The following is a 115023-nucleotide window of genomic DNA, read 5'->3' on the forward strand; positions in this document are numbered from 1 at the left end:
CACATCCAGCAGGTGTGGGAGGTGGCGATGGACTGGGCCGGACCGCGCGCCCTGCTCGGCGACCGGCCCCGCACCTCCGCTACGCAGATGTTCCTGAACTCGCAGTGCATGTCGATCGCGGGCGGCACCACCAACGTCCAGCTCAACATCATCGGCGAACGACTGCTGGGTCTGCCGCGTGATCCCGCGCCCGGAAAGGGAGCGTGACCTGACATGGCGATCGACGTGAAGGCCGCGCTGACCGCGGAACCGGCCGTGCGTGATGTGGCGTGGACCGAGCGTGACGTGATGCTCTACCACCTCGGACTCGGCGCCGGCGGGAACGCCCAGGACCCCGCGGAACTGCGCTGGGTGTACGAGAAGGACTTGCTGGTGCTGCCGACGTTCGCGCTCGTCGCGGGGCAGGGAATCTCGGCCGGCGACGCACCGGCGGCCGGGCTGAGCCTGCCCGGTATCGACATCGACCTCCGCAAGATCCTGCACGGCGGACAGTCGCTCACCGTGCACGCGCCCATTCCTCCGTCAGGTGGGGCCCGGGTGTCCTCGCGGGTGGCGGACGTGTGGGACAAGGGCAAGGCCGCCGTCATCGTGCTCGAACAGACGGCCACCGACTCGGGCGGGAACCCGTTGTGGACCACGGGGATGCAGATCTGGGCCCGCGATGAGGGCGGGTTCGGTGGCTCCCCGGGACCCGAGTCGGTGGCCACGGTGCCGGCCCGCGAACCCGACAAGGTGCTGGTGTCGCGCACCGGGACGGCGCAGGCCCTGCTCTACCGGCTCAGCGGCGACCTCAACCCGCTGCACGCAGACCCCGAATTCGCGGCCGCGGCCGGGTTCGAAAGGCCGATCCTGCACGGGCTCGCGTCGTACGGTGTGGTGTGCAAGGCCGTCGTCGACGGGATGCTGGACGGCGATCCCACACGACTGCGCCACTACGCGGTGCGGTTCGCGGGCTCGCTGTACCCGGGCGAGACCGTCGAGACCGCGGTCTGGCACGACGGCGACCGGCTGACCCTGCGCGCGACGTGCCCCGACCGTGACGGGCAACCGGTCCTGACCCAGGCGACGATGGAGGTGAGCGGATGAGCGTCGGTACGCACCCCACGTTCGAGAACAGCCCGTCGGGAACGGTGCTGACGTCACCGCCCGACAGTTCCGCCGTCGACCGGGCGACCGAGGCCGCCCGCCGCGTGGTCGACGCGCTGCTGCGGACCGATCGCGGCAACGCCAACCTCGACCGCGTCGCGGAAGAGCTGAACAGCATCGCCGAGCACCTCGAGGAACACGCGCCCGCCGTCGCCGAGCGGCTGATCGACATGTGGAACGGCGAGGGCGTCACCCGGCACGATCCCGTCACCGGACCCGAGAACGCGCTCGCGCCGCCTGTGGTCCTCGAGGGGCTGTCCGACGGATCGGTCCGGGGCACCGTCACGCTGACCATCCCGTACCAGGGGCCGCCCGGGCACGTCCACGGCGGCGTGTCCGCGCTCCTGCTCGACCACGTCCTCGGCGTCGCCAACGCCTGGGGTGGAAAAGCCGGCATGACAGCGCAGTTGAGCACCCGCTACCACCGCCCGACGCCGCTGTTCGAACCACTCACCCTGACCGGGAAGCTGATGTCGGTCGACGGCCGCAAGATCACCACCGTCGGCGACATCCGGACCGCGGACGGCGAGGTGTGCGTCTCGGTCGAGGGACTGTTCGTCGACAAGACCGTGCCCCGCCCACGATGACCCCGATCAGGAGCAGACAATGACGTCACCCGGCCGTTTCGAGAACAAGGTCGTCTTCGTCACCGGCGCGGCGCGCGGGCAGGGCCGCGCCGAGGCCGTCCGGTTCGCGTCCGAGGGCGCCGACGTCATCGCGATCGACGCCTGCACCGAATTCGCGTCCACCGCCTATCCCGGCGCCACCCGGGACGACCTGGCCGAGACGGTCCGGCTCGTCGAATCCACCGGCCGGCGGATCGTCGCCTCCACCGCGGACGTGCGCGATTTCGACGGACTCTCGCGTGCCCTCGCCGACGGCATCGAGCAGTTGGGCCGCCTCGACGTCGTGATCGCGAACGCGGGCATCTGCTCGGGGGCGTTGTCGTGGGAGATCACCGCCGAGCAGTGGCAGGAGACGGTCGACGTCAACCTCACGGGAACGTTCCACACCGCGAAGGCGGCGGTTCCGTATCTGATCGAACAGGGGGAGGGCGGCGCCGTCGTCTTCACGAGTTCGGTGTCCGGGCTGAAGGGCACCCCGTTCACCGGGCACTACGTCGCCACCAAGCACGGCATCACCGGGCTCGCCAAGACGATGGCGAACGAACTCGGGGAGCACCGCATCCGTGTCAATACGGTGCACCCGGCGGGCGTGGACACCGGCATGAAGGTGCGCGACCTGCACCCGCTCATCGCCCGGTACGCGTCGACGCTCGGCTCCATCTACCAGAACTCACTGCCCTACCGCATCACCCAGCCGGAGGACGTCGCCGCCGTCGTCGCCTGGGTGTGTTCGGACGAGGCGAAATACATCACCGGGGCGCAGATTCCCGTCGACCTCGGCAACCTCATTCGCTGAGGTTCGCCGTCTGTGTTCGCCGAATGTCACAGTGGTGCAGTTCGACCGCACCACTGTGACATTCGGCGCTCAGCTGCCGGTGTCAGACGGCGATGTCCCGGCGGATCGTCTTGCCGGTCGCGTTGCGGGGCAACAGGTCCGTGGTGATCCGCCAGCGGGTCGGGACCTTGAAATACGACAGGCGATCCGCGGCGTACTCGCGCAGTTCCGCCTCGGTGGTCACGGCACCCGGTCGCAACACCACGACAGCCGCCACCTCCTGACCCAGATCCTCGTGGGGCGTCCCGATCACCGCGCATTCGAGCACGTCGGGGTGTTCGTCGAGGCACTGCTCGATCTCGGTGGGGTACACGTTCTCCCCGCCGCGCAGAATAAGATCCGAGCGACGTCCGGTCAGCCGCAGGCGACCGTTCTCGACGAGTCCGTAGTCGCCGGTCCGGAGCCATCGGCCCGGGGCGATCGCCGCAGCGGTGGCGGCCTCGTCCTCCCAGTAGCCGAGCATCACGAACGGGCTGCGCACGCACACCTCGCCCTCGACGCCGTCGGGCAGCCACTCCCCGTACGGGTCGCGGATCTCCATGCTCACCGTGATGATCGGACGTCCCAGAGTCCTGGGGAACTGCTCGAGTTCGGGGGCGGTGGCGACGGCGATCGCGGTACTGCACTCGGTGAGTCCGTAGCTGTCCACGAGGGCGTTCCGCGCGAACGGCACCTTCTCGCGCAGCCGTTCCTTGAACGCCACCGACGACGGTGCGGACGCCAGCGAGAACGACGTGAGCGACGACAGGTCGTACTTGTCGAGGTCGTCGTGCTCGACCAGACGGGACGCCATCGTGGGCACCGCTCCCCAGTTGGTGACCCGTTCCCGCTCGACGAGGCGGAGCACGGCGTCCACGTCGAATCCGCCCTGGTGCATGACGACCGCGCCGCCCGTCGCCAGCCGCGGAATCACCAGATTGTGCAGGCTCGCGATGTGGAACAGGGGAGAGGTCAGGAGGTAGCGAAGCGGACTCGGCATCGCCGGGTCGACGGGTCGTCCACTGAATTCGCCGACCACGGCGTCGCTGAACCGGTGGTAGTCGACGACGGCCAGAATGTTGCGCTGCGAGTGCAGCGCTCCCTTGGGTCTGCCGCTCGTGCCGCTGGTGTAGAGGATGGCGGCGGGATCGTCCTCGTCGACGTCGGTGTGCGGCATCGGGGACCCTGCGTACTTCGCGAAGATCGCGGGCAGATCCGCCTCCATCGTGAGGACCGGAAGGTCGGTGCCGACCGCGGCGAGCGTCTCGGCGCGCTTCGCGTCGGCGATCACCACAGTGGGGCGACTGTGCGTCAGCCCGTACTCGACCTCCCGCCGAACCCACCAGCCGTTCAGTCCGACGCTGATGGCGCCGAGCACCTGCGTGGCCCAGAACGCGACCACCCACTCGGGGGTGTTCGCGGCCAGGATCGCCACCCGGTCACCCTTCCGGACGCCGTGGTCCTCGCGCAGCGCCGTCGCCAGGGCCGCGACCGCGGCGGCGTGCTCCGTGTAGGACATCCGGCGGTCGGCGGTCACGAGGTAGTCGCGGTCGCCCCACCGGAGCGACGTGGTGAGGAGTTCGCCCACCGAGCGCCCGCGGTTCTTCATCACCGGCATCCGGGTGCCGAGTACCGGCTCCTCGACGAGTTCGAACCGGCCACCGGGTCCGGTGAGACGGGACATCACCTGATCCAGGTGCAACTGTGGATCTGTAGGGGCAGTCATCGGGGCGACCTTTCGTCCTCGGGCACTCGTACCGACACAAGATGGCACGCCGTGACGGGCGCCCGGACGTGGTTACCACTCAGCGAGACTGCCGCGATCCGCGACATCCCGGCGCCGTTACGTTCGACAGCGAATCGCAGCTGGAGGAACTCATATGACGATAGATCTCGACCCGCCCACAGTGAAGGTCGACCCGCTCGCCCCGGCCACACTCGGGCCGATCACCCTGCGCAATCGCGTGATCAAGGCAGCGACGTACGAGGGCCTGACCCCGAAGGGGATGGTCACCGACGAGCTCATCGAATTCCATCGGCAGCCCGCCGCCGGAGGCGTGGGCATGACGACCGTCGCGTACTGCGCGGTCGCCGCGGACGGACGCACGTCGCCCGGCCAGATCCAATGGACCGACGAGACGATGCCGGGCCTGCGGAAGCTGACCGACGCCATCCACGCCGAGGGTGCGGCAGTGTCTGCGCAGATCGGCCACGCGGGACCGGTCGCGGCTGCGAAGTACATCGGATCTCCGGCCTTGGGCCCGTCCCGTGCGTTCCGGATGACCACCCAGAACTTCTCCAAGCCGGCGTCTGCGGCAGATATCGCCCGGATCGTCGAGGCACACGCCAACGCGGCTCGCCGCGCGGTGGAGTCGGGGTTCGACGCCGTGGAGATCCATTTCGGCCACAACTACCTGATCAGCTCCTTTCTCAGCCCGAAGGTCAACAAGCGCACGGACGAATACGGCGGATCCCTGGCGAACCGCGCCCGGTTCGCGCTCGAGACCGCACGCGCCGTACGCGACGCGGTGGGGGACAGGATCGCGATCCTCGCCAAACTGAACATGGACGACGGTGTGCCCGGGGGCTTCTGGGTGGACGAGGCCATCCAGGTGGCGCAATGGCTCGAACAGGACGGTTCGCTGGACGCGCTCGAGCTCACCGCGGGCAGTTCCCTGCTGAACCCGATGTACCTGTTCAAGGGCGACGCGCCGCTCCGTGAGTTCGCCGCCGTCATGCCGCAGCCGACGAAACTGGGAATCCGGTTGGTCGGCAAGCACTTCCTGAAGGAATACCCCTACCGCGACGCCTACCTCCTCGAGGACGCCCGCCAGATCAGAGCCGCCGTGACGATGCCGCTCGTCCTACTCGGTGGCATCACCGGCAAGGCGACCATGGACCTGGCGATGGCGGAAGGATTCCAGTTCGTGGCCGTCGCACGGGCACTCCTGCGGGAACCCGACCTCGTCAACCGGATCACGGAGGAGACCCACAACCCCGGTCTGTGCATTCACTGCAACAAGTGCATGACGGCCATCTACGGTGGCACCCACTGCGTGCTCCGCGTGCCGTGAGCGTGCATACCGTGTCGACAGGAGAGATGGAGTTGGAACGCACCACGATCGCCGAGATGCTGCTGGACCGGCTGGGTGACGACAGACTGGGAGTCCGTACCCGGGAACAGGATTGGACCTGGGACGAGGTGGTACGCGAGAGTGCGGCCCGCGGGGCCGTCGCATCCTCGCTGCGGCGCGACGGACCGTTCCACGTCGGAGTCCTGCTCGAGAACACCCCCGAGTTCCTGTTCTGGCTGGGCGGCGCCGCGATCGCCGGCGCCACCGTGGTCGGCATCAATCCGACCCGTCGCGGGGCGGAACTCGAGGCCGAGATCCGGTACGTCGACTGCCAGCTGATCGTCACGGACACCGCAGGGAAGGCACAGCTCGCCGGTCTCGACCTCGGGCTGTCCGACGACCGGTTTCTGCTGGTCGACGATCCGGCCTACACCGAACTCGTCGCGTCCCATGCCGTCGAGAGTCCGGCCGGGGAGCCCGGGATCGACGCGTCGACGCTGTTCCTTCTGCTGTTCACGTCCGGCACCACCGGCACGTCGAAAGCGGTGCGGTGCAGTCAGGGCCGGCTCGCCCGGCTGGCGTACGCGAACACCGTCAAGTACGGGCACGTGCGCGAGGACGTCGACTACTGCTGCATGCCGCTGTTCCACGGCAACGCGCTGATGGCGCTGTGGGCGCCCGCACTCGCCAACGGCGCCACCGTCTGCCTGCCGCGCAAGTTCTCCGCGTCCGGATTCCTGCCCGACGTCCGGTTCTTCGGCGCCACATTCTTCACCTACGTCGGCAAGGCGCTGGCGTACCTGATGGCCACACCGGAGCAACCCGACGACCGTGACAACACTCTCGTCCGCGGTTTCGGGACCGAGGCGTCCCCGGAGGACAAGACCGAATTCGTCCGCCGGTTCGGCGCCGAACTGTACGAAGGGTACGGCTCGAGCGAAGGCGCCGGTTCGGTGACGCTCGACCCCGACGCCCCCGAGGGTGCGCTCGGCAGACCCGCGAACGAGAACATCGTCATCGTCGACCCCGACACCCGCGCGGAGAAGGCCCGGGCGCGGCTCGACGGGCACGGTCGCGTGCTCAACCCGGACGAGGCGATCGGCGAAATGGTCGACAAGGCCGGCGCGGCGCGATTCGAGGGCTACTACAAGAACGAGGACGCGATCGCGGACCGCATCCGGCACGGCTGGTACTGGACGGGCGACCTCGGGTACGTCGACGAGGCCGGCTTCATCTACTTCGCCGGCCGGAAGGGCGACTGGATCCGCGTGGACGGGGAGAACACCTCGGCGTTGATGGTGGAGCGCATTCTGCGCCGCCACCCGAAAGTGGTCGCCACCGGCGTGTACGCCGTCCCCGACCCGCGGTCGGGCGATCAGGTGATGGCGGCCGTCGAGGTGTCGGACCGCACCGATTTCGATCCGGCGGAGTTCGCCGCCTTCCTCGGCAGACAGGACGACCTGGGCACGAAGGCGGCACCCCGCTTCGTCCGGGTGTCGACGGACCTGCCGGTGACGGGATCGAACAAGGTGCTCAAACGAACGCTGCAGGAACAGCGCTGGCGTTGCGACGATCCGGTCTTCCGGTGGGTGGGACGCGGTGTTCCCGAATACCACCAGATGACCGACAGTGAGAAGGCCGCGCTGGAGCAGGAGTTCCACACGCACGGCCGGCAACGATTCCTGCACGTGTGACGGTGAGGGTGACATGAAACTGGGTGTGGTGGTTCCCGTCGAGCTGGGACGGGCGGGCGAGCCCGAGTGGATACTCGAATTCGCGAGGGCTGCGGAATCACTCGGATTCGACGAGATCTCCGCCGTCGAGCACTCGGTCGTCATCGCGGACACGGCGAGTGCCTATCCGTACTCGCCCACCGGGAAGTCGCACCTGCCCGACGACTGCAGTCTGCCGGACCCGCTGGAACTGCTGTCGTTCGTCGCCGGCGCCACGACGACCCTGGGTCTCGCGACGGGCGTGCTGGTCCTGCCCAACCACCATCCGGTGGTGCTGGCGAAGCGTCTCGCCACCCTGGACCGGCTGTCCGCGGGACGCCTCCGTGTCTGCCTCGGTCTCGGCTGGATGCGTGAGGAGATCGAGGCCTGCGGAGGTGATTTCGACCGGCGCGGCGCGGTCGCCGACGAGGCGATCGCGGTGATGCGGGCGCTGTGGTCGGGTACCGGCGCCGTCGACTTCGCGGGCGAACACTTCTCCTTCCGCGGCGCCCAGAGCTGGCCCAAACCCCACCGGAATTCGGGAGTGCCGCTCTACATCGGCGGTCACAGCCCAGCGGCCACACGGCGGGCAGGGCGGCTGGGCAACGGATTCCAGCCGCTCGGCCTGGCCGGCGACGACCTGGACCGGGCGATCGCCCGGATGCGGGCTGCGGCAGCGGACGCCGGCCGCGATCCCGCCGACGTCGACCTCGTGCTGGGGGCGACGCTGCCGCGGCTGGACGAGGCCAAGCTCGACCGGTCCCGGGACCTGGGTGCGAGTCGGCTCGTGCTGTCGGCGTCCCGACACGCGCAGTCCCTCGGCCAGGTCATCGACGAGATGGCCGCCTGCTCGGCGCGGTTGGGCCTCAGTCCGGCACGGTGACCGGCACGTCCTCGCTGAAGTCGACGATCAGTTCGCGCCGGGAGAACTGCCAGCCGGTGTCGCCGAGCACGTACCGGTCGTGGTAGCGCAACGCGATCCGGTTGTCGCGGAAGCCGTTTCGGCCGGCGTAGACATGGTGCGCCGTGCAGTACGTCTCGCCCGACGCCGTCGACCCGTCCACGTCGATCACCTGCTGGTGCACGACGTGCCGGGTGGATTGCAGATGCGAGACGGCGTCCACGACGGCGGACGCGAGCACGCCGCTGCCGCGGAGTTCCGTTGCCGCGCCGGTGCCCGTCAACGCGGGCGGGAGGACGAACGTCGCGTCGGAGTCGAACAACGCCGCGAGCGTTGCCGCCTCGCGCCGGTCGACGGCCCGCGCGTAGCGGGCGGTGAGTTCGGTGAGAGCGAATCCGGTGGCCATTCCACCATTCCAGCGGACGTCCGGCATCGGCGACAGCCACCTCCCGCTGACCGAGACATCGGCACCGAGGCGTGGGAGTGCTGGTTAGCGTCCAGAACACCCGTGGCGACAGCCACGCACAGGTTTGAGGAGAACGCCGATGGATGTGAGGGAATCGCCCGGGCAACGGGAACTCCGGCGGGAGTTGCGCGCCTACTTCGCGGCGCTGCTGCCGGAGGAGACGCGGCGGATCGCGGGTGAGGAGGGTGTGGGCGGAGAACACTTCCGCGACATCGTGCGGCTGCTGGGCAAGGACGGCTGGCTGGGTGCCGGCTGGCCGGTGGAGTACGGCGGGCAGGGACGGTCGATCGAAGACCAGTTCGTGTTCTTCGACGAGGTGCAACGGGCCGGGTTGCCGTTCCCGTTCGTCACCGTCAACACGGTCGGCCCCACCTTGATGAAGTACGGCACCGAGGAGCAGAAGGCGCGGTTCCTTCCGGGCATCCTGGCCGGCGACATCGTCTTCGCCATCGGGTACACCGAACCGGAAGCCGGTACCGACCTCGCGTCGCTGCAGACCCGGGCCGTGCGCGACGGGGACACGTGGGTTGTCGACGGCAACAAGATCTTCACCAGTGGCGCCAACACGGCCGACTATGTGTGGCTGGCGTGCCGCACCGATGCGGACGCACCCAAGCACAAGGGCATCTCGATCCTCATCGTCCCCACCGACGATCCCGGCTTCAGCTGGTCGCCGATCCACACCGTGGGCGGGCTGACGGTCACGTCGACCTACTACACCGGGATCCGGGTCGGCGATCAGGACGTCGTGGGTGACGTCGACGGTGGCTGGCAGCTGATCACCGCTCAGCTCAATCACGAACGCATCGGGCTCGCCGCGCTCGGCGGACGCACGCTCGGCCTGTGGCACCAGGTCCTCGACTGGGCCGGACGGAACGGTGCACTCGACATCCCGTGGGTGCAGATGGACTTCGCGCGCACTCACGCGAAGCTCGAGGCGATGCGACTGCTGAACTGGAAGATGACCGCCGCGGTCGCGCGGGATGCGTTGTCGGGTGCCGACGCCGGTGCCACCAAGACGTACGGCACCGAAACCCACGTCGACGTCTATCGCACGCTGCTCGGGATCCTCGGTGCCGCCGGACGGCTGCGTCCGGGCTCGCCGGGCGCGATTCTCGCCGGCCAGATCGAACAGATCTCCCGGCAGAGCGTGGTGAACACGTTCGGCGGCGGCGTCAACGAGGTGCTCCGCGACATGGTCGGCACCCTCGGCCTCGGACTCGCCCGCGAGAAGAGGGTGAAATGAGCGAACTCCTCACCCGGCTGCGCGCCTTCGAGGGACGGACGATCGTCCCGGCCACCTGGGGTCCCGACCCGGTGAACACTCCCATGATCCGGCACTGGGCCGAGGCGATGGGTGACACGAGCCCGGTCTACCTCGACGACGACGCCGCACGCGCCACCGGCCGCGGCGGCGCCGTCGCGCCTGCGCAGATGCTGCAGGTGTGGACGATGCGCACATTCGCCGACACGATGTCCGGCGCCGACCCGTCACCCGTCTGGACGGAACTGATCGCCACACTCGACGAGGCGGGATTCACGTCCGTCGTCGCCACCGATTCCGACCAGGAATTCTTCGCAGAACTGCGTCCCGGCGACCGGGTGAGCACGACCGAGGTCGTCGAGTCCGTCTCCGCGGAGAAACGGACAGGTCTCGGCGCAGGACATTTCGTCACCACCCTCAAGACGTACCGCAACGGTGACGGCGAGATCGTCGGCACCCAGCGGTGGCGGACACTCCGATTCCGGCCCGCCGAACGCCCGGCCACGCGCGCGCTGCGCCCGCGGCCCGCCCTCGACGACGACAACGCGTTCTGGTTCGCGGCCGCCCGCGAGCACCGCCTCGTCATCCAGCGGTGCACGAACTGCGGTGTGCTGAGGCACCCGACCGGACCGATGTGCGGGGAGTGCCGCTCCACCGAATGGGACACCGTCGACGCGTCGGGGCGGGGCACCGTCTACACGTTCGTCGTCAACCACCACCCGAAGATCGACGCCTTCGACTACCCACTGATCGTCGCGGTGATCGAACTCGCGGAGGGCACCCGCCTGATCGCCAACATGACGGGTGTCGAACCCGAACACGTGCACATCGGAATGCCCGTGGAACTGGACTGGATCGACGCAGACCCGGAACTCACACTTCCCGCATTCCGGCCCGCAGTATCGGAGGAACACTGATGGACTTCACATTCGGCGAGGAGCAGGAAGCGGTCCGCGGACTGGCCGCGGACGTGTTCGCCGCCAGGTCGCGACCCGAGCGGATCACGGACGTCGAGTCGGGCGCCGACCGGATCGACCGGGAACTGTGGCGCGAACTGGTCACCACCGGGCTGCTCGGCATCGCCCTGCCCGAGAACCTCGGAGGCGGCGGCATGGGACTCGCCGAACTGTACGTCCTGCTCGAGGAGCAGGGCCGGACCGTGGCGCCGGTTCCGTTGTGGCCGCACGTGCTCGGCGCGCTCGCGATCGCCGAGTTCGGGACGCCGGACCAACGGGACGCGCTGATCCCCGCGGCGGCCGACGGCAGCCTGATCCTCACGGTCGGACTGGAGGAGTTCGGACCGTACGTCGCGGGCGAACCGGCGACGACGGCACGCGAGGTGGACGGCCGGTGGCAGGTCCACGGCGCCAAGGCCGCGGTGCCCGTGGCGCACCTCGCCGAACGCCTCCTCGTCTCCGCGACCACACACAGCGGTTCGGCGCTGTTCCTGGTGCACCCGGAGGCCGCGGGTGTGACTGCGCAGCAGGCGGAGTCGACCACCCACGAGATCTGCGCGAACGTCGCGTTCGACGCGGCCCCCGCGGAACCGGTCGGCCCGGCGGACGGTACCGCGGTGCGGTGGCTGCTCGAACGAGCGGAACTGGCGGTCGCCGCCCTGCAACTGGGCGTGGGGGAGGGCGCGGTGCGTCAGGCCGTCACGTACCTCAACGGACGCACCCAGTTCGGCCGCCCGCTCGCGACGTTCCAGGCCGTCACCCATCAGCTCGCGGACTGCTACATCGACCTCGAGGCCATGCGGGTGACACTGTGGCAGGCCGCCTGGCTCCTCGCGAGCGCGGAAGATCCGGGAACCGCTGTGCTGGTCGCGAAATGGTGGGCGACCGACGGCGGCCAGCGGGTCGTCCACCGCACCCAGCACGTGCACGGCGGAATCGGTGTCGACACCGACTACCCGGTGCACCGGCACCTGCTGTGGGGCAAGCAGCTCGCCGCCACCCTCGGCGGAGCCGGCTCCGACCTGGCACGTCTGGGCGCGCAGCTGGCGGCCGGGGTCGAGGTGGTCGCATGACCGCCACCGTCGGCACCACGACCTACGACGCCGTCACGGTCGGCGATCGGCTGCCGGAGTTGGTGATACCGCTGACCCGCACCCTGATCGTCGCCACCGCCCTCGCCACCCGCGATTTCCAGGACGTCCACCACGATCCGGCGCTCGCGGTGGAGCGGGGGTCGAAGGACGTGTTCATGAACATCCTCACCACCAACGGGCTGGTGGGACGGTTCGTCACCGACTGGGCGGGGGCGCACGCGTCGCTGCGCCGGATCGCGGTGCGGCTCGGTGCCCCCAACTACCCCGGCGACGAGATGACCCTGACCGGTGAGGTGGTCGCGAAGGACGACGGCCTCGTCACCGTGAAGATCCGCGGCGCGAACAGCCTCGGTGATCACGCCACCGGCACCGTCGTCGTCGCGTGGACCGCGGGAGGGAACCGATGACCAGCCCCCTGTCGGGCGCCGCCGCCATCGTCGGCATCGGCGCCACCGAATTCTCCAAGCACTCGGGACGAAGCGAACTGCAACTGGCGTGCGAGGCGATCGTCGCCGCACTCGCCGACGCGGGCATCGACCCGTCCGAGGTCGACGGACTGTCCACGTACACCGCCGAGACGAACGGGGAGGTCCTCGTCGCCCGCAACACGGGCATCGGCGAGCTGAAGTTCTTCTCCCGCATCGGGTACGGCGGCGGCGCCGCGTGCGCCACTGTCCAGCAGGCGGCGATGGCCGTGGCGACGGGCATCGCCGACGTCGTCGTCTGCTACCGCGCCTTCAACGAACGGTCCGGTGTGCGGTACGGACTCGGGCAGCACGACCGACCGATGGACTGCACCGCGGACCGGGCGGCGTACGCCTGGCTGACCCCGCAGGGATTGTCGACGCCCGCCCAGTGGGTGGCGATGTTCGCCCGCCGGTACATGCATCGGTACGGCGCCACGAGTGAGGACTTCGGCCGGATCGCGGTCGTCGCACGCAAGCACGCCGCCGGCAACCCGGCCGCCTGGTTCCACGGGCGGCCCATCACCCTCGACGACCACCAGAAGTCGCGGTGGATCGCCGAACCGCTGCACCTGCTGGACTGCTGCCAGGAAACCGACGGCGGCCAGGCCCTCGTCATCGTCTCCGCCGAACGCGCCAAGGACCTCCGCACCACCCCGGCGATCGTCAAGGCCGCCGCGCAGGGCTCCGGCAAGGACCAGCACATGATGGCCAGCTACTACCGGCCCGACATCACCGGAATACCCGAAATGGGCCTCGTGGGCAGGCAACTCTACCGGCAGAGCGGTCTCGCGCCCGACGACATCTCGGCGGCGATCCTCTACGACCACTTCACCCCGCTCGTCCTCCCGCAACTCGAGGAACTGGGTTTCTGCGATCCTGGCGAGGCTAAGGACTTCATCCGGGACGGCAACCTCGAGGTCGGCGGCCGACTCCCGGCGAACACCCACGGCGGCCAGATCGGTGAGGCCTATCTGCACGGCGTCAACGGTATCGCCGAGGCAGTTCGCCTGATCCGCGGAACGTCGACGACACAACCGGACGGCATCGGCAACGTGCTGGTGACCGCGGGCACCGCCGTGCCCACCAGCGGCCTGATCCTGGGCAGAGAGGACTGATCATGACGACAACCGAGCGCACGACGGCAGGAGCGTGGCGAGGCGAGGACCTCGGCACCCGGACCGTGAGTTACGACGAGCGCGACGTCATCCTGTACGCACTGTCGGTGGGTGCGCGGGCCACCGAGATGGACCTCGTCTTCGAGGAGCGTCTGCGGGTGCTGCCCACGTTCGCTCTCACTCTCGCCCAGTGGGCGCCGGACGAACTGGGGTCGCGGGGCGCTTTCGACACGAAGACGGCGCTGCACGGATCGCAGGAACTGACGGTGCTCGCGCCGCTTCCCCGTCGCGGCGAGATCGCGTTGTCGGCGTCGGTCGGCGAGGTGTGGGACAAGGGCTCGGCCGCCGTGTTCGAGGTGCGCGTCGACTCCGAGTTCTTCGTCGCCACCTGGTCGCTGTTCGCGCCCGGCGCCGGTGGTTTCGGCGGCGATCGAGGCCCCGCGAAACCGTCTCGGCCCGAGGGTGAACCGGCCGTGGACGCTGTTCTGCGGACCGCGGAGAACCAGGCGGCGCTGTACCGGCTGACCGGCGACCGGCACCACATCCACATCGACCCGGCGGCGGCCGAGCGGATCGGGCAGCCCCGGCCGATCATGCACGGCCTGTGCACGCTCGCCGCGAGCACGCTGGAACTCGCCCGTGCGCTGGACGTCCACCCGGCCGACCTCGTCCGGCTGGAGGGACGGTTTGCCGCACCGGTCTACCCGGGCGACGCGCCGACGTTGCGAGCCTGGGGTGATGCGGGTGATGCGTCGTTCGAACTCGTCCAGGACGACCGGCCGGTGATCGCCGGCGCCCGCGCCGCGTTCGGCTGACCGCACGGTCGCCGTCCGTCGCCGAATGTCACACCGGTGCAGTTCAACTGAACCGATGCGGCATTCGGCGAGGAGGTCAGGAGTGGGTGGCGAGATACCGCGCGGGATACTCGCCGCCGCCGTGGACGGCGAGATCGGCGCCGTTCACGTACGACGCCTGCGCGCTCGCCAGGTACAGGCAGGCGTCCGCGATGTCGGACGGCACCGCCATCCGCCCCATCGGCAGGGTCCGGGTGACGGCGGCGCCGCCGTCGTCGCCGTAGACGGACGCCGCGCTCTCCGTGCGGATGAGACCCGTGGTGATGTGGTTGATCCGGACCTTCGGAGCCCACTCGAGCGCAAGCGCTTTCGTCAGAACCAGCAACCCCGCCTTCGCGGCGCTGTACGCGGCGGTGCCGGGTTGCGGATCGTGGGCGGAGACACTGCCGATGTTGACGATGGCACCGCCGTCGGACTGCTGCTGCATCACCGCATTGGCGGCCTGGGCGACAGTGAAGGGCGCCAGCAGATTCAGCGCGACGATCTTCTCGACGAAGCGCGGCGAGACGGTGGCCGCGTCGGCATCGGGCGAACCACCCGCATTGTTGACGAGGACGTCGAGGCGGCCGTACCGCGCGACGGCCTCGTCGATCAGGGCGGCGGCGTCGGCGTGGTCGCGGACGTCGGTCGCGCGGAACGCGGCGGTGCGATCACCGTGCGCGGGCGGGGTGTCCGGTGCGCTCCGGCCGCACACGAGCACGTTCGCACCCGCGGCGAGAAACGATTCGGCGACGACGAAACCGATGCCCTTGGTTCCGCCGGTCACGACGACGGCGCGGCCACTGAAATCGAGAGGATGGGGGATTGTCACGGGAGACCTTCGGAGTGAGGGAGCGCGGGATTGCCGGCGCTCGAATGGGATCGGGTGAATCAACACGAAGACCGAAAACAAGCAAATGCTTGGTTCGATAGTAGGGGAACGGGAGTGGACATGGGCAAACTCGACGGCAAGGTCGCGCTGATCACCGGTGCGGGGCAGGGGATCGGGCAGGGAATCGCCCTGGCCCTCGCCCGGGAGGGCGCGGCAATCGCCGTCGCCGGCCGGACCGAATCGAAACTGCACGGCACGTGCGAGCGGCTCACCGAACTCGGCGCACGCGGCGAACCAGTGGTGTGCGACGTCAGCAGGCGGGCGGACATCGCGTCCGCCGTCGTGCGGACCGTGGACGTGTTCGGCGGCGTCGACATCCTGGTCAACAACGCCAACGACTGCACGCCGGGACCGATCCTGTCGGTGATCGACGAGGAGTACGAGCGGTCGTTCGCAACGGGACCGCTCGCGACGCTGCGCATGATGCAGTCGTGCCACCCGCACATGAGGGCGCGCGGCGGCGGCGTGATCGTCAACCTCGTCACGTCGGCGGCCGTGCGGTGGGACGCGAGCAACTACGGCGCCTACGGTTCGATCAAGGAGGGAATGCGTTCGCTGACCAGGTCGGCGGCGTGCGAGTGGGGCCGGGACGGCATCCGGGTGCTGTCCGTGGCCCCGCACGCCAAGAGTCCGGCGCTCGAGCGATGGATGGACAGGAACCCGGACGAGGCGGCGGAGTTCGTGGCGGGCATCCCGCTCGGACGGGTCGGCGACGCCGAAACCGACATCGGACGTGCCGTCGTGTTCCTCGTGAGCGAGGACGCCGGCTACCTTACCGGGGCCACCATCCCCCTGGACGGCGGGCAGTCCCGTTGGGGCTGACGGCGGGCAGTCCCGTTGGGGCTGACGGCGGGCATCCGGGTCCCGCACAGCGGGAAGGCCGGGGGCCGGCGCGCTCGATCTGCACTAGTTTCGGCAGGATCGAATTACCGTAGCGAGAGGGCACCGTCGCGATGACGACCGTTGAAACACCACGCAGTTCGCGATCAGTAGTGGTCACCGTGGCCGCTGTCGTGGAGGAGACGTCCGACGCCCGGTCGCTGGTGTTCGACGTCCCCGACGAGCGTCGGCACGAATTCGCCTACAAGCCCGGGCAGTTCCTGACGCTGCGCATCCCGAGCGATCGGACGGGTTCCGTCGCGCGGTGTTACTCGCTGGCCAGTTCGCCGTTCACCGACGACCTGCCGAAGGTGACGATCAAACGCACCGCAGGCGGGTACGGTTCGCACTGGTTGTGCGACAACGTCGGTGTCGGCGACCGCATCGAGGTCCTGCCTCCCGCGGGCGTGTTCACTCCGGCCAGCCTGGACGAAGACCTGATCCTGTTCGCCGCGGGCAGTGGAATCACCCCGGTGATGTCGATCCTCAAGTCGGCGCTCAGCGAGGGCAACGGGAAAGTCGTTCTCGTGTACGCGAACCGGGACGAGAAGTCGGTCATCTTCGCCGAGGAGTTGCGGGAACTCGCGGCCCGCCACGAACACCGGCTGACCGTCGTGCACTGGCTCGAGAGCGTGCAGGGCCTGCCGACACCGCGGCAGCTGGCGAATCTGTCGGACCGGTTCCGGGACCACCGCGCCTACCTCTGTGGGCCGCGCCCCTTCATGGACGCGATCCACGAGTCGCTCGCACTCGCCGGCGTCCCGCGCGACCGTGTGCACGCCGAGGTGTTCACCTCACTGTCCGGGGATCCGTTCGCGGACGTCGTGGTCGAGGAACTGCCGGACACGGAGGCGGGAACGGCGTCGACGGTCGAGGTGCAACTCGACGGCGAAGCGCACAACCTGCGCTGGCCCCGCCAGGCGACACTGGTCGACGTCATGCTCTCCAAGGGGCTCGACGTCCCCTACTCGTGCCGCGAGGGCGAATGCGGTTCCTGCGCATGCACGGTGGTCCAGGGAGAAGTGGACATGGACAACGCGTCGATCCTCGATCCCGAGGACATCGCGAGCGGCTACATCCTCGCGTGCCAGGCCCGCCCCGTCAGCGAGCACGTGCGGATCGAGTTCTGACCGACGCCGGTACTACTTCTCCGTCTGCGCCGCCGCGGCGTGGGCGCCCAGGTCGGCGAGGCGGATCGGGTAGCGCGGTGGGCGATCGACGATGACCTCCCGGGTGACGGCGAGGTCACGGTCGACGTGGAGCAGTTCGCCCGGCTGCAGTGGCATCCAGCCGGGGTCCTCGTCCATCTGTTCGCTGGCGGCGACCACCGCCGGATACTCGGCGAGATGCTCGGACCTGGCACGGATCCGGCCGGGAGTGCTCGCGTGCTGGAGGTGGCGACCACCACTCGGACCGCCCGCGCGCCGCTCGAGGAACAGCAGGTCGTGGGTGTCCGGGTACCGTAGCGCCCACAATTCGCCGGGCGTGGTCAGCAGGATGTTGAGCGCGTAGATCGGCACGTTGTCGGCCAGCCATCGGGCGGCCGAGGTGATGCCGGCCGTGACGTCGCCGCCGTTCCTGCCGATGTGACTGGTCACGAGGGCGAAGACGCGTTCCGAGTCGGTGTCGCCGTGAACGAGCGCGAGATCGGAGCCCAGTTCCGCCTCGAGCTTCGGCAGGTCTTCGACCACGCCGTTGTGGGCGAACACGCGACCGCCCTGGGCGAACGGGTGGGTGTTCTGGGGAAGCAGTTCACCCGTGGTCGCGAAACGGATGTGCGCGACGAACGTGACCGAAGAGCGATGCTTCGCCTCTTGCGCGAACTCCCTGTCCTCGTATGCGGCGAGCGGTTGCTTCTCCACCACCGGAGTTCCGTCCTCCGCGAACGTGCCGAGACCGGTGCCGTCCGGCTCGCGGTGACTCTGCTGTGCGAGGCTGTCCGGGGCGTCCAGCAGCCAGAACGACGCGCGGACGCGATGCGGGGCGGCGGACAACCCGAACAATCGGCACATAACTTCCCTCTCGGATGGGCGGATCAGCGGTAGTCCGGGTTGGCGAAGTCGGGGCGGCAACCCGCGTCCCACTCCGAACGTCGATTTCCGTACGCGGGGAACCCGCCGGCCTTCTTCAACATCGCGGCGACGTGCATCAGGTTGTACGTCATGAACGTGGTGTTGCGGTTGGTGAAATCGTTCTCCGGACCGCCCGACCCTTCGTCGAGATACGACGGGCCCGGGCCGGCCTCACCGATCCATCCGGCGTCGGCCTGCGGCGGGATCACGTATCCGAGATGCTGGAGGCTGTAGAGGATGTTCATCGCACAATGCTTGACCCCGTCCTCGTTGCCGGTGATCAGACAACCCCCGGCGCGCCCGTAGTAGGCGTACTGGCCGTGGTCGTTGAGAATCGACGAGCAACCGTAGAGCCGCTCGATCACCTGTTTCGTGACGGAACCGTTGTCGCCGAGCCAGATCGGACCGGCCAGGACCAGGATGTCGGCGTCCAGCACTCGCTGAAACAGCTGGGGCCATTCGTCGCTCGGCCACCCGTGCTCGGTCATGTCCGGATACACGCCGGTCGCGATGTCGTGGTCCACCGCCCGGATCTGGTCGACCGAGACGCCTTCCTGCTCCATCAGGCCGACACTGCGGTCGATCAGCCCCTGGGTGTTGCTCACGTCGGGGGACCGCTTCAGGGTGCAGTTGACGAACAGGGCACGCAGGCCGCTGAAACGGGGGGTTCCGTCCCGCGGCGACGGATCGGCCATCAGTCCTCCCACGAAAGAGTCCGGAAGTCCACGATATGCCGCGGCGGTCCCTGTTCGTGGCAGAAGAGTCCGCCCGGTCCGGGACGATCCCGGACCGGGCGGACCCGGGTGTTCTGTCAGCCCAGCGCGGAGATCGCCTTCGCGACGCCCTCGCCGTAGGCGGGATCGCACTGCGTGCAGTTGTCGATGTGCCGCTGCACGACCTGCTGCGACGCGCCGTTGATGGCCCGCGCGGTGTTCTCGAACAGCACCTGCTTCTGCTCGTCGCTCATGTTGTTGAACAACACGCGCGGCTGCGAGAAGTAATCGTCGTCGTCCTCCCGGAAGTTGAACCGGTCGGCGAACGCGCCCACGCCCTGCGCGGGATCGCGGTACCGGCTCTGCTCCTGCCACTTGCCGTAGCTGTTCGGCTCGTAGTGCAGGGTGCCACCGTTGTTGCCGTCGACCCGCATGGCACCGTCGCGGTGGAAGTTGCTCACCGGGCAACGGGCCGCGTTGACCGGGATCTGGTAGTTGTTCACGCCGAGGCGGTAGCGCTGCGCGTCACCGTAGGAGAACAACCGGCCCTGGAGCATCTTGTCCGGGGAGAAGCTGATGCCGGGCACGACGTGTGCCGGGTTGAACGCCGCCTGCTCGACCTCGGCGAAGTAGTTGTCGGGGTTGCGGTTGAGTTCCCATTCGCCGACCTCGATGAGCGGGTAGTCGGCCTTCGGCCACACTTTCGTCAGGTCGAACGGGTGGTAGGGGACCGTGTCGGCGTCGGCCTCGGGCATGATCTGCACGCACAGCTTCCACTTCGGGAAATTGCCGGCCTCGATGGCGTCGAAGAGATCCCGCTGATGGCTCTCGCGGTCGGCGCCGACCAGGGCCTCGGCCTCGGCGTCGGTGAGGTTCTCGACTCCCTGCTGCACGCGGTGGTGGAACTTCACCCAGAAGCGTTCGCCCTCGGCGTTGATGAAACTGAACGTGTGCGAACCGAATCCGTGCATGTGCCGGTACGACGAGGGGATACCGCGGTCGCTCATCACGATGGTGACCTGGTGCAGCGACTCGGGCAGCGACGTCCAGAAGTCCCAATTGTTTTCGGGGCTGCGCAGATTCGTGCGGGGGTCACGCTTGACGGCGTGGTTGAGATCGGGGAACTTCAGCGGGTCGCGGAAGAAGAAGACCGGGGTGTTGTTGCCGACGAGGTCCCAGTTGCCTTCCTCGGTATAGAACTTGACCGCGAAGCCGCGGATGTCGCGCTCGGCGTCGGCGGCGCCGCGCTCACCGGCGACGGTGGAGAAGCGGGCGAACAGGTCGGTCTTCTTGCCGACCTCGGAGAAGATCTTCGCGCTGGTGTACCGGGTGATGTCGTTCGTGACCGTGAACGTTCCGTACGCACCGGAACCCTTGGCGTGCATGCGGCGTTCCGGAATGACCTCGCGGTCGAAATGTGCGAGCTTCTCGAGGAACCAGACGTCCTGCAGCAACTGCGGCCCGCGGGGCCCGGCAGTGACGACGTTCTGGTTGTCGGGGACGGGTGCGCCTACGGCCGTGGTGAGCTTGTCGCCCGTGTTCGCAGTGGTCTCTCGGCTCACAGTGGATCCCTTCGTTGCTGACTCTCGCGGTGGGTTTTCTGGAACTGGCTGTCGGGCAAGAGGCTTCGCCGATGGACGGGTCGACGTCGCGGATCGAACCACCCTCACGGGACGCGACGTGGTGGTGGCCGTCTCCCGCCCTCGTGTGTGTTCACGGTCACACTGCACCATCGTTTCTTGAATTAGTCAAGAAAGCGCACGCTAACTCTCGACCGGTGTCCGCGTCTCCAGCGCCGCAACCAGGAACTCTTCCGGAACATCCGGCCAGTCGGACTGCCAGCGGCCGGCTCGCCTGTCCTCGAGGAGTGCCGTCAGCGCGGGCACCATGCGCGGTCCGCCGTCGATCAGGTAGCGCACGAAGCCGATTCGTGCACACGTCGCGGCGATGGACGCCAGCACCGGCTTCGCTTCGTCGACCCGGCCCGCCGCGACCAGGCAGGCGACGAGCAGGCGACTGGCCTGCATGGCCGCCCTCGGCCGGCTCTCCCGTTCGACCCTGCGCACCCACTCCTCCGCGCGGCGACACGCGACATCGGGCTCGTCGGCCGACTGCTTCCGGATCTCGGTGGCGTCGTCGAGCTGCGCGACGATCTCGGCGAAACCGAAATCGGGTTCCCGGTTGGCCTTCCCGGCAGTGGCCGGGGGCTGAGGCGAGGCCGGCAGACCGAGCCGGACCCGCTCGTTCTCGACCCGGGCCCGCAGCCGGGGAAGTCCCAGCGACGCCGCCGCGGACGCGCCCTCGTCGAGGTGGCGGGCGGCGGACACGACGTCGCCGCGCGCCGCCTTCAGCCGGGCGCCGGTGACGAAGCGGGCAATCATGAAATCGACTATGCCGCCCTCGGGCCCGAGCTCGTAGCTCTCGTCGAGGAGTCGTTCGGCCTCATCGAGATGGCCCAGTTCGTACATCAGCTCGCCGAGGAGTGCGCCTGCAAGTCGTGCGGCATGTGAATGGGTGCCTGCCGACTTCGTCGCGGTCTGCACGGCCAGCCGGAAGTTGTCCTCGGCCGCGGCGATGTCGAGTTGTTCCATCGCGGCGATGCCGGCGAAGCAGTACCCGTACATCCTACTGAACGGTCCGACGGTCCGCTGGTGGTACCCGGCGGCCCACTCCTGCAGGCGGCGAGCCTCCACGAAATCGAACTGGGCGATCGCGACGGCGGATGCGAGATTCGACCCCGCCGAAACCACCCACGCACGTAGGGTTTCCGGGCGGGCCAGGCATTCCGCGATGAGGTCGGGAACTCCGGCGATGCGATCGGACGACACCGCGATCACGGCGCGGACGATGTCGGCCTCCACGCGGATGTCCGCCTGCTCGGTTTCGCTCAGCTTCGAGGACTCGAGGGTCGACGCGACCAGCGAGAGCGACCGCAGCGTCGGCGCCACCCGTTGCAGCAGGATGTTCGCCCACGCGACCGCGATCTGGATGCGGGGACTGGACTCGACCAGCGGCCGCGGCAACTTGTCGACGAGGCCGAGCAACGCGACCATCCGCGAGTGCTCCACCAGGTACATGCCCTGCTCCTCGACCACCGCGACGGCCACGTCGCGATCACCCGCCGCCAACGCGTGATCCACTGCGTCGCTGACGTAGTGGTGGTCGGCGAACCAGTGCGCGGCCGCACGGTGCAGGTCCGCGATGCGCGACGGATGATCGCGCTCGAGGCGCCGGCGGAGATACTCGGCGAACAGGTGGTGGTACTCGAACCACTCCCGGTCCTCGTCCAGGCTGCGCAGGAACAGATCACGCGATTCGACCTGCTCGAGCAGGGCCTGACCGCGGGTCACGTTCGCCAGCACGCAGGCGAGGTCGCCGCACACCCGCTCGGTGACGGACGTGGCCAGCATGAAGTCGAGCAGCGCAGGCTCGAGAGTGCTGAGCACGTTCTCCGCCAGATACTCACCGATCGCATGGTGGCGACCCGACATGTGCCGGATGAGATCGCCGGGATCGGCGCGATCACGCAGCGACAGCGACGCCAGTTGCAGCGCCGCCACCCACCCGTCCGTGGTCTCCTCCAGAGCCTCCACGTCGGAATCCTCCAGGTGCAGTCCACCGAGGTCGACCAGGAACCGCTGCGACTCGGTGAGGTCGAAGCGCAAAGCGACGGAATCGATTTCGACGAGTTCGTCGCGCACCCGCATCTTGGCCAGCGGAAGCCCTGCCTGGCTTCGGCTGCTCACCACCATCTGCAGGTGGTGGCAGCCGTTCTCGAGGATGAAGTCCATCGCGGCGATCGTGTCCGGCGACGTCACGCGATGCCAGTCGTCGATCATCACCACCACATGGCGCTTGCTGTCGTGGACCTGATTCACCAGCGAGGTCAGCACATACCGTTCCGCTTCGGCACCGTTCTCGTCGAGCGCCTGCCCCAGTTCGTCCGCCAGGGTCGGCTCGGCCCGGCGGATCGCCTCGACGAGGTGGGACAGGAACCACACGGCATTGTTGTCGTCGTTGTCGACCGTCAGCCAGGCGACGGCAGAGCCGTCTTCGATGAGCACGTCGCGCCACTGCGCGGCCACCGTGCTCTTCCCGAAGCCGGCGGGTGCGTGGATGAGCGTCAACCGCCTCCGCTGACCCAGCCGGAGCAGATCCAGGAGACGGGTGCGTTCCACCAGGGACCGCATCGGGGTCGGCGGGCGGAAGCGGGCCGCGGCGCTCGGTGGAGTGGCACCCGACCGCCGGCGGTAGCTGCGACTGCGCCCGGACGCCGAGGACTGCGTGGTCGGCGCCGCCGGGTGCTCGGTGCGCGGGAATTCGTCGGCCGCGGCGGGGAGCGCCATCTCGTCGACATCGAGTCCGTGTCTGCGCTCGATGTCGCGGAGTTCCTGGCCGAACTCCGCGGCCGAAGCCGGGCGGTCGGTCGGTTCCTCGGCCATGGCACGCTCGATGGCCGAGCACACGTCGTCGGGAATGTCCTCGCCCCGCAGGTCCGGAACGGGTTGCGTCGCGATGCGGAGGAACTGCGCGACGAGCCGCTCCCCGCTCCGCCGCTCGAACGCGGCATGACCGGTGAGCAGGCAGAACAGGGCGGCACCCAGGCTGTACACGTCGGAAGCCGCGGACGGTGCGTCGCCGCGGAGGACCTCCGGGGCAGTGAACGCGGGCGAACCGGTGATCATGCTCGACGTGGTCTCGAATCCGCCCGTGACCCGCGCGATGCCGAAGTCCGTGAGCTGCGGTTCGCCGTACCCGGTGAGCAGGATGTTCGCGGGCTTCACGTCGCGGTGCAGGGTGCCGAGCCGGTGCGCAGTCTCCAAAGCGCCCGCCAGCTTCACGCCGACGCGCAGCGTTTCACTCCACGGCAGCGGCCCTTCACGGCGAATCCAGGCGTCGAGCGAATTGCGCGAGTGGTACGGCATCACGATGTACGGCCTGCCGCTGGGCGTCACCCCGGACTGCAAGATGTCGACCACGTGGGGATGCCCCGACAATTTCCCCATCGCACGCTGTTCCCGCAAGAAACGTTCGCGGTCCTCGCCGTCCAGATCGGAGGACAGCACCTTGATCGCGACCGTGCGGTCGAGCGCTGTCTGAAGGCAGCGGTACACGACCCCGAACCCTCCCCGGCCGATCTCGCGGGCGTCGTCGAATCCCTCCGACGACAGCTCCGCGACGATGTCGGTCACGACGATCCGCTTGGTAGCCTGCGGATCCGAGTCGGTCGGCCCGGAACTGCTTTCCGGGTGTCGTGGCACACTCAATGAAATCACCTTCTCGGTGCACTGACGCCAGCATATCGCGGTCGCCCGACACAGAGAGCGGGTGTTCGAGAACGAGTAGACCCGAGGAGAATTCGACGGTGACGGATACCGGCATTGCGGCAACGGACACGAGCCTGGCCGAGCGGACCCTGGCCCAGCTCCTCGACGCCCGGATCAGTTGCAGGGCTTACCTACCGACGCAGGTGCCGCGCGAGGTGATCGAGAGGATCCTCGAGCTCGCGCAGCAGACGCCGTCGTGGTGCAACACGCAGCCGTGGCAGGTCGCGATCACCGAGGGGGAGGGGACCGATCGGTTCCGTTCCGGACTGGCGGAGTACGTCCGCACCCACCCGCAGGAGTCCGACTTCGAGTGGCCCCGCGAATACGTCGGCGAGCACAAGCAACGCCGCCGGGAGTGCGCCATGCAGCTGTACTCCAGCGTCGGCATCGCGCCCGGCGACCGGGCCGCGTCGGCGGAGCAGACGATGAAGAACTTCGACCTGTTCGGCGCGCCGCACGTCGCGATCGTCACCACCCACGAAGCGCTCGGCACATACGGCGCCGTGGACTGCGGCCTGTACGTCGAGACATTCCTCCTCGCCGCGCAGAGCCTCGGGGTCGCGACCATTCCGCAGGCCGCCGTCGCGGGAAGTTCGCGGTTCATCCACGACTTCTTCTCGCTCGACGAGGACCGCAGGGTCGTCTGCGCGATCTCGTTCGGCTACCCCGACACGGAGAATCCCGTCAACGGATTCCGCACCCACCGGGAACCCGTCGCCAACGTCGCGCAGTGGGTGTCGCAGTAACGTGCTCGACTCCGAAGTGTTCGACCGGGACGCCCTGTTCGCCCGCCTCCGCCGCCGTCCCGACGTCGAGGCCCCCAACCTGACGGCCGTCGATGCCGCCGACCGGCTGATCCTCGACGAGGCCGCGGCGGCACTGTCGGCGGCGCGTCCCGGGACGCTCGCCGTGATCGGCGACCACTACGGTGCGCTCACCCTCGGCGCCGCGGCGACGCACGGCTCGACCGGGATCCGCGTGCACCAGGACCCGCTGACCGGCGAACTGGCGCTCGCCGCCAACGCCGCGACGGTCGCGCTCGCCGACCGCTACCGGTCGTGCGCGCTCGGTGAGGAGCTGCTCGCGGGCGCAACCGTCGTGCTGATGCAGCTGCCGCGGAGCCTCGGCGAACTGACCGAGGTCGCCGAGGCGATCGCCCGCCACGCCGACCCGTCCGTCGTCGTCTACGCGGGTGGGCGCAACAAGCACATCTCCACCGCCATGAACGACGTGCTCGGGCGTTCGTTCTCCGACGTCCGCGCGACCCTCGGCAGGCAGAAGTCGCGGGTGCTGATCGCGAGCGGTCCGGTGGAGGTGGCGCAGCAGACGTACCCCGTCACCGATCATCTCCCCGAGATCGCACTGGACGTCGTCTCGTACGGGGCCGCGTTCGCCGGCCCCAAGCTGGACATCGGGACCCGGTATCTCCTCGACTTCCTACCCCGCGTGAATCCCGGTGCACGGGCCGCGGTCGACCTCGGCTGCGGAACGGGCATTCTCGCCGTCAGCCTGGCCCGGCTCCTCCCGGAGGTCTCGGTGATCGCCACCGACCAGTCCGCCGCCGCGGTGGCATCGGCCGCCGCCACCGCCCGCGCCAACGGCCTCGACGGACGGGTCAGGACGCTGCGCGACGACGCCATGTCCACGCTCGCCACCGACAGCCAGGACGTCGTCCTGTGCAACCCGCCGTTCCACGTGGGCGCGGCCGTCCACACCGGTGGCGCGTCGAAGATGTTCACCGAAGCCGGGCGCGTGCTCCGGCCCGGCGGCGAGTTGTGGACCGTGTACAACTCGCACCTCGGGTACCGGGGCCGGTTGCAGCGGCTCGTCGGTCCGACCGACGTGGTCGGCCGGAATCCCAAATTCACGGTCACCCGGTCGGTGGCCTGACCGCCACGCCGACCGGCCTCGTCTGGCGGGTGTCCCCGCGGCACCGGTAGAGTCCGAATTGTCCGACCCGAAAGCGACGAACGGGAACTTGCGGTGGGTGCGGGACGTTCAACGTACAAGAAACCCGGATCCACCCGGCGAGCCACGAGAAGGGATGTGCACGGTGCGCACCACCAGTAACCCGGTGTTCCGCAACCTGCCCAAACAAGAGGGCAGCGGCGGATACGCCTCGTTCGGATCTACGACGGCCGGCGCAGCGCAGGTCACGCAGCAGTTCGGTCAGCCGCAGTACACGCAGGCCGAGCCCTACCGGACGGGCCCCGACTACCGTTCGATGACCATCGACGACGTCGTCACCAAGACGGGTGTCACGCTCGGCGTGCTCACGGTGTCGGCGATCATCTCCTACTTCCTGGTGAGCAACGACGCGAACCTCGCGACCCCGCTGGTCATCGGTGGTGGCCTCGTCGGTCTCGTGCTGGTCCTCGTGGCCACGTTCGGCCGCAAGATGGACAACCCGGGCATCGTCCTCGCCTACGCGGTGGCAGAGGGCCTGTTCCTCGGCGCCCTGTCGTTCATGTTCACCGACGTCACGTTCGGCGGAGTCGGGGGAGCGGCGCTCATCGCCCAGGCCGTACTCGGCACGTTCGGCGTGTTCTTCGGCATGCTCGTCGTCTACAAGACGGGCGCGATCCGAGTCACGCCCCGCCTGACACGGATGATCATCGGCGCCCTCATCGGTGTCGTCGTCCTCGCCCTCGGCAACGTGATCGCCAGCTTCTTCACCGAAGGCGGCCTCGGTCTCCGCGACGGCGGTCCCCTGGCGATCATCTTCAGCCTCGTCTGCATCGGCATCGCCGCGTTCAGCTTCCTGCTGGACTTCGACGCCGCTGACCAGCTGATCCGGGCACAGGCGCCGGAGAAGGCAGCGTGGGGCGTCGCATTCGGACTCACCGTCACCCTCGTGTGGCTGTACGTCGAGATCCTGCGACTCCTGAGCTACTTCAACAGCGACTAGTAGTTCCACGAGAAGGCCCCCGAGAGCATGCTCTCGGGGGCCTTCTCTGTTGTGCGGGCCCGGTTCGATTACCTCGGAGGTAATCGACGCGCGTATTCCGACGGAGGAATGTCGTGTGCGGCAACCAGCCCCACCCGAAGGAGCACGACATGAGCGCGTACGGAATGGCCCACCTCGAGAACGTCGACATGGGTCCGCAGATCGTCGAATACCTCGAACGCATCGACGGCACCCTCCGCCCGTTCTCCGGCAAGTTCATCGTCCACGGCGGACGCCAGGACGTGGTCGAGGGAACGTCCGACGGCGCGTTCATCGTCATCGAGTTCCCCGACCGCGAGCACCTCGAAGGCTGGTACGCGTCCGACGCGTACCGGGAGATCCTCCCGCTCCGCGCCGAGCATTCCGACGGACTGGTGATAATGGCCGACGGGGTCGACGCCGACCACAAGGCCACCGACATCCTCGGGTAGGCGCTTCGCGCCCGTGAGTGGTTAACGAGTCTCTGCACTCGTCAACCACTCACGGGTGGCGGAGCCGCCTAGCTCAGGCGCTCCAGGACCATGGCCATGCCCTGCCCGCCGCCGACGCACATCGTCTCGACGCCGAACGTCTTGTCCTGCTCGCGGAGGTTGTTGAGCAGGGTGTTGGTGATGCGGGCACCGGTCATGCCGAACGGGTGACCGAGGGCGATGGCGCCGCCGGAGATGTTCAGCTTGTCCTCGTCGATCTTCAGCTCGCGAGCCGATCCGAGGACCTGGACCGCGAAGGCCTCGTTGATCTCGAACAGATCGATGTCGGAGATGGACTTGCCCGCGATGGCGAGGGCCTTCTTGACGGCCTCGATCGGGCCCAGGCCCATGATCTCGGGGGACAGTCCGGACACCCCGGTGGACACGATGCGGGCCAACGGGGTCAGGCCGAGGGCCTTGGCCTTGGTGTCGGACATAATGACGAGCGCGGCGGCGCCGTCGTTGAGCGGGCACGCGTTGCCGGCGGTGACGGTGCCGTCCGGGCGGAACACGGGCTTGAGCTGGCTGATGCCCTCGTAGGTGGTGCCGGCGCGGGGGCCGTCGTCGGTGCTGACGACGGTGCCGTCGGGGAGGGTGACCGGGGTGATCTCCCGCTCGAAGAAGCCGTTCTTGATCGCTTCCTCCGCGCGGTTCTGGGAGCGGACACCCCAGCGGTCCTGCTCCTCACGGGTGATGCCGGTGGCCGATGCGACGTTCTCGGCCGTCTGGCCCATCGCGATGTAGACGTCGGGAATCTGCTCGTCCCCGCGCGGGTCGGTCCACGCGACGCCGCCCTCGGCGAGCTTCGCGGTACGCGCCTCGGCATCGGCGAACCTCGGGTTCTTGGTGTTCGGCAGGCCGTCGGCGTTGCCGGTGACGAAGCTGGACACCGACTCGACGCCGGCGGAGACGAACACGTCGCCCTCGCCGGCCTTGATCGCGTGCAGTGCCATGCGGGTGGTCTGCAGCGAGGAGGAACAGTAGCGGTTGACGGTGACACCGGGCAGGAAGTCATAGCCCAGTTCCACCGCGACGACGCGGGCGATGTTGAAACCCGACTGGCCTGCGGGCTGACCGCAGCCGAGGAGCAGGTCGTCGATCTCGGTGGGATCGAGTTCGGGGACCTTCGCCAGAGCCGCGGCCACCATCTGCGTCGTCAGATCATCCGGGCGGATGGTCTTGAGCGAGCCCTTCATGGCTCGGCCGATCGGTGAGCGTACTGCGGAGACGATGACTGCCTCGGGCATGAAAACTCCTTTGTCAACTGCGGGGGTCTGCACTGTGTTGCAGACCACCCGTTCTGTGGCCTTCCCGACAACTTACGTTGCCGGGCGGCACCGGGGACATCGCCATCTCACTCAGCGACCCGTCGCCTCCTGGACGCGGACGCCTCCTCGATCGCGAGGAGCTCGTCGAGGCGGGAAGGTGAGCGTCGCCGGGCACTGAGTCGCCACAGGAAACGGTTGAGCGAGGCGGTCATTCGGGTCGACAGCTTGCGTGATTCCGCGGCCTCCGACACCTGGGGCAGGTCGGGCAGCGGTCCGCCGTGCCACATGCCCAGAGCGGTCGCGAGAACGGGCACGATCTGCATCGCCGCCAATTCGTACCCCGCCGCGGACGGGTGGAAGTGGTCGGAGGAGAACATCCGGTCGGGGGCCGCCAGGAACTCCGGCGCCAGCAGGTCGGCCAACGCCACCGGGTGGCCACCCGCCGCGCTGGTCGCCGCCGCCTGCGCCCGGGCCAGGCGCAACCCCCACGTTCGGACGACGGTCCGCAGGGGCTGCGGAATCGCGGTGACCACCCCGAGGTCGGGGCACGTTCCGACCACGACCGCGCAGTCGTGGGCGCGGAGCCGTTCGACCGCCTCCCCGAGCCTGCGCGCCGACGCCCGGATCGAGTTCTTGGACGTCACGTCGTTGGCGCCGACCAGGATCACCGCGGCGTCCGGCGGCGGTCCGGCCACGAACATCGCGTCCACCTGCCCGCTGAGCCCGCGGGACGTGGCGCCGCCGATGGCCTTGGTGCTCAGCCGGATCCGCTTGCCGGTCTCGTCGGCGAGGCGCCTCGCGATCTGCACACCGGGCACTTCGTCCGCCGACAGGCATCCCACCCCGGCGGCCGTGGAGTCGCCGAAAATCATCAGATGGACGTCGTACGAGACGGTCCGTAGCCAGCGTTCGGGGACCGCGGCGCCGGGGGAGTAGACGCCGTCGGCCTCCGGCGGCTTGGCGACGTTGCGCCCGATCACACCGCGGGCCGCCGTCGCCTGCGACATCAGATAGGAGTACGCCGCCCACGACAGCGTGCCTGCGCTCGAACCTGCCACGACAGCCGCGGCGCCGGCTTTCACTCCGGTCTGCCAGGTCCTCTTGGGCACTGGTCTCACCTTTCCGCTACCTGGTGCTCATCTCACGGGTTCCAGCGGACTGCGTGCGCACCAATCTAGTCGGATCAGGGCCCCCGTGCCGGACGTCTGTGAGCATCGGATCAGGGCATCTGGGAGCATGGAGGCATGCGCATCGCGGAACACGTCGTCGACCTGATCGGCAACACCCCTCTCGTCAAGCTCTCTTCTGTCATCGGGGAGAACCACGGGACCGTTGCAGCCAAGATCGAATACCTCAACCCGGGCGGAAGCTCGAAGGACCGCATCGCGGTCAAGATGATCGACGCCGCGGAGGCGTCCGGTGAGCTGAAGCCGGGTGGGACCATCGTGGAGCCCACCTCCGGCAACACCGGCATCGGCCTCGCCCTGGTGGCCCAGAAGCGCGGATACAAGTGCGTGTTCGTCTGCCCCGACAAGGTCAGCGAAGACAAGCGGAACGTCCTCAAGGCCTACGGCGCCGAGGTCGTGGTGTGCCCCACCGCGGTCGCGCCCGAGCACCCGGACAGCTACTACAGCGTCTCCGACCGGCTCGCACGCGAACTCCCCGGCGGCTGGAAGCCCAACCAGTACTCCAACCCGGGCGGCCCGCAGAGCCACTACGAGACCACCGGCCCCGAGATCTGGGCCGACACCGACGGCAAGATCACCCACTTCGTCGCAGGCGTCGGCACCGGCGGCACCATCACCGGCACCGGCCGCTACCTCAAGGAGGTGTCCGGCGGCAAGGTCAAGGTCATCGGCGCCGACCCCGAGGGTTCCGTGTACTCGGGTGGCACCGGCCGTCCGTACCTGGTCGAGGGCGTGGGCGAGGACTTCTGGCCGAGCGCCTACGACCCGTCCATCCCCGACGAGATCATCGCCGTGTCCGATGCCGACTCCTTCGAGATGACCCGTCGCCTCGCGCGCGAAGAGGGCCTGCTGGTCGGCGGCTCCTGCGGCATGGCTGTCGTCGCTGCACTCGAGGTCGCCAAGCGCGAGGGCCCCGACGCGGTCATCGTCGTCCTGCTGCCCGACGGTGGTCGCGGATACCTCTCGAAGATCTTCAACGACAAGTGGATGGCGTCCTACGGCTTCCTCCGCACCCCGCTCGACGGCAAGCCCGACGAGAAGACGGTCGGCGACGTGCTGCGCGGTAAGTCCGGCGAACTCCCGGACCTCGTCCACACCCACCCGTCCGAGACGCTGCGCGACGCCATCGAGATCCTCCGCGAGTACGGGGTGTCCCAGATGCCCGTCGTCGGCGCGGAGCCGCCCGTCATGGCCGGTGAAGTGGCGGGCAGCGTCACCGAGCGTGACCTGCTCAGTGCCGTGTTCGAGGGACGCGCGCACCTGGCCGACCCGGTGGAGAAGCACATGAGCAAGCCGTTCCCGCTCATCGGTTCGGGTGAGCCCGTGTCGGCCGCCACCAAGGCGCTCGGCGACACCGACGCGCTGATGGTCGTCGACGACGGCAAGCCTGCCGGGGTCATCACCCGCCACGACCTTCTCGGGTTCCTCAGCGCCGGCTCCTAGACGACACGTCGGACCCGGGCACGACAACACTGGTCCCCGCTGCGCACGGAACGTACGGTGCACAGCGGGGGACCGGTCCGGTGTCCGTGAGGGGGAATCTCAGTGAGTGCTCGTCTACGTCGTCGTGTTCTTGTGGGCTCGGTTGTCCTGCTCGGGTTCGCCGCCGCCGGATGTGGGAACAGCATCGAGGGTGCCGCCGTCGCACAGCCGGGATCGTCGGACGTCGACTCGGCGTCTGCGGGCACGTCGTCTTCGGCGGCGTCCGCCGACTGCGCCGCGCTGACGAAGGCACTCGGCCGGCTGGTGGCGGACCGGCCGCATCTCACCGAGGCCGTCCTGCCCGGCTCGATCGATCCGACGTGCTCGTGGTCCAAGGGGCCGACCAACGTCATGAGCACCATCACCGCGTCGGTCAAGCCGCAGGTGACGGATCCCGCCGTCCTCGTCGAGATGCGGAACGGGACGAACGTCGTCCCCGACCCCCGTTCCGCCGAGTTCGGCGGGGTGGTCCTCGACGTCGTGGCCATGGCGCTGCTCACCCCGGACCACAGCATCATCGTCAACGCGCTCGACCCCTCCGTCAGCGACGCGACCAAGCTCGACGTCGCGTTCGCGATCGCGGAGTATCTGGAGAAGTAGGTCCCCACTAGGCTGGGGGCCATGAGTGAGCAGCGCAGCAAAGCGGACAACATCAGCTGGCAGGGGTTCTCCACCAAGGCCGTGCACGCAGGATTCGACCCGGACCCGCAGACGGGCGCCGTCAACGTTCCGATCTACGCGAGTTCGACGTTCGCGCAGGACGGCGTCGGCGGCATGCGTAACGGATTCGAATACGCCCGCACCGGCAACCCCACCCGACGACCGCTCGAGGCCAACCTCGCCGCCCTCGAGTCGGGCACGTACGGTCGCGCGTTCGGCTCGGGCATGGCCGCCACCGACTGCCTGCTCCGTGCCGCGCTGCGCCCCGGCGACCACCTGGTCATCCCGAACGACGCCTACGGCGGAACGTTCCGCCTGATCGACAAGGTCTTCACCCAGTGGGGCATCGAGTACACGCCCGCCGCGGTCTCCGACGTGGACGCGGTCCGGGCAGCCATCCGGCCCAACACCAAGCTCGTGTGGGTCGAGACGCCCACGAACCCGCTCCTCAACATCGGTGACATCGAGGCACTGTCCGACATCGCGCACGAGGCCGGCGCGAAGATCGTCGTCGACAACACGTTCGCCTCGCCGTACCTGCAGCAGCCGCTGCAGCTCGGCGCCGACGTCGCGCTGCACTCGACCACCAAGTACATCGGCGGACACTCCGACGTCGTCGGCGGCGCACTCGTCACCAACGACGAGGAGCTCGACACGGCGTTCGCGTTCCTGCAGAACGGTGCCGGCGCGGTCCCCGGACCCTTCGACGCGTTCCTCACGCTCCGCGGCATCAAGACCCTCTCCCTGCGCATGGAGCGGCACAGCGACAACGCCGAGAAGGTCGTCGAACTGCTCACCGGGCACTCCGCGGTGTCGCAGGTCATCTACCCCGGACTCGACTCGCACCCCGGCCACAAGGTCGCGGAGAAGCAGATGCGCCGCTTCGGCGGCATGATCTCGGTCCGCCTCGCCGGCGGCAAGCAGGCCGCACTGGACTTCTGCTCGCGCACCGAGATCTTCACGCTGGCCGAGTCGCTCGGCGGCGTCGAGTCGCTGATCGAGCACCCGGGTGCCATGACCCACGCCTCCACCGCCGGTTCGCTGCTCGAGGTTCCGGACGACCTGGTGCGCCTGTCCGTCGGCATCGAGGATGCCGCCGACCTCGTGGGCGACATCGAGCAGGCGCTGAAGTAGGCGGCTTCGCCGCCCGTGCGCCTTTTTGGTTGCCGCCGCTACCAAAAAGGCGCACGGGCCGAAGGCCTTATGCTGGCCCGCGTGGAGCCTGTCACGCTGGATCAGATCAGAGCAGCTCGTAAGCTGCTGGACCCCGTCATGCGCCGGACGCCGGTGATCGCGTCCCGGGCGTTATCGGAACGATGCGGGCACGTCGTGTCGCTGAAGTGCGAAAACTTGCAGCGCACTGGATCTTTCAAACCGCGGGGTGCGTACAACCGGATCGCGAATCTGTCGGTCGCGGAACGGGCCTGCGGGGTCGTGGCGGCCAGCGCGGGCAATCACGCGCAGGGCGTGGCCTGGGCGGCCACGGAACTGGGCATCCCGTCCACCGTGTTCATGCCCACCGGCGCACCACTTCCGAAACTCGTCGCCACCAAGGCGTACGGCGCCACCGTCCACTTGACCGGCGACACCGTGGACGACGCGCTCGTCGCCGCGAAGGAGTTCGCGGACGAGACCGGCGCCGTCCTCATCCATCCCTTCGATCACGTCGACATCGTCGCCGGGCAGGGGACCGTCGGGCTCGAGATCCTCGAGCAGGAACCCGACGTCGGCACGCTTGTCGTCCCGACCGGCGGCGGTGGGCTGATCGCGGGCATCGCCGCGGCGGTCAAGGCCACCCGGCCGGACGTGCGGATCGTCGGCGTCCAGGCCGAGCAGGCGGCCGCGTGGCCGCGTTCGCTGGCGGAGGGCCGTCCGATTCCGCTGGAGACCATGTCGACGATGGCCGACGGCATCGCGGTCGGCCGGCCCGGCGACGTGCCGTTCGCCCACGTCGGCTCGCAGGTCGACGCCATCGTGACGGTCAGCGAGGACGCTCTGTCCCGGGCGCTGCTCCTGTGCCTCGAACGCGCGAAGCTCATCGTTGAGCCTGCGGGCGCGGCGGCGGTGGCCGCGTTGATCAGCTGCTCGACGGAAGAGCTGGGACTCACCGGGAAGGTGTGCGCGGTGCTGTCCGGCGGCAACATCGACCCGTTGCTGCTCACCCACGTCGTCAATCACGGCCTTCGGGCCGCCGGCCGGTATCTCGGTGTGCACGTGACCATTCCGGACCGACCGGGTGGTCTGGTCAGCCTCCTGGGCGTGATCAGCGGCAACGGCGCCAGCGTGGTGGACGTCGTCCACTCCCGCACCGGCGGCGCGCTCGCACTCGACGAGGTGGAGGTGTTCCTCACCGTCGAGACCCGTGGCCCCGGCCACCGGCAGGATCTCCTCGACGCACTGCGCGACGCCCAATACGCGGTTCGCCTCCAGGAATAGCCGGACCTAGCTCGGCCACCCACCCAGGGTGATCACCCGGAACTCCTGATCCACCAGCCGGGCAGGCAGCTCGAGGTTGGTGAGCCAATCGATCGCACCGCCGCCCATCCCCACCGCGGCCGTGCTCGACGCGTGCGCCGTGGTGCACGACTCGGCCACCACGGTCACGGTCCGCCACAACGAGATCGAGTCGGGATGCAACGGCTTGACGGTGCTGGCGGTCGCGACGGCCGCACCCGACGGGATCGACACCTGACAGGTGGGGTCGCCCGGCAGGTCCTGGACCTGGACCTGCCAGCCGCCGGTGGCGTGGTCCCGGCGGTGGCGATGTCTCCGCCGAGCGCCACCAGGACGCCACACCCGAGCAGCTCCGCCGTCGTCGACGCACAGTGGTCGGCGGAACTCGCCCGCGCGGTCGCCGTCAGGTCGAGTTCCACGCCGGCGGGGAGCGTGACCTCGGTGCCGTCGACGGTGATCGATCGCCACGACTGGGGTGCGGGGGCCGACGCAGTGGGGTCGAGTGCCCCCTCCGTGGTGCGCGCTGCGGCGAGGGCGTCGGTGAGGAACCGCGCGAACATCGGGGTGACCGTGTTCGGGCCCTCGTCGAGGGAGCGGATCTCGGCGTCCGCGCGGTCCCGGTTGACGGCGGCATCGGCCGCCGCGAGGTAGCCGCGGATCAGGTTCGACGCCGAGCTCAGGGCGTCGGGGTCGGTGACGACGATGCGTGCGTGCGCACCCCAGGTGGACCATTCGGTTGCGCTGCGTGCGCTGGTCATATGGCGGTTCTCCGGTCGCGCGATCTCAGGAACCGCTGGACACGGCGTCCGGTGCGCCGAACCCTGCCGAGACGAGGGGTGCTGCCACCGCCGAATCGGGGGTCGCGGGGTCCGCTGCCGCCGCCATGCCACCACCGGCGACCAGTCCGGCGATTCCGGCTGCCGCGAGGACGCGGCGAACGGGAAGCAGGCGGGAAATCCGTCGGTCTTCACTCATGCCGACCAGCTTCCCCGACGAACCTTAGAACAACCTGGGAAGAATCTGTCTCTCCTCGTCGAGTGCGCGGTGGGTGCAGTGCACGCCCCTGGCGCGTCGCATGCTGTCGTGCCCGACAGCCGTGATTCGCCAGGTGCCGCTCTCCCGCAGGTCACGGTAGGAAACGGATCAATCCCGCAGAATCGCCTCGCATCTGCTGTGCCCCGTCGTAACGTGAACTCACTCGGTTAGGTGCACCGAGGAGGAGGAGCGCACGTATGTCAGTTGATGCAGCGGCGATCATCGTGGCGATCACCACCGCAGCGGGGGCCATCGTTCAGGGAGCGGACATACCGCAGCCGGTGAAAGATCAAGCAGCAGAAGCAATTCAGGTGGTCGAGCAGGCCTCACCCGACGTTCAGAAACAAGTTGACGACGCAATATCGACCCTCCCCGAACCGGCCCGCGTGCAGGCCGAGCAGATGGTGGCCCAGGCCTCGGATGTGGTGAAGCAGGCGACCGACCCCTACATTCCGCCGCCACCCGCCGTCGAGGCGGCTCCGCCGCCTGCTCCGGTTCCCCCACTGGCGCTGCCGGACACGCCACTCGACCAGCCCCCAGCGATGAGCGCCCCCGACGTCGGAAATGCGATCGGGGGCCTCGCCGCTCTGCCGGGGGTCCCCGCCCTGATCAGCGGACTCGGGTCGCTGATCCCGTCCGTCCCCGCCGGCTTCCCCGGTGTCTCGCTCGCGCCGGTCGGCGCCATCGCCGTCTTCGCGCCGTGGATCCGCAAGGCCGGGTCGCTGTGCGAGGGCATCAAGCCGCCGACGCTGGCGGCCCTGTACTCCGTCGAGAACGGCTTCCGCTACGGCGCGACCTCACCGGTGTCCCGGGCGGGCGCCCGCGGTCCCGGCCAGTTCATGCCCCCCGCGTGGGCCAAGTACGGCAAGGACGCGGACGGCGACGGCAAGGTCGACATCAACGGCGTCGCCGACCCGATGATGGCGTCCGGTCAGATGCTGTGCGACCTGTTCGGGCAGATCGAGGGCTGGAAGAAGGAGGGTGTGGTCAAGGGCGACACCCTCGACCTCACGATCGCCGCGTACAACGCCGGTGCGGGTGCGGTCCGGACCGCGGGTGGCATGCCCGCCGGCAAGTTCGACTACGAGCACGAAACGCAGCCGTACGTCGCGCGGATCCGATCGCTGGAGGAGTCGTTCGCGCGGATGCTGTCGCCGTTCTTCTACGGTGCGGCCGCCGGTGACACGAGCCGCGTCGTCGAGGCGGCCATGCGGTTCATCGGTCTGCCGTACGTGTGGGGCGGCGGCAACATCAACGGACCGTCCGGCGGCGGTTTCGACTGCTCGGGGCTGACGTCGTTCGCCGTGTACGCCGCAACCGGCGTCAAACTGCCCCGCACGTCGGAAACGCAGTGGAATGTCGGTGTGGAGGTGCCGCTGTCGCAGGCCAGGCCCGGAGACCTGCTGTTCGGCAACTGGCAGTCGGGTGGGCCGGGACACGTGGCGATCTACGTCGGCAACGGCCAGATGCTGCACGCCCCGACGACGGGCGACGTGGTGCGGATCGGTCCCGTGTTCGCCGACATGAAGGCCCGCAGGGTCTTCTGATCCCGCTCACCGGCGTCAACGCAGAAAACTCCGGCCCGGGCGCGTGGCCCGGACCGGAGTTTTCGGCGGTGGATCCGCGATCAGCTGTGGTACGGCTCCGCGCTGACGAGCGTCACCTTCATGCTGCTGCCGTTGGGCAGCGTGTATTCGCGGGTTTCGCCGACCTTCGCCTCGAGCAGTGCGCCACCCAGCGGGGAGTTGGGGGAGTAGACCTCGAGCTTGTTGTCGCGTGCACCCTCTTCGCGGGTGGCGATCAGGAACGTCTCCGTGTCCTTCTCGTCGCCGTCGTAGTACACCTTCACCACGGAACCGGGCAGTGCGACACCGGACTGGGTGGGCGCTTCGCCGACCTTCGCGCTGTTCAGGAGTTCCTGAAGCTGGCGGATGCGTGCCTCCTGCTGACCCTGCTCTTCGCGGGCCGCGTGGTAGCCACCGTTCTCCTTCAGATCGCCCTCTTCGCGACGCTCGTTGATCTCGGCGGCGATGACCGGACGATTGGCAATGAGCTGGTCGAGTTCGCTCTTGAGCCTGTCATGTGACTCCTGGGTCAGCCAGGTCACCTGGGTCTCGGTCATCTCGATCACTCCCTCGTAGTTGGAGCCGCCGGGCTCCCTCGACAGACCACTGCAACAGCAGTGATCAACGGCTCGGCAAAATTCGACGGCCGAGGCCGTTCGATTTCCGCCTTGCCGCCAATGCAGCAATACACGGTTCCAAACCGGAACCGTGTACCAGGCGATTCTAGCACGATCGGGGAGCGCAAACCCCGAATAACCCGAACGGTCGCTCGGGTGCGCTGGTGTCAGCCGCCGGTCAGATAGGCGGGAACGTCCAGGCTGCAGCCGTAGATGTCGCCCATCGCGGGCGGGCGCGACGTGTAGACGGGGGCGGTGACTTTCACCGTCTGGTCTTCGCCGCCGGCGATGTAGACCTCGCGACGGCCGGTCTCGGAACCGTCCTTGGAGCGGGAGCGGACGATGCAGACCGCCGCCTGGGACGGGTCCTCGCGGGTGACGGTGAACGTGATGTCCAGCTGCGATTCACTCACCAGATCGAACGACGTGGCCTCACTGTCGATCTCGGAGACGGCAAACTTGTCGTAGGCGACGAACGCCACGATCACACCGACGACCAGGACCGCCGCGGACAGCGCCCACACGAGCCAGCGCTTCGGGCGCGCAGGCTTTGCCGCGGCTGTGTATCGGCCCGGGGGAAGCGTTCTCGTCATCTCTCAACTCTCGTACCGCTCCGGTTCCACGTAACTTGCAGCACTCGAGCGGGGGCACGGCTGCAAGCGGAACTCTCGGGTGGAACTATAGAGGACGTGCGTCAGTGCGCCGTCAGCGATGGCGGAGGGCGAGAGCGCGCGACACGGACAAGCCGGCAACGGCTACTGGCGAAGTTGAGGTGAACGAATACGTGAGCGGATTCCGGCTCATGGCCGTCCATGCCCATCCCGACGACGAGTCGAGCAAGGGTGCCGCGACAACGGCCCGTTACGCCGCAGAGGGCAACGAAGTGAAGGTCGTGACGTTGACCGGTGGTGAACGTGGCGACATCCTCAACCCCGCGATGGACGTGCCCGGGGTGCGGGACCGCATCCACGAGGTACGCATCGAGGAGATGGCCGAGGCGGCGCGCATCCTCGGAGTCCAGCACCAGTGGCTGGGATTCGTCGACTCGGGTCTGCCCGAGGGTGACCCGAAGCCGCCGCTGCCGGAGGGCTGCTTCGCGCTCGTTCCGCTCGAGGAGTCGACCGAGGCGCTGGTGCGCGTGATCCGCGAGTTCCGTCCGCACGTCATGACCACGTACGACGAGAACGGCGGCTACCCGCACCCCGATCACATCCGGTGCCACGAGGTGTCGATGGCCGCGTACGAGGCCGCTGCCGACCCGGAGCGGTTCCCCGACGCCGGGGAACCGTGGAAGGTGCAGAAGGTCTACTACTCGCACGGCTTCATCCGGAAGCGTCTCCTGCAGTTCCAGGAGGAGTACGACCGCCGCGGCGAAGAGTTCCCGATGGCCGAGTGGCTCAAGAAGTGGAAGACCGAGCAGGGCGACCTGATGGCACGCGTCACCACCCAGATCACGTGCGGCGACTATTTCCCTCAGCGTGACGACGCGTTGCGTGCCCACGCGACCCAGATCGACCCGAACGGCTCGTTCTTCGCGGTTCCGCTCGAGATCCAGCAGAAGATCTGGCCGACCGAGGAATTCGAGCTCGCCAAGACCCGCGTCACCACCTCCATCCCGGAGAACGACCTGTTCGCGGGCATCCACGAGGACGGACAGCAGTGAATGCGTTGACGGTGAGCATCGTGGCCGGCGCGGCGGACGTCCTGGCGCAGACGCCGAGCACCCCGTCCGGTCCCGAGTTCGGCAAGGCGTCGCCCATCGGCCTCGTCGTCATTCTCGCGCTGCTCGCGGGCGTGGTGCTGCTGGTGCGGTCGATGAACAAGAAGCTCAAGAACCTGCCCGAGACGTTCGAGCCGGAGCACCCCGAACCGGACCAGGAAGCGGACGAGGGCACCGACCGCGGCGCGATCCACGGTGGCGGGCCGAGCAGCACCGAACCGCCGAAGCCGACGGACACCCCGCCGAACCTGCAGAAGTAGTCGAACAGGAGCCGGACATGGACCCACGCGCACAGAACACACTCGGTGGGTCCACCAGCCCCTATCTGCGACAGCACGCCGGCAACCCCGTGCACTGGCAGCAGTGGGGTCCGGAGGCGACCGAGTGGGCGCGCGAGCGGGACGTCCCGATCCTGTTGTCGATCGGATACTCGGCGTGCCACTGGTGCCACGTGATGGCCCACGAGTCCTTCGAGGACGAGGCGGTGGCGTCGCTGATGAACGAGCACTTCGTGTGCGTCAAGGTCGACCGCGAGGAGCGTCCGGACCTCGATGCCGTGTACATGAACGCCACGGTCGCGATGACCGGTCAGGGTGGCTGGCCGATGACGTGCTTCCTCACTCCCGACGGCGCCCCGTTCTACTGCGGCACCTACTACCCGTCCGAGCCGCGCGGCGGGATGCCGTCGTTCACGCAACTGCTGAGCGCCATCGCCGACACGTGGCGGGACCGCCGCGGTGACGTCGACGACGCGGCCGCCTCGGTGGTCGCCGAGTTGCGGCGGGGAGCCGGCGGCATTCCCGAGGGCGAGGTCCGGGTGGACGCGGCCCTGCTGGACGCGGCTGCCGCAGCCGTGCTGCGGGACGAGGACGCCGACCGCGGCGGGTTCGGAGGAGCCCCCAAGTTCCCGCCGTCCGCGCTGATGGAAGGCCTGCTGCGCACGTACGAGCGGTCCGGTGACGACGACGTGCTCGGTGTTGTGGGGCGGACGGCGTCGGCGATGGCGCGCGGCGGCATCTACGACCAGCTCGGCGGCGGTTTCGCCCGGTATTCGGTCGACGCCGCGTGGGTGGTGCCGCACTTCGAGAAGATGCTCTACGACAACGCCCAGCTGCTGCGCGTGTACGCGCACCTGGGCCGGCGCACGGGCGCGGACCTGGCCGTCCGGGTCACCGAGGAGACGGTCGAGTTCCTGCTGCGCGATCTGCGCACCGACAACGGGTCGTTCGCGTCCGCCCTCGACGCCGACACCGAGGGCGTCGAGGGACTGACGTACGTGTGGACCCCCGGGCAGCTCGTCGAGGTTCTCGGCCCCGAGGACGGGGAGTGGGCGGCCCGGGTGTTCGCGGTGACCGCGGACGGGACGTTCGAGGCCGGCACGTCCGTCCTGCAACTTCCGCGCGATCCGGACGACTGGGACCGCTGGCGCCGGATCCGGGGCACGCTGCTCGCCCAGCGTGCGACGCGGTCGCAGCCGGGACGCGACGACAAGGTGGTCACCGCCTGGAACGGTCTCACGATCACCGCGCTCGCCGAGGCCGGTGCCGGACTCGGCAGGCCGGAGTGGGTGGCCGCGGCCGCCGATTGCGCGCGTGCGGTGCTGGGCTTGCACTTCGTCGACGGGCGTCTGCGGAGGGCGTCGCTGGGAACGTCCGTGGGCGAATCGGCCGGGGTGCTCGAGGACTACGCCTGCCTGGCGACGGGCCTTCTCGCGTTGTATCAGGCGACCGGCGACAACGAGTGGCTGACACACGCGCGGGCGCTGCTGGACCGCGCCCTGATCCATTTCGCCGACGACGAGCGGCCGGGCAGCTGGTTCGACACCGCCGACGACGCCGAGACCCTGGTGACCCGTCCCCGCGACCCGGTTGACGGTGCGACGCCGTCCGGAGCGTCGTGCCTGGTCGAGGCACTGGTCACGGCGGCCGCGGTGGCCGACGCGGACGCGTCGGGACGGTACGCGAGCGCGGCCGCCGAATCGCTCGACCGGGTGGCACTGCTTCTGGAGCGCGCGCCGCGATCGGCCGGGCACTGGCTCGCGGTGGCCGAGGCGTCGGTGCGCGGCCCGATCCAGGTGGCCGTGGCGACCGACGGGGATTCCGTCCTGCTTCGGGAGGCGCGCAGACTCGCTCCCGGGGGTGCCGTCGTGGTCGGCGGCGCACCGGACTCGTCACCGCTGCTCGCCGACCGGCCGCTGGTCGGCGGCGCGTCCGCGGCGTACGTGTGCCGCGGGTTCGTGTGCGACCGCCCGGTGTCGACGATCGAGGACCTGGGTGCCGCGTTGAGCCGGTAGTCCGGCCTACCGGAACACCACCAGCCACACGGCGATGTAGTGGCACAGGGCCGCGATGACGGTGGCGGCGTGGAAGAACTCGTGATGCCCGAACGTGGTCGGCCACGGGTTGGGCCACTTGGTGGCGTAGAGGATCGCGCCGACCGAGTAGAGGATGCCGCCGATCAGCAGCAGCACCATCGGTAGGACGCCGACCTCGTGTGTCAGTTCGGGTGCGACGGGAACGATGGCCCAGCCGAGCAGCAGATAGAGCGGTACCCCGACCCAGCGCGGTGCCGTCGGCCACAGCATTTTCAGTGCGACCCCGGCGAGCGCCCCCGCCCACACGACGATCAGCAGGGTCCGGCCCGTGTCGGGCGGAAGCCCCAGCACCGCGAACGGGGTGTAGCTGCCGGCGATGAACAGGAAGATCATCGAATGGTCCGCGCGCTTCATCCACGTGCGGGCCTTGACGGTGTTCCAGTGGATCCGGTGGTAGGTGGCGCTGACCCCGAACACGCCGCACACCGTGAGGCTGTAGACGGCGGTGGCGAGCGCCGCTTCCCCGGACACCTGGGTGCCCGACAGTGTGACGAGGACGATGCCGGCGATCACGGAGACGCCGAACGCCCACAGGTGGATCCACCCTCGCAGTCGGGGCTTGACGGGCAGTTCGTCGAGGCCGAAAGCGGTCACTGAACACCTCTTCTCGCTGTGTGTGGCACTAACCTACGCAACCGTAGGTTAGCTCGTGGTGAGAGCGTACCCGTCGGTAGCGGCAAGTCGTGCGCTGTGTGACGGCCGTCGCGGATCACCTTCGGATGCGGCGTACTCTTGCGTGTCATGGTGATCTCCAGGTGAGTGCGCGAGGACTGCTGTACAGCATCTACGAGCGTCGTCTACTGAAGCGGCTCGACGGTCTACAGCACCCTCGGCACATTGCCGTGATGTGCGACGGCAACCGGCGGTGGGCCCGCGAAAACGGCTTCGAGGACGTCAGCCACGGCCACCGCATGGGCGCCCTGAAGATCTCCGAGCTGCTCGGCTGGTGCGACGCCGCGGGCATCGAGATGGCGACCATCTACCTGCTGTCCACCGAGAACCTGCGCCGCGACCCCGGGGAACTCGACACCCTGCTCGAGATCATCACGGACGTCGTCGAGGAGATCTCCGGCCCCGACAAGAACTGGAGCGTCAAGATCGTCGGCGCCCTCGACCTCCTGCCCTCCGAACAGTCCCGCCGTCTGCGCGACGCGGCCGCCGGGACCGAGGGGCGCACCGGCACCCACGTCAACGTCGCGATCGGCTACGGCGGTCGCCAGGAGATCGCCGACGCCGTGCAGTCGCTGCTGAGCGAGAAACTCCTCGCGGGACTGTCGGGGGACGAACTGGTGAAATCGATCACAGTCGACGGCATCGACGGTCACCTCTACACGTCCGGCCAGCCCGACCCCGACCTCGTGATCCGCACGTCGGGGGAGCAGCGGCTGTCGGGGTTCCTGCTGTGGCAGAGTGCCTACTCCGAGATCTGGTTCACCGAGGCGTACTGGCCCGAGTTCCGCCGGGTCGACTTCCTCCGCGCGCTCCGCGACTATGCCGCCCGGCACCGCCGCTTCGGCGTCTGACGTGAGTGGCGAAGCGTGCCGGAACACACTTCGCCACTCACCTACAGCTTCCGCAGCCGCAGCCGGTTGATCGAATGATTGGCGTCCTTGCGCAGCACGAGCGTGGCACGCGGACGCGTCGGCAGGATGTTCTCGACGAGGTTGGGCCGGTTGATGTTGTGCCAGATCTCCTGGGCGGCAGCCGTCGCGTCCCGGTCGGACAGTCCGGCGTAGTGGTGGAAGTGTGCGTCGGGGTCGGAGAACGACGTCTTCCGCAGCGCGAGAAAACGCTGGATGTACCAGTTCTCGATGTCCTCGATGCGGGCGTCGACGTAGATCGAGAAGTCGAACAGGTCCGACACCATCAGCCGGGGACCGGTCTGCAGCACGTTGAGACCCTCGATGATGAGGATGTCCGGCTGCCGGATCAGGTGGTACTGGCCCGGGATGATGTCGTACGAGATGTGTGAATACACCGGCGCGGCCACTTCTTCGGCCCCCGACTTCACCTCGGTGACGAACCGCAGCAGCTTGCGGCGGTCGTAACTTTCGGGAAAGCCCTTGCGGTGCATGATCCCGCGGCGGTTCAGCTCGGCCGTCTGATACAGGAAGCCGTCCGTCGTCACCAGGTCGACGCGCGGGTGGTGCTCCCACCGCGCGAGGAGGGCCTGGAGGACACGGGCGGTGGTGGACTTGCCGACCGCCACACTGCCGGCGACGCCGATCACGAACGGCACCTGCTGGTCGGGGTGCTTCTCGCCGAGGAACGTCGCGGTCGCGGCGAACAGTCGCTGACGTGCCGCGACCTGCAGGTGGATGAGACGCGACAGCGGCAGGTACACCTCCGCGACCTCTTCGAGGTCGATCTGCTCGCCGAGGCCCCGCAGTCCGTACAGCTCTTCCTCGGTCAGGACGAGTGGCGTCGACTTACGCAGTGTGCGCCACTGCTTCCGGTCGAATTCGACGTACGGACTGGACTCGCTCGTCCGCGCCATCAGTTCCGCTCACACTCGGGTACACGGGGGAGTGAGCGGTCCATGCCCAGAATCTCTGCCGTCGTCGTTGCGCTGGCGAGTAGCGGTTGCATAGTCGGATTGTGCTTGGTGCCACAGGCTGCGCTGTCGGCGGGTCGGGCAGACGCGTGTGCGACTAAGGTCGGACGGCATGGAATCCGTTTCGTTCGTACGTGAATACTTGCTGCTCGGGCTGGGTTTCGACCGGCTGGAGGAAGGATTCGTCGACGCGTATACCGGCGATCCCGCGCTGCGCAGGCAGGTGGAGAACGCGCCGAAGCCCGATCCGCGCGTTCTCGCGCGCACGGCGGCGAACCTCCGCGCGGAATTGCCGTCGGCGGGACTGTCCGAGGAGCGGACCCGGTTCCTCGACGTCCATCTCCGCGCCCTCGAATGCTCAGCGCGCAAGTTCGCGGGCGACGACGTCGGCTTCGTCGACGAGGTCGAGGCGTACTTCGACGTCCGGATCGAACGGGGCGACGAGGAGCAGTACCGGGAGGCGCACCGGAAGATGGACGCCGTGCTGCCCGGAACGGGGCCGCTCGCCGAACGCATCCAGGCCCACCGCGCGAAGGACGAGATCCCCGCGGACCGGTTGCAGGAATGTGTCGACGCCTTCTCGAGCGCTCTGCGCGATCTCGTGCGCGGGCATTACGCACTGCCCGACTCGGAAGTCGTCGAGTACGAGGTCGTGGGCGACAAGCCGTGGTCGGGGTTCAACTACTACCTCGGCGACTACCGTTCCCGGGTCGCGATCAACTCCGACCTCAAGCAGCACATGTCGAACCTGCCGCGGCTGATCGCGCACGAGTCGTACCCCGGCCACCACACCGAGCACTGCCGCAAGGAAGCCGGACTGGTCGGCGCTGGACAGCTCGAGCAGACGTTGTTCGTCGTCAACACCCCGCAGTGCCTGATGGCCGAGGGGCTCGCGGACCTCGCGCTCGAATCGATCGTCGGGTCGGACTGGGGGCTGTGGGCGCAGGAAATCTACGCCGACCTGGGCCTGCGATTCGACGGTGAGCAGGCGCAACGTCTGTCCGGGGCGTCCGGGCAGCTGCTCGGTGTGCGGCAGGATGCGGCGATGATGCTGCACGACGAGGGCCGCAGCCACGACGACGTCGCGGCGTTCCTGCAGCGGTGGAGCCTGTCGACTCCCGAGCGGGCCCGGCAGTCGCTGCGGTTCCTGTCGTCGCCGTTGTGGCGGGCGTACACCAGCACCTACGTGGAGGGATACCGACTGCTCGGTGGCTGGCTGGGCGAGGTGCCGGTCGGCGCGGAGCGGTCGGAGCGGTTCCGCCGGCTGCTCGACGAGCCGCTCGTGCCCAGCGTCCTGCGCGCCGGTGAGGGGTACCTCACCGCGGGCGGTTAGGAAGTCCTCACGGGTACTTCGTAGACTGGGAGCATTCGTTTCCGCATCCAGCTTGGAGATCCCTCGATGACCGCTGTGCCCGGTACCGACGTCAACACGGCCCCCCTCGCCGAACTCGACCCCGAAGTCGCCCAGGCCATGGCAGGTGAGCTGGCCCGTCAGCGCGACACGCTGGAGATGATCGCCTCGGAGAACTTCGTTCCGCGCGCGGTCCTCCAGGCCCAGGGCAGCGTCCTCACCAACAAGTACGCCGAGGGATACCCGGGACGCCGCTACTACGGCGGCTGCGAGCACGTCGACGTCATCGAGGATCTCGCCCGCACCCGCGCCAAGGAACTGTTCGGCGCCGACTTCGCGAACGTTCAGCCGCACTCCGGCGCACAGGCCAACGCGGCGGTCCTGATGGCCCTGATGAACCCGGGTGAGAAGCTCCTCGGCCTCGACCTGGCGCACGGCGGCCACCTCACGCACGGCATGAAGCTGAACTTCTCCGGCAAGCTGTACGACGTCGAGTCGTACGGGGTCAGCAAGGAGGACCACCGCATCGACATGGACGAGGTCCGCAAGATCGCGGTCGCCGCGCAGCCGAAGGTCATCGTCGCCGGTTGGTCCGCGTACCCGCGTCACGAGGACTTCGCCGCGTTCCGGTCGATCGCCGACGAGGTCGGCGCGTACCTGTGGGTCGACATGGCGCACTTCGCGGGCCTGGTCGCTGCCGGGCTGCACCCGTCGCCCGTGCCGTACGCCGACGTCGTGTCCAGCACGGTCCACAAGACGCTCGGCGGGCCGCGCTCCGGCCTGATCCTCGCCAAGCAGGAGTGGGCGAAGAAGCTCAACTCCGCCGTCTTCCCCGGCCAGCAGGGCGGGCCGCTGATGCACGCCATCGCCGCCAAGGCCGTCTCCCTGAAGATCGCGGGCACCGAGGAGTTCAAGGACCGTCAGCAGCGCACCCTGACCGGCGCGAAGATCCTCGCCGAGCGTCTGACCGGCGCCGATGTCGTCGACAAGGGTGTCAGCGTCCTCACCGGCGGCACCGACGTGCACCTCGTGCTCGTCGACCTGCGCAACTCGCAGCTCGACGGCCAGCAGGGTGAGGACCTTCTCCACGAGGTCGGCATCACCGTCAACCGCAACGCGGTGCCGTTCGACCCCCGCCCGCCGATGGTCACGTCCGGCCTCCGGATCGGCACGGCGGCGCTCGCGTCGCGTGGATTCGGGGACGAGCAGTTCACCGAGGTCGCCGACATCATCGGCACCGCACTCGCCGGATCGTCCGACGTCGAGACGCTGAAGTCCCGCGTGTCGAAGCTTGCCGCCGACTTCCCGCTGTACGAGGGTCTCGAGGACTGGCGCCTGATCTAGGCGGCTCCGCCGCCCGTGCGTGGCCTGCGAGTGCAGGGACTCGTTAACCACGCACGGGCGCCGCAGGCGCCTCCACGTAACTTGATGTTCACCGACACGCCCGCCGCTCGCACGGCCGTCCGGCGTGTTTGGCAGTACCGTCGGGGGTAACAGGCAGCGGGGAAGTTGCTTGTACGGGAGGTCCTGATCGTGGCTGACACACTCAGTGCGAGGGGGCCGGCGCCCGGCCCTCGTGTGGTGACACACCAGGGACGGACCGGTCCAGCGAACCGAGTTTGCGTGGGTGCCACGCAGACCTAGGAGCCAACGTGACTGCTTCACGCTCCGTCTCAGCCCGCGTCGGACGTTCGTCCGCCGCCCCCAGGAAATCGTCGGATTCTGCAGTTCGTACATTCGTACTCGATACCTCCGTACTGCTGTCCGACCCCTGGGCCGTCACCAGGTTCGCCGAGCACCGTGTGGTGCTTCCCCTCGTCGTGATCAGCGAGCTCGAAGGGAAGCGGCACCACCACGAGTTGGGATGGTTCGCAAGAGAATCGCTGCGCATGCTCGACGACCTCCGTCTGGAATACGGTCGTCTCGACCAGCCGGTGCCGATCGGCACCGAGGGTGGCACCTTGCAGGTCGAGTTGAACCACACCGACCCGTCGGTTCTTCCGGTCGGATTCCGCACGGACAGCAACGATTCGAGGATCCTGGCCTGCGCACTGAACCTCGAGGCCGAGGGCGGTGACGTCGTCCTGGTCAGCAAGGACATCCCGCTGCGAGTGAAGGCCGGTGCGGTGGGTCTTCCCGCCGACGAGTACCACGCCCACGACGTCGTTCCGTCGGGTTGGACGGGTATGACCGAACTGGACGTGGCGTCCTCGTCGATCGACGAACTGTTCTCCGAGGGTGTCGTCGATCTGGAGGAGGCCCGGGAGCTTCCGTGTCACACGGGTATTCGGCTGCTGGGCGGTTCGTCGAGCGCGCTGGGCCGCGTGAACGCCGACAAGCGGGTGCAGCTGGTGCGGGGGGAGCGTGAGGCATTCGGTCTGCACGGACGTTCGGCCGAGCAGCGGATCGCCCTGGACATCCTGCTGGACGACAGTGTGGGCATCGTGTCGCTGGGCGGCAAGGCGGGCACCGGCAAGTCGGCGCTGGCGTTGACGGCGGGGCTGGAGGCGGTGCTCGAGCGCCGCACCCAGCGGAAAGTCGTTGTCTTCCGGCCGCTCTACGCGGTGGGCGGGCAGGAGCTCGGCTACCTGCCGGGTAGTGAGAGCGAGAAGATGGGCCCGTGGGCCCAGGCGGTCTTCGACACACTCGACGGCCTCGCCAGCACCGAGGTGATGGACGAGGTGATCAGCCGCGGCATGCTGGAAGTGTTGCCACTCACGCATATTCGCGGACGGTCACTGCACGATTCGTTCGTGATCGTGGACGAGGCGCAGTCGCTGGAACGCAATGTGCTGCTCACGGTGCTTTCCCGGCTCGGCACCGGCTCCCGGGTGATCCTGACTCACGACGTCGCTCAGCGCGACAACCTGAGGGTCGGACGTCACGACGGGGTGGCCGCGGTGATCGAGAAGCTCAAGGGGCATCCGCTGTTCGCCCACATCACGTTGACGCGCAGTGAGCGTTCGCCGATCGCGGCGCTCGTGACGGAGATGCTGGAGGAGTTCGGGCCGACGCCGTAGGCGCCTGCCGCGCAGCGTGATCCGCCCGATGGCACCACGGTCCGACCGGACCGAGGTGACATCGGGCGGAAACGTCAGAAGGCGCGCAAAATGCCTTTGAGCGTGCCCCACAGAAAGTCCCGGCTGCTGAAGTAGTCGCGCCAGACGGCGATCTTGCCGTCCTTCATCTCGAACGTGCCGCACACCCAGAACTCGCTGCGCAGCCGCTTGTAGATCAGGACGTCGGTGCGTTCGGTCAGAACGGCCGTCCCGTCGCCGGCGATGTGGTGCAGGCGCACATCGAATCCGACACCGGGGCGGCTCATTCCGCGCAGTACCCGCATGACGGAGCCGAGGCCGCGGATCTTGGGCAGGGACACGTTGTGCCACACGATGTCCTGGTGCAGATACTGTTGCGCGGCGTCCGGGTCGCCGGCGACGAGCGCGTCCAGGAAGGCCCGGACCACCTGGACATCTGCCGTGTCCGTTCGAGTGGTTCCCGTCGGTTCGTGCGAGTTCGTGCTCATGGTCTTCTTCCCGTCGAAGTGTCGGCTCAGCGGACGAATGTCCCCCGGCCTTCCGTGTCGTAGTACTCGAGTGTGACGTTGTTGCCGGCGAACGTGGCCTTCGAGATGGTTCCGGGTGGGGCGTTCTCACCGCTGGGTATGAAGGTGAAGGTCTCGCCGTCCCAGTGGGTGAGTGGGAAGGTCTGCCCGGCGGGCCCGAGTTGGAGCGACAGCGCGCCGTTGCTCTCCGTGACGACGGCGGGACCCCAATACGGGTTGCCGTAGGTGCCCGCGTAGGTGGGGAGCGGCTGCGGTGGTGCCGGGTTCGCGGGGGCCGTCTGGCCGACGAGACTGCCCTCGGGCTCGTCCATCGGCGCGATGGCCTGCCGGTACAACGACCTCCAGTCCTCGCGGATCTCCCCGAACTGGACGAGGTCGGCGAACTCGGCGGTGAGGGACTCGGGAATGCCGATGGGCGACCCGTTGGTCAGCGCGACGATGGCGACGTCGGCGGACGGTATCGCGACGAAGTTCGTCGCCACCCCGAGCTGGAATCCACCGGAGTGGCTGAGGGAGACCCGCCCTGCCGGGGTGGTCGAGACGTTGAACCCATAACCGTAGGACCCCGGACGGCTGTCCATCGACCGTGGTGGGCTGGACACCATCTGAGGACTGACCGCGGGGAGCAGTGATTCGGGGGACACGATCTCCTTGCCCTCGAACGTGCCGTCGGCCAACAGCATCGCCAGCCATTTGCCCATGTCGTTGACGGACGAGCTCACTCCGCCCGCGGGGGACTGGGCGTCGGGATTGCGTACCGCATCGGCGACGTACTTGCCGTCGACGAGTTGGTGCGCGACGGCGCGGTCGTCGCGGGCCTGATAGTCAGCGAATCGCGAACTCGTGGAGGACATCCCCAGCGGCTGGTAGATCGTCTGCTCGGAGAGCGTCGCCCAATCCGTCCCCGACGCCGCCGCGACGGCCTCCGCCGCCGCGGTGAGGCCGAAGTTGGTGTACTCGTAGGTGATCCGGAACGGGTTCAGCGGCTCGAGCCGGAGCTTGTCGAGCACCTGCTGCTGGTTGAAACCCAGGTCCTCGAGCAGATCGCCGGCGTGATCGGGCAACCCCGACCGGTGCGAGTACAGATCGCCCACCGTGACGTGCTCGGTGACCCACGGGTCGGCGAGGGCGAAACCGGGTGACTTGGACACCACGGGAGTGTCCCAGCCGATGACGCCGGCATCGACCTGATGGGCAACCACCGTCGACCCCACCGGTTTCGACATCGACGCCAGCTGAAACACGGTGTCGGCGTCCACCTTCTGATCGGTGCCGGCCTCGCGCACCCCGAATCCCTTCGCGTACACGGTCTGCCCACCGTGGACGACGGCGACCGCCATGCCCGGCAGACGGGAACTGTCCATCAACTCGGTCGCCAGTTCGTCGAGACGGCCCACGGCGTCGTCGATCTGACCATCGGGTATATCGACGCCCGCGACCGTCCCCGGGTTCGGCGGCTGGGAGGACTCCGAGGTGGGGTTCGCGCCGGACGTCTCGGAACCGGAGTCGTCTGCGTCGGAGCCGCAACCCGTCACGAGTGACCCGCCGAGCGCGAGAGCCGACAGAAGTATCGTCAGGTTCCGATGTCTGCGCATGGGTGATCCTCTGCTCGGGCCCGGGGTAACCGTGGACTGCCAGCCTAACGACTTCAAGCCCATGACCAGGATGTTTTCGTCACAACGCCGCCGTTGTTCCCGTCGAATTCACCGGTGGTCGACCCGGTGCCCCGGCGCGGACGCTACGGTGTGCGGATGCCGATTGAAAAGAATGACTCGCAGCTGCTCAGTGAGCTGGCCCCGGTGGTGGACGAAAACCTCACACGTCACATCGCCGAGGCGGACGGCTGGCAGCCGCACGATCTGGTCCCGTGGGACCAGGGCAAGAACTTCGCGTTCATGGGTGGAACGGATTGGTCGGCAGATCAGTCGACGCTGAGCGACGTCGAGGCGCTCGCACTGACCGTGGGTGTGCTGGTGGCGGACAATGTGCCCGCGTACCACCGGGAGATCGCCAAGCACCTCGCCCAGGTGGGCCCGTGGTGGCGCTGGGTGGGCCGCTGGACCGCGGAGGAGAACCGGCACTCCATCGTGCTCCGGAACTACCTGATGGTGACGCGCGCCGTCGACCCCGTCGCCCTCGAGCGCGCCCGGATGGACGAGATGGTCCGCGGTTACGCGATGCCGCCGATGCATTTGATCGAGATGCTCGCGAACTCCGCGTTCGAGGAGAAGGCCGCGGCGGTGCGTCATCACAACACGGCGGCACTCGGCGAGGACCCGCTGGTGGCCGTGATCGCCGAGCGGCTGGCCGCGGACGACGAACTGCAGTCGCTGTTCTACCGAAACATCGTCGAGGCCGCGTTCGAGCTGGTACCCGACCAGACGATGCGCGCGATCGCGTCGCGGATCGCCGCATTCGACGTGCCGAGCGTGGCACTGCCCGGCGGAACCGACAGCACCGCCGTGCTCGCCGAGGCCGGTATCTACGACCCCGCACAGCAGGGGGAGAAGGTGTTCGCTCCGCTGCTCCGCTCGTGGAACATCGCCGACCGCACCGATCTCGGCTCGGAGGGCGAGAAGGCCCGCGACGAGCTGTCCGCGCTGCTGTAGGACTTCTGCGCGAGAGGGCCCGCACTCGATCGAGTGCGGGCCCTCTCCGTCGGCAGGGTCAGTCCTTCACCTTCGCCATCGCCAGCACGTCGAGACGCTTGTCGAGTTCTTCCTCGCTCAGCTTGTCGCCGATCAGACCACGGTCGACGACGGTCTCGCGGATGGTCTTCTTCTCCTTCAGCGCCTGCTTGGCGACAGCAGCGGCCTCCTCGTACCCGATCGCGGAGTTCAGTGGCGTCACGATGGACGGCGACGACTCCGCGAGCGTCTTGAGGTGCTCGATGTTCGCGACGAGCCCCACGACACACCGGTCGGCGAACAGTCGCGTGACGTTGGCCAGCAACGTCAACGACTCGAGCAGGTTCCGCGCCATCATCGGGATGTAGACGTTGAGTTCGAACGCGCCGGCGGCGCCGCCCCAGGCGACCGCGGCATCGTTGCCGACCACCTGGGCAGCGACCTGGGTGGCAGCCTCCGGGAGCACCGGATTGACCTTGCCGGGCATGATCGAACTGCCGGGCTGCAGGTCGGGGAGACGGATCTCGCCGAGACCGGTGAGCGGCCCCGATCCCATCCAGCGGATGTCGTTGGCGATCTTGGTCAGGGACACCGCGATGGTGCGCAGCGCGCCGGACGCCTCCACCAGGCCGTCACGCGCCGCCTGCGCCTCGAAACTGTTCTTCGCCGGTGTGAGGGCATCGACGCCCGTCGCCTTCACCAGTTCGGCGACGACCTTCGGGCCGAATCCGTCGGGGGCATTGAGTCCCGTTCCGACCGCGGTGCCGCCGATGGGCAGCTCACCGAGCCGGGGAAGGCAGGCCACGACCCGCTCCATCCCCGCCTCCATCTGGCGGGCGTAACCGCCGAACTCCTGGCCGAGGGTCACCGGGACGGCGTCCATGAGGTGGGTGCGGCCCGACTTCACGACGTGCTTCCACTCGGTGGACTTGTCGAGCAGGGCCAGGCGCAGGTGGTCGAGGGCGGGGAGGAGGTCCTTCACCGCGGACTCGGTGGCCGCGACATGCGTCGCGGTGGGAAAAGTGTCGTTGGACGACTGCGACATGTTGACATCGTCGTTGGGGTGGACGACCACACCGTTCGCCGCGGCGATCGACGCGATCACCTCGTTGGCGTTCATGTTGGAACTGGTGCCCGAGCCCGTCTGGAAGACGTCGATGGGGAATTGATCGTCGTGCTTGCCCTCGGCGATCTCGCCCGCCGCGGCGATAATGGCGTCCGCCTTCTCGGCGTCGAGGAGGCCGAGGTCCTTGTTGACCTGCGCGCAGGCCGCTTTCAGCAGACCCATTGCACGTATCTGGGTGCGCTCGAGACCTCGACCGCTGATCGGGAAGTTCTCGACGGCGCGCTGAGTTTGCGCGCGCCACAGGGCATCCACGGGCACCCGCACCTCGCCCATGGTGTCGTGTTCGATCCGGTACTGCTGCTCGTTGCTCTCGGTCATGCGTCAAACATGCCACTTCTGAGCGCGTCGTGGGGGCGCTCCCCGTGCGCCTTTCCGGTAGCTCTGGCTACCGGAAAGGCGCACGGGCAGCGGAGCTGCCTAGAACGTCGGCGGAATGGCGCCGTCCTCGCCCGTGAAGTCCACGGACGAGTACTCGCGCAACTTCTCGAGACGGTGGTACGCGTCGATCATGCGGACGGTGCCCGACTTCGACCGCATCACGATCGACTGGGTCGAGGCGCCGCCACCGTAGTAGCGGACACCGCGGAGCAGGTCGCCGTCCGTGACACCGGTGGCGCAGAAGAAGACGTTCTCACCGGACACGAGATCTTCGGTGGAGAGCACACGGTCCAGGTCGTGGCCTGCGTCGATGGCCTTCTGGCGCTCGGCATCGTCGGTCGGGGCCAGCCGGCCCTGCAGCGAACCACCCATACAGCGCATGGCGGCGGCGGCGATGATGCCCTCGGGCGTTCCACCGGTGCCGATCAGGATGTCGGTGCCCGACTCCGGACGTGCGGCGGCGATCGCACCCGCGACGTCGCCGTCGGAGATGAGACGGATCCGGGCGCCGGTGTCCCGGACCTCCTGGATGAGCCTGGCGTGCCGCGGACGGTCGAGGATGCAGACCGTCACGTCGGAGGGGGACGCCTTGCGGACTTTCGCGACGCGCTTGATGTTCTCGGCGACGGGCGCTGTGATGTCGATGACATCGGCGGCGTCGGGGCCGACGGCGATCTTCTCCATGTAGAACACGGCAGACGGGTCGAACATCGCGCCGCGCTCGGCGACCGCGAGCACGGCGATCGCGTTGGGCATGCCCTTCGCCATCAAGGTGGTCCCGTCGACCGGGTCGACGGCGAAGTCGCAGTCGGGTCCGTCGCCGTTGCCGACCTCTTCGCCGTTGAACAGCATCGGAGCTTCGTCCTTCTCGCCCTCGCCGATGACGACGACGCCGCGCATCGAGACCGAGCTCACGAGCTGGCGCATGGCGTCGACGGCGGCTCCGTCGCCGCCCTCCTTGTCGCCACGGCCGACCCAGCGACCGGCAGCCATCGCACCAGCCTCGGTGACTCGGACCAATTCCAGAGCAAGATTTCGGTCCGGGGCCTCGCGGCGACTCGAAGTGGTGCTAGCCGTCATGGGCAGTGCCTCCTGGTGCAGTCACGGTCGACGTTGTACGTCGACGCTGTGTCGGTGGCCGTCGGCCGCCGAGTGTCGAGTGGATCTCGCTGCTGATTCTCCCAGAAAGAAGTGTGACGTGCGCTGCTGGGGCGCGAATCATGGGACCGAGAATCGTTGTTCCGGGACCGACCCTGGATACTGGTGGGCGTGGCATCTGATAAACCCCGCATCCTGCACAACAACCGCGACATGGTGTGGTCGCTCGTACCCCTTGTCCTGTTCTGCGTACTGATCGCGGGTATCGCCAGCCAGTGCACGTTCAGCCCGGGCGGGCCCACCAGTGGTCCGATTCCCAGCTTCGACGTCGATGCGGCGCTGAAGTACGACGCGCAGGACCTTCCGTTCCCGGTGCGTAAGCCGGAGACACCGGAGGGCTGGACGCCCAACTCGGGCAGCCGCAGCATCGTCAGCGGCGACGGCGGTGGCGATTCGAGCACCGTCGGCTTCATCACCGAGGCAGGCCGCTACATCCAGCTGACGCAGAGCAATGCCGTCGAGACGGTGCTCGTGCCGTTCGTCGCGGGTGGTCCGCGTACGGCGACGGGAACCGAGGACGTCGCAGGTCACAGCTGGATCGTGTACGGCGGGGAGGGCGTCGAGCCGATCTGGGTCTCCGACTTCGGCGACGTCCGGCTCCTCGTGACGGGCAGTGCGTCACCCGAGGCGTTCGAGCAGCTCACCACCGCGGCGGCCGACGCCCCGATCCTCGCCGCCTGACTACCGGGGGCGTGTCAGCCCTCGTCGTCGGCGTGGGCGAGCGCCGTCTCGACGCGCTTGCGGGCCCCGGCGAGGTGCTCCTCGCAGCGTGTGGCCAGGGCCTCGCCACGCTCCCACAGCGCGAGTGACGCGTCGAGGTCGAGGCCGCCCTGCTCGAGCACCTTGACCACGTCGACGAGTTCGTCGCGCGCCGCCTCGTAGCCGAGCTCCGCGATGTCGGTGTCGTTTCCGGTGGGCTTGCTCATGTCCTACTTGTCCTTTCCCATCACCGCGGCACGGATTGCGCCGTCGGCGACTCGAACGCGAATCTGGGTGCCCGGTGGGGCGTCGTCGACCGAACGCAGTACCTCGGGATCGCCGTCGGGCACGATGCGCTGAACCACGGAGTAGCCGCGGGCCAAGGTCGCGGCGGGGCCGAGGGTCGTCAGCCGTGCACGAAGGTGCTCGATCGTGGTGCTCTCCGCGGCGATCGCCCGGCTGATGTCGCGTCGCCCGGCCTCCCGCAGTCGCTCGACCTCGTCCGACCGGTGGTCGAGCGCGCGCAGCGGATCGGCAAGCACCGGCCGGCTCCGCAGCTGGGCGATCAGGTGCGACTCGCGCTGCACCCAGTTGCGCAGCGCAGCCGCGCTCCGCGACCGCAGTTCGCCGACCAGCGCCTGCTCGGCGACGGCGTCCGGTACGACCCGCTTGGCGGCGTCCGTCGGTGTCGCGGCCCGCAGGTCGGCGACGTGATCGCTGAGCGGACTGTCCGGCTCGTGACCGATGGCGCTGACCACCGGAGTTCGGCAGGCGACGATCGCGCGGCACAGCGTCTCGTCGGAGAACGGCAGCAGATCCTCCACACTGCCGCCGCCGCGCGCGAGGATGATCACGTCGACGTGCGGGTCGGCGTCCAGTTCCTTCAACGCGTCGAGGATCTGCGGAACGGCGGTCGCGCCCTGCACCGGGGTGTTACGCACCTCGAAGCGCACGGCGGGCCAGCGGCGCTGCGCCACACTGAGGACGTCGTGCTCCGCGGCGCTGGCGCGACCGGTGATCAACCCGATGGTGCCCGGCAGGAACGGCAGCGGACGCTTCAGCCGAGGGTCGAACAGGCCCTCCGCCGCGAGCAGCGCACGCAGCCGCTCGATCCGGGCGAGGAGTTCACCGATCCCGATCGCGCGGATCTCCGTCACCCGCAGCGAGACCGACCCGCGGCCGGTGTAGAACGACAACTTGCCGAACATCACCACCCGGCTGCCCTCGGTGAGCGGGACGGGGGAGTTCTGCAACAGCTGTGGGGAGCAGGTCACCGACAACGACATGTCGACGGACGGATCCCGCAGCACCAGAAATGCGGTCCGGGTTCCCGGACGCGCGTTGATCTGGGTGATCTGTCCCTCGACCCAAACACTCCCGAGCCGGTCGATCCACTGTGCGACCTTGGCCGACACGGTGCGGACCGGCCACGGCTGCTCGGCGGTACTCGGTCCGGTACTGGCTGCGCGGGGCTGTGCGGAGGTCACTTGGCCTTGGCGGAGGTGATGCGGTTGGTCAGCATGGTCTGGAACGGTGCGCGTGCCAGGGTCGCGTTCTCGTAGTCCAGCAGCGTCGTGAGGTCCTCGACGGACAGGCTGCGCAGGCGCGCCCGCAGCTGGGCGAGCGTCAGCGTGCCGTAGTCGAGTACGACGGCGATCTCGGGTTCGGCCACCGTCGGGGCGGAGGTCGCGGCCTTCTTGCTCACCGACTTCACGGAGGCGGCGCCGTTGGTGGCGGCGGGAGCAGCCTTCGGGGTCGAGACCTTCTCGGGGGTGCTCTCGTCCTGCGGACTCAGCGAGTACAGGGCGAACCGCCCAGGCCCGGCCGACCGCTCGTCGGTCCCGCCGTCGACGGCGGGATCCGGATCGGTGTCCTCGTCGAAGACGGCCCAGACCGGCTGCTCCTCGTCGTGGGTCCAGTTGATCAGTGCGAAAGCCTGGTCGCCCTTGATGGCCAGCGCCGTCATGGACTGCTGAACACGCATCGTGGTCTGCAGCACCTGACTGACCGCGGTCATGGGCAGGGTCGCCGCGGTGGTCGGCAGTTTCCTGGCCTCTTCGACGGCCGTCACGGCGATTCCAGCGGCGACACGCGCCACGAACGGGGGACGAATCATTCCCACAGCCTGCCTGACAGCGGCACGTTTGGGTAGCCGACGTGCCCACAGCGTCGACGACTTCGGTGCGACGATGCGCACACTACCCCGCCGAGGCCCCGCGAAAGTGTCGTCCGTACGGGGCGACCCGTAGTCTGGAGCCATGTCTTCGGCTGTTCCACTCAATGTGGGTATCACACGTTCTGCAGATTCGGGAGCGTCGCGCGCCGACGGCGAGAAGCGCGTACTGCTCGCGGAACCCCGCGGCTACTGCGCCGGCGTGGACCGCGCCGTCGAGACGGTGGAGAAGGCGCTCGAGAAGCATGGCGCCCCGATCTACGTGCGCAAGGAGATCGTCCACAACCGGCACGTCGTCGAGACGCTCACCGATCAGGGTGTCGTCTTCGTCGACGAGACCGACGAGGTTCCGGAGGGTGCGCTGCTGGTGTTCTCCGCCCACGGCGTGTCTCCCGCGGTCCACGAATCGGCCGCGGCGCGCAACCTGCGCACCATCGACGCCACGTGCCCGCTGGTCACGAAGGTCCACCAGGAAGCCAAGCGCTTCGCCCGCGACGACTTCGACATCCTCCTGATCGGCCACGAGGGCCACGAGGAAGTGGAGGGCACCGCCGGCGAGGCCCCCGATCACGTGCAGCTGGTCGACGGACCCGACTCCGTCGACGCCGTGACGGTCCGCGACGAATCGAAGGTCATCTGGTTGTCGCAGACCACGTTGAGCGTCGACGAGACGATGCAGACGGTCGCCCGGCTGCGGGAGCGTTTCCCGAATCTGCAGGACCCGCCGAGCGACGACATCTGCTACGCCACCCAGAACCGTCAGGTCGCCGTCAAGGCGATGGCGCCCGAATGCGACCTCGTCATCGTCGTCGGATCCCGCAACTCCTCGAACTCGGTTCGTCTCGTCGAGGTGGCACTTGGTGCGGGCGCGAAGGCGTCGTACCTGGTCGACTACGCACGCGAAGTGGATCCGGCCTGGCTCGACGGTGTCCGGACGGTCGGGATCACCTCGGGTGCGTCCGTGCCGGAGATCCTGGTGCGTGGTGTGATCGATCTGCTCGACGAGCACGGATTCCACGACGTCCAGCCGGTCACGACGGCCAACGAGACGCTGGTCTTCGCACTGCCGCGCGAGCTGCGGGCCGCGCGGACCTGATCGGCTCGCGACCCGCCCCGTCCCTGCTCTAGCGGGGCTGCTCCGTCTCGAACGGCGGCTCGTACCGGTCGCGGTAGCGCACCTGCGGAATGGGGTGGGCAGGCACGTCGGGGTTCGGCCGGGGTCGCGGCGTCGTCCGCGGCGGCACCGAACGTGGCGCCTGAGTGGTGCGCGGAGGTGCCGAGCGGGGTGCCTGCGCTGCCCGGTCGACCATCGGCGGTGGAGGCGCTGTGCGTCCGCCCGACGAGGACGAGCGGCGAGGCGGTGGGGTGGCCGCCCGTCGCGCCGAGCGGGGGTGCTCCCGTGCGGCGTCCTTGTCACGCGTCCGACGCGGCGGCGGAGACTGCTCCGACTCCTCGGCGGCGCGCCGAGGGCGGGCGGCGCGTGGCGCCCGCTGCGCGCGTCGCCGCTCGGACGTGCGAGCGGGACCGGTCTTGCGTTGCTGCAGCAGGAACAGGCGGAGTCCGCCGATCAGCAGGGTCACCACGGTGGCGGCGAGCATCACCGGAAAGCGGTTGACCAGTGGATACGCGACGTTGATCGCCAGGTCCTTCAGTGCGGTGCTGTTCTCCTCCGCGATGAGACTCTGCCCGAGCGGCACCGCGACGAACAGGATCAGCGGCGGCTGGACGATCGCGGTGAACAGCGCGCGGTTGCCGGCAGCCGCCGCGGCGAGGACACAGCCGAGGAAATAGAACGTGGAGAACGCAGCCGTGAGTTCGGTGCCACGAGCCGCATCGACAGCGAATCCGACAAAGGTGACTCCGACGGCCAGGAGAATGACACCCCACCAGGGGAGACCGGGGACCGTAGGGACAATCGACCGCCTGTCGAGCGGCACCCCAGAGCGAGCACGTTGGGTTGCAGACACACAACGACAGTAGCGGCAACTTGTTAACTAGCCTCGTTGGCGTGACCGGTAGAGCCTGAGAGATCCTCGAGATTTGTGCGTCTCGGCCACGAATCGACGGCGCTGACCTCGGTGACGTCGCCGTCGAACACGTCGAGGTCGTGAAGCTTGCGGGCGGTCACTGTGACCCGGGACTCCATCGACGCGACGGTGAGATTGAACGAGTCGACGGCCTTGCCGAGTTGGGAGCCGAGACGGTCGAGGTGCGCGCCGACCGTCCCCAGCCGCGAATACAGCTCCCGGCCGAGCTGGTGGATCTTCGCGGCGTCCCGAGACAGCGCCTCCTGGCGCCAGGTGTGCGCGATGGTCCGCAGCAATGCGATGAGCGTGGTGGGGGTGGCGAGGATCACGTTCCGTGAGAACGCGTGCTCGAGCAGCCCGGAATCGGCGGTCAGCGCCGCGTCCAGGAACGGATCACCGGGCACGAACAGCACCACGAACTCCGGCGTCGGGTCGAACGACTCCCAGTACGTCTTGTCGGCCAACTGGTCGACGTGCGTCCGCAGCTGCCGGGCGTGTCTGGAGAGGTGCTGTTCCCGGGCGGCCGGGTCTTCCGTCTGCGCGGCGTCCAGGTACGCCGCGAACGGGACCTTGGCGTCGACCACGATCTGCTTGCCGCCCGCGAGGTACACGAGCAGGTCGGGACGGACACCCTCCTTCGACACCTGGGTGTCGAAGTCGCAGTGCCGAACCATCCCGGCCAGTTCGACCACCCGCTCCAACTGGATTTCACCCCACCGGCCCCGGATCTGCGGCGCCCGCAGCGCCGTGACGAGTCTGTTCGTCTGCGTGGACAGCATCTGTGACGTGCGGTGCATGCCCTCGACCTGCTCACTGAGTCCGGCGTACGCGTGAACCCGGCTGCGTTCGACGTGGTCCACCTGTTCCGCCAGCGCGCCGACGGCCTCGTGCAGCGGCCCGACCAGTCGCGAGATCTGCTCGCCGATCGCACCCGAGTGGCGGCGGGCAGAATCCTCGCTGACGGCGCCGAGTGACTGCCGCAGCAGGGCCTCGTTCTCGCGCAGCGCGGCGAGCTGTGCCTCCGCTCGCGCCGCCCGATCACCGCTCCGCGCCGCGTGCAGCAGCCACCCGAGGGCGGTGCCCGCGGCGAGCGCCAGGAGCATTCCGAGTGCAGCGAGTGCATTCATGTGGCTCATGGTGCACCGACCCACCGACATGTGGGGCACCGCCCAGCTACATGTGGGGCACCGCCCCGCTACATGTGGGGCACCGCCCCAGCGACACGTCGAATCGCTCGGACGCCACGCGGCCGAGGTGTTCGAGGTTGTCGGCACGGTGCTCTACGGTCTCGGGACATGAGGATCCTGCACACTTCGGACTGGCACATCGGACGCACGTTCCACGGGGTGGACCTGCTCACCGACCAGGCCCGTGTGCTCGACGCGATCGCCGCCCTCGTCGCCGAGCACGGCATGGACGTCGTCGTCGTTCCCGGTGACGTGTACGACCGGTCGATCCCGAGCGCGGACGCCGTCACCGTGTGCAACCGCGGCTTCGAAGCGATCCGGGACGCCGGCGCGGTCATCGTCGCCACGTCCGGCAACCACGACTCCGCGGCGCGGCTCGGGGCGGGTGCCGCGTTCTCCCGCGCGGGCGGGCTGCACCTCATGACGACGGTCGCCGGGATCGGCTCGCCCGTCGTGCTCGAGGACGCGCACGGTCCCGTCGCGTTCTACGGCATTCCCTATCTCGAGCCCGAGATCACCCGCGCGCAACTGGACGTGCCGACCGCGCGGTCGCACGCCGAGATCCTCGACGCCGCGATGGACCGTGTCCGCACCGACCTCGACAGGCGGAACGACACCACACCGCTCACCAGGTCCGTGGTGCTCGCCCACGCGTTCGTCGTGGGCGCCGAGGCCACCGGGTCGGAGAGGTCCATCTCCGTCGGCGGCGTCGAGACGGTGTCGGCTTCGGCCTTCGGCGGGGTCGACTACGTCGCGCTCGGCCACCTCCACTCGCCCCAGACCCTCGCGGAAAACATCCGGTACTCGGGTTCGCCGCTGCCGTACTCCTTCGGCGAGCGCACCCACAGCAAGGCGGTCTACCTCGTGGATCTCGACGCCGACGGACTGCGGACCGTCGAGCGGGTCGACCTGCCGGTGGTCCGCGGTCTCCGACAATTGACAGGGACGGTGCAGGAGTTGCTCGAGGACGACACGTACCGCGACGCCGAGGACTGCTACGTGTCGGCGGTGCTCACCGACCCGGAACGCCCGGTCGACGCCATGCGCTCACTCCAGACCCGCTTCCCGTTCGCCGTTCACCTCGAGTGGCAACGCCCCGAGGGCGGCGACGATCTGCGCTACCGGGACAAGGTGCACGGGCGCAGCGATCTGCAGATCACGCGCAGCTTCCTCACCGACGTGCGCAGCGAACCGTCGACCGGCGAGATCCGGCTGGTGGAAGCCGCACTCGGCTTCGCCGACCGGGCCGGCGAAGACACCGCCGAGGTCGTCGCGCTGGAACAGACGGCATGAGGCTGCATCGACTCGAAGTCGAAGCCTTCGGGCCGTTCGCAGGATCCGTGGAAGTCGACTTCGATCGGCTCGGCGCGGACGGGCTCTTCCTGCTGCACGGTCATACCGGCGCCGGTAAGACGACAGTCCTCGACGCGGTGGCGTTCGCGCTGTACGGCACGGTGCCCGGGGCACGGAAGGACGGCAAGCGCCTCCTGTCCGACCACGCGCCCGCCGGTTCCGTTCCCACGGTGACGCTCGAGGCGACGATCGCGGGCCGGCATCTGCGTCTCGTCCGCAGCCCCGAGTTCGAGCGTCCGAAGCGCCGTGGGTCGGGGACCATCAAGGAGAACGCGAAGGCCACGCTCACCTGGCTCGACGGCCGCGGGGAGAACCTGTCACGAATCCCCGACATCGCCGACGAGGTCGGTCGGCTGATGGGTATGAGCGCCGACCAGTTCTTCCAGGTGGTTCTGCTGCCGCAGGGGGAGTTCGCGAAGTTCCTGCGCGCCGACAACGAGGAACGCGGTCAGCTCCTGGAGAGGCTGTTCGACACCACCCGATTCGGGACGGTGGAGGAGTGGTTCCTCGACCGCAGGCGCACCAGCGCCCACGACCTGGACGAGCATCAACGGGCCATCGACGTGCTGCTGGCACGGGTCGCGACGGCCGCGGGTATCGAGGGAGGCGCAGATGCCGATCCGGTGACCTGGGCCCACAAGCTCGAGGACGAGGCCCGCGAGACCCGTGACCTGGCTGCGGACGACCTGCAGAACGCCAAGAGCCGGGCGAAGATGGCCCGCGACGCGCTCACGGAGGCGCGCCGCGTCCTCGAACTCCAGAACCGCAGGCGGCGAGCCGAGGCGGAACTCGAGGCCCACGCAGCGGGGGCGGCCCGGCGGGCGGTCCTGGTCGCCGAATTGGCGGATGCGCGCCGGGCCGAACCTGTCGCGACCGTCGCGCACGAGGCCGACGCCGCCCGGGCCAAGGCTGCGGCTGCCGCGCGGAACGTCGAGGCGATCACGGACGGATTGCGCTCGACGGCGGGCGGCGCCGATCTCGTGGCGGAGTTGTCCTGGCCTCCGACCGCTGACGAACGGGAGCACATCCGGTCGAGTATCCGGGCCTGGCGTGACGAGATCGTGCGCCTCGACGGAGCACTCGCCGAATCCTTCGCCGCCGACCGGCTCGCTGTCGAAGTGGAGCGACTGCACGCCCGGCAGGTCGAACTCGCCGAGGCCGGTGACGCGCTGACCCGGGAGCGGGAACAATTGCCGCTCGCTCTGCGGGAAGCGGAGAAGGCGCTCGACTCGGCGCAGAAGGCCCGCGCCGCACTCCCGGCCCTCGTCGATGCCCGGGACCGGGCGGCCGACGCTGCCTCGGCGGCGGCGGATGTCCGCACCCGCCGGGCCGAGCGTGATCGACTCGAGCGCGGCGTGCTCGATGCCCGGCGACAGCACCAGGACGCGCGCGAGCACTGGCTCGACCTGCTGCAACGTCGGATCGCGGGCATGGCCGCCGAATTGGCAGGCACGCTCGAGGACGGTGTCCCGTGCCAGGTGTGCGGTTCGCCCGAGCACCCGCAGCCTGCCGAACCGTCCGAGCTGTCGGTCACGAAGGCCGACGAGGACAAGGCCCTCGCAGCGGAGCAGAAGGCTGCGGCGGCGCTGACGACCGCGACCGAGAAATTGGGCGCGGTGGAGCGCGCGATCGACGTGCTCGTCCAGCGCGGCGGCGACGGTGACGCGGACGAACTCGCGCAGGCACTCACGGCCGCGGAGGCGGCGGTGGGGGAGGCGACTGCGCTCGGCGACGAGGTCGAGCGTCGGTCCGCATCACTCACCGAACTGCGGGAACGCGAGAGTCACCTGCAGGAACGGTCCCGGGACCTGGGCGTCGACGCCGCCACCGTGGCCGAGAGGATCACGGCGAGCACGACACAGCTCGGGGAGATCCGGGCCCGAGTGAGCGAGGCGGCGGGCGACGACCCGAGCGTGGAGGCACGCCGCGCACGACTCGACGCGCTTGCGGAGTCCGCATCCGAACTGCTCGACGCGCGGGACGCCGGTGCCGGAGCCGAGTCGGCGGCCCGTGAACTCGCGGCCAAGGCCGAAACGCTGGCCGGGGATGCCGGTTTCGACAGCTCTGCCGACGCCGTGGCCGCGGTCCGGACGGCCGCCCGTCAGGGTGAGATCGAGGCCGTCCTCACGGCGGCGCGGGACGCCGAGGTCGGGGCGCGCAGCGTGCTCGACGACCCCGAGGTCGTTGCCGTCGCCGAGGCAGATCCCGTGGAACTGGCGTCCGTCCAGCACGCGCACGACGTGGCCGCGGAGGTCGTGAACGTCGCCGTCGCGGCGGCATCCGACGCCGAGCGCCGACTGCTCGATCTGGAACGGTTCGTCGGTCAACTCGACAAGGCCGCCGAGGCGATCGCGCCGATGCAGGCCGCGCACGAGGAGTTGGCCGCCCTCGCCGAGGTGATCGCGGGCCGTGGCCAGAACGCCAGGAAGATGTCGCTGCGGTCGTATGTGCTGGCGGCCCGGCTGGAAGAGGTGGCCGTCTCGGCATCCGCGCGGCTCGGCCGGATGTCGGCGGGACGGTACGAGTTCGTCCACAGCGACGAGGCCGGTCCGAGAGGCCGCCGCGGTGGCCTGGGGCTGGACATCCGCGACGACTACACCGGAGTGGTGCGTTCGGCCAAGACCCTGTCAGGCGGTGAGTCGTTCCTGGCGTCGCTGTCGCTGGCGCTCGGTCTCGCCGATGTCGTCGCGGCGGAGTCGGGAGGCGTTGTCCTCGACACGATGTTCATCGACGAGGGATTCGGCACCCTCGACGCGGACACCCTCGACTCGGTGATGGGCGTCCTCGACGAGCTTCGTGACGGCGGCCGGGTGGTCGGGATCGTCAGTCACGTCGACGAGATGCGTCAGCGAATCCCGAGCCGGCTGCACGTGATTCGCGGACGCACCGGCTCCACGGTGGAGGTCGTCGCCGGCTGAGTGCCGGTCAGTCCGCCTTGGGCGCGACGGCGGCCTCGTCGACGGTGACGCCCTCCCGTTCGGCGTCGTCGAGGTCGTCGTTCGCGGCGTCGGCGTCGGCGATGTTGCTTTCGGCGCTGTGCTCGTCGATCTGCTCACCGATGTAGCGCACCACCACGGCGGCGACGGCGGCGGCGGGCACCGCGAGGAAGGCGCCGACGATCCCGAAGACGGAGGCGCCGGCGGTCACGGCGAGCAGAACCACCACGGCGTGCAGTTTCATGCTCTTGCTCTGGAGAACGGGCTGCAGCACGTTGCCCTCGATCTGCTGCACCACGAGGATGATGATCAGCACGATCACCGCGGTGGTGAGGCCGTTGGCCACCAACGCGACGAGCACGGCGAGAGCACCGGCGACGAATGCACCGACGATCGGGACGAAGCCACCGATGAACGTCAGGATCGCGAGGACCGGTGCGAGCGGCACACCGAGAATGAGCAGTCCGGCGCCGATGAAGACGGCGTCGATGAGGCTGACCAGTGCCTGCGTCCGGATGAACCCGCCGAGCGTGTCCCACATGCGGCCCAGCACCACTTCGAGGTGACGGCCCGCGCGGCCGCCGCCGACGGAGTGCAGCCACGGGATGAACCGCGGGCCGTCCTTGATGAAGAAGAACGACAGCACCAGCACGAGGCCGAGCGTGAGCAGTAGGGAGCTGGCAGTGCTGACCCCGGTGAACACACCGGACGCGATGACCGTCCCACTCTCCTGCACCTTCACGACGATGGTGTGGATGCCCTGCTCGATCTGATCGTCCTGCAGGTTGATCGGCGGACCCTTCAACCAGTCCTGCACCTGGTTGATGCCCTCGGTGGCCTTGTTGGCCAGCTCGGGTGCCTGGTTGACGACGGACGGCACGATGCCCGCGATGATTCCGGCCACGACGGCGATGAACACGACGAGCGACGTCGCGGCGGCCGCCGCCGGGGGAATACGTCGTCTCGTCATCGCCCGGGTCGGCGGCCACAGCACCGTGCACACCACGACGGCCAGGAGCACGGGGAGGACGATCACCCACAGCTTTTCGATGATCCACCCGAACAACAACGCACCCAGCGAGATGGCCACGAGGACCAGTGACCACTTGGCCAGCCACATCGCACCCACCCCGATGAGATGCCCGCGGTCCGGTTTCGTGACCGTGCTCCCGGACGGTGCCGGGGCTTCCTTCTCCGTCACAGATGGTCCTCCCTGCCGTGTCTGCTCAGTTGATCAGTACTGACAGTACTGGGGGACGCCGGGACGGCCCGGTGTGGTCAGCAGCAGCGGGCACCTGGGTTCGCGTCGGCGTCCGCATAGCGCGCCTTCCAGTACTCGCGCTCGGTCGGCACCTCGGCGTCCGGATGGTTCCGGCGGAGGTGTTCGACGTACCTGCTGTAGTCGTGGTCGCCCATCAGCGACCCCGTCCACCACCAGGCGGTCCGGACGGCCCGCACGACCCTATTCATCATGGTGATGTGCCCTGTCCGTGTGGGTGTGCGCAGCACCGGGCGCGCGCACCGCTCCCGACGCGATGAGTTCGTTCCATTCCTTGTCGAGTTCCTTCTCGGCGGCGGTGGGGACGAACCCGGCAGGCGCGAAGATCTTCGACGGCTGCTCGGGTGACTCGGTGGTCGGCAGTCCACCCGCCCGGAACGCCTTGATGCACACGAGCACTCCGGCCACCACGACGACGAGGACGAGGCCGGCGAACACGATCGACAGGGTCCCCTGGATGAACGTGTTGCGGATGACGGCGTCGATGGCCTCGGGGGTCTTGGCGGAACCGAAGCTGGTCTTGCCGGCTTCCTTCGCTTCCTTGAACGCGGCGTGCTGGGACCAGTAGCCGACGGCGGTGTTGCCGGAGAAGATCTTCTGCCAGGACGCCGTCATGGTCACGATCAGGTCCCAGACGAGGGGAACGCCGGGAATCCATGCCCACTTGAACAGGCCCCTCTTCATGACGATGGCGAGGACCACGGTCAGCGCGATCGCAGCGAGCAACTGGTTCGCGATGCCGAAGAGCGGGAACAGGGTGTTGATTCCGCCGAGCGGGTCGGTGACGCCCATCAGCAGGATTGCGCCCCACAGGCCGACGACGGCCAGCGAGCACACCCAGGCTCCGACGCGCCACGACGGATCCTTGAACTTGCGGGCGGGTCCGCCGAAATTGCCGAGCGAGTCGGACAGCATGAACCGGGCGACACGGGTGCCTGCGTCGACGGTGGTGAGGATGAACAACGCCTCGAACATGATCGCGAAGTGATACCAGAACGACTTGAGGGCGGCGCCGCCGAGGAACTGGCTGAGCACTTCCGACATGCCGAACGCGAGCGTCGGGGCACCGCCGGTGCGCGAGATGATCGACTCCTCGCCCACGTTCTCCGCGGCCTGCGCGAGCGTGTCGGGGCTGATGTTCGGGCTGGACAGTCCGAGGCCGTTCACATACGCGGCGGCCGTCTCGGGGGTCCCGCCGGTGAGGGTGGCCGGCGCGTTGAGCGCGAAGTACAGGTGCTGGTCGATGATGCACGCGGTGACGAGCGCCATGATCGCGACGAACGACTCGGTGAGCATGCCCCCGTATCCGATCAGCCGCATCTGCTTTTCCTTCGCCAGCAGCTTGGGTGTGGTGCCGGAGGAGATGAGGGCGTGGAAGCCGGACAGCGCGCCGCACGCGATCGTGATGAACAGGAACGGGAACAGCGAGCCCGCGAACGCGGGGCCGTTGCCCTGGATGGCGAACGTCGTGACGTCGGGCATCTTGATGGTGGGCTGCGCGACCAGGATGCCGATGGCCAGCAGGATGATCGTGCCGATCTTCATGAACGTCGACAGGTAGTCGCGCGGGGCCAGCAGCAGCCAGACGGGCAGGACGGATGCGGCGAAACCGTAGGCGATCATCAGCCAGGCGATGGTCACCTTGGAAAGCGTGAACCAGTCGGCGCCCCAGCCGGTGTCGGCGACCCAGCCGCCGGACACGATGGCGAGGAGCAGCAGCACGACGCCGATCAGCGACACCTCGGCGACCTTGCCCGGGCGCAGGTACCGCAGGTAGACGCCCATGAACAGGGCGATCGGGATGGTCATGGCGATGGAGAAGACGCCCCACGGGCTTTCCGCGAGCGCGTTGACGACGACGAGGGCGAGCACCGCGATGAGGATGATCATGATGACGAAGACGCCGATCATGGCGGCGACACCGCCGACGAGGCCGAGTTCGTCGCGGGCCATCTGACCGAGGCTGCGTCCGCGGCGTTTCGTCGAGATCCACAGGACGAGGAAGTCCTGGACGGCCCCGGCGAAGACGACGCCGATGATGATCCACAGCGTGCCGGGCAGGTAGCCCATCTGCGCGGCGAGGACGGGACCGACGAGGGGGCCTGCGCCGGCGATGGCGGCGAAGTGGTGCCCGAACAGCACCCGCCGGTCCGTCGGCATGTAGTCCTTGCCGTTCTCCAGGATCTCGGCGGGCGTGGCCCGGTCGTCACGGGGTTGGACGAGTTTGCGCTCGATCAGCCGCGCGTAGAAGCGGTAGGCGATGAGATAGGTGCAGACGGCGGCCACCACGAACCAGACGGCGTTGATGTTCTCGCCGCGGATGAACGCGATCATCACCCAGGCGATGCCGCCGAGAAGGCCGAGGACGGCGAACGTGATCCGCGCCGCCGGTGAGATGGGGGTGCGGTCCACGACGCCGACCGCTGGCAGATCCGGATCCGTTTTCAGGTACTCGATCTCGGATTCGGGTGCGGCTCTCAGGGCCATCGCGAACTCCTTCCCAGCGCCCCCGTCGTCATTGTGTGCCAGGGGTGACGCCGTCGACAGATGCCACATCTCTTGTGGCCCCCGTCACCCTATTGCGCCGACGTTCGGTTCGACGAAAAAACGACGTCAGAAGCGAGACGAATCGGCGTCGATCCAGTCGGTGAGCCACTCCGACGGCGGATCCTCGAGCAGTTCGCCGGGCATCAGCCACTCGTACAGTTCCGCGTAGGTGCGGGTGGTGACTCCGTCGATTCGCCGGTTGAGCATCGACGGTGTCAGTTGGTCGAAGCTGTCGAGACCCATCGATGCCACCATCTGCTGGGCGCCGGCCACCGTCGACTTCTGGAACCGGAACACCCTGGCCGCCTTGTCGGGGACGTCGAGTGCGCGGGTCCGCGCCGGGTCCTGGGTCGTCACCCCGACGGGGCAGCGGTTGGTGTGGCACATCTGCGCCTGGATGCACCCGACGGCGAACATCATCGCGCGGGCGGCCAGCGTGAAGTCGGCGCCCTGGATGATCCGTTTGACGATGTCGGATGCGCTGGCGACCTTCCCGGACGCGCCGATCTTGATGCGGTTCCGCAGTCCGGCGCCGGTGAGCGCGTTGTGCACGAGCATCAGCCCCTCGGTGAGGGGCATGCCCATGTTGTCCTCGAATTCCACTGGACCTGCACCGGTTCCGCCCTCGGAGCCGTCGACGATGACGAAGTCCGGGGTGACGTCGCGTTCGAGCATCGCCTTGCAGATGCCGAGGAACTCGGTGCGCGATCCGACGCACAATTTGAACCCGACGGGTTTGCCGCCGGAGAGCTTTCGCAGGGTAACGATGAAGTCGATCAGCTCGTTCGGGGTGGAGAACGCGGTGTGCGAGGGCGGGGAGATCACCGTCTTCCCGACCGGCACGCCGCGCGTCTCGGCAATCTCCCGCGACACCTTCGCCCCGGGCAGCACACCGCCGAGCCCGGGTTTCGCGCCCTGCGACAACTTGATCGAAATCGCCTTCACCTGCTCTGAGGCTGCATGTTCGGCGAACTTGCCGGGATCGAAGTGACCGTCGTCCGTCCGGCACCCGAAGTAGCCGGACGCGATCTCCCAGATCAGGTCGCCGCCGTGCTTGCGGTGATACGGGCTGATCGCGCCCTCGCCGGTGTCGTGCGCGAACCCGCCGCGCGCGGCCCCGGCGTTGAGGGCTTCGATGGCGTTCGCGGAGAGCGAGCCGAAGCTCATCGCCGACACGTTGAGAAGCGCGATGTCGTAGGGCCGTTCGCAGTCGGGGCCGCCGATGCGCACGGTCGGCGGCTCGGGCGGTGCCATCCGGGCGCGCAGCGAATGGGCCATGAACTCGTAGCCGACGGCGTGCACGTCCCGTTCGGTGCCGAACGGCTCCTCGGCGAGGGTCCCCTTGGCCCGCTCGTAGACGAGGTCGCGGGTGTCCCGGTCGAAGGGCGTTCCGTCCGTGGATGATTCGACGAAGTACTGCTGGATCTCGGGGCGAATCTTCTCGAGCAGGAACCGTGCGTGCCCGAGCACCGGGTAGTTCCGCAGAATGCTGTGCCGCCGTTGCAGCAGATCCCATGTCCCGAGGGCTGCGAGCGCGAGAAGGACGACCGCGGCGAACCACCACCCGGTGGCAACGCCGAGGGCCAGGGCGAGAGCACCCAGTCCGAGGATCCATAACGCGAGGACGATCAACCAGCGGGTCACTCGCTGAGACTAGAACCTCACGTGAGTGCCGACGCGTACTCCGGCGCACTTTCCCACTCACGGGGGAGACAGGTGGGATAGTGGACGCACGAGGTCAGCTGCCACGACAGGGGGATGTCATGACGGAGTCATCGAGCAATCCGGAGGTGTCGAGCAATCCGGTGCCGCCGAAGCCCGGCGACACGGGTGCGTACGGCTACCAGTACCCGACGCAGCAACAGCAGCCGCCGCAGTCGCAGCCGTACCCGGGCCAGTACGGCCCGCCGCCGCTGCCGCCCTCGAACGCCGGCTGGGCGGTGGCCGCCGTGCTGTTCTTCTGGCCGCTCGCGTTCGCCGCGTTCAACCACGTCCACGACGTGTACCCGAAGTGGGCGATGGGCGACTACCAGGGCGCCCAGTACGCGTCCGACCGCGCCAAGGCGCTCGGCAAGATCGCCCTGTGGATCTGGGTGGCGCTGATCGTCGTCTTCGTCATCGGGTACGCCATCCTGATCATCGCCCTCGTCGCGAACAGCAATACTTCGAGCTGGTGAGGCCGATGGTCGTTGATACGGCCCCGACGCCGTAGAATCCAACGACCGTGAGCCTTACCCTCGGAATCGTCGGACTGCCCAACGTCGGCAAGTCCACCTTGTTCAACGCGCTGACCAACAACGACGTGCTGGCCGCGAACTACCCGTTCGCGACCATCGAACCCAACGTCGGCCTGGTCGAACTGCCCGATCCGCGGCTGTCCGAGCTCGCCCGGATCTTCGGTTCCGAGCGCATCCTGCCCGCCACGGTGTCGTTCGTCGACATCGCCGGCATCGTCAAGGGCGCCTCCGAGGGCGCCGGCCTCGGCAACAAGTTCCTCGCCAACATCCGCGAGGCCGACGCGATCTGCCAGGTGGTTCGCGTCTTCAACGACGACGACGTCGTGCACGTCGACGGCCGCGTCGACCCCGCGTCCGACATCGAGGTGATCGAGACCGAGCTCGTCATCGCCGACATGCAGACGCTGGAGAAGGCCCTGCCGCGTCTGGAGAAGGAAGCGAAGAAGAACAAGGAACTCAAGCCCATCCACGAGGAGGCGCTGAAGGCGCAGGAAGTCCTCGACGAGGGCAAGACCCTGTTCAGCGCGAAGGACAAGCTGGACTTCTCGCTGCTGCGCGAGCTGAGCCTGCTCACCACCAAGCCGTTCCTGTACGTGTTCAACGCCGACGAGGCCGTGCTCACCGACGAAGCGAAGGTCGCCGAACTGCGCGCCTCCGTCGCCCCCGCGGACTCCGTGTTCCTCGACGCCAAGGTCGAGCAGGAGCTGCTGGAGCTGGACGAAGAGGACCGGCAGGAGATGCTCGACTCCATCGGACAGTCCGAGCCCGGCCTGCACGCACTCGCCCGCACCGGCTTCCACACCCTCGGCCTGCAGACCTACCTCACCGCAGGTCCGAAGGAATCCCGCGCCTGGACCATCCACAAGGGCGACACCGCCCCGCAGGCCGCCGGCGTCATCCACACCGACTTCGAGCGCGGCTTCATCAAGGCCGAGATCGTCTCCTTCGACGACCTCGTCGCCGCCGGGTCCATGGCCGCCGCCAAGGCCGCAGGCAAGGTCCGCATGGAGGGCAAGGACTACATCATGGCCGACGGCGACGTGGTGGAATTCCGCTTCAACGTCTGACAGCGGTTCCTCGCACGAGGATTCCGACGACGCCTGCGCCGACGAGTGAGATCAGCCCGGTGGTGACGGCGGCGTAGTTCCAGCCCGACACCATGCCGTCGACGGTGCCTACCGGGTCGAGAGCGATGATGCTGACGACGGTGACGCCGATGGACGAGCCGAGGTAGCGGGCGGTGTTGTTGGCGCCGCTGCCGAGTCCGCCCTGGTCGGCGGGCACGCTGGCGACTGCTTGGCGGCCGAGGCCGGCGTTGAGTAACCCGCTGGCGACGCCGGCGAGCAGTAGTCCCGGGACGAGGCGCAGCAGGGACGAGTCGGGGGTGAGGCCCGTCATCGTGAGCATGGCGGCGCCGACGCCGGCGAGTCCGATGACGAGTTGCGGCGACCCGGCGAGTCGCGCCGGGAGTGTGCGCGCGAGCAGTGACGCCACGACGCTCGTGCCCGACCACAGGGCGATCACCCCGGCTGCGGCCAGCGTGCTGACGTGCATCGTCTTGACCAGGAACGTGCACGCGAACGACATCAGACCGATGATGCCCGCCCCGGTCGCGAGGGCCGCGAGGGTGGCAGCGAGGAAGTCGCGTCGACGGAACAACGCGAGGTCGAGCATCGGGAACGGTCGCCGCCGCTCGACCGCGACGAAGGCGAGGGTGAACGCGGCCGCGCCGGCGCCGCAGAGCACGGTGGCAGCGATGTTGCCCTGTCTGCCTTCGACGAGTGCGACGAGCACCAGGACCATCGCGGCGCACAGCGTGACCGCGCCCGGAACGTCGATCCGCTTCGGGACGGCGGAGCGTGATTCTGCGAGCGCGCGTGTCGCGACCTGTCCGATCACGAGTGACGCGGCGGCGAGTGCCCAGTACAGGCCACGCCACCACCCGGCGAGGTCGAGGAGGCCCGCGAGGACGGGACCGACGGCGATGCCGGCGCCGACGCTCGCGCCCCAGATTCCGCTCGCGGTTGCCCGCGCCGCCGGTGTGGTGAAGGCGTGTGCGACGGCGCCGAGGCTGGCCGCGATGAATGCCGCGCCCGCCACTCCCTGGATCAGTCGTCCGACGATGAACAGCACGGGTTCCTGACTGACCGCGCCGACCACGGCGCCCAGCGCGAGAAGCCAGGCACCCCAGTGGAACACCCGGCGCCGGCCGTAGTCGTCGGCGAGTGCGCCCGCGGTGAGCAGGACCGCAGCGAGGCCGACGCTCATCGAACTGAGAATCCACGTCTGCGCTGCGGCGCCCGCCGACAGCGCCGCGGCAACGGTGGGCATGTTGCCCAGCGGGGCGCAGAACGCGACCAGGGCGACGAACGTCCCGAGCGACGCGACGGACAGCGTGGTCGCCGGGCGGGGTGAGCGTGCGCGGATCGGTGGGGCAACCGCTGGTGGTCTGTTCACAAGACTGAACATAGAACCAATTTGGTCTGGTGACAAGACTGAGTTGCGCTAGCATGTGGGAGTGGCACTGGGAATCGGGTACTCGCAGCAGAACTGCAACCTCGCTCGCGCCCTCGAGGTGGTGGGTGAGCGGTGGACGATGCTCGTGCTGCGCGACTGTTTCTACGGCGTCCGCCGCTTCAGTGACCTGCTCGCCCACCTCGACATCTCGCGCGCCGTCCTGACGGATCGGCTGACCGCTCTCGTCGAGGCCGGAGTGCTCGTCCGGGTCGCCGACGGCGGTCATCCCGAGTACGAACTCACCGAGGCCGGAAAAGCTCTGTGGCCGAGCATCTATGCGCTCTCGCAATGGGGTGAGCAGTACGTGTCGCCCGGCAGCTACCCGGGCCGCGTGTTCTCGCACGCGGAGTGCGGAACGCAACTCGATCGTTTCGGGCGGTGCCCCGACTGCGGCACGATCCCGGGCCCCGAGGACCTGGTGGTCGCGCCCGGACCGGGGGAGGCAGTCCGTCCCCGCAGCGACGCCGTCGCCGTGGCCCTGCGTGCACCCCGCCGGATGCTCACTCCGCTGCGTCCGCGCAGCGACGCCTGATCGGCGCGACCCTTACGCCGCGACGCGCAGGGGCGGTTCGAACGTCGCCCGCACCTGCAGCCACTGGGCGAGGATCTGGCATCCGGTGAGCCCGCTCGCATCGAGTGGTTCGCTGGCGTACGCGACGTGCCGCCCGCCCCGCGCGTTGACGACGCGCACACCGCGCCAGGCGAGGCGCGGCGGAAGGTAGCCGAGCACCTCGATCGCCGCGGTCCGCAGCCTGCGGAGGTCGGTGCGCCACTGCCGAGGGCTGACGCGTGTCTTGGTCGCGTTCTGGAAGCTGTTGTGGCGGATCAGTTCCCATGTCTGCGCAAGCCACGTCCGCAGCGCGCGAAACGACATCCACCGGGTGAGGTCCGCGATGTCGCGGACGTAGCTGTCTTCGCTGGCATTGCAGATCATGTCGTCCGGGTGCGCGATCCACTGGACCGGTACGGAGTCGGGGATCGGGGCGCCGTCGCCCGCGACACCGCGTCCGCGGCAGCCCGGTACCACCCCCGCGGGTTGCTCGGGGTCGGAGACGAGACCCACCGCGGAGAGGTTGTCGGCGCGCAGAACGCCGGAGGCTATCTGCCCGAGCACCTCGCGGATCACGGTGCATCCCTGCGAGTACCCGATCAGCATGACCGGTCCCGGAGCGTCCTCCATGGCGTCGATCAAGCGGCGGACGCCGACCTCGGTGCTCTCCCGGTAGCTGAGCCCGCCCGCGGCGACCGGCCCGTACGACGCCGGATAGCCGACCCACCGCGACACGAACCGGTCGTCGAGGGCATCGGTGACGTCACGCAACAGTCCGGAGACGTGGCGTCGGTGGTCATCGGGGTGGGACTCTCCGGTGCCACCGACGGCGAGAACGGTCACCTGGAACATGGCTCCCATCATGCCGACCGCGAGTAAGGATCCGTTCGGTCGACCCTGAGAAGTTCCTGGCAATCGGACGCCGTGGGATGTCACCCGATCGCCAGCGCGATCAAGGCCACCAGCGGGGGCACACTCTGCGACAGTGCGCCGACGACGCCGTCCCCGCGCTGTCGGCTGAGCGCCATCCGGTCCGAAAGGGCCAGGGCGATGCCGGCCAGGAACATGAAGAGGCAGGTGTAGACGACGAGGGTGCGACCCGGAGTGTCGTGACCCGCCCACCACAGGACGACGCCGGCGATGGCGCCGGAACCGAGGAACAGGTTGTAGAAGCCGACGTTGAACGCCCACAGATGGGCGGCGGGCACATCGCTGCCGGGGATGCGGAAGATGCCCTCGTGCACCGACGGCCTGCGGAACAGGACCGATTCCCACACGAACGCCAGCAGGTGCACGCCTGCGGCGACCAGTGTGGCGATCTGGGCGACGATGGTCACGGCGCACCCGCCCCGGTCGCGAGTTCGACGCCGTACCGATTGGTGACCTCGTGCAGCAGCCGGTCCATTTCCGCCGGCGAGTGCCCGCCGCGGCCGACCGCGTCGAGATCACCGAAGAAGCCGCTGTTGGATGCCCCGGCGGAGACGAGGAGGAAGTCGGCGGACTCGGAGAGGACCGTGAACGTATTCATCGTTCCCGCCTCGACGGCGATGGTTTCCCCCGCCGCGAGCTCGTACCCGGTGTCTCCGGCCTGGACGAGAATCCGGCCGCGCAGCACGTGGTAGGACTTCGGCCACGGTTCGGCGTGCAGTGGGCCGTCCGGCGCATTCCGGGACGCTTCGACGAGGAAGACTTCGTACGCTCCGCCGGCGTGATCGCCGCCGACCAGGACCGTGATGTCGGCGTCCGGTGCGGTGAGGTGCCTGCCGTCGCCTGCTCTGTTTACGTGAACGTGGGTGGACATACTGCGACGGTAGGACCGGCGTACCCCGCTGCCCATCCCCGGAATCTGGGATGGTGGTGTGCCTGTGACCAGCGCATACTGTGTTCATGCTGGAGGTCCGGGCGGAAAAGCTGCGCCGCGAGGTGCTCGCGGTCGCGGGATCGGGCGCCGGTGTCACACAGCTGCACGAGCGCGCCCTAGAACTAGTCGGTGAGACGGTGCGCAGCGACCTGACGTGCTGGGCGATGCTCGACCCGGAGACGCTCGCGATCAGTTCGATGACCAGCGGGCGTAGCCGGATCCCGCAGCAGTACGAGCCGCTGCTCGCCGAATCGGAGTACAACGGCGACGATCCGGGCACGTTCGCCGAACTCGCCCGCAGTGGTCGAACCGTCGCGCGGGCCTCGGACCTCCCCGCGGACGAGGTCGCGCACAGCCTCCGTCACGGCGCGGTGTGGGCGCCGCTGGGGCTCGGCAGCGAGGTCCGCCTCGTGTTCCGCGTCGACGGCGTGTGCTGGGGCGCAGCCGGATTCGTGCGGTCCGGACCGGATTTCACCGACCGTGAGCTCGAGTTCCTCACACTCGTGGCCCCCGGCCTGGCGGTCGCGACACGGGCCGCGTCCGTGCACGCCCCGGCGATCTCCGGTGGCGGCGACCAGGGTCCGGCGGTGGTGCTGACCGATGCCGCCGGCGATCCGGTCGCGCTCACGGCCGCTGCCCGCGGTTGGCAGGATCGCTTCGACGAGGTGGCCCCGGGCAGGCTGACCGTCGTGTTGCGGGCCGCGACGTTCGGGGCGCGATCCAGCGGTTCGGGGATCTTCAAGGCGCGTGTCCGCGATGCGGAAGGTGGCTGGATTCTGGTGCGCGCCACGGCCTTGATCGGCGGCGACGAACCGCAGACTGTGGTCACCCTCGAACCCGCGGTCGGCGGCGAGCTCACGGGACTGCTGCTCGCGGCCTATGCGGTGACCGCACGCGAACGTGATGTGTGCGCCGACGTGATCGCCGGCTACGCGACGTCCGAGATCGCGGACCGCCGCGGCATCACGGTGAACACCGTCCAGGACCACTTGAAATCGGTGTATGCGAAGGCCGGGGTCCGCAGCCGCGCGGAACTCGCCGCGCGGCTGCGGACCGGTCGCGAGCACTAGCTGCGGCTCACGAACCGGCCCCGCCGGAACACGCCTCCTGCGCGGCCGCCCACGTCGAACTGTCGACCCCGGGAGGAGCGCTCGACGCGTCCGGAGTTCCGCCCTCAGGCGGGGTCGAACCGTCGCCGCCCTCCGGCGGTGTCATCTCGCCGCCGGGCGGCGCCATTCCTCCCGGTGCGCCGCCACCGGCCTGGTCGGGCGGTGCGGGTACGCCGTTCTCCTCGAGGCAGGCCTGGAGTTCATCGCTTATCGTCGCGGCCGGGGCGCCGCCCTCCACGGCGGCGCTGCTGGTGTCGGTCGACGAAGTGCCGGACGACGCCTCGCCCGAACTACACGCGACGACGGAACATGCGAGACCGACAGCCATCGCCGCTCCACCGATGCCTCGAACCAATTGTGAACGCATGATCGATGCCGTTCCCTTCTGTGAGTGAGACACCACTACACCGCGGGAGGCTGAAAGAACTCTGCGTGCACGCTGGAAGGGCACTGTCAGCGCGGTTCGGGCCGCTCCTGGTAGCACTTGAAACTCAGTGCGAGACGACCACGCCCGTGTGTCATCGAGCGCAGCGCGACCGGATAGTCGGTGACCTCGCTGGTCGGCACCGACGCGATCACGGTGACCTCGCCGTCCCCTGCCGGTTCGGTGCCCTCGATCTGGCCGCGCCGCCGTCCGAGATCCGCCATCACGTCACCCTGAAGCGCCGACGGCACCGTGACCTCGACGTGGTCGACGGGTTCGAGGACGAGGGTGCCCACCTTGTCGATGGCCGCCCGAAGGGCGAGTGCCCCCGCCATCCGGAAGCTGAAATCGTCGGAGTCGACCGAGTGATGCTTGCCGTCGAGAACGGTGGCCCGTAGGTCGACGAGCGGAAACCCGTGCCTGCCTCCGCGTCCCATCGATTCGGCGATCCCCTTGCCGACCGCGGGAATGAGGGACTTGGGTATCACTCCACCGCGGGTCTCGTCGACGAACTCGTAGCCCTCGTCGCGGGGGAGCGGCTCGAAGCGGACCGTCGCCACCCCGAACTGGCCATGGCCGCCGCTCTGCTTCTTGTGGCGGCCCTCCGTCTCCACGGTGCCGAGCAGCGTCTCGCGGTAGGCGATCTTGACCGGTTCGGTCTGGAGGGTGATGCCGTACCGCCGCTTCAACCGGGTCAGCGCCACCTGCACGTGCACGTCGCCCGCGCCCCGGACCACCGTCTGGTGGGTTTCGCTGTCGCGGGTCACTTCCAGCGTCGGGTCGTCGCTGACGAGCTCCGCCAGGGCGGTCGCCAGTTTGTCCTCGTCGCCTGCGCTCTCGGCGGCCACGGCGATCCCGTAGACCGGACGCCGGTGCACGATCGGAGGCACGGTGAGGGACGAGCCGATCGGCGCGAGGGTGTCGCCCGTCGACACGTCGGTCAGCTTGATGGCGCCGACGATGTCGCCCGCCTCCGCGGTGTCGATCGCGGTGTGCTTACTGCCGAGGACGCGAAGGAGGTTGTGCAGGCGCTCCTTCGCGCCGGTGCGCTGATTGACGAGGACGTCATCGGCGTGCACGGTGCCGGACAGGATCTTCACCAACGCCACCTGCCCGACGTATTCGTCGGTCTGCGTCTTGAAGACGTACGCGAGCGGGTCCCCCGAGGGATCGCACCGCACCTCGGCGACCCCGTCACCGCGCACTTTGGCGACCCCGTCACCGCGCACCTCGATGCCCGGGACCTCCGACGGTGCGGGCGCGATCCGGCACACGAAGTCGAGCAACCGGTCGACGGCGATCGCATCGACGGCCGACCCGCACAGCACCGGCCACAGCGAGCCCGCCGCGAAACCCGCGCGGAGCGCGTGCTCGAGTTCGGCCACGGAGATGTCCTCCCCGTCGAGGTACTTCGACAGCAGGTCGTCCTCGATCTCGACCACGTCCTCCACGAGATGCTCGTGCTGTTCGTGCTCGCGGTCGGCGATGTCGGCGGGCAGTTCGTCGCTCGTGTTCGCGGACCCGCTGTCGTAGAGGATGACGTGCTCGGTGAGGAGATCGGCGACCCCGGTGAACGCCGACGCTTCGCCTACGGGCAGGTCGACCGGCTCGACTCCCGACCCGAAATGGTCGCGGATCCCGGCAAGGACGACATCGAACGACGCCCGCTCCTTGTCCATCTTGTTCACGAACAGGATGCGTGGGATGGATCGCTCGCCGGCCACCTGCCACAGCAACTCGTCGTTCACCTGCAGACCGCTGACTCCGTCGATCACGAACACGGCGACGTCCGCGACCCGGAGCGCGGTCGTCGCGTCGCCGACGAAATCGGCGTAGCCCGGCGGGTCGAGGAGGTTGATCCGGTAGTCGCCCCACGAGAAGGAGGCCAGGCCGAGCGTCAGCGACTGCGTGCGGTCGTGCTCCTCGGGCTGGGTGTCGAGCACGGTGTTACCGCTCTCGACGCGTCCGGGCCGGGTGACGACACCGGCGCGGAAGAGCATCGCCTCCGCGAGCGTCGTCTTCCCGTTACCCTGATGTCCCACCAGAGCGATATTGCGGATCAGATCCGTCTCGGTCGTCACTGCTACCCCCACCACAGCACTGTCGTTGGGTCGCTCCCGACGATACCGCGCGCGCGACCGCCGGTGAGGCGTTATCTTCCACCTCGACAGGTGGGCGCGACGTCGGTCCACCACACCCGACACCGAATGGAGACCGGCATGGCTTCGGACGACTTCCTCGTCGAACGTTCCACCGTCATCGATGCGAGCCCCGACGTCGTTCAGCCGCTTCTCGACAACTTCCGGCTGTGGCAGTCGTGGTCGCCGTGGGAGAACGTCGATCCCGACCTGAAGCGCACGTACTCCGGCCCGGAGTCGGGCGTCGGCGCCGCCTACGCCTGGGAGGGCAATCGCAAGGCGGGTGCGGGGTCGATGGTGATCACCGAGTCGGTGCCCGGCTCGAAGGTCGTGCTCGACCTGAAATTCCTCAAACCGTTCAAGGCCGACAATGTCACGACGTTCCTCCTCGAGCCGAACAGCGCCGGGACCACCGTCCGCTGGCAGATGACCGGCAAGACCAACCGCTTCTTCACGATCGTGGGGGTCCTCTTCCCGATGGACAAGATGGTGGGCAAGGACTTCGAGAAGGGGCTCGCACAGCTGAAGGCGGCGGCCGAGCAGCGTTAGGCGTCCGTTCCCGTCGTCAACTCGAGGTCGGTCATGGTCCTGAATCGGGGCGTGCCGTCGCTGCCGTTGCGTGCCTGTTCCATCACGAGGCGGGCGGCCCGCCCGTTCAGGTGGAGAGTCGCGACCTGATCGCCGAAGAACGGTCCGGCGACCTTCGACCAGTCGATGGGGACGGGTGGCACCCGCGACACCCGGCCGAGGATGAAACGCACGGTCCGCTCGGTGGCGCGCCGCCACGAGATCCGGAACGTCACCTTCATGGCGGCCGGAACGTAGTTGTGCAGGGGCGAGCACGTCAGCTGATACACCAGTGACTGCAACCGCTCGGTGTAGTGCGCCTGCGCGACGTAGGCGTGGTGGACGTCCCCGGACAGCACCGAGATGGTGGACGGCGCCCGGCCCCCCGGCCCGGCCCGACGGCCTGCGCCGACCTCGGCGAAGAGGCGGGCGAGCCGGTCGAATGAGTCGCGAAACGCCGCCCAGTGCTCCAGGTCCGCTCCCCGCCGGATCTTCTCCGCCAAGGCCGCGACCCGCGGGCCACGGGACCCGGCGGCGAGGCGTTCGTCCCAGGACTCGAGGTCGTGAAGGGCGCGGGGCAGCAACCACGGCAGCGACGTGCCGACGAGGAGGTGGTCGTAGGTGCCCTCGGTCTGACGTTCGATCCAGGAGAATTCCGGGTCGGACACCATCTCGCGGCGACCGCCGGAGAGGATGCGACCGCACCTCGAGTCGATGACGAGCAGCCTCGCAACCCCGAGGTCCCGGCGATACGACCATTGCATGCCTTTGGCCCCGTCCGCTTCCTCGTCGGCGGCAGACGCGAACTCGCGGAGCATCGGCTCGACGTCGCCGCCGTGCTTCCGAACGCGTTGGTACAGTTCATTTTCGGCGAGGTGACTCGGCGCCAGGTTCCCGAGGTGCTGGTAGACCCAGTACGAGGAAAGCGCGCCGACGATGCGCTCCTCCCACCACGACGTGGCCTCGATTTCGGCGCGCCAGGATTCCGAGGTGTTCCAGTCGTCCCGGACGTCGTGGTCGTCGAAGATCATCGACGTCGGCACCGTCGACATCAGCCAGCGCACCTGAGGGTCCGACCACGACTCGGCGTAGAGCCAGGTGTACTCCTCGAAATTGCGCACCTGCGGCCCCGGTGGCTCGTTCACGTCGTGGATCTCGGCGACCCGTGCCTCGGTCTCGGGGGAGAGTTCGTCGGCGTACACCTGATCCCCGAGCAGCAGCAGGGCGTCGGGCCACTGGTCCGGCGACTGTTCGGCCATCCGCACCGCATACGCGTCCAGGGCGTCGGCGCCGAGGTGCCGGTTGCCCTCCGTCGTGGACATCGTGGCGAACCGGCACGACCCGAACGTGAGGACGAGCGTGTCGTCGTCCTCCCGGAGCGTCCGGATCATCGACGGGACGGCACTCGGCAACGGCCACACCGGGCGGCCGTCGAGGGTCACCTCGTACGGGGTGGTCGACCCGGGCTCCAGACCCTCCACGACGACGAGCGCATAGTGGTGACCCGACACGTTCCACGTGCGTTCCTCGTGGCCGAGGACTCGGACGGTGCACGCCTCCGACGTCTCGACCCACACCGTCGCGTCGCACGTGCCGACATGTCTCAGCAGTGGCCCCAGAATCAGCTCCGCCATGACGTCACCCTGCCGATGTTCGTTCCATGCAGTCAGCTTACGGACGTCGGCGTCGGCAAGGGCGCGACATCCGAAGATGCTTGTCGGGCAGTATGTGTCGGCGGGTGCCGGTAGCCTGTCGCGCATGGCTGAACCAGTGAAGGGCCCCGCGTCCTATTTCCCGTCGATCGAGGAGAAGTACGGTCGGCCGATCAGTGAATGGCAGACGCTCATCCGGTCGTCCGAGCTGACCAAGCACATGGAGTTGGTGAGCTGGCTGAAGTCCGAGCACGGCCTCGGTCACGGCCACGCCAACGCGCTGGTCGCGTACACCCTGAAGGAGGACGCCGCCGGCTGAGGGTCCCGGGCAGATCGGCGCCGGAGGTCCTCGCCTCCCTGGCGCGGCCGGATCCGGACCTCTCGCCACGATGAATCCGGTATTCGGCCGCGGGATATCATTCCGACGACGAATCTGGTGTCGAGGGTTCTGCTGTCGAAGGGAATCGAAGTGAGCACGAAAATCGAACAACTGGAGTTCCAGGCGGAGACCCGCCAGCTCCTGGACCTCATGATCCACTCGGTGTACTCCAACAAGGACTCGTTCCTGCGGGAGCTCATCTCCAACGCGTCGGATGCGCTGGACAAGTTGCGGCTCGAAGCCTTCCGCAACAAGGAGCTCCACGTCGACACGTCGGATCTGCACATCGAGATCGAGGTGGACGCGGAGCAGCGCACGCTCACCGTCCGCGACAACGGCATCGGCATGTCCCACGAGGAGGTCGTCGACCTCATCGGCACGCTGGCCAAGTCCGGCACCGCAGACCTGCGCCGCAAGTTGAAGGAAGCGAAGGACGCCGCCGCCTCCGAGGAACTGATCGGGCAGTTCGGCATCGGCTTCTACTCGACGTTCATGGTCGCCGACAAGGTCACCCTGCTGACGCGGAAGGCAGGCGAGAGCGGGGCCACGCGCTGGGAGTCGAGCGGCGAGGCCACGTACACGATCGAAGCGGTCGACGACGCCCTGCAAGGCAGCTCCGTCACCCTGCACCTCAAGCCCGAGGACGCCGAGGATCACCTGCACGACTACACGTCGGAACGGAAGATCAGGGAGCTCGTCAAGCGCTACTCCGACTTCATCGCGTGGCCGATCCGGATGAACGTGGAGCGCACGGTCCCCGCGGAGGGCGACGGCGAGGACGAGGTCACCACGACGTCCGAGACGATCAACTCGATGAAGGCGCTGTGGGCGCGCTCGAAGGACGACGTCTCCGAGGACGAGTACAAGGAGTTCTACAAGCACATCGCCCACGCCTGGGACGATCCGCTCGAGGTCATCCCGATGAAGGCGGAGGGCACGTTCGAGTTCCAGGCTCTGCTGTTCATCCCGTCCCACGCGCCGTTCGACCTGTTCATGCGGGACGGGAAGACGGGTGTGCAGCTGTACGTCAAGCGCGTCTTCATCATGGACGACTGCGACCAGTTGATGCCGGAGTACCTCCGCTTCGTCAAGGGTGTGGTCGACGCTCAGGACCTGTCCCTCAACGTGTCCCGTGAGATCCTTCAGCAGGACCGGCAGATTCGTGCCATCCGGCGCAGGCTCACCAAGAAGGTCCTCACCACGATCAAGGACCTGAAGGCCGAGCGGCCCGACGACTACCGCACGTTCTGGGCGGAGTTCGGCCGCGCGGTCAAGGAAGGCCTGATGTCGGACACCGACAATCGGGATGTGCTGCTGGGTATCTCGTCGTTCGAGTCCACCCACAGCGAGGAGGAGCTGACCTCGCTCGAAGACTACGTGGCGCGGATGAAGGACGGTCAGGAGCAGATCTTCTACGCAACCGGAGAATCCCGGCAGCTGCTCGAGAGCTCACCGCACATGGAGGCCTTCCGCGCGAAGGGCTTCGAGGTGCTGCTGCTCACAGATCCGGTGGACGAGATGTGGGTCGGTGCCGTGCCGGAATTCGACGGCAAGGCGTTCCAATCGATCGCCAAGGGCGAGGTCGATCTCGACACCGAGGAAGACAAGAAGGCGCACGAATCGGAGCGGGAGGAGCAGGAGAAGGACTTCGCCGGCCTGCTCTCCTGGATGGCCGACGCGCTGAGCGAGCAGGTCAAGGAGGTGCGGCTGTCGACGCGGCTGACCACGTCGCCGGCCTGCATCGTCGGCGACGCGTTCAGCATGTCGCCGGCACTCGAGCGGATGTACCGGGCGTCCGGACAGCCCGTCCCCACCACGAAGCGCATCCTCGAGCTGAACCCGACCCACCCGCTCGTCACCGGGCTGCGGGAGGCGCACGGCGAACGCAACGAGGATCCGGCGCTGGGGGAGACCGCGGAGCTGCTCTACGGGATGGCGTTGCTGGCCGAGGGCGGCGAGCTGGAGGATCCCGCCCGGTTCACCACCATGCTCGCCAACCGTCTCGCCAGGACGGTGTAGTTCACCTTGCTCGTATTGGTCACGGGAGGAACAGGTTTCGTCGGGGCGTGGAGTGCGAAGGCTGCGGTGGACGCCGGTTACCGGGTGCGCTTCCTCGTGCGGGATCCTGCTCGCCTCGTGACCAGTGCCGCGGCACTCGGACTGGACACGTCCGATCACGTGGTCGGTGACATCACGGACGCCGAGTCCGTGCGCCGCGCTCTGGACGGCTGCGATGCCGTCATCCACGCCGCGGCCGTGGTCGCGGTCGACCCGCGGCGCGCGGAGGAGATGTTGCAGACCAACCTGGCCGGCGCGCAGAACGTGCTGGGAACCGCAGTCGAGCTGGGCCTCGACCCGATCGTCTACGTCTCGAGTATCGCCGCGCTGTTCCAGCCGGGGGCCCGGCTGCTCACTCCCGAACTGCCGGTGTGCGGGCCTCCCGACGCCTACGGCCGGAGCAAGGCACGTGTGGAGCAGTACGCTCGCGACCTTCAGGCCGACGGCGCACCGATCGCGATCACCTATCCGGGCATGATCATCGGCCCGCCCGCGGGAAGCCAGTTCGGCGAGGCGGCCCAGGCAGTCGAGGCCGCCGTTCACCTGCGGGGTCTGCCCGGGCGGAGCGCGGCGTGGACGATGGTCGACGTCCGGGAGGTGGCGAGCGCGCACGCCGCCCTCCTCGAGTCGGGACGCGGCGCCCGCCGGTACATGCTCGGTGGTCCCCGGATTCCGATCGCCGGGATCGCGGAGATGCTGGGCGTGATCACCGGCAAATGGATGGGGGTGTTCCCGGTTCCGGACGCCGCGTTGCGCCTGGTGGGCAGGCTGGTCGACGCCGTCGACCGGTTCGTCCCCATCGACACCCCGATTTCGGAGGCCGCGATGGAGTACTACACGCGGATGCCGGACACGGACGACCGCCCGAGCGAGAGCGAACTGGGCGTGAAGTACCGGGATTCGGCGGAGACCTTGGCCGACACCGTTGCGGGGCTGACGGAGGCGGGCCGACTGTGAGTGCGCAGGCGGGCAGGCTGTGAGCTTCACTCGTGCGGAGTTGGAGTCGTTCCGGGACGCCGAGGTTGCGGACCTCATCGGACCGGGCTGCCGACTGCTGTTCGTCGGTATCAACCCGGGACTGTGGACGGCCGCCACTGGGGCGCATTTCGCGCGCCCGGGCAACCGTTTCTATCCGGCCCTGCTGGCCGCGGGGATCATCGAGCGTCCGATCGATCCGACGGCAGGGATGTCGGACGCGGATCGCGATCACCTGATCGAGCGGGGCGTCGGCATCACCAACCTTGCCCCGCGCGCCACGGCGAAGGCGGACGAGTTGACCGGTGAGGAGCTGGCCGTCGGCGCCGAGCGCTTGCGCACCGTGGTCCGCGACACCACTCCCCGGGTGGTCGCCGTCGCCGGAATCACCGCCTATCGCACGGCTTTCGGGGAGCGTGCCGCGAAGAAGGGCAAGCAGCCGCGCGACCTCGAGGGCGCGGAGTTGTGGCTGGTCCCGAACCCCAGCGGGCTCAACGCCCACGAAACCGTCGCCACGCTGGCCGCGTCGTACCGGGAGGCGGCGATCGAGGCGGGAATCATATCCGGCTGACCGGGCAGGTCGCTAGGCTGCGGAGATGACCGTCGTCTACAACCTCTTCTTCGTCTGCCACCTGCTCGGCATGGCCGCCCTCGTCGGCGGCTATTTCGCGGTGCTCGGGGCGCCGCGGATCTCCGAGGTCATGGTGTGGGGTGCGCGGCTCCAGTTCGTGACGGGACTGATCCTGGTCGGGCTCGGCGAGGCCGCACTGGACAAGGATTACAACCACGTCAAGATCGGCGTGAAGCTTCTGCTCTCACTGGTGGTGGTCGCGCTCGCCGAGATCGTCCGGGGCAAGCAGAACAAGGGGCAGGAGAATCCGAACCTGGTCCACGTGACCGGTGGGCTCGGCATCGTCACCGTGCTCGTGGCCGCCCTCTGGACCTGATCCCGCGCCGGTTTCACTTCTTCGGTGGAGCAAGGATTTTCATCGCCAGTCGCTGCGCGGACTCGGGCATCCGGTCCTTCATCGACATCGCGAACTCGCCTGCCTTCGTGCGCACGGACGTGCCCCTGCCGAACCGCCGGTTGAAGGCGGATCCCTCGGTCGGCTGATCGAAGTGGAGGGGCGGGGCGCCGTCCGCGGCGCCGAGAGCGCGCCCGATCACCATCCGCTGAATCTCACTGGTGCCCTCGAAGATGGTGTACAGCTTGGCGTCCCGGTACCACTTCTCGACGGGGTGGTCGCTGATGTACCCCCACCCGCCCATCGTCTGCAGTGCGCGTTCGGTGGTCTTCACCGCGGCCTCCGACGCCGCGAGTTTCGCCATCGAGCCCTCGCCGTGGCGGAACTCCACTCCCGCCGCCGCCATCCACGACGCCCGCCAGGTGAGCAGCCGCGCGGCGTCGATCTGGGTCGCGAGGTCGGCCAGCGGAAATGCGATGCCCTGGTTGTCGATGATCGGGCCGCCGAACGCCTCGCGGCGGTTCGCGTACTCGGTGGCGTATTCGAGCGCTGCGCGGGCGATGCCCAGCGCCTGAGCGGCGACCATGGGGCGTGTCTGCTCGAACGTGCCGAGGGTGGCCGATTTCCGCCGGGGCGCGCCGGTTGCTACCTCTTCCTGCACCTCACGGGCCTTCCGCATGCGGTTCTGCAACTTGTCGTCGCCGCCGAGCAGATGATCGGCGGGAACCCGCACCTGATGGAACTTCAGCTCCGCCGTGTGCGACGCGCGGCAGCCCAACTTGTCGAGCTTGCGGACGAGTTCGATACCCGGACTTCCGCCGGGCACAACGAAGAGCGCCTGACCGCGATGGCCCAGGTCCGGGTCGACGGTCGCGTTCACGACGTGCACGTCGGCGATTCCCCCGTTGCCGATCCACATCTTGTGTCCCTCGATCACCCACTCGTCGCCGTCGCGCGTCGCGGTGGTCCGCAGATTGCGGACGTCGCTGCCGCCCTCGGGTTCGGAGATGCACAGTGCGGCGAGTTTCAGGTTGCCGGGCTCGCCGAAGCACTCGGGCGCCCAGCGCAGCATCTGCTCCGGCGTCGCGGCCTGCCCGATCGACGACAGCGCCAGCGCGGGCATCACGACGGCCAGCCCGATTCCGGCGCAACCCCAGAACAACTCCTCCATGAAAAGGGGGAGGGACAGGCCGGTCGGGTCGCCGATGAGGTCGCGGTAGAACAGCGGACTGTAGAAGCCCTCCTGCGCGGCCTTCTCGAGAACGTCCCAGGGGAACTCCTGCGCGCGGTCGTGCTCGGCCGCCACCGGCCGGATCACGTTCTCCGCGAAGGCGTGCGTCCGCTCGACGAGGTCTTTCTGCGCCGGAGTGAGAGCGAGGCTGAAAGTCATGGCAGTCCCTCGGTTGCCGCGTTGGTGTGCAACAACGTAACACTCACGGCCTGTCGCGGGCGAGATTCACGTTATCCTGGATGGTGAGATGGTGATCCCATTATCTGGTCGAAGTTGCTAGCGTCGGAGACATGAACGGCGACGAGACGGTCTACACCCACGGTCACGACGAATCGGTGCTGCGAAACCACCGATGGCGCACCGCCGAGAACTCCGCCGGTTATCTGCTCCCGCACCTGCGCGCAGGCATGGCGTTGCTCGACGTCGGGTGCGGGCCGGGCACGATCACCGCCGACCTCGCGGGACTCGTCGCACCCGGAGTCGTCACCGCCGTCGAGATGAACGACGAGGCGCTGTCCCTCGCCAGGAACGAGTTCGCGAAGCGGGGAGTCCCGAACGTCCTGACCGTGGTGTCGGACGTCCACGCCCTCGACTTTCCCGACGACAGCTTCGACGTCGTGCACGCGCATCAGGTCCTGCAACACGTCGGCGATCCGGTGCAGGCGCTGCGCGAGATGAAGCGGGTGTGCAGGCCCGGTGGAATCGTCGCCGCCCGCGACGCCGACTACGGCACCTTCACATGGTTCCCGCCGACACCGGAACTCGACGAATGGCTGACGCTGTACAACTCCATCGCGCGGGCGAACGGTGGTGAACCGGACGCCGGCCGTCGCCTGCGGGCGTGGGCGCACGAGGCGGGTCTCGCCGACGTCGTGAACACCGCGAGCACGTGGTGCTTCTCCTCCGACGAGGATCGCGAGTGGTGGGGAGGGTCCTGGGCCGATCGCTCGCTGCAGTCGCACTACGCGGACCGGGCGCTAGAACTGGGGCTCGCCACCGTGGCGGACCTGGAACGCATCGCGGCGGGCTGGCGTTCGTGGGTGCGGGAGGACGACGGCTGGTTCGCGCTGCTGCACAGCGAGATCCTCTGCCGGGTGTAGCAGCGCGGAGGGAAATCACGCAACGAGTGCCCGAGGATGGAACACTCGCCCCATGACGACGTTACGGGTGGGTCGACTGTGGTTGGCGGGACTGATGGTGGCTCTGATCGGGCTGGTGCTCGCACCCGGCGCCTCCGCAGCCCCGGACAGAGCAGTCTTCTCCGGCGCCTCGGACCAGGTGATCACGGTCTACGCGCCGTCCGCGGGGGCAGTGATCGCCGAACTGACCGCCTGGGAACGGACTGCGGACGGCACGTGGCAGGTGTTCGCGGGCCCCGTCCCCGCCGACGTCGGCGCAGAAGGAATCGGTGCGGCGAACGAATTCTCCACCCGCACGCCGGCCGGTGTCTTTCCGCTGTCGCAGGCGTTCGGCCGGCAGCCCGCACCGGAGACGGCGATGCCGTATTTCCAGTCGGACCGGCGGGACTGGTGGGATTCCAATCCGCTCTCGCCCACGTACAACACGCACGTCCGGCAGGACGCGAGCCCCGGTGGTAACAGCGAGAACCTCTACGCGGCCGGACCGCTGTACGACTACGCGGTCGCGATCGGCTACAACGCCGCCCGCGTTCCCGGCCTCGGTTCGGCGATGTTCCTGCACGTCACGGACGGCACCACCACCGAAGGGTGCGTCGCCATCGACCGCGACACGCTGACCTCACTCCTCGGCCGGCTCGACCCGGCGAAGAACCCCGTCATCGAGATCGCCGTAGGCGCGTAGCGCCCGTGCGCCTTTCTGGTTGCTCCAGCTACCAAAAAGGCGCACGGGCGGCGGAGCCGCCTACATGCCGGGACGCTTGCCGATGGTGAGGGTGGGGGTGGAGACACCGGCGAAGAAGTCCTCGCCCTTGTCGTCGACCACGATGAACGCGGGGAAGTCCTCGACCTCGATCTTCCAGACCGCTTCCATGCCGAGCTCTTCGTACTCGACGATCTCGACCTTCTTGATGCAGTCGAGGGCGAGACGCGCCGCGGGACCGCCGATGGACCCGAGGTAGAAGCCGCCGTACGACTTGCATGCGTCGGTGACCTGCTTGGAGCGGTTGCCCTTCGCGAGCATCACCATCGAACCGCCCGCGGCCTGGAACTGCTCCACGTAGGAGTCCATGCGACCGGCGGTGGTGGGGCCGAAGGAACCGGACGCCATGCCGTCGGGGGTCTTGGCCGGGCCGGCGTAGTACACCGGGTGGTCCTTGAGGTACTGCGGCATGTCCTCGCCGGCGTCGAGCCGTTCCTTGATCTTGGCGTGGGCGATGTCGCGCGCGACGACGAGCGGGCCGGTGAGCGACAGCCGCGTCTTCACCGGGTGCTTGGACAGCTCGGCGAGGATTTCGGGCATCGGCTTGGTGAGGTCGATCTTCACTGCGGCGCCCTTGCCGGTGCCGGAGACGCCGTCGGTCTCGGCGTCGAGCTGGGCGTCGGTGACCTCGGGGAGGAACTTCCCCGGGTTGAATTCGAGCTGCTCGAGGAAGACGCCCTCGGGGGTGATCTTCGCCTTGGCCTGGCGGTCCGCCGAGCAGGACACGGCGAGAGCGACGGGCAGCGACGCGCCGTGCCGGGGGAGGCGGATGACGCGGACGTCGTGGCAGAAGTACTTGCCGCCGAACTGTGCGCCGATGCCGATCTGACGCGTCAGCTCGAGCACCTTCTCCTCGAGTTCCAGGTCGCGGAATCCGCGGCCGGTGATCGCACCCTCGTTGGGGAGTTCGTCCAGGTAGTGCGCCGACGCGTACTTGGCCGTCTTGAGCGCGAACTCCGCGGACGTGCCGCCCACGACGATCGCGAGGTGGTACGGCGGGCAGGCTGCGGTGCCGAGGGCGCGGATCTTCTCCTCGAGGAACCGCATCATGCCGTCCGGGTTCAGGATCGCCTTGGTCTCCTGGAACAGGTAGGACTTGTTGGCGCTGCCGCCGCCCTTGGCCATGTACAGGAACTTGTAGGCGTTCTCGTGGCCGGTCGCCGTGTCGGCGTAGAGCTCGATCTGGGCGGGGAGGTTGCTCCCGGTGTTCTTCTCGTCCCACATCGTGATCGGCGCGTTCTGCGAGTACCGCAGGTTGAGCCGGGTGTAGGCGTCGTAGACCCCCCGGGCGATGGCCTTCTCGTCGTCGCCGGGGGTGAGGACGTGCTGGCCGCGCTTGCCCATGACGATCGCGGTGCCGGTGTCCTGACACATCGGCAGCACGCCGGCCGCGGAGATGTTGGCGTTCTTGAGCAGATCGAGTGCCACGAACTTGTCGTTGCCCGATGCCTCGGGATCGTCGAGGATGCTCGCGAGCTGCGTCAGATGGTCGCTGCGCAGGTAATGCGAGATGTCGTGGAGCGCGGTCTCGGTGAGCAGGCGCAGCGCCTCGGGCTCGACGGACAGGAAGGTGCGGCCGTCGGGTCCTTCGACGGTCGACACCCCCTCGGTGGTCAGCAGCCGATACTCGGTGGGGTCCTCACCAATCGGCAGCAAGTCCTCGTAGAGGAAGTCGGCCATTCTATCTCCTGGACAGCGGGTTGTGTGAAGTTCGTATCCAGGCTAGACGCGGGCTCCGGCAGCCCTGTGACGCGGGGGCATGCTTCGACCTGCGCAGTGGCGTGGCTCACAGAGGTATCACAGACGAATCCGTACACTTGACTTGATGCGTGTACACGAAGCAGATCGGCCGGCCGAATGACCCCTGAAGTCCAGTGCGCCGGAGCTGTCGACGGCGAGAAGTCCGGTGCACGCGCCAACCGTCCCGTGCTGCATGCCTACCTGGACATCGCGATCGTGGTGGTCGTCCTCGCGGCCACGAACCTGATCGCGCACTTCACCACCGCGTGGGCGAGTATCGCCACCGTTCCCATCGCCGCTGTCGTGCTGCTCGTGCTTACCCGGCGCCGCGGGCTCGGCTGGGCAGAACTGGGGCTCTCGCCCCGGCACTGGCGAAAAGGTTCGTTGTACGCGCTGGCGGCGATGGGACTCGTGATCGGCGTCGTGGCGATCGGCGCAGCCCTGCCGATCACCCGCCCCTTCTTCATGGCCGACCGGTACGCCACCCTGTCCGGTGCGCTCATCGCGTCGATGATCGTTATCCCGTTGCAGACCGTCATCCCCGAGGAGCTCGCGTTCCGCGGCGTGCTGCACGGCACCCTCGACCGGGTCTACGGCGCACGTGGTGTCTTCGCGGCGGGATCGCTGATGTTCGGTCTCTGGCACATCGCGTCGTCGCTGGGACTGACGTCGGGCAACAAGGGACTGTCCAGCTTCCTCGGTGGCGGCGTCCTCGGTCAGGTGCTCGGCATCCTCGCGGCGGTGGTCGCGACGGCGGCCGCGGGCGTCGTGTTCACGTGGCTCCGTCGCCGCAGCGGCAGTCTGATCGCGCCCATCGCGCTGCACTGGTCGCTGAACGGCGCGGGTGCGCTCGCCGCCGCCATCGTGTGGCACACGACCATGGCCTGAGTCCGCAAGTCAGCCGGCTTCCGGCGTTCCGAGCCATTCGAGCAGCTTCTCGTACACCGACTCGTGGTTGAGCATCGTGAAATGGTTCGCGGGCGCGAGGTGCATGCCGTCCTCGTCGCGGAAGCCGATCATCCGCGTCCGGTTACGGCCGGACGCACTCGGCACGAGCACCATGCCGTCGCCGAGCAGGCGTCCCAGCGGGTGTCTCGGGCTGCGCGTGATGGTCGCGGAGACGAAGCAGTACGTCACGCCGTCGAGGAGCGGGACCTCACTGCACGCCGCGGCGCGGAGCGCGTCGGGATCGCGATCGCGCCAGTCCTCGTCGACGAGCGAACCCTGGTTCAGATCGCGGATGCCGGCGCTCCTTCTGCGCAGGAGCCCGGAGATCGCCCGCGTCTCGGGCAGTGCGGCCAGGCCGGCGCTCGCGTAGTGGACGGCCTGCTCCAACGGGGCTCCGAGGTGGGGTGAGCCGAGACTCACGACATGTTGAACCTGCCTCACCCACGGGCGGTCGTCGAGGAAGGCGATCCGGCAGGCGCTGCGGGCGACGAGGCCACCCATGGAATGCCCGACGAGGGCGATCGACTCGACCTGGACCGGCCAGTGCTCGGTGACCGCGTCCAGAAGTTCGGACAGGCTCCTGCCGTTGTCCGAGATGTGCCTGCCGGAGTTGTACCGGATCTGCAACGCCGTGTACCCCAGGTCCGTCCCGAGCCGTTCACCGTAGGTGGGACGGCGACCCAGTGCCCACGCGTCCTCGGTCTCGACGAGTCCGTGCAGGAAGACGACGATGCGGCCACCGGCGCGCGGGAAGGCGTCGGCGAGCGTGCCCGCGTCCGGTGCGAGCGCGACACCGTTCACCCGTATCGACAGGGGTTCGGCGAGCGGCGACCCCTCCGATTCCAGTATGTCGCCGATCAGACCCTGGATCGCGGCGATGGCCTGGGCTCCGCGGCGTGTCTGGGACGGGGCGACGTTCTCCGACGACGGGAGATCGAGGAACCGTCCTGCGAGGGAACCACCGAGACGTGCGGTGTCGGCGACGAGTGTGTACGCGGCGCCCGAGATCTCGTCGTGGAGCAGTTTGGCGGGGACGGCGTGGGAGCCGACACCGAGCCGGATGCCGGCGAAGACACGATCCGAGATGGCGCGGTGGATGCTGCCGATGCCGGTGGCGGCGGCCCCGATTTCCTCGAGGGCCAGCCGGGCGAGGGCCCGCACCTCGGAGCGGCGTCTGATCTGCGGGTCGGTCACGAGATTTGAGTGTACGCATGTGCACTGAGATGCGCGCGTGTTACGGAAGTGTCGAACATATGCGCCGTAGTTGATTATTTCGAGAATAAATCAACAGTGAAGCGGAAAAGTTGATCTTCGGAAGGTCGACTCAATTGGTCGATCGACCAATTCCGGGAAACTCGCTGGTGACGTGGATAATGAACATGTTCACGTCACGCATTAATCGCCGTGATAGGTACGTGATTGAGCCGAACGAAGTGTGCCGACAACGCCGTGACGGGGCTCGCGCGCCTGAGCGTGCGAACCCCGTCGCGGGTGTTCAAGTCTTGTGCCAGCGGAAATGCTAGCCAATCGTGGCCGCGGCCGCGGTTGCGGCGTCTGCGCCACCGCCCAATGCGTCGGCGGAACCCGAGAAGAAGTCCAGGGCACCGGCGAGGTCGGAGAAGGCGGAGAAGAATTCGGACAGGAAGGCGAGATCCATGCTTTTAACTCCTTGCTCGGTTGTGGGCATTTATGTCGGCGCTGAGCGGGCGCCGGATTCATTCCTACCGTTATTGAAATGAGATCGCAATCCGAAGGTTTAACCGAAATGAAACGCGGGACGAATTACCGGGTTCCGACCAGGTGAGAAGCCCGTGTCCGGATTCACATCCGTCGGGCCTGATCCCACGATGTGGGAGCCGCGGCGCTGCCTGAATACCGCCGTCGCCGGGCGCCGGCGGGGCTATCCTCGTCCCACGACGTGTAGCGCCTTCCGGACATACCGACGTATAGGGGAATCCATCATGCGCAAGACCATCGTCACCGGTATCGCGGTCGCGGCCATCGCTCTGCTCGGCGCGGCCGGCTGTTCCGACGACAGTTCGAACGAGGCTCCGATCGCGACCACGACGACCTCCTCGGCGTCCGACCGGGTGGAAGGCGCGATCAGCAGTGTCCAAGCCACGGCGTCGTCCGCTGTGAACACCGCGCGCGAGGCCACGCAGAACGCGATCAACTCGGCCATCTCGGCGGTCCCGATCGGATTCGAGTCGGGAACCGCCGAGCTCAACGCGATCTCCGACGTCACCGTCAGCGCAGTGGCCGCAGCGCTGAACGCCAGCGACAACAACATCCGGATCGAGGCGTACGCCACCAACTCGGACGAGTCCGCCGCCGAACTGCTGGCCGATCAGCGCGCCCAGGCCGTCGCAAACGCACTCGAGGCCAAGGGCGTCGACAAGAGCCGTATTTCCGTCGAAGGAACGGCGAACCCGCCCGAAGGCGTGAACGCCGATCAGGTGGAGATCACCGTCGAGGACAGCTGACCGGCACGGTCAGTGCAGGACCGCCCGGTGCTCGTTCGTGAACGGGACGTGCTCGGCGGTTCTGCCGTCGCGGAGTTTGAGCACCCACTCGGGATCGGACAGCAGCGCGCGACCCACCGCGACGAGATCGAATTCGCCGTTCTCGTACTGCCGGAGCAGGCGGTCGATACCGGCGGTGTTCGACGCGCCGTCCGAGGTGAAGGCCGTCGTGAACACGTCGTCGAGGCCCACCGAACCGACCGTGATGGTGGGTAGTCCGGTCAGCCGTTTGGTCCAGCCGGCCAGGCCCAGTTCCCCGTCCTCACCGGCCAGCTCGGCGAACGCCGGTTCCCAGTGCCTGCGGGTGGAGGGGTGCAGCACGTCGACACCGGCGGCGACGAGGGGTGCGAGCACGGCCGCGAGTTCGTCGGGGGATTGTGCAATCCGGGAGTCGTAGTGGTTCGACTTCCACTGGCTGAAGCGGTAGACGATCGCGAAGTCCTCGCCAACGGCCTCGCGGATCGCTGCGACCACCTCGGCGGGGAACCGGGTGCGGTCCTCGAGGGATCCGCCGTAGCCGTCGGACCGGACATTCGTGCGGTCCCACAGGAACTGGTCGAGCAGATAGCCGTGGGCACCGTGGAGTTCGATGCCGTCGAAGCCCACGTCGCGTGCGTTGACGGCGGCCGCCACCCACGACTCGCGCAGCGCGTCGAGATCGGATTCGGTGAATTCGCGTCCCAGGCGGGTCCCGTCCAGCGCGATTCCGGACGGGCTGGCGGTGGTCACGTCGGGATTCAGGCGGGGCCGCGGACCGCGTTCGACACCCAGGTGCCACAGCTGCGGGATGATCTGCCCGCCCTCGTCGTGGACCGCGTCCACCACCGATTTCCAGCCCGCGAGGCTGTCCGGTCCGTAGAGCCGCGGCACCCGGGTGTGAGATCCGGCGGCCGGGTCGGGAATGTACGTCCCCTCGGTGATGACGAGTCCGACGCCGCCCGCCGCACGCCGCCGGTAGTAGGCCGCGACATCGTCCCCGGGAACGCCGCCGGGGGAGAAAGCTCTGGTCATGGGTGCCATCGCGAAGCGGTTCCGTAGCCGGAGGGATTTGACGGCGAACGACTCGAAGAGCCCGTCCACGGGTAGCGGTGTTTCGGTCATGCCTGTCTGCAACTGATCTTGGTTACGCACTATTCCTGCATACGGCCTGCTGTGTAGTTGTAATCTGAAGTCACAGTCGACACTCGCTGCCGGCGCGTGGGCCCTCGCCCACGCCCGGTCTGACGGGAGGGTGCACTGATGGGCACGAACGACGGAAAACCTGCCGATCTGGTGCTGTTCGGTGACGTGGTCACCATGAACGACGCCGCGCCACGCGCTCGGGCAGTCGCGGTGCGCGACGGGCGGATCGCCGCCGTCGGCAACGATTCCGCGGTGTTCCCGCTGATCGGACCGGCAACGATCACGGTCGACCTGCACCGCGCATGCATACTCCCGGGCTTCATCGAGGCGCACGGCCACCCGCTGAACTCCGCGGTGTTGCTCGGCGAACCGGTGGTGGACATCAGGCCGGTGACCATCGCCGATGCGGGGGAGGTGGTCGACGCCGTGCGCCGCGCCGTCGACGAACACCCCGACGGCGCCGTCCTCAACGGCTGGGATCCCCTGCTCCAGAAGGGACTGCCCGAACCGACCCGTGACTGGCTCAATTCGATCGCTCCCGACACGTCCCTGGTGATCCTGCACAACACCGGCCATGTGGCCTACTTCAACGACGTCGCCGCGCGGGATTCCGGATTGACCAAGGACACGCCGGACCCCGAGGGCGGTAGTTTCGGCCGCGACGAGTCGGGTGAACTGGACGGTTCGGCGTTCGAGGCGCCCGCGGTGATGGCGGTGGCCGCCTCGATCCTCGCCGGCGCGAGCACCCGGCTCCCGGAGCTCCTCGCCGCGGAATGCGCGCGGATGAACGCGGCAGGGATCACCACCGCCAGTGAGATGGCGTTCGACCCACGCTTCCGTAGCGCCGTGACCGCGTTCGCGCGGTCCGGCGCTCTCACCACCCGGCTGCGGCTGTACGAGATGTCGAACCCGGAGCGCGCCACGGACGTGTCACCCGGAGTCGGAAACGACCTGCTGCGCCAGGTGGGCATCAAGATCTGGTCGGACGGCTCGCCGTGGGTGGGCAACGCGGCCACCAGCTTTCCGTACCTCGACACGGACGTCACCCGGTCGCTCGGCCTCGCCGGAACGCGTGGTGAGGCCAATTACACGACGGACGAGATTCTCGAGATCAGCAAGCCGTACTTCGAGAACGGCTGGCAGATCTCCTGTCACGCCAACGGCGACGCCGCGGTCGCCCTGGTCCTCGACGCGTGGGAGCGGATGCTCGCCGACTCGCCACGCGAAGACCACCGACTCCGGCTCGAGCACGTCGGGGCGATGACCCCGGACCAGTTCCGCCGAGCGACCGAACTCGGCGTCACGTGCAGCCTTTTCGTCGACCACCTCTACTACTGGGGCGACGTGCTCGTCGACGACCTGTTCGGTCCCGAGCGCGGAGCACGCTGGGCGGCTGCCGGTTCCGCGATCAAGGCGGGCCAGCGGATCTCGTTCCACAACGATGGCCCGGTCACCCCGACCAACCCGCTGCGCAACATCGCCGACGCCGTCACCCGCCGCACCCGATCGGGACGTGTGCTCGCTCCCGAGGAACGGATCTCCGTCCCGGATGCCCTGCGGGCGGAGACGATCAACTCGGCGTGGCACCTCCGGAGCGAGGACGCCATCGGGGCGATCGTCCCCGGTATGCACGCCGATCTCGTCGTGTTGTCGGCCAACCCACTGCTGGTGGATCCCGACGACATCGCGGGTCTCGAGGTGCTCGCCACGATCCTGGAGGGTCGGACGGTCTTCGGAAAGCTGGAGTGATCCGGGTGGCGCCTGGGTCGAGGGCTCTGCGGTCGATCGGGACGTCAGCCGGAAACTGGATCCGGACTTCGGGTTACACCCGCAAATGGCTGGTTCTCGGCGTCGTGATCGGGATCGTCGCCGGGCTCGGAGCGGTCGTGTTCTACGTCGCGCTGTCGGAGGCGACGCAACTGCTGATCGTCGGCATCGGGGGTTACCACCCGCCGACCGCGGCGGGTGACGGTGGGGCGGTCGGCAGCCGGGAGTTCACGAGACCGTGGGCAATCCCGCTCGTGGTGTGCCTGGGTGGTCTGGTGTCGGGCATCATCGTGTTCACGCTGGCACCGGAGGCCGAGGGGCACGGCACCGACGCGGCGATCGACGCCGTTCACCGGGATCCCCGCATGATCCGCGTCCGCGTCGTCCTCGTGAAGCTGGTCGCGTCCGCCATCACGATCGGGTCCGGCGGATCCGGCGGTCGCGAGGGACCCACCGCGCAGATCTCGGCGGGTTTCGGATCGCTGCTCGCCCGCAGGCTGGACCTGTCCCCACGGGACGGCCGAATCGCCGTGGCGATCGGGATCGGCTCCGGTATCGGCGCGATCTTCGGCGCCCCGCTCGGCGGCGCGGTGTTGTGCTGCACGATTCCCTACAAGGAAGACTTCGATTTCGAGGTGCTTGTGCCGGCGCTGGTCACGTCGATCGTCAGCTACACGGTGTTCGGCAGCTTCCTCGGATTCGGGCCGCTGTTCGGGTACGCCGCTCAGGACTACGTCTTCGACACCCCGGTCCAGCTGGTGTGGTTCGCGCTCATCGGTGTGCTCGGCGGCCTGATCGGATTGCTGTACAGCGGGACGTTCTACACGGCCGTCGATCTCACCCACCGTCTGCCCGGCAGCCGGATCGTCAAACCGGCGGTCGGCGGGCTGCTCGTCGGACTGATGGCGCTCGTGTTGCCGGAGGTGCTGGGCAGCGGTTACGGCTGGATCCAGCAGTCGATGGCCCGCGCCGACCTCACGGCGATCCCGCTGTGGGTGGTGCTGCTGTTGCCGTTCGCGAAGATCCTCGCGACGTCGCTGTCCATCGGCTCGGGGGGATCCGGCGGCATCTTCGGCCCGGGAATGGTGATCGGGGCGTTCACCGGCGCAGCGGTGTGGCGACTGCTGGAACCGTTTGCCCCGGGCGTCCCCGACAATCCGGCGCCCTTCGTCATCGTCGGCATGATGGCCTGCTTCGGGAGCATCGCCCGCGCTCCTCTCGCGGTCATGCTGATGGTCGCGGAGATGACGGGCAGCGTCGGTGTGCTGGTGCCGGGAATGATCGCCGTCGGGCTCGCCTATCTCATCGTGCGCCGATCGGGGAAGACGATCTACCGGGCGCAGCTCGAGAACCGTGCGGAAGCTCGGCTCGCCCCGGGATGATCGGATCGGGGTCCGTGTGCGGAGTGCCGGGTGGATTCCGGCATGCTTGTGGCCATGACTGTTCACGTTCCTCAGTACGTCGACCTCCTCTGGCCAGCGCTTCAGGCTGCCATTGCTCTCGGTGGGTCGGCGTCCAACGAGGAGCTCGACAGTGCAGTCGTTGAGCGAGAAGGGCTTTCGTCCGACGTGCAGGGTGTGCTGCACGGTGACGGTCCCAGCACCGAGATCGAGTACCGGTTGGCGTGGGCCCGCACCTACCTCAAGGGGATGGGTCTGCTCACGAATAGCCGGCGCGGGGTGTGGAGTGTGACGGAGAAGGGCCGCGAGGTCGCCGAGAGCGAGATCCGCCCCCTGCACGCCGAGTTCTCCGCCGAGAACCGCAAGAAGAATGCCGCCCGCAAATCGGCGAAGGCCGCGTCCCGCCGCAACGACGAACCGGATGCCAACATTGCCGAGGCCGAGAACGACGCGGACTGGAAGGACCTCCTGCTCGACACGGTCCTGAAGATGTCGCCGCCCGCGTTCGAGCGGCTGACCCAGCGGTTGCTGCGGGAGGCCGGATTCTCGAGCGCGTCCGTCACCGGTCGCGGCGGTGACGGGGACATCGAGGGGCTCGGGGTGTATCAGTTGTCGTTGCTCAGTTTCCCCGTGTTCTTCCAGTGCAAGCGCTACAGCGGCAGCGTCGGGGCCGGCGCGGTGCGCGATTTCCGCGGCGCGATGGCGGGCCGCGGCGAGAAGGGCCTGCTCATCACCACCGGAACGTTCACCGGTGACGCCCGCACGGAGTCCAAGAGGGACGGGGCGCCGCCGATCGACCTGATCGACGGCGACCGGCTGTGCGACCTGTTGAAGGAGCATTCACTGGGTGTCCAGACCACCACGCGTCTCGTCGAGGACGTCGAGGTCAGGTCGGATTACTTCCACTCGCTGGAGCCGAAATGATCAGCGCCGGGTCACCTACCCGGTGCCCGGACACTCTTTCCCGTTGCGGTATGGCCACGAAGCGATCACGCAGGCCCTGAAGCGGTGCCGACAGTGTCCTTCCGTGTGTAAAGAGGAAGTTAAATACACATGTCGCTGACGTGAAAGACGATCGAGGGAAGTCGTTATGACGACCACGACGCCGTGGCCGTTGACGGGCCACAGGGCACGGCCGCCCGCCGGAATGCTCGCGGACCGTCGCTTCGGGATGCTCGTCGACCAGTTCTTCCGACTCTTCCACGACAGCAGCCAGGGCGGCGGCGCGCTGGCCGTCTATCTCCACGGTGAACCGGTCGTCGACGTGTGGGCGGGATGGGCCAGCCGCGACACGTTCTGGCAGGACGACACCGTCACCCTCACGTTCTCCACGGGCAAGGGCGTCGCGTCCACGGTGCTGCACCGGCTCGTGGGACGCGGGATCATCGACTACGACACGCCGGTGGCGCAGTACTGGCCCGAGTTCGCCGCCGAGGGCAAGGACGAGATCACGGTGCGCGAACTGCTGTCGCACCGCGCCGGACTGCACCGGGTTCGTGGGCTCGTGCCCGGACCGCTGAGTCTGATGGACCATTCGCTGGTCAGTGCCGCACTGGCCGCGGCGACCCCGGATCAGCGGCGGCTGAAGGTCCCCGGATATCACGCGGTGACGTTCGGTTCGCTCGTCGCCGAACTGACGTCCCGCGCGGCCGGGAAACCCTTCACCGAACTGGTGCGCACCGAGGTCGCCGAACCGCTCGGGGTGAAGGAGTTCTGGTACGAGGTGCCGCCGGCCGAGCGTGCCCGGATCGCGAGGACCTTCCCGCACATCAACCCGTTCGGCGTTCCGTGGGGAGCCACGTCGTTCGCGATGTCGCGGCTGCCCGGTCTGCGCAACCTCGCCGACGCGGGCATGCCCGCGGGTTTCGATGCCCTCGTCCGCAACCCCGCGATCCACGACAGCGTGATGCCGGGATGGAACGGCGTGTTCAGTGCCCGCGCGCTGGCGCGGATGTACGGGGCGCTGGCGAACGGCGGAACCGTCGGCGGTGTGGAATTCCTCCCGCCGGACGTCGTGGCGCAACTGAGCCAGGTGCAGACGACGGCCCGCGACTACGTCCTGGGCATACAGATGAACTGGCGGCTCGGCTACCACGCGGGAATGGTGGCACGCCGCAGGCAGCCGTCGAATACCTTCGGGCACTACGGCTTGGGTGGGTCGGGCGCGTTCGCCGACGCCGACAGCGGGCTGTCGATCGCCTTCGTCACCAACCGGCTCGGCAACATGCTGACCCCCATCGCCGACCTCCGCCTGCCGAAGCTCGGCTCGACGGCGCTCGCCATCGCCGAGCGGCTGTAGCCGAGCAGTTCCGGCCGCCGGCGAACCAATTCGATTTCGACGCGCCGTTTTTCGATCGTCGCGAGCCGCAGGTCTGGAGAGCGGGGGACCGGTAGCATCGTGTCCGTGACCGACGCGACCGCCCACACCAGCCGTCCTGATCGGTTGCGTGTCCTCGTCTACAGCGACGATGCGAACACCCGCCAGAAGGTTGTGCTGGCGCTGGGGACGCGTCCGCACCCCGACCTTCCGGAGTTGGAATACGTCGAGGTGGCGACCGCGCCCGTGGTGATTCGGCAGATGGATGCCGGCGGTGTCGACCTGGCCGTTCTGGACGGGGAGGCGGTGCCCGCGGGCGGGATGGGGATCGCGAAGCAGTTGAAGGACGAGATCGACGACTGCCCCCCGATCCTGGTTCTGACCGGGCGCCCCGACGACGCCTGGCTGGCCACCTGGTCGCGGGCCGAGGCCGCGGTGCCGCATCCGCTCGACCCGATCCGGTTGTCCGAAGCGGTCATAGCGCTGCTGCGCACCCGCCGCTCAGCTTAGGCTCTCCTGACTCCGATTTCCGCCGCGTGAAGGTGCATCGAGCGCCTGTGCCGCAGGGGTTTTCCGTACTTCGAGATCGCCTGGAACTCGCACGGTCAAATCGACCGGGCTCGACGACTTCCCTTGTACGCTGTGGCATAACTCACAAGAGCGTAGCTTCGGAAACGACCGTCCGGGAATCGGGCGGACAGGCTCGGGAAGAGGGGAGCTGAGACGGATTGAATGTCTACGTGCCGATCCTCGTGCTCGGGGCGATTGCGGTCGCGTTCGCGGTCTTCTCCGTGATCGTGGCGAGGATCGTCGGTCCGAGGCGCTACAACCGTGCCAAGCTCGACGCCTACGAGTGCGGCATCGAGCCGACACTCTCGCCTCTGGGTGCGGGCCGCATCCCGGTGAAGTACTACCTGACGGCCATGCTCTTCATCATCTTCGACATCGAGATCGTGTTCCTCTATCCGTGGGCTGTTCATTTCGATGCTCTCGGTTTCTTCGGTCTCGGGGCCATGGCCCTGTTCATCTTCAACGTCTCCGTCGCCTACGCGTACGAGTGGCGGCGTGGCGGTCTCAGTTGGGACTGATCGGTCCCGCCAGCGATCCAAAAGCTAAGTCGGAAGAGAAGAGTCGGATATGGGCATCGAGGAGAAGCTGCCGAGCGGCTTCCTGCTGACCACGGTCGAAGGGCTCGCGGGTTACGTCCGCAAGGGCTCGCTGTGGCCGGCGAGTTTCGGGCTCGCCTGTTGCGCGATCGAGATGATGGCGACCGCAGGCGGACGCTTCGACATCGCGCGTTTCGGCATGGAGGCGTTCCGGGCGTCGCCGCGGCAGGCGGACCTGATGATCGTGGCCGGCCGGGTGAGCCAGAAGATGGCGCCGGTGCTGCGGCAGATCTACGACCAGATGGTCGAGCCGAAGTGGGTGCTGGCGATGGGCGTCTGCGCGTCGTCGGGCGGCATGTTCAACAACTACGCGATCGTGCAGGGCGTCGACCACATCGTGCCGGTGGACATCTATCTGCCGGGGTGCCCGCCGAGGCCCGAGATGCTGCTGAACGCGATCCTCGCCCTGCACGAGAAGATCCAGCAGATGCCGCTCGGCGTTCATCGCGAGGAGGTGGCGCGGGCGGCGGAGCAGGCGGCGCTGGCCGCCACCCCCACCATCCAGATGAAGGGCCTTCTGAGATGAGTGGCGTGGATCGGTGGGCTGAGCCAGGTCGAGGAACCGAGATCCGGCGTCTGGGCCGTCCGGTCTGGACTGAGGAGCGAGGGAGCGTAGCGAGTGAGTGACGAGGGAAGGCCGGACGTAGAAGCCCAGACGCCCGCGAGCGAAGCGAGCCATGTCCCCGCGAGCCATGTCCCAGAACAGATCGGTGTGCGCAAGGGGCTGTTCGGGGTGCGGGGTAGTGGGGATACGTCGGGGTATGGGCGGTTGGTGCGTCCGGTGTTGTTGCCGGGGAGTACGCCGCGGCCGTACGGCGGATATTTCGACGAGGTCGCGGATGGGCTGGGGGCGGCGTTGGCGGAGTCGGGTGTGGATTTCGAGGTGGCGATCGAGTCGGTTGTGGTGTTTCGGGGTGAGGTGACGTTCGGTGTGCGGCGGGAGTTTTTGCCGTTGGTGGCGCGGGCGTTGCGTGATGAGCCGGATCTGCGGTTCGAGATGTGTCTGGGTGTGAATGGTGTGCATTTCCCGCAGGATGCGGGCCGGGAGTTGCATGCGGTGTATCCGTTGTTGTCGATCACGCACAATCGTCGGATTCGTCTGGAGGTCGCGGCACCGGATGCGGATCCGCACATCCCGTCGTTGTACGAGGTGTATCCGACGAACGATTGGCACGAGCGGGAGACGTACGACTTCTTCGGGATCGTGTTCGATGGTCATCCGTCGTTGACCCGGATCGAGATGCCGGATGACTGGCCGGGTCATCCGCAGCGGAAGGACTATCCGCTCGGCGGCATTCCCGTCGAGTACAAGGGCGCGGAGATCGCGCCGCCCGACGAGCGGCGGGGGTACAACTGATGAGCGAGGACACGGTTTTCACTGTCGCGGGTCAGGACTGGGACGAGGTCGTCGATGCGGTGAAGGCGTCGTCGGGTGATGCGGGTTCGGAGGGCGCCGAGGAGCGGATCGTCGTCAATATGGGTCCGCAGCATCCGTCGACGCACGGGGTGTTGCGGCTCATCTTGGAGATCGAGGGTGAGACGGTCACGGAGGCCCGGTGCGGTATCGGTTATCTGCATACGGGGATCGAGAAGAATCTCGAGTACCGGACGTGGACGCAGGGCGTGACGTTCGTGACGCGGATGGATTACCTGTCGCCGTTCTTCAACGAGACGGCGTATTGCCTCGGCGTGGAGAAGATGCTCGACATCACGGATCAGGTGCCGGAGCGGGCGAGCGTCATCCGGGTCATGTTGATGGAGCTCAACCGCATCTCCTCGCATCTGGTGGCGTTGGCCACGGGTGGTATGGAGCTGGGGGCGGTCACGGCGATGCTGTTCGGTTTCCGGGAACGCGAGCTGGTTCTGGACGTGTTCGAGATGATCACGGGACTGCGCATGAATCACGCGTACATCCGGCCGGGCGGTTTGTCGCAGGACCTGCCGGAGGGTGCCGTGGAGAAGGTGCGCGAGTTGCTCACGTTGATGCCGGAACGGCTGCGGGACATGGAGAATCTTCTCAACGACAACCGCATCTGGAAGGGGCGCACGCAGGGCATCGGGTATCTCGACCTCACGGGGTGCATGGCGCTCGGCATCACGGGTCCGATGCTGCGTGCGACGGGTCTGCCGCACGATCTGCGCAAGTCGCAGCCGTATTGCGGTTACGAGAATTACGAGTTCGACGTCAGCACCGACACGGGGTGTGACGCGTATGGCCGCTACCTGATCCGGGTCGACGAGATGAAGGAGTCGCTGAAGATCGTCGAGCAGTGCCTCGACAAGTTGCGGCCGGGCCCGATCATGGCGGAGGACAAGAAGATCGCGTGGCCGGCGGATCTGACATTGGGCCCCGACGGTCTGGGCAATTCGCCCGGGCACGTCCGCGAGATCATGGATTCGTCGATGGAGTCGCTGATCCATCACTTCAAGTTGGTGACGGAGGGTTTCCGGGTGCCGCCGGGTCAGGTGTATGTGGCGGTGGAGTCGCCGCGGGGTGAGCTCGGTGTGCACATGGTGAGCGACGGCGGCACCCGCCCGTACCGGGTGCATTTCCGGGATCCGTCGTTCACGAACCTGCAGTCGGTGGCGGCCACGTGTGAGGGCGGCATGGTTGCGGATGTCATTGCGGCGGTCGCGAGCATCGATCCGGTGATGGGGGGCGTGGACCGATGAGGCCCCTGCCAAGGAGCTCGGTGTCTGGGCCGTGTGGTCTGGACCGAGGAGCGAGGGAGCGCAGCGAGTGAGTATCGAGGGAAGAGCGCACGACCAAGCCCAGGCACCCGCGAGCGCAGCGAGCCAAAGCGCACAAGTCTTCATCGAGTTCGGGCCCCGGCCGGAGGAGCACGGGCTGCTGGTGCGGCCGGGTGCGCGTGAGGAGTATCCGCCGGAGGTCCGTGCGCGGCTGGACGCCGATGCCGACGTCGTCGTCGCGCGTTACCCGAATTCGCGTTCCGCGCTGCTACCGCTGCTGCATCTGGTGCAGGCGGAGGACGGATGCATCACGCCGGCGGGGATCGAGTTCTGTGCCGGCCGGCTCGGATTGACCGGCGCCGAGGTGGCCGCGGTGGCCACCTTCTACTCGATGTACCGGCGCGACCCGACGGGCGACTACTACGTCGGAGTGTGCACCAACACGTTGTGCGCGATCATGGGCGGCGACGCGATCCTCGCCGCCCTGGAGGAGCACCTCGACCTGCCGCACGGGGGCACGTCCGCGGACGGCAAGGTCACGCTGGAGCACATCGAGTGCAATGCGGCGTGCGATTACGCCCCGGTGGTGATGGTCAACTGGGAGTTCTTCGACAACCAGACCCCGGAGTCGGCTCGCTCACTCGTCGATTCCCTGCGTTCTGGTGAGCGGGTGTCGCCGAGTCGCGGCGCGACGCTGTGCACGTTCCGGGAGACCGCCCGCATTCTCGCCGGGTTCCCCGACGAGCGTCCCGGTGCGCTGGCGGAGGGCGGTACCGCGGGTGACGCCACACTGGCCGGCCTGCGCGTGGCGCACGAACGGGGCATGGCGGCGCCGGATCCCGCGGAGACGTCGCTGATCCCGGAGCCGCCGTCGCGGGACACCGAGCCGGTCGCGGAGGAATCGGCGAAGGACCAGCCGTCGCCTGCCCCGTCCGCGACGGTGCCGCCGGATCGGTCCACCTCCGAGACGGATCCGGCGGCCACCGACCCGGGTCGAAAGGGAGACTGACATGCCGCTGACCCCTGTCCTCAGCCGCTACTGGGACGAGCCCGAGTCCTGGACCCTCGACACGTACCGTCGCCACGACGGGTACGAGGGCCTGCAGAAGGCGCTGCGCATGGACCCGGACGAGGTCATCTCGACGGTCAAGGAGGCCGGACTGCGCGGTCGCGGTGGTGCCGGGTTCCCGACCGGGATGAAGTGGTCGTTCATTCCGCAGGGCGACGACAAGCCGCACTACCTCGTGGTCAATGCCGACGAGTCCGAACCGGGCACGTGCAAGGACATGCCGCTCCTGCTGGCCACGCCGCACGCGCTCGTCGAGGGCGTCATCATCGCGGCGTACGCGATCCGCGCCGGGCACGCCTTCATCTATGTGCGCGGCGAGGTGGTGCCGGTGCTGCGCCGGCTGCAGGCCGCGGTCGCGGAGGCGTATGCGGCGGGCTACCTCGGCAAGAACATCCTGGGCACCGGTTTCGACCTCGAACTGGTCGTGCACGCGGGTGCAGGGGCGTACATCTGCGGGGAGGAGACGGCGCTGCTCGATTCGCTGGAGGGTCGCCGCGGCCAGCCTCGGTTGCGTCCGCCGTTCCCCGCGGTGGCCGGTCTCTACGCGTCACCGACCGTCGTCAACAACGTCGAGTCGATTGCGAGCGTCCCGCCGATCATCGTGAACGGCATCGAGTGGTTCCGGTCGATGGGCAGCGAGAAGTCGCCCGGCTTCACCCTGTACTCCCTGTCCGGGCACGTGACGAAGCCCGGACAGTACGAGGCCCCGCTCGGAATCACCCTGCGGGAGTTGCTCGAGTACGCGGGTGGAGTCCGTGCCGGACACCGATTGAAGTTCTGGACCCCGGGCGGTTCCTCGACACCGATCTTCACCGACGAGCATCTCGACGTCGCGCTCGACTACGAGGGTGTCGGCGCCGCCGGATCGATGCTGGGCACCAAGGCCTTGCAGATCTTCGACGAGACCACGTGCGTGGTGCGTGCCGTGCTGCGCTGGACCGAGTTCTATGCGCACGAGTCGTGCGGCAAGTGCACGCCCTGCCGGGAGGGCACCTATTGGCTGGTGCAGATCCTGGAGCGGCTCGAGCGAGGGGAGGGGACCGACGCCGATCTGGAGAAGCTGCTCGACATCGCCGACAACATCCTCGGCAAGTCGTTCTGCGCTCTCGGTGACGGTGCGGCCAGTCCGATCATGTCCTCCATCAAGTACTTCCGCGACGAATACCTTGCACACTTCGAGCAGGGTGGCTGTCCGTTCGACCCGCATCAGTCCACGCTCATGGCGGGAGTGCATGCATGAAGCCAGCGAGTGTAGCGAGCGATGTTTCGGCGCGGAGGCCGCGCGTTCTGGACCGAGGAGCGAGGGAGCGCAGCGAGTGAGCGATGAGGGAAGGGCGCGCGTGAAGGGCTCCGCGCCAGCGAGCATAGCGAGCCATGATACGAGCCCTGATGCAGTGAGCGTCGTCATCGACGGCGTCGAGGTCAGTGTCCCCAAGGGCACGTTGGTAATTCGTGCCGCGGAGATGATCGGCATCCAGATCCCGCGGTTCTGCGATCACCCACTGCTCGATCCGGTCGGTGCCTGCCGCCAATGCCTCGTCGACGTGGAGGGGCAGCGCAAGCCGCTCGCCTCCTGCACCACGACTGTCACCGACGGCATGGTCGTCCACACCCAGCTCACGTCGCCCGTCGCCGACAAGGCGCAGAAGGGTGTGATGGAGTTGCTGCTGATCAACCATCCCCTGGACTGCCCGGTGTGCGACAAGGGCGGCGAGTGCCCCCTGCAGAACCAGGCGATGTCGAACGGGCGCGCGGAGTCGCGTTTCGGTGAGGTCAAGCGCACGTTCCCCAAACCGATTCCGCTGTCCACGGAGGTCCTGCTGGACCGTGAGCGGTGCGTGTTGTGCGCGCGGTGTACCCGGTTCTCCCAGCAGGTCGCCGGCGACCCGTTCATCGAACTCATGGAACGGGGTGCGCTGCAGCAGGTCGGGATCTACGCGAAGGAACCGTTCGAGTCGTACTTCTCCGGCAACACCGTGCAGATCTGCCCGGTGGGTGCGCTGACGGGTTCTGCGTACCGTTTCCGGGCCCGCCCGTTCGACCTGGTTTCCAGCCCCAGCGTGTGCGAGCACTGTGCGAGCGGGTGCGCCCAGCGCACCGACCACCGGCGGGGCAAAGTGCTGCGCCGGCTGGCGGGCGACGATCCGGAGGTCAACGAGGAGTGGAATTGTGACAAGGGGCGGTGGGCGTTCGCCTACGCCACCGAGCGCGACCGGATCACCGCCCCGTTGGTCCGCGGCGACGACGGAATTCTGGCGCCCGCGTCCTGGTCCGAGGCCCTGGCCGTCGCGGCGCGGGGATTGGCCGCCGCGCGGGGGAACGCGGGTGTTCTCGTCGGGGGCCGGTCCACGTGGGAGGACGCCTACGCCTACGCGAAGTTCGCGCGAACAGCGCTCGGCACCAACGACATCGACTTCCGCAGTCGCGCGCACTCCGGCGAGGAGGCCGAGTTCCTGGCAGCCCGGGTGGCGGGGCAGCGACTCGCTGTCACGTACGAGGACCTCGACGCCGCGCCGGTCGTCCTTCTCGCCGCGTTCGAGCCGGAGGAGGAATCGCCGATCGTCTTCCTCCGGCTGCGCAAGGCCGCGCGCGCGAAGGCCGTCCCGGTCTACTCGATCGCCCCGTACGCGTCCCGTGGCCTGGAGAAGGTGTCCGGCCGGCTGCTGCTGTCCGCGCCGAATGCGGAGGCGGAGGTCCTCGACGGACTCCGCACGGGTGATCTGGACCCGGGCGTCACCGAGCTGCTGCGCCGGCCGGGTGCGGTCATCGTGGTCGGGGAGAGACTCGCCGGGGTGCCGGGGGCGTTGTCCGCGGCGGTCCGGCTGGCCGACGAGACGGGGGCCCGGCTGGCCTGGGTGCCGCGACGGGCCGGCGAACGCGGCGCGCTCGAGGCGGGCGCGCTGCCCGGACTGCTCCCGGGTGGCAGACCGGTGGGCGATCCGGAGGCGCGGCGGCAGGTCGCGTCAGTGTGGAACGCCGCGGATCTGCCGGACACCGCAGGCCGGGACACCGCGGGCATCCTCGCCGCGGCCGAGGCGAAGACGCTCGGGGCGCTGGTGATCGGCGGTGTCGAGGCCGACGACCTCCCCGACCCGCAGGCCGCGCTGGCCGCGGTCGAGGCGGCAGGGTTCGTCGTGAGTCTGGAACTGCGCCACAGTGCGATCAGCGAGCGCGCGGACGTGGTGTTCCCCATCGCACCGGTCATGGAGAAGCCGGGCACCTTCCTCGACTGGGAAGGGCGCACACGCGATTTCGACGCCGCCCTCCGCGCCACCGGGTCGATGCCCGATCAGCGGGTGCTCCACGCGATCGCCGGCGAAATGGGGGTCCCGCTGGGTCTTCCGGACGCCGCCACCGCACGGCGCGAACTCGAGAGGCTCGGCGCCTGGGACGGTGACTTCCCGGATCCGCCCGACCATCCGCAACCGCCACGGCGGGAACCCGGGCCGGGGGAGGCGGTGCTCGCCACCTGGCGGATGCTGCTCGACTCGGGACGGCTGCAGGACGGGGAGCCGCACCTGGCAGGCACTGCCCGCACTCCGGTCGTGCGGATGTCCGCGGCCTCGGCTGCAGAGTCGGGTGCCGGTGACGGAGATCCGGTCACCGTGACGACGGAACGGGGCGCGGTCACCCTGCCGTTGGTGATCACCGACATGCCGGATCGAGTGGTGTGGCTGCCCCTCAACTCGCCCGGATCCGCCGTCTACCGGCAACTGGCCGCCCGGGCGGGGAGCGTCGTGAACGTCCGCCGCGCGGCCGGCACCAACGGGATGGTCGCGGGAGGTGCGCTGTGACGATCGAGGCCGTCTACCCCGACCCGGCGCTGTTCGGCCACGACCCGTGGTGGCTGGTGCTCGGCAAGGCCCTGGCCATCTTCGTGTTCCTCGTCCTCACCCCGCTTCTGACGATCCTGGCCGAACGCAAGGTCATGGCCTGGATGCAGATGCGCGTCGGCCCGAACCGGGTGGGCCCGCGGGGCATGCTGCAGAGCCTCGCCGACGGCATCAAGCTCGCACTGAAGGAGGGGATCGTCCCGAAGGGTGTGGACAAGCCGATCTACATCCTGGCGCCGATCATCGCCGCGGTACCTGCGTTCATGGCGTTCGCCGTGATCCCGTTCGGCCCGGCGGTGTCGATCTTCGGGCACTACACGCCATTGCAGCTGACGGACCTGCCGGTGGCCGTCCTCTACGTCCTGGCAGCCACGTCGATCGGCGTCTACGGCATCGTGCTCGCCGGCTGGGCGTCCGGCTCCACGTACCCGTTGCTGGGCGGGCTGCGCTCGACGGCGCAGGTGATCTCGTACGAGATCGCGATGGCGTTGTCGTTCGCGGCCGTCTTCCTGGACGCCGGAACGATGTCCACGTCGGGCATCGTCGCCGCCCAGGAACACACCTGGTACGTCTTCCTGCTGCTGCCGTCGTTCCTCATCTACGTCACGTCGATGGTCGGTGAGACCAACCGGGCGCCCTTCGACCTGCCCGAGGCCGAAGGCGAACTGGTCGGCGGGTTCCACACCGAGTACTCCTCTCTGAGCTTCGCGATGTTCATGCTCGCCGAGTACGTGAACATGGTGACGGTCTCGGCGCTCGCCACCACACTGTTCCTCGGCGGCTGGCACGCCCCGTTCCCGCTCAGCCTGTGGGACGGCGCGAATTCCGGCTGGTGGCCGGTGCTCTGGTTCACGCTGAAGGTCTGGGGCTTCCTGTTCGTGTTCGTCTGGCTGCGCGCCACGCTGCCCCGGCTGCGGTACGACCAGTTCATGGGTCTCGGCTGGAAGATCCTGATCCCGATCTCGCTGGTGTGGGTCATGATCGTCGCCACCGTCCGGGCCTTCCGCAACGAGGGCTACGACGCCCGGACGATCGCGCTCGTCGTCGCGGGCCTCGTCATTGCCCTCGTCGTGGTGGTGCTCCTGTGGAAGCGCCTGCGCCCGGGCGGCGTTCGCGCACCCGAGAAGCCGGTCGAGCCGCGGGGACGTGCCGAACCGGCCCCGGAGACACTCGAACCGTTCGACCCCATGGCCGGTGGATACCCGGTTCCGCCGATGCCGGGTCAGACGCTGCCTGCGTTCCGGCGCACGCCCGTCTCCGTCACCGGCGCACACTCCACCGGTCCCACCCAGGAGAACAGCGATGACTAAATTCCTCGGCCCCATAGCGGGTTTCGGCGTGACCTTCTCGACGATGTTCAAGAAATCGAACACCGAGTTCTACCCCGAGGAGAAGGTGCCGACGGCGGCCCGCTACCACGGCAGGCATCAGCTCAACCGTTACGCGGACGGGTTGGAGAAGTGCATCGGGTGCGAACTGTGTGCCTGGGCGTGCCCCGCCGACGCCATCTACGTGGAGGGCGCCGACAACACCGACGAGGAACGCTTCTCGCCCGGCGAGCGGTACGGCCAGGTGTATCAGATCAACTACCTGCGCTGCATCGGGTGCGGGCTGTGTATCGAGGCGTGCCCGACGCGGGCGCTGACCATGACCAACGAGTACGAGATGGCCGACGACAACCGGGCCGGTCTGATCTACGAGAAGGACCGGCTGCTGGCCCCGCTCGAGTCCGGCATGGTCGCGTCGCCGCACCCGATGGCCCCGGGCACCACCGCTGAGGACTACTACCGCGGCACGGTGACCGGGGGAGCGGCGGCCGCGGCGCAGGACGAGTCCGAGGTCGAGGACACGGCGGGGGACAGGCCGTGATCGAGGGAGGAGAGCCGACGTGGTGAACACGATGCCGTCCGCGGTCCAGCTGGTCGCGGAACCCTTCACCCAGACCTCGACGGGCGAGGGTGTGCAGTTCTGGGTCCTCGCGACCGTGGCCGTGATCGGCGCGCTCGGAGTGGTCAGCGCAACCAAGGCCGTGTACTCGGCGATCTTCCTCGCGACGACCATGATCATCCTGGCCGTCTTCTACATCGCCCAGGGCGCACTCTTCCTCGGCGTCGTGCAGATCGTGGTGTACACCGGCGCGGTCATGATGCTGTTCCTGTTCGTGCTCATGCTCATCGGCGTCGACTCCTCCGAATCCCTCGTCGAGAACCTCCGCGGTCAGCGGGTGGCCGCGATCGCGGCGGGACTGGGATTCGGCCTCCTGCTGATCGGCGGCATCGGGAGTGCGTCCGTCTCCGCGTTCACCGGTCTCGATCAGGCCAACGCGGGCGGCAACGTCGAGGGACTGGCCGAACTCGTGTTCCTCCGGTACGTGTGGGCTTTCGAACTGACCGGTGCGTTGCTGATCACCGCAACCATCGGTGCGATGGTGCTCGCCCACCGGGAGCGTTTCGAGCGGCGGAAGGACCAGCGCGAGCTGTCCCAGGACCGCGTCCGCGAGGGTGCCCGTGTCACACCGCTGCCCAGTCCGGGTGTCTACGCGCGACACAACGCCGTCGACATACCGGCGTTGCTGCCCGACGGCACGTTCTCCGAGCTGTCCGTCAGCCGGTCGCTCGAACGGCGGCCGAGCCTGCCCGCCCGGGCGCTGGGCACCGCGGACGTCGCGACCCCCGAACCCGGTGCCACCGACGAGGGGAGTCGGCGATGAACCCCGAGAACTACCTCTACCTGTCGGCGCTGCTGTTCACGATCGGCGCGGCCGGCGTGCTGATCCGCCGCAACGCGATCATCGTGTTCATGTGCATCGAACTGATGCTCAACGCCTCGAATCTGGCGTTCGTGACGTTCGCCCGGATGCACGGCAACCTCGACGGCCAGGTCTTCGCGTTCTTCACCATGGTCGTCGCGGCCGCCGAGGTCGTCGTCGGTCTGGCGATCATCATGACCATCTTCCGTTCCCGCCGTTCGGCTTCCGTCGACGACGCCAACCTCCTCAAGAACTGACGGGTCCCCGATGACGCACATCCTCGAGAAGGTGACTTTGCCCGACGACGACTCCCCGATCGGCGGTGCGGCATGAGCGGAACGCTCTCGTCGGCCGTGTGGCTGCTGCCGGTTCTGCCGCTCCTCGGAGCCGCCGTGCTCCTGCTGGCGGGCCGGCGCAGCGATGCGTGGGGCCATCTCCTCGGCTGCGCGACGGCACTGGTCTCCTTCGCGCTCGGCGTCGCCTTCTTCGTCGACATGCTGGGCCGGGACGCCGCCGAGCGGGTTGTGCACCAGACCCTGTTCAGCTGGGTGCCCGTCGGCGAACTCCAGGTGGATTTCGGTCTCCAACTCGACCAGCTGTCCGTGTGCTTCGTGCTGCTGATCACCGGGGTGGGTTCGCTGATCCACATCTATTCGGTCGGCTACATGGCGCACGACCCGGAGCGCAGGCGTTTCTTCGCCTACCTCAATCTGTTCCTCGCGGCGATGCTGCTGCTCGTGCTGGCCGACAACTTCCTCGGCCTGTACGTCGGCTGGGAGGGTGTCGGTCTCGCCTCGTACCTGCTCATCGGGTTCTGGCAGTACAAGCCGTCCGCGGCGGCGGCCGCGAAGAAGGCGTTCGTGGTCAACCGCGTCGGTGACATGGGTCTGGTCCTCGCGATCATGATCATGTTCTCGACTTTCGGCTCGATCGAGTTCGCCGACGTGTTCACTCGTGCCGACGCCGCCAGCGAGGGGGTGCTGACCGCGATCGGGCTCGCGCTGCTGCTCGCCGCGTGCGGCAAATCGGCGCAGGTCCCGTTGCAGTCCTGGCTCGGTGACGCCATGGAAGGCCCGACACCGGTGTCGGCGCTCATCCACGCCGCGACCATGGTCACGGCGGGTGTGTATCTGATCGTCCGGTCCAACGCGATCTTCGACCTGGCCCCGAACGCCCAGCTCGCCGTCGTGATCGTCGGCGCGGTGACCCTGCTGTTCGGCGCGATCATCGGCTGCGCGAAGGACGACATCAAGAAGGCGCTGGCGGCATCCACGATGAGCCAGATCGGGTACATGGTGCTGGCCGCCGGTCTGGGACCGGCCGGGTACGCGTTCGCCATCATGCTGCTGCTCACCCACGGCTTCTTCAAGGCCGGCCTGTTCCTCGGCGCAGGCTCGGTGATGCACGGCATGAACGACGAGGTGAACATGCGCCGCTACGGCGGTCTGCGCACCGTCATGCCGATCACGTTCGTCACGTTCGGGCTGGGATACCTGGCCATCATCGGGATTCCGCCGTTCTCCGGCTTCTTCTCCAAGGACAAGATCATCGAAGCGGCGTTCGCCGCCGAGGGCGTCCAGGGCGTCGTCCTCGGTACGGTCACGCTGCTCGGTGCGGGACTCACTGCCTTCTACATGACCAGGGTGATGCTGATGACCTTCTTCGGACAACCGCGGTGGGCTTCCGGGGCGAGCGACGCGAGGGGGGATGTTCCCGTCGCCGACCCACACGAATCGCCAGGGGTGATGACGGTGCCGATGATTCTGCTCGCGGTCGGTTCGGTCGCTGCCGGCGCCCTACTCGCGGTCGGCTCCTCCCTGCAGCACTGGCTGGAACCGGTCGTCGGCGCCCACCACGGCGAGCCCGCCCTGCCCGTGTGGGCGATCACCGCACTCACACTGGTGGTGGTGCTCGCAGGAGTCGCGGTGGCCTACCGGCAGTACGCCCGGCAGCCGATCCCCGAGGTCGCGCCGGCGAAGGTCACCGCATTCACCGCCGCGGCCAGGAAGGACCTGTACGGCGACGCGTTCAACGAGGCGGCACTGAT

106 protein-coding genes and 1 pseudogene (2 of these 107 running past the window's edge) are annotated in these 115023 nt (G+C 68.3%); 67 read left to right on the top strand and 40 right to left on the bottom strand.

Annotated features, from left to right (window positions below; genetic code table 11):
* The 4 genes in view from HGB39_RS03305 to HGB39_RS03320 are tightly spaced (at most 19 nt apart) and all read left to right on the top strand, a layout consistent with a single transcriptional unit that may run on beyond the window.
* Positions 1-207, top strand: partial view of an acyl-CoA dehydrogenase family protein gene (locus HGB39_RS03305; protein WP_043791627.1) — the end only. It extends 2022 nt beyond the left edge of the window; the window shows 207 of its 2229 coding nt (coding positions 2023-2229); its start codon lies off the left edge, out of view; the stop codon is at positions 205-207.
* A 6-nt stretch (positions 208-213) separates the two neighbouring features.
* Positions 214-1086, top strand: coding sequence for a MaoC/PaaZ C-terminal domain-containing protein (locus HGB39_RS03310; protein WP_005570125.1), 873 nt, complete (start codon positions 214-216; stop codon positions 1084-1086).
* On the top strand, positions 1083-1733 hold the full coding sequence (locus HGB39_RS03315; protein ID WP_005570126.1) for a PaaI family thioesterase: 651 nt from the start codon (positions 1083-1085) through the stop codon (positions 1731-1733). Before HGB39_RS03310 ends, HGB39_RS03315 begins: the two co-directional genes overlap by 4 nt.
* 19 nt (positions 1734-1752) lie before the next feature.
* Positions 1753-2568, top strand: coding sequence for a mycofactocin-coupled SDR family oxidoreductase (locus HGB39_RS03320; RefSeq protein ID WP_005570128.1), 816 nt, complete (start codon positions 1753-1755; stop codon positions 2566-2568).
* Positions 2569-2650: 82 nt separating this feature from the next.
* On the opposite strand, the gene casG is transcribed toward HGB39_RS03320, so the two are convergent.
* Positions 2651-4312, bottom strand: a complete 1662-nt coding sequence (gene casG / locus HGB39_RS03325) for a steroid-24-oyl-CoA synthetase (protein ID WP_043791624.1) — start codon at positions 4310-4312, stop codon at positions 2651-2653.
* A gap of 154 nt (positions 4313-4466) precedes the next feature.
* Between casG and HGB39_RS03330 the strand changes: the two genes are divergently transcribed.
* From HGB39_RS03330 to HGB39_RS03340, 3 genes are read left to right on the top strand one after another with little or no spacing between them, the layout of a single operon-like run.
* On the top strand, positions 4467-5660 hold the full coding sequence (locus HGB39_RS03330; RefSeq protein WP_005570132.1) for an NADH:flavin oxidoreductase: 1194 nt from the start codon (positions 4467-4469) through the stop codon (positions 5658-5660).
* A 26-nt stretch (positions 5661-5686) separates the two neighbouring features.
* A complete protein-coding gene (gene casI / locus HGB39_RS03335; protein WP_005570133.1) occupies positions 5687-7354 on the top strand; it encodes a steroid-22-oyl-CoA synthetase in 1668 nt (555 codons plus the stop codon).
* A 13-nt stretch (positions 7355-7367) separates the two neighbouring features.
* Positions 7368-8255, top strand: coding sequence for an LLM class F420-dependent oxidoreductase (locus HGB39_RS03340; RefSeq protein WP_005570134.1), 888 nt, complete (start codon positions 7368-7370; stop codon positions 8253-8255).
* On the opposite strand, the gene HGB39_RS03345 is transcribed toward HGB39_RS03340, so the two are convergent.
* Positions 8239-8679, bottom strand: a complete 441-nt coding sequence (locus tag HGB39_RS03345) for a nuclear transport factor 2 family protein (RefSeq protein WP_005255709.1) — start codon at positions 8677-8679, stop codon at positions 8239-8241. The two genes, HGB39_RS03340 and HGB39_RS03345, sit on opposite strands and share 17 nt — an antisense overlap.
* A 139-nt stretch (positions 8680-8818) precedes the next feature.
* Here HGB39_RS03345 and HGB39_RS03350 point away from each other — a divergent pair, with 139 nt between their 5' ends.
* From HGB39_RS03350 to HGB39_RS03375, 6 genes are read left to right on the top strand one after another with little or no spacing between them, the layout of a single operon-like run.
* Complete coding sequence (locus tag HGB39_RS03350; RefSeq protein ID WP_005570136.1) at positions 8819-9985, top strand: acyl-CoA dehydrogenase family protein; 1167 nt, start codon at positions 8819-8821, stop codon at positions 9983-9985.
* Complete coding sequence (locus HGB39_RS03355; RefSeq protein WP_064080703.1) at positions 9982-10920, top strand: bifunctional MaoC family dehydratase N-terminal/OB-fold nucleic acid binding domain-containing protein; 939 nt, start codon at positions 9982-9984, stop codon at positions 10918-10920. The genes HGB39_RS03350 and HGB39_RS03355 overlap by 4 nt, the downstream gene beginning before the upstream one ends.
* Positions 10920-12032 carry an acyl-CoA dehydrogenase family protein gene (locus HGB39_RS03360; RefSeq protein ID WP_005568561.1) on the top strand — a complete coding sequence of 371 codons (1113 nt, stop codon included), beginning with the start codon at positions 10920-10922 and terminating at the stop codon, positions 12030-12032. The genes HGB39_RS03355 and HGB39_RS03360 overlap by 1 nt, the downstream gene beginning before the upstream one ends.
* Positions 12029-12460 (top strand): MaoC family dehydratase, encoded by a 432-nt coding sequence (locus HGB39_RS03365; protein ID WP_005255714.1) that lies wholly within the window; start codon positions 12029-12031, stop codon positions 12458-12460. The genes HGB39_RS03360 and HGB39_RS03365 overlap by 4 nt, the downstream gene beginning before the upstream one ends.
* Entirely contained in the window at positions 12457-13635 is a 1179-nt protein-coding gene (locus tag HGB39_RS03370) for a lipid-transfer protein (protein WP_005568564.1), read from the top strand. Before HGB39_RS03365 ends, HGB39_RS03370 begins: the two co-directional genes overlap by 4 nt.
* Positions 13636-13637: 2 nt before the next feature.
* Positions 13638-14450: a MaoC/PaaZ C-terminal domain-containing protein gene (locus HGB39_RS03375; RefSeq protein ID WP_005568566.1), complete on the top strand. Its 813-nt coding sequence runs from the start codon at positions 13638-13640 to the stop codon at positions 14448-14450.
* Between the two features lie 76 nt (positions 14451-14526).
* On the opposite strand, the gene HGB39_RS03380 is transcribed toward HGB39_RS03375, so the two are convergent.
* On the bottom strand, positions 14527-15300 hold the full coding sequence (locus HGB39_RS03380) for an SDR family oxidoreductase (RefSeq protein WP_005568568.1): 774 nt from the start codon (positions 15298-15300) through the stop codon (positions 14527-14529).
* A 120-nt stretch (positions 15301-15420) separates the two neighbouring features.
* On the opposite strand from HGB39_RS03380, the gene HGB39_RS03385 reads away from it, so the two are divergent.
* Positions 15421-16182, top strand: a complete 762-nt coding sequence (locus tag HGB39_RS03385) for an SDR family NAD(P)-dependent oxidoreductase (RefSeq protein WP_005568570.1) — start codon at positions 15421-15423, stop codon at positions 16180-16182.
* A gap of 131 nt (positions 16183-16313) precedes the next feature.
* On the top strand, positions 16314-17369 hold the full coding sequence (locus HGB39_RS03390) for a ferredoxin--NADP reductase (RefSeq protein ID WP_005568572.1): 1056 nt from the start codon (positions 16314-16316) through the stop codon (positions 17367-17369).
* A 12-nt stretch (positions 17370-17381) separates the two neighbouring features.
* Here HGB39_RS03390 and HGB39_RS03395 read toward each other — a convergent pair whose 3' ends face one another.
* From HGB39_RS03395 to HGB39_RS03410, 4 genes are all read right to left on the bottom strand, one after another.
* On the bottom strand, positions 17382-18251 hold the full coding sequence (locus HGB39_RS03395) for a class II glutamine amidotransferase (protein ID WP_005568574.1): 870 nt from the start codon (positions 18249-18251) through the stop codon (positions 17382-17384).
* Positions 18252-18274: 23 nt separating this feature from the next.
* Complete coding sequence (locus HGB39_RS03400) at positions 18275-19006, bottom strand: flavodoxin family protein (RefSeq protein ID WP_005568575.1); 732 nt, start codon at positions 19004-19006, stop codon at positions 18275-18277.
* A 116-nt stretch (positions 19007-19122) separates the two neighbouring features.
* A complete protein-coding gene (locus HGB39_RS03405) occupies positions 19123-20586 on the bottom strand; it encodes a catalase (RefSeq protein WP_005568576.1) in 1464 nt (487 codons plus the stop codon).
* 201 nt (positions 20587-20787) lie between these two features.
* Positions 20788-24285, bottom strand: coding sequence for a serine/threonine-protein kinase (locus HGB39_RS03410; RefSeq protein WP_005568577.1), 3498 nt, complete (start codon positions 24283-24285; stop codon positions 20788-20790).
* A gap of 104 nt (positions 24286-24389) precedes the next feature.
* Between HGB39_RS03410 and HGB39_RS03415 the strand changes: the two genes are divergently transcribed.
* The 4 genes from HGB39_RS03415 (at position 24390) to HGB39_RS03430 (ending at position 27729) form a co-directional block, all read left to right on the top strand.
* Positions 24390-25097 carry a nitroreductase gene (locus HGB39_RS03415; RefSeq protein ID WP_005255735.1) on the top strand — a complete coding sequence of 236 codons (708 nt, stop codon included), beginning with the start codon at positions 24390-24392 and terminating at the stop codon, positions 25095-25097.
* Position 25098: 1 nt separating this feature from the next.
* On the top strand, positions 25099-26241 hold the full coding sequence (locus tag HGB39_RS03420; protein ID WP_005568578.1) for a class I SAM-dependent methyltransferase: 1143 nt from the start codon (positions 25099-25101) through the stop codon (positions 26239-26241).
* A gap of 163 nt (positions 26242-26404) precedes the next feature.
* On the top strand, positions 26405-27259 hold the full coding sequence (locus HGB39_RS03425) for a Bax inhibitor-1/YccA family protein (RefSeq protein WP_005255740.1): 855 nt from the start codon (positions 26405-26407) through the stop codon (positions 27257-27259).
* 149 nt (positions 27260-27408) lie between these two features.
* On the top strand, positions 27409-27729 hold the full coding sequence (locus HGB39_RS03430; RefSeq protein WP_007300195.1) for a DUF1330 domain-containing protein: 321 nt from the start codon (positions 27409-27411) through the stop codon (positions 27727-27729).
* A gap of 68 nt (positions 27730-27797) precedes the next feature.
* Here HGB39_RS03430 and HGB39_RS03435 read toward each other — a convergent pair whose 3' ends face one another.
* Positions 27798-29015, bottom strand: coding sequence for an acetyl-CoA C-acetyltransferase (locus HGB39_RS03435; RefSeq protein WP_005568580.1), 1218 nt, complete (start codon positions 29013-29015; stop codon positions 27798-27800).
* Between the two features lie 107 nt (positions 29016-29122).
* Positions 29123-30145, bottom strand: a complete 1023-nt coding sequence (locus HGB39_RS03440) for an SGNH/GDSL hydrolase family protein (protein WP_064079894.1) — start codon at positions 30143-30145, stop codon at positions 29123-29125.
* 135 nt (positions 30146-30280) lie between these two features.
* Here HGB39_RS03440 and HGB39_RS03445 point away from each other — a divergent pair, with 135 nt between their 5' ends.
* The 4 genes from HGB39_RS03445 to ilvA all read left to right on the top strand — a co-directional run bounded on the left by HGB39_RS03445 (position 30281) and on the right by ilvA (position 34801).
* Entirely contained in the window at positions 30281-31666 is a 1386-nt protein-coding gene (locus HGB39_RS03445) for a cystathionine beta-synthase (protein WP_005255744.1), read from the top strand.
* A gap of 102 nt (positions 31667-31768) precedes the next feature.
* On the top strand, positions 31769-32305 hold the full coding sequence (locus tag HGB39_RS03450; RefSeq protein WP_085999970.1) for a hypothetical protein: 537 nt from the start codon (positions 31769-31771) through the stop codon (positions 32303-32305).
* Between the two features lie 21 nt (positions 32306-32326).
* The gene (locus HGB39_RS03455; protein ID WP_005567047.1) at positions 32327-33499 is read left to right on the top strand and encodes a cystathionine gamma-synthase; all 1173 of its coding nucleotides are present in this window, start codon (positions 32327-32329) and stop codon (positions 33497-33499) included.
* Positions 33500-33568: 69 nt separating this feature from the next.
* Positions 33569-34801, top strand: a complete 1233-nt coding sequence (gene ilvA / locus HGB39_RS03460) for a threonine ammonia-lyase (RefSeq protein WP_005253726.1) — start codon at positions 33569-33571, stop codon at positions 34799-34801.
* Positions 34802-34807: 6 nt separating this feature from the next.
* Here the strand turns inward: ilvA and HGB39_RS03465 are convergent.
* Together HGB39_RS03465 and HGB39_RS03470 are read right to left on the bottom strand one after the other, a co-directional pair.
* Positions 34808-35577, bottom strand: a pseudogene (locus tag HGB39_RS03465) (FAD:protein FMN transferase).
* A gap of 25 nt (positions 35578-35602) precedes the next feature.
* Positions 35603-35794 (bottom strand): hypothetical protein, encoded by a 192-nt coding sequence (locus tag HGB39_RS03470; RefSeq protein WP_005253724.1) that lies wholly within the window; start codon positions 35792-35794, stop codon positions 35603-35605.
* Positions 35795-36051: 257 nt separating this feature from the next.
* Here HGB39_RS03470 and HGB39_RS03475 point away from each other — a divergent pair, with 257 nt between their 5' ends.
* A complete protein-coding gene (locus HGB39_RS03475) occupies positions 36052-37401 on the top strand; it encodes a C40 family peptidase (protein ID WP_005253723.1) in 1350 nt (449 codons plus the stop codon).
* Between the two features lie 80 nt (positions 37402-37481).
* Here HGB39_RS03475 and greA read toward each other — a convergent pair whose 3' ends face one another.
* Positions 37482-37976 carry a transcription elongation factor GreA gene (gene greA, locus HGB39_RS03480; RefSeq protein WP_005238978.1) on the bottom strand — a complete coding sequence of 165 codons (495 nt, stop codon included), beginning with the start codon at positions 37974-37976 and terminating at the stop codon, positions 37482-37484.
* Between the two features lie 227 nt (positions 37977-38203).
* Positions 38204-38629 carry a DUF4307 domain-containing protein gene (locus tag HGB39_RS03485; protein WP_037202953.1) on the bottom strand — a complete coding sequence of 142 codons (426 nt, stop codon included), beginning with the start codon at positions 38627-38629 and terminating at the stop codon, positions 38204-38206.
* 191 nt (positions 38630-38820) lie between these two features.
* Between HGB39_RS03485 and mca the strand changes: the two genes are divergently transcribed.
* The 3 genes from mca to HGB39_RS03500 are packed head-to-tail and all read left to right on the top strand — an operon-like array spanning position 38821 to position 42049.
* Positions 38821-39699 (top strand): mycothiol conjugate amidase Mca, encoded by an 879-nt coding sequence (gene mca / locus HGB39_RS03490; RefSeq protein ID WP_005253721.1) that lies wholly within the window; start codon positions 38821-38823, stop codon positions 39697-39699.
* Complete coding sequence (locus tag HGB39_RS03495; protein ID WP_005253720.1) at positions 39696-40016, top strand: hypothetical protein; 321 nt, start codon at positions 39696-39698, stop codon at positions 40014-40016. The genes mca and HGB39_RS03495 overlap by 4 nt, the downstream gene beginning before the upstream one ends.
* Positions 40017-40033: 17 nt before the next feature.
* Entirely contained in the window at positions 40034-42049 is a 2016-nt protein-coding gene (locus HGB39_RS03500) for a thioredoxin domain-containing protein (protein WP_064079893.1), read from the top strand.
* Positions 42050-42055: 6 nt separating this feature from the next.
* Here the strand turns inward: HGB39_RS03500 and trhA are convergent, their stop codons facing one another.
* Positions 42056-42724, bottom strand: coding sequence for a PAQR family membrane homeostasis protein TrhA (trhA, locus tag HGB39_RS03505; RefSeq protein ID WP_005572246.1), 669 nt, complete (start codon positions 42722-42724; stop codon positions 42056-42058).
* Between the two features lie 161 nt (positions 42725-42885).
* On the opposite strand from trhA, the gene HGB39_RS03510 reads away from it, so the two are divergent.
* Positions 42886-43653: an isoprenyl transferase gene (locus tag HGB39_RS03510; protein ID WP_005572244.1), complete on the top strand. Its 768-nt coding sequence runs from the start codon at positions 42886-42888 to the stop codon at positions 43651-43653.
* Positions 43654-43694: 41 nt separating this feature from the next.
* On the opposite strand, the gene coaA is transcribed toward HGB39_RS03510, so the two are convergent.
* Entirely contained in the window at positions 43695-44627 is a 933-nt protein-coding gene (coaA, locus tag HGB39_RS03515) for a type I pantothenate kinase (RefSeq protein WP_005253716.1), read from the bottom strand.
* Positions 44628-44796: 169 nt separating this feature from the next.
* Here coaA and HGB39_RS03520 point away from each other — a divergent pair, with 169 nt between their 5' ends.
* The 3 genes from HGB39_RS03520 (at position 44797) to phoH2 (ending at position 49055) form a co-directional block, all read left to right on the top strand.
* Complete coding sequence (locus tag HGB39_RS03520) at positions 44797-46017, top strand: hypothetical protein (RefSeq protein ID WP_064079892.1); 1221 nt, start codon at positions 44797-44799, stop codon at positions 46015-46017.
* Between the two features lie 66 nt (positions 46018-46083).
* Positions 46084-47379, top strand: a complete 1296-nt coding sequence (gene glyA, locus HGB39_RS03525) for a serine hydroxymethyltransferase (RefSeq protein ID WP_005253714.1) — start codon at positions 46084-46086, stop codon at positions 47377-47379.
* A 308-nt stretch (positions 47380-47687) separates the two neighbouring features.
* Positions 47688-49055 carry an RNA 5'-3' helicase PhoH2 gene (gene phoH2, locus HGB39_RS03530; RefSeq protein WP_025432159.1) on the top strand — a complete coding sequence of 456 codons (1368 nt, stop codon included), beginning with the start codon at positions 47688-47690 and terminating at the stop codon, positions 49053-49055.
* A gap of 74 nt (positions 49056-49129) precedes the next feature.
* Here the strand turns inward: phoH2 and HGB39_RS03535 are convergent, their stop codons facing one another.
* Positions 49130-49561, bottom strand: a complete 432-nt coding sequence (locus HGB39_RS03535; protein WP_005560420.1) for a limonene-1,2-epoxide hydrolase family protein — start codon at positions 49559-49561, stop codon at positions 49130-49132.
* Positions 49562-49587: 26 nt separating this feature from the next.
* A complete protein-coding gene (locus tag HGB39_RS03540; protein ID WP_005560422.1) occupies positions 49588-51195 on the bottom strand; it encodes a serine hydrolase in 1608 nt (535 codons plus the stop codon).
* 156 nt (positions 51196-51351) lie between these two features.
* On the opposite strand from HGB39_RS03540, the gene HGB39_RS03545 reads away from it, so the two are divergent.
* Entirely contained in the window at positions 51352-52209 is an 858-nt protein-coding gene (locus HGB39_RS03545; RefSeq protein WP_037202965.1) for an acyl-ACP desaturase, read from the top strand.
* A 58-nt stretch (positions 52210-52267) separates the two neighbouring features.
* On the opposite strand, the gene HGB39_RS03550 is transcribed toward HGB39_RS03545, so the two are convergent.
* Positions 52268-53671, bottom strand: a complete 1404-nt coding sequence (locus HGB39_RS03550; protein WP_005560424.1) for a class II fumarate hydratase — start codon at positions 53669-53671, stop codon at positions 52268-52270.
* A 99-nt stretch (positions 53672-53770) separates the two neighbouring features.
* The gene (gene glpX, locus HGB39_RS03555) at positions 53771-54811 is read right to left on the bottom strand and encodes a class II fructose-bisphosphatase (RefSeq protein ID WP_043791864.1); all 1041 of its coding nucleotides are present in this window, start codon (positions 54809-54811) and stop codon (positions 53771-53773) included.
* A gap of 189 nt (positions 54812-55000) precedes the next feature.
* Here glpX and HGB39_RS03560 point away from each other — a divergent pair, with 189 nt between their 5' ends.
* Positions 55001-55570, top strand: coding sequence for a DUF4245 domain-containing protein (locus HGB39_RS03560; protein ID WP_009479114.1), 570 nt, complete (start codon positions 55001-55003; stop codon positions 55568-55570).
* Positions 55571-55584: 14 nt separating this feature from the next.
* On the opposite strand, the gene HGB39_RS03565 is transcribed toward HGB39_RS03560, so the two are convergent.
* Genes HGB39_RS03565 through HGB39_RS03575 form a run of 3 tightly spaced genes read right to left on the bottom strand, consistent with a single transcriptional unit; the run spans position 55585 to position 57704 of the window.
* Complete coding sequence (locus HGB39_RS03565; protein ID WP_005570450.1) at positions 55585-55815, bottom strand: exodeoxyribonuclease VII small subunit; 231 nt, start codon at positions 55813-55815, stop codon at positions 55585-55587.
* 3 nt (positions 55816-55818) lie between these two features.
* On the bottom strand, positions 55819-57075 hold the full coding sequence (gene xseA, locus HGB39_RS03570) for an exodeoxyribonuclease VII large subunit (protein ID WP_005239001.1): 1257 nt from the start codon (positions 57073-57075) through the stop codon (positions 55819-55821).
* Positions 57072-57704, bottom strand: a complete 633-nt coding sequence (locus tag HGB39_RS03575) for a lipid droplet-associated protein (RefSeq protein WP_043786833.1) — start codon at positions 57702-57704, stop codon at positions 57072-57074. Before HGB39_RS03575 ends, xseA begins: the two co-directional genes overlap by 4 nt.
* 142 nt (positions 57705-57846) lie before the next feature.
* Between HGB39_RS03575 and HGB39_RS03580 the strand changes: the two genes are divergently transcribed.
* Complete coding sequence (locus tag HGB39_RS03580; RefSeq protein WP_005239003.1) at positions 57847-58857, top strand: 4-hydroxy-3-methylbut-2-enyl diphosphate reductase; 1011 nt, start codon at positions 57847-57849, stop codon at positions 58855-58857.
* A gap of 28 nt (positions 58858-58885) precedes the next feature.
* Here HGB39_RS03580 and HGB39_RS03585 read toward each other — a convergent pair whose 3' ends face one another.
* Both HGB39_RS03585 and HGB39_RS03590 read right to left on the bottom strand, forming a co-directional pair.
* On the bottom strand, positions 58886-59728 hold the full coding sequence (locus HGB39_RS03585; RefSeq protein ID WP_064079891.1) for a DUF6542 domain-containing protein: 843 nt from the start codon (positions 59726-59728) through the stop codon (positions 58886-58888).
* 23 nt (positions 59729-59751) lie between these two features.
* Positions 59752-60915, bottom strand: a complete 1164-nt coding sequence (locus tag HGB39_RS03590) for a DNA recombination protein RmuC (protein WP_005560524.1) — start codon at positions 60913-60915, stop codon at positions 59752-59754.
* Between the two features lie 168 nt (positions 60916-61083).
* Between HGB39_RS03590 and HGB39_RS03595 the strand changes: the two genes are divergently transcribed.
* Together HGB39_RS03595 and HGB39_RS03600 are read left to right on the top strand one after the other, a co-directional pair.
* Positions 61084-62268: an exonuclease SbcCD subunit D gene (locus HGB39_RS03595; RefSeq protein ID WP_005560523.1), complete on the top strand. Its 1185-nt coding sequence runs from the start codon at positions 61084-61086 to the stop codon at positions 62266-62268.
* Positions 62265-65246 carry an AAA family ATPase gene (locus HGB39_RS03600; protein ID WP_005560522.1) on the top strand — a complete coding sequence of 994 codons (2982 nt, stop codon included), beginning with the start codon at positions 62265-62267 and terminating at the stop codon, positions 65244-65246. The genes HGB39_RS03595 and HGB39_RS03600 overlap by 4 nt, the downstream gene beginning before the upstream one ends.
* Before the next feature lie 7 nt (positions 65247-65253).
* Here the strand turns inward: HGB39_RS03600 and HGB39_RS03605 are convergent, their stop codons facing one another.
* From HGB39_RS03605 to HGB39_RS03620, 4 genes are all read right to left on the bottom strand, one after another.
* Positions 65254-66465 carry an AI-2E family transporter gene (locus HGB39_RS03605; RefSeq protein ID WP_005560521.1) on the bottom strand — a complete coding sequence of 404 codons (1212 nt, stop codon included), beginning with the start codon at positions 66463-66465 and terminating at the stop codon, positions 65254-65256.
* Positions 66466-66542: 77 nt separating this feature from the next.
* Positions 66543-66734, bottom strand: a complete 192-nt coding sequence (locus HGB39_RS03610; RefSeq protein ID WP_037202947.1) for a YbdD/YjiX family protein — start codon at positions 66732-66734, stop codon at positions 66543-66545.
* Positions 66727-69030 (bottom strand): carbon starvation CstA family protein, encoded by a 2304-nt coding sequence (locus HGB39_RS03615; protein ID WP_043786831.1) that lies wholly within the window; start codon positions 69028-69030, stop codon positions 66727-66729. Before HGB39_RS03615 ends, HGB39_RS03610 begins: the two co-directional genes overlap by 8 nt.
* A 126-nt stretch (positions 69031-69156) precedes the next feature.
* Positions 69157-70734, bottom strand: a complete 1578-nt coding sequence (locus tag HGB39_RS03620) for an FMN-binding glutamate synthase family protein (RefSeq protein ID WP_005560518.1) — start codon at positions 70732-70734, stop codon at positions 69157-69159.
* Positions 70735-70853: 119 nt separating this feature from the next.
* Here HGB39_RS03620 and HGB39_RS03625 point away from each other — a divergent pair, with 119 nt between their 5' ends.
* Both HGB39_RS03625 and ychF read left to right on the top strand, forming a co-directional pair.
* Positions 70854-71267 carry a CD225/dispanin family protein gene (locus tag HGB39_RS03625; RefSeq protein WP_005560516.1) on the top strand — a complete coding sequence of 138 codons (414 nt, stop codon included), beginning with the start codon at positions 70854-70856 and terminating at the stop codon, positions 71265-71267.
* A gap of 47 nt (positions 71268-71314) precedes the next feature.
* Entirely contained in the window at positions 71315-72394 is a 1080-nt protein-coding gene (gene ychF / locus HGB39_RS03630; protein ID WP_005239054.1) for a redox-regulated ATPase YchF, read from the top strand.
* On the opposite strand, the gene HGB39_RS03635 is transcribed toward ychF, so the two are convergent.
* Complete coding sequence (locus tag HGB39_RS03635) at positions 72384-73784, bottom strand: MFS transporter (protein ID WP_005560513.1); 1401 nt, start codon at positions 73782-73784, stop codon at positions 72384-72386. The genes ychF and HGB39_RS03635 overlap by 11 nt on opposite strands.
* Before the next feature lie 55 nt (positions 73785-73839).
* Here HGB39_RS03635 and HGB39_RS03640 point away from each other — a divergent pair, with 55 nt between their 5' ends.
* Entirely contained in the window at positions 73840-74376 is a 537-nt protein-coding gene (locus HGB39_RS03640; RefSeq protein ID WP_005560511.1) for a winged helix-turn-helix transcriptional regulator, read from the top strand.
* Between the two features lie 12 nt (positions 74377-74388).
* Here the strand turns inward: HGB39_RS03640 and HGB39_RS03645 are convergent, their stop codons facing one another.
* From HGB39_RS03645 to HGB39_RS03655, 3 genes are all read right to left on the bottom strand, one after another.
* Positions 74389-75258: a cutinase family protein gene (locus HGB39_RS03645; RefSeq protein WP_005560509.1), complete on the bottom strand. Its 870-nt coding sequence runs from the start codon at positions 75256-75258 to the stop codon at positions 74389-74391.
* Positions 75259-75326: 68 nt separating this feature from the next.
* Positions 75327-75731 (bottom strand): DUF1304 domain-containing protein, encoded by a 405-nt coding sequence (locus tag HGB39_RS03650; protein ID WP_005253691.1) that lies wholly within the window; start codon positions 75729-75731, stop codon positions 75327-75329.
* Positions 75728-76195, bottom strand: a complete 468-nt coding sequence (locus HGB39_RS03655; protein WP_005560505.1) for a cupin domain-containing protein — start codon at positions 76193-76195, stop codon at positions 75728-75730. The genes HGB39_RS03650 and HGB39_RS03655 overlap by 4 nt, the downstream gene beginning before the upstream one ends.
* A gap of 86 nt (positions 76196-76281) precedes the next feature.
* Between HGB39_RS03655 and HGB39_RS03660 the strand changes: the two genes are divergently transcribed.
* Positions 76282-77325, top strand: a complete 1044-nt coding sequence (locus tag HGB39_RS03660) for a helix-turn-helix transcriptional regulator (protein WP_037202957.1) — start codon at positions 76282-76284, stop codon at positions 77323-77325.
* Between the two features lie 7 nt (positions 77326-77332).
* Here the strand turns inward: HGB39_RS03660 and HGB39_RS03665 are convergent, their stop codons facing one another.
* Positions 77333-77692 (bottom strand): hypothetical protein, encoded by a 360-nt coding sequence (locus tag HGB39_RS03665; RefSeq protein ID WP_005567029.1) that lies wholly within the window; start codon positions 77690-77692, stop codon positions 77333-77335.
* Positions 77693-77817: 125 nt separating this feature from the next.
* On the bottom strand, positions 77818-79869 hold the full coding sequence (locus HGB39_RS03670; RefSeq protein WP_005567027.1) for an elongation factor G: 2052 nt from the start codon (positions 79867-79869) through the stop codon (positions 77818-77820).
* Between the two features lie 138 nt (positions 79870-80007).
* Here HGB39_RS03670 and HGB39_RS03675 point away from each other — a divergent pair, with 138 nt between their 5' ends.
* Positions 80008-80475, top strand: coding sequence for an SRPBCC family protein (locus tag HGB39_RS03675; RefSeq protein ID WP_005253686.1), 468 nt, complete (start codon positions 80008-80010; stop codon positions 80473-80475).
* Here the strand turns inward: HGB39_RS03675 and HGB39_RS03680 are convergent.
* The gene (locus HGB39_RS03680) at positions 80472-82127 is read right to left on the bottom strand and encodes an alkaline phosphatase D family protein (RefSeq protein ID WP_005253685.1); all 1656 of its coding nucleotides are present in this window, start codon (positions 82125-82127) and stop codon (positions 80472-80474) included. The two genes, HGB39_RS03675 and HGB39_RS03680, sit on opposite strands and share 4 nt — an antisense overlap.
* Positions 82128-82251: 124 nt before the next feature.
* On the opposite strand from HGB39_RS03680, the gene HGB39_RS03685 reads away from it, so the two are divergent.
* The 5 genes from HGB39_RS03685 (at position 82252) to HGB39_RS03705 (ending at position 86504) form a co-directional block, all read left to right on the top strand.
* Positions 82252-82464 carry a DUF4287 domain-containing protein gene (locus tag HGB39_RS03685; protein ID WP_005253684.1) on the top strand — a complete coding sequence of 71 codons (213 nt, stop codon included), beginning with the start codon at positions 82252-82254 and terminating at the stop codon, positions 82462-82464.
* 150 nt (positions 82465-82614) lie between these two features.
* The gene (gene htpG, locus HGB39_RS03690; RefSeq protein WP_005567024.1) at positions 82615-84543 is read left to right on the top strand and encodes a molecular chaperone HtpG; all 1929 of its coding nucleotides are present in this window, start codon (positions 82615-82617) and stop codon (positions 84541-84543) included.
* Between the two features lie 6 nt (positions 84544-84549).
* Entirely contained in the window at positions 84550-85539 is a 990-nt protein-coding gene (locus tag HGB39_RS03695; RefSeq protein ID WP_043790007.1) for an SDR family NAD(P)-dependent oxidoreductase, read from the top strand.
* A gap of 19 nt (positions 85540-85558) precedes the next feature.
* A complete protein-coding gene (locus HGB39_RS03700; RefSeq protein WP_005253681.1) occupies positions 85559-86128 on the top strand; it encodes a mismatch-specific DNA-glycosylase in 570 nt (189 codons plus the stop codon).
* A gap of 25 nt (positions 86129-86153) precedes the next feature.
* A complete protein-coding gene (locus HGB39_RS03705) occupies positions 86154-86504 on the top strand; it encodes a hypothetical protein (RefSeq protein ID WP_005253680.1) in 351 nt (116 codons plus the stop codon).
* Positions 86505-86517: 13 nt separating this feature from the next.
* Here the strand turns inward: HGB39_RS03705 and HGB39_RS03710 are convergent, their stop codons facing one another.
* Positions 86518-87912 carry an acyl-CoA dehydrogenase family protein gene (locus HGB39_RS03710; protein WP_005253679.1) on the bottom strand — a complete coding sequence of 465 codons (1395 nt, stop codon included), beginning with the start codon at positions 87910-87912 and terminating at the stop codon, positions 86518-86520.
* Between the two features lie 131 nt (positions 87913-88043).
* Between HGB39_RS03710 and HGB39_RS03715 the strand changes: the two genes are divergently transcribed.
* The gene (locus tag HGB39_RS03715) at positions 88044-88853 is read left to right on the top strand and encodes a class I SAM-dependent methyltransferase (protein WP_005567020.1); all 810 of its coding nucleotides are present in this window, start codon (positions 88044-88046) and stop codon (positions 88851-88853) included.
* A 52-nt stretch (positions 88854-88905) separates the two neighbouring features.
* On the top strand, positions 88906-89574 hold the full coding sequence (locus HGB39_RS03720; RefSeq protein WP_043790002.1) for a L,D-transpeptidase family protein: 669 nt from the start codon (positions 88906-88908) through the stop codon (positions 89572-89574).
* A gap of 60 nt (positions 89575-89634) precedes the next feature.
* Here HGB39_RS03720 and HGB39_RS03725 read toward each other — a convergent pair whose 3' ends face one another.
* Positions 89635-91332 (bottom strand): fumarate hydratase, encoded by a 1698-nt coding sequence (locus HGB39_RS03725; protein ID WP_005567017.1) that lies wholly within the window; start codon positions 91330-91332, stop codon positions 89635-89637.
* Between the two features lie 177 nt (positions 91333-91509).
* On the opposite strand from HGB39_RS03725, the gene HGB39_RS03730 reads away from it, so the two are divergent.
* On the top strand, positions 91510-92280 hold the full coding sequence (locus tag HGB39_RS03730; protein WP_005253676.1) for a CPBP family intramembrane glutamic endopeptidase: 771 nt from the start codon (positions 91510-91512) through the stop codon (positions 92278-92280).
* Positions 92281-92289: 9 nt separating this feature from the next.
* On the opposite strand, the gene HGB39_RS03735 is transcribed toward HGB39_RS03730, so the two are convergent.
* The gene (locus tag HGB39_RS03735) at positions 92290-93534 is read right to left on the bottom strand and encodes an esterase/lipase family protein (RefSeq protein WP_005567013.1); all 1245 of its coding nucleotides are present in this window, start codon (positions 93532-93534) and stop codon (positions 92290-92292) included.
* A 325-nt stretch (positions 93535-93859) separates the two neighbouring features.
* Positions 93860-93997, bottom strand: coding sequence for a hypothetical protein (locus HGB39_RS03740; RefSeq protein WP_009479155.1), 138 nt, complete (start codon positions 93995-93997; stop codon positions 93860-93862).
* Between the two features lie 304 nt (positions 93998-94301).
* Here HGB39_RS03740 and HGB39_RS03745 point away from each other — a divergent pair, with 304 nt between their 5' ends.
* A complete protein-coding gene (locus HGB39_RS03745) occupies positions 94302-94823 on the top strand; it encodes an OmpA family protein (protein ID WP_005567011.1) in 522 nt (173 codons plus the stop codon).
* Between the two features lie 9 nt (positions 94824-94832).
* On the opposite strand, the gene HGB39_RS03750 is transcribed toward HGB39_RS03745, so the two are convergent.
* Positions 94833-95963 (bottom strand): NADH:flavin oxidoreductase, encoded by a 1131-nt coding sequence (locus tag HGB39_RS03750; protein ID WP_043789999.1) that lies wholly within the window; start codon positions 95961-95963, stop codon positions 94833-94835.
* 138 nt (positions 95964-96101) lie between these two features.
* On the opposite strand from HGB39_RS03750, the gene HGB39_RS03755 reads away from it, so the two are divergent.
* From HGB39_RS03755 to nuoL, 17 genes are all read left to right on the top strand, one after another.
* Positions 96102-97733: an amidohydrolase gene (locus HGB39_RS03755; protein WP_054246712.1), complete on the top strand. Its 1632-nt coding sequence runs from the start codon at positions 96102-96104 to the stop codon at positions 97731-97733.
* Complete coding sequence (locus HGB39_RS03760) at positions 97730-99133, top strand: chloride channel protein (protein ID WP_005574808.1); 1404 nt, start codon at positions 97730-97732, stop codon at positions 99131-99133. The genes HGB39_RS03755 and HGB39_RS03760 overlap by 4 nt, the downstream gene beginning before the upstream one ends.
* 42 nt (positions 99134-99175) lie before the next feature.
* Positions 99176-100075 (top strand): restriction endonuclease, encoded by a 900-nt coding sequence (locus tag HGB39_RS03765; protein WP_005253670.1) that lies wholly within the window; start codon positions 99176-99178, stop codon positions 100073-100075.
* A 166-nt stretch (positions 100076-100241) separates the two neighbouring features.
* Positions 100242-101450 carry an EstA family serine hydrolase gene (locus HGB39_RS03770; RefSeq protein WP_005574809.1) on the top strand — a complete coding sequence of 403 codons (1209 nt, stop codon included), beginning with the start codon at positions 100242-100244 and terminating at the stop codon, positions 101448-101450.
* 105 nt (positions 101451-101555) lie between these two features.
* Positions 101556-101978: an Rv3143 family two-component system response regulator gene (locus HGB39_RS03775; protein WP_037202955.1), complete on the top strand. Its 423-nt coding sequence runs from the start codon at positions 101556-101558 to the stop codon at positions 101976-101978.
* A gap of 218 nt (positions 101979-102196) precedes the next feature.
* A complete protein-coding gene (locus HGB39_RS03780) occupies positions 102197-102556 on the top strand; it encodes an NADH-quinone oxidoreductase subunit A (RefSeq protein WP_005239104.1) in 360 nt (119 codons plus the stop codon).
* Between the two features lie 49 nt (positions 102557-102605).
* A complete protein-coding gene (locus HGB39_RS03785; RefSeq protein WP_005574811.1) occupies positions 102606-103160 on the top strand; it encodes a NuoB/complex I 20 kDa subunit family protein in 555 nt (184 codons plus the stop codon).
* Between the two features lie 93 nt (positions 103161-103253).
* Positions 103254-103991: an NADH-quinone oxidoreductase subunit C gene (locus HGB39_RS03790; RefSeq protein WP_043794073.1), complete on the top strand. Its 738-nt coding sequence runs from the start codon at positions 103254-103256 to the stop codon at positions 103989-103991.
* On the top strand, positions 103991-105307 hold the full coding sequence (gene nuoD / locus HGB39_RS03795) for an NADH dehydrogenase (quinone) subunit D (RefSeq protein ID WP_054246714.1): 1317 nt from the start codon (positions 103991-103993) through the stop codon (positions 105305-105307). Before HGB39_RS03790 ends, nuoD begins: the two co-directional genes overlap by 1 nt.
* Positions 105308-105374: 67 nt before the next feature.
* Complete coding sequence (gene nuoE / locus HGB39_RS03800; RefSeq protein WP_005570819.1) at positions 105375-106334, top strand: NADH-quinone oxidoreductase subunit NuoE; 960 nt, start codon at positions 105375-105377, stop codon at positions 106332-106334.
* A 1-nt stretch (position 106335) separates the two neighbouring features.
* Positions 106336-107634, top strand: coding sequence for an NADH-quinone oxidoreductase subunit NuoF (gene nuoF, locus HGB39_RS03805; RefSeq protein WP_005570820.1), 1299 nt, complete (start codon positions 106336-106338; stop codon positions 107632-107634).
* 76 nt (positions 107635-107710) lie between these two features.
* Positions 107711-110188 (top strand): NADH-quinone oxidoreductase subunit G, encoded by a 2478-nt coding sequence (locus HGB39_RS03810; RefSeq protein WP_376744836.1) that lies wholly within the window; start codon positions 107711-107713, stop codon positions 110186-110188.
* Entirely contained in the window at positions 110185-111537 is a 1353-nt protein-coding gene (gene nuoH, locus HGB39_RS03815) for an NADH-quinone oxidoreductase subunit NuoH (protein WP_005566822.1), read from the top strand. Before HGB39_RS03810 ends, nuoH begins: the two co-directional genes overlap by 4 nt.
* Positions 111530-112096, top strand: a complete 567-nt coding sequence (gene nuoI / locus HGB39_RS03820; RefSeq protein WP_007300246.1) for an NADH-quinone oxidoreductase subunit NuoI — start codon at positions 111530-111532, stop codon at positions 112094-112096. The genes nuoH and nuoI overlap by 8 nt, the downstream gene beginning before the upstream one ends.
* Positions 112097-112127: 31 nt before the next feature.
* On the top strand, positions 112128-112937 hold the full coding sequence (locus HGB39_RS03825) for an NADH-quinone oxidoreductase subunit J (protein ID WP_166680703.1): 810 nt from the start codon (positions 112128-112130) through the stop codon (positions 112935-112937).
* On the top strand, positions 112934-113233 hold the full coding sequence (gene nuoK / locus HGB39_RS03830) for an NADH-quinone oxidoreductase subunit NuoK (RefSeq protein WP_005239116.1): 300 nt from the start codon (positions 112934-112936) through the stop codon (positions 113231-113233). Before HGB39_RS03825 ends, nuoK begins: the two co-directional genes overlap by 4 nt.
* 72 nt (positions 113234-113305) lie before the next feature.
* Positions 113306-115023 carry the 5' portion of an NADH-quinone oxidoreductase subunit L gene (gene nuoL, locus HGB39_RS03835; protein WP_005566825.1) on the top strand. Its footprint extends 205 nt past the window's final position, so only the first 1718 of its 1923 coding nucleotides appear in the window; it begins with the start codon at positions 113306-113308; its stop codon lies off the right edge, out of view.

This window comes from Rhodococcus opacus (assembly GCF_012396235.1).
Taxonomy (GTDB): Bacteria; Actinomycetota; Actinomycetes; order Mycobacteriales; family Mycobacteriaceae; genus Rhodococcus_F; species Rhodococcus_F opacus.

Coding starts and splice junctions, on each gene's coding strand:
- HGB39_RS03310 (WP_005570125.1), top strand. CDS start 214: ATGGCGATCGACGTGAAGGCCGCGCTGACCGCGGAACCGGCCGTGCGT.
- HGB39_RS03315 (WP_005570126.1), top strand. CDS start 1,083: ATGAGCGTCGGTACGCACCCCACGTTCGAGAACAGCCCGTCGGGAACG.
- HGB39_RS03320 (WP_005570128.1), top strand. CDS start 1,753: ATGACGTCACCCGGCCGTTTCGAGAACAAGGTCGTCTTCGTCACCGGC.
- casG (WP_043791624.1), bottom strand. CDS start 4,312: ATGACTGCCCCTACAGATCCACAGTTGCACCTGGATCAGGTGATGTCC.
- HGB39_RS03330 (WP_005570132.1), top strand. CDS start 4,467: ATGACGATAGATCTCGACCCGCCCACAGTGAAGGTCGACCCGCTCGCC.
- casI (WP_005570133.1), top strand. CDS start 5,687: ATGGAGTTGGAACGCACCACGATCGCCGAGATGCTGCTGGACCGGCTG.
- HGB39_RS03340 (WP_005570134.1), top strand. CDS start 7,368: ATGAAACTGGGTGTGGTGGTTCCCGTCGAGCTGGGACGGGCGGGCGAG.
- HGB39_RS03345 (WP_005255709.1), bottom strand. CDS start 8,679: ATGGCCACCGGATTCGCTCTCACCGAACTCACCGCCCGCTACGCGCGG.
- HGB39_RS03350 (WP_005570136.1), top strand. CDS start 8,819: ATGGATGTGAGGGAATCGCCCGGGCAACGGGAACTCCGGCGGGAGTTG.
- HGB39_RS03355 (WP_064080703.1), top strand. CDS start 9,982: ATGAGCGAACTCCTCACCCGGCTGCGCGCCTTCGAGGGACGGACGATC.
- HGB39_RS03360 (WP_005568561.1), top strand. CDS start 10,920: ATGGACTTCACATTCGGCGAGGAGCAGGAAGCGGTCCGCGGACTGGCC.
- HGB39_RS03365 (WP_005255714.1), top strand. CDS start 12,029: ATGACCGCCACCGTCGGCACCACGACCTACGACGCCGTCACGGTCGGC.
- HGB39_RS03370 (WP_005568564.1), top strand. CDS start 12,457: ATGACCAGCCCCCTGTCGGGCGCCGCCGCCATCGTCGGCATCGGCGCC.
- HGB39_RS03375 (WP_005568566.1), top strand. CDS start 13,638: ATGACGACAACCGAGCGCACGACGGCAGGAGCGTGGCGAGGCGAGGAC.
- HGB39_RS03385 (WP_005568570.1), top strand. CDS start 15,421: ATGGGCAAACTCGACGGCAAGGTCGCGCTGATCACCGGTGCGGGGCAG.
- HGB39_RS03390 (WP_005568572.1), top strand. CDS start 16,314: ATGACGACCGTTGAAACACCACGCAGTTCGCGATCAGTAGTGGTCACC.
- HGB39_RS03395 (WP_005568574.1), bottom strand. CDS start 18,251: ATGTGCCGATTGTTCGGGTTGTCCGCCGCCCCGCATCGCGTCCGCGCG.
- HGB39_RS03400 (WP_005568575.1), bottom strand. CDS start 19,006: ATGGCCGATCCGTCGCCGCGGGACGGAACCCCCCGTTTCAGCGGCCTG.
- HGB39_RS03430 (WP_007300195.1), top strand. CDS start 27,409: ATGAGCGCGTACGGAATGGCCCACCTCGAGAACGTCGACATGGGTCCG.
- HGB39_RS03435 (WP_005568580.1), bottom strand. CDS start 29,015: ATGCCCGAGGCAGTCATCGTCTCCGCAGTACGCTCACCGATCGGCCGA.
- HGB39_RS03445 (WP_005255744.1), top strand. CDS start 30,281: ATGCGCATCGCGGAACACGTCGTCGACCTGATCGGCAACACCCCTCTC.
- HGB39_RS03455 (WP_005567047.1), top strand. CDS start 32,327: ATGAGTGAGCAGCGCAGCAAAGCGGACAACATCAGCTGGCAGGGGTTC.
- ilvA (WP_005253726.1), top strand. CDS start 33,569: ATGCTGGCCCGCGTGGAGCCTGTCACGCTGGATCAGATCAGAGCAGCT.
- HGB39_RS03470 (WP_005253724.1), bottom strand. CDS start 35,794: ATGAGTGAAGACCGACGGATTTCCCGCCTGCTTCCCGTTCGCCGCGTC.
- HGB39_RS03475 (WP_005253723.1), top strand. CDS start 36,052: ATGTCAGTTGATGCAGCGGCGATCATCGTGGCGATCACCACCGCAGCG.
- greA (WP_005238978.1), bottom strand. CDS start 37,976: ATGACCGAGACCCAGGTGACCTGGCTGACCCAGGAGTCACATGACAGG.
- HGB39_RS03485 (WP_037202953.1), bottom strand. CDS start 38,629: ATGACGAGAACGCTTCCCCCGGGCCGATACACAGCCGCGGCAAAGCCT.
- HGB39_RS03500 (WP_064079893.1), top strand. CDS start 40,034: ATGGACCCACGCGCACAGAACACACTCGGTGGGTCCACCAGCCCCTAT.
- coaA (WP_005253716.1), bottom strand. CDS start 44,627: ATGGCGCGGACGAGCGAGTCCAGTCCGTACGTCGAATTCGACCGGAAG.
- HGB39_RS03520 (WP_064079892.1), top strand. CDS start 44,797: ATGGAATCCGTTTCGTTCGTACGTGAATACTTGCTGCTCGGGCTGGGT.
- glyA (WP_005253714.1), top strand. CDS start 46,084: ATGACCGCTGTGCCCGGTACCGACGTCAACACGGCCCCCCTCGCCGAA.
- HGB39_RS03535 (WP_005560420.1), bottom strand. CDS start 49,561: ATGAGCACGAACTCGCACGAACCGACGGGAACCACTCGAACGGACACG.
- HGB39_RS03540 (WP_005560422.1), bottom strand. CDS start 51,195: ATGCGCAGACATCGGAACCTGACGATACTTCTGTCGGCTCTCGCGCTC.
- HGB39_RS03545 (WP_037202965.1), top strand. CDS start 51,352: ATGCCGATTGAAAAGAATGACTCGCAGCTGCTCAGTGAGCTGGCCCCG.
- HGB39_RS03550 (WP_005560424.1), bottom strand. CDS start 53,671: ATGACCGAGAGCAACGAGCAGCAGTACCGGATCGAACACGACACCATG.
- glpX (WP_043791864.1), bottom strand. CDS start 54,811: ATGACGGCTAGCACCACTTCGAGTCGCCGCGAGGCCCCGGACCGAAAT.
- HGB39_RS03565 (WP_005570450.1), bottom strand. CDS start 55,815: ATGAGCAAGCCCACCGGAAACGACACCGACATCGCGGAGCTCGGCTAC.
- HGB39_RS03575 (WP_043786833.1), bottom strand. CDS start 57,704: ATGATTCGTCCCCCGTTCGTGGCGCGTGTCGCCGCTGGAATCGCCGTG.
- HGB39_RS03580 (WP_005239003.1), top strand. CDS start 57,847: ATGTCTTCGGCTGTTCCACTCAATGTGGGTATCACACGTTCTGCAGAT.
- HGB39_RS03590 (WP_005560524.1), bottom strand. CDS start 60,915: ATGAATGCACTCGCTGCACTCGGAATGCTCCTGGCGCTCGCCGCGGGC.
- HGB39_RS03595 (WP_005560523.1), top strand. CDS start 61,084: ATGAGGATCCTGCACACTTCGGACTGGCACATCGGACGCACGTTCCAC.
- HGB39_RS03600 (WP_005560522.1), top strand. CDS start 62,265: ATGAGGCTGCATCGACTCGAAGTCGAAGCCTTCGGGCCGTTCGCAGGA.
- HGB39_RS03610 (WP_037202947.1), bottom strand. CDS start 66,734: ATGAATAGGGTCGTGCGGGCCGTCCGGACCGCCTGGTGGTGGACGGGG.
- HGB39_RS03615 (WP_043786831.1), bottom strand. CDS start 69,030: ATGGCCCTGAGAGCCGCACCCGAATCCGAGATCGAGTACCTGAAAACG.
- HGB39_RS03625 (WP_005560516.1), top strand. CDS start 70,854: ATGACGGAGTCATCGAGCAATCCGGAGGTGTCGAGCAATCCGGTGCCG.
- HGB39_RS03645 (WP_005560509.1), bottom strand. CDS start 75,258: ATGATGGGAGCCATGTTCCAGGTGACCGTTCTCGCCGTCGGTGGCACC.
- HGB39_RS03655 (WP_005560505.1), bottom strand. CDS start 76,195: ATGTCCACCCACGTTCACGTAAACAGAGCAGGCGACGGCAGGCACCTC.
- HGB39_RS03660 (WP_037202957.1), top strand. CDS start 76,282: ATGCTGGAGGTCCGGGCGGAAAAGCTGCGCCGCGAGGTGCTCGCGGTC.
- HGB39_RS03665 (WP_005567029.1), bottom strand. CDS start 77,692: ATGGCTGTCGGTCTCGCATGTTCCGTCGTCGCGTGTAGTTCGGGCGAG.
- HGB39_RS03675 (WP_005253686.1), top strand. CDS start 80,008: ATGGCTTCGGACGACTTCCTCGTCGAACGTTCCACCGTCATCGATGCG.
- HGB39_RS03680 (WP_005253685.1), bottom strand. CDS start 82,127: ATGGCGGAGCTGATTCTGGGGCCACTGCTGAGACATGTCGGCACGTGC.
- HGB39_RS03685 (WP_005253684.1), top strand. CDS start 82,252: ATGGCTGAACCAGTGAAGGGCCCCGCGTCCTATTTCCCGTCGATCGAG.
- HGB39_RS03705 (WP_005253680.1), top strand. CDS start 86,154: ATGACCGTCGTCTACAACCTCTTCTTCGTCTGCCACCTGCTCGGCATG.
- HGB39_RS03710 (WP_005253679.1), bottom strand. CDS start 87,912: ATGACTTTCAGCCTCGCTCTCACTCCGGCGCAGAAAGACCTCGTCGAG.
- HGB39_RS03715 (WP_005567020.1), top strand. CDS start 88,044: ATGAACGGCGACGAGACGGTCTACACCCACGGTCACGACGAATCGGTG.
- HGB39_RS03720 (WP_043790002.1), top strand. CDS start 88,906: ATGACGACGTTACGGGTGGGTCGACTGTGGTTGGCGGGACTGATGGTG.
- HGB39_RS03725 (WP_005567017.1), bottom strand. CDS start 91,332: ATGGCCGACTTCCTCTACGAGGACTTGCTGCCGATTGGTGAGGACCCC.
- HGB39_RS03730 (WP_005253676.1), top strand. CDS start 91,510: ATGACCCCTGAAGTCCAGTGCGCCGGAGCTGTCGACGGCGAGAAGTCC.
- HGB39_RS03740 (WP_009479155.1), bottom strand. CDS start 93,997: ATGGATCTCGCCTTCCTGTCCGAATTCTTCTCCGCCTTCTCCGACCTC.
- HGB39_RS03745 (WP_005567011.1), top strand. CDS start 94,302: ATGCGCAAGACCATCGTCACCGGTATCGCGGTCGCGGCCATCGCTCTG.
- HGB39_RS03750 (WP_043789999.1), bottom strand. CDS start 95,963: ATGACCGAAACACCGCTACCCGTGGACGGGCTCTTCGAGTCGTTCGCC.
- HGB39_RS03755 (WP_054246712.1), top strand. CDS start 96,102: ATGGGCACGAACGACGGAAAACCTGCCGATCTGGTGCTGTTCGGTGAC.
- HGB39_RS03765 (WP_005253670.1), top strand. CDS start 99,176: ATGCTTGTGGCCATGACTGTTCACGTTCCTCAGTACGTCGACCTCCTC.
- HGB39_RS03770 (WP_005574809.1), top strand. CDS start 100,242: ATGACGACCACGACGCCGTGGCCGTTGACGGGCCACAGGGCACGGCCG.
- HGB39_RS03785 (WP_005574811.1), top strand. CDS start 102,606: ATGGGCATCGAGGAGAAGCTGCCGAGCGGCTTCCTGCTGACCACGGTC.
- nuoD (WP_054246714.1), top strand. CDS start 103,991: ATGAGCGAGGACACGGTTTTCACTGTCGCGGGTCAGGACTGGGACGAG.
- nuoF (WP_005570820.1), top strand. CDS start 106,336: ATGCCGCTGACCCCTGTCCTCAGCCGCTACTGGGACGAGCCCGAGTCC.
- nuoI (WP_007300246.1), top strand. CDS start 111,530: ATGACTAAATTCCTCGGCCCCATAGCGGGTTTCGGCGTGACCTTCTCG.
- HGB39_RS03825 (WP_166680703.1), top strand. CDS start 112,128: ATGCCGTCCGCGGTCCAGCTGGTCGCGGAACCCTTCACCCAGACCTCG.
- nuoK (WP_005239116.1), top strand. CDS start 112,934: ATGAACCCCGAGAACTACCTCTACCTGTCGGCGCTGCTGTTCACGATC.